Consider the following 107502-nt stretch of genomic DNA (forward strand, 5'->3'; position numbering starts at 1 on the left):
CCCCGATCGGGGCCCTTTCCATGTCGTCATCACGCCTCGACCGCTGGCCTACTTTTACACCGCCACCGTGGCCGGATTTTGCTCCGCCGTTGACACCGCGAGCCGCAGCGGATGCCAAGGGGCGACGATCGCGGATGGTGCACCGCCAATCACGCGCACGCTGCCGATGCTTAGGAACGGCTCCCAGAGGTCGCGCCGGTTAAGGTCGCCGACGGCGTGGCGGAGCAGCGCGCCGAGCAGTGCGCCATAGGCCTCGGCTTGGGCGATCAGGCTTGCCGAGGCATAGCCTGAGCTTTGCAGCGCATTGAGCGCCTCGGCATAGAGCCCTGCGAAATGCGACCAGGCCGTATCGATCGCCGTGAAGCCCTCGCCATCGATCAGGCCACCGCTGCGCGCGGCTTTCAGGGCTTTGGGAAAAAGCTTGGCAATGTCCTCGCCGATGTTGGTCCGCGGAACCAGCGTCCCGGCATCTTGGCCGAAAGCGGGCTGCAACGTGCCAACATCGCCCAGCGATACTGACTGGAGCGCGCCTTTGCGACTGACGGGCAGGCGCGCGACCTGGCTGCGCACGAACGGCCGCTTGAGAAGCCGGCCGACATCCTTGGGGAGCTCGAGGCCGATGACGCCCGGCTGGCCGGTCCAGATCAGCTGGACGGTCGCCTTGTCGCCGCCGACGGTGAGCGCGATATCGAACTTGATCTGGATCGCGCCGCGCGCGGTAGATTCGTTACGACGATATTTCTTCTGCCGCGCCTTGGCGCGGTCGAGCAGCTCCTCATACGCAAAGAGATAGGGCACGTCCCATTCGACGAGCGGCCCGATCAGCGCCGGCAGGCCGCGATAGCGAAGGCCGAAGGAGAGGCCGACATCGGCGTTGAGGTCGAGAAACTGGGCGCGGGTGCGGCGGGACGACTTGATCACCAGCTTGCGCGGGCCGCCCACGAGATTGACCTGTCCGAACAAGCGCTCGATTGCGCGTAACAGCCCCTCGAGAAAGTCGGTGCATTCAATTGGGCGACCGAAGATGAACCGCTCCCATTTGACGCGGAGCGCCTTGTCTTGGCCAAGATCGTCGCGATGGGCCTCGAAGAAGTCGCGGTCATCGTCGCGGGTTTCCTTGAGCGACCGGCCTTTGAGCGCGACCAGATATTCCTCGTCGGCCGGGCTCAAGCGGTCTGGCAGCGTGAACTCAAAGAAGTTGATCGTCTCCTGTGCAAAGGAGGTTTTCTTGAGCTTGATGCCTGAAAAGAGCTGAAGGACGCTCTGGCCTTCCCATTCAAAGCCGGCGAGCGCTTCAGCCTCCAGTCCCCAGCCGGGCGCCGTATCGATGAACGCCTCAATCGCGGGATGAACCTCGGCCGGGATGTCGTCGCGCACTTCATCGAATTGGCTGCGCAGCTCTTCGCCCTCGATGATCTGTCGGTTGGGGCGCTGCTTTACTAAAAGCGGCTTGCGGTCGGAGACGAGCTTTTCGAACAGCTTCTTCCAGCGGCGGGGCTGCTCGCGGTCCTTGTCGCCAAGACCCATGAAGTAGCCGCTGTCGCGCGGCAGGCGCAGCGCCGGAAGCGCCCAGCCCAGCGCCATCGCGATCGGTACCGCATCACTTTCGATGCGCTCGCGTGTCATCGCTACATAGGTGCCGATCTGATGGAGGGTCCAGTCGTCGGCGGTGTTAAGCCCACGCAAGGCTGCTTTCCAGCCCGCGATCTGCCCCTCGCTGAGCCCTAATCCGGCGGCGGCGGCATCGACCCAAGGATCGGGCTCTTCGGTCAGCTGCTTGGCGCCGATTAGTGTAACATCGCCAAGCGACGCGCCTTGGTCGTCATCGGTATTGGCGAGCAGCATGGCGGGCCTGTCGCACGCCGAATTGCGGACGCGGACAGTGCGCTCGTCGGTGATAGCCGTCTCCGGCAGCCCGAACGGCCCGACTAGGTCGCGCGGCAGCGCGATCATCAACTTGGTCACCGTGACCGGGTCGGCGAGCAGCGCACGCGTGATCGCCGCGACCTGTTCGCCGGTCAGCCTGTCGAGAAGATAGCGCGCTAGCTCATCCTCGGGGGTGAGAGCGTCGAGACGCAGACGGATGGAGGTCGCGCCGGCGGCGCCAATCAGATCGGACGGGGTCACGCCGCTTGCGCTCGCTGAAAGGGATTTTCGACATAGGCGCAGCTGTCGGACAGCCGCTTCAAAAGACCGAGGCTGGCGAGCCGTTCTTCCAAACGATGCGCGTTGTCGGAAAAGTCCTCCTGGTCGGCAGTCCCGGCATCGATGAAAGGCCGCGCCTGCGCGTCGCCGATTACGAAGCCGTAGCGCTCATGGATGCGCACCAGGAAATCCTTGAATTCGAGACGTTCGCCGACACAGGCGATGACCAGGGTCTTCAAGAGCCGGTCGGTCGGCGCGTAGCGAACGCGACGGCTCGAGCGCCGCGAGGACAGTCCGATTGCCCGCGCCCAGGTCATGTGGATCTTGCCGACATGCTGTTTGTGACGGACGGTGGCGCGCTCGACAAGCTCGTCGACAAAGTCCTGCGGCTCGGCGACGAGCTCATCGTCATCGCCGTCCGGCCAGCCGAACTCACGTTTCAAAATGTCGGTCGCGTTCATGGTGGGATCGTCCGACGCCAGCGCGTCGCCCCAGGCATCGGTTTCGGTGACGCGGCGCACGAAGCGTTCGATCGCTTGCTGGGGCAGCATATTGTTATGCTGGTAGCTGTCTGCCGACAGATCGCGGACCACAGATTTACGTGGCGAGACGATTTCGCAGATCAGGCTGATCGGCGGCCGGTCGAGCAACTCGCGCGCGCGGTCGAGCTGATAGAGGATGAGGTTGAGGCCGGTCATCGCGACGAGATGCGGGATCGCGTCGTGCGCCGGGATTGGCAGATTAAGGATCGCCAGCCAGTCGCTCGCCAGACGATCGAAGATCGGGTGGCTCGAACACGGCAGATAGGCGCCGGCGCGCTCCTGCCTGGCGAGTTGGGGATCGCCTTGGAGCGCATGCGCCATGCTGTCATAAGGCGCTGGGCTTTCGAGAAATTTGGACACCAGTGCACCGCGCAGCGCATCGGCATGCTGGCTTCGCGCGAGCATCAGGTACAGCAGTTCGCCGGTGCGTGCGAAGAAGCGGCGGTCGTTTGAGACGCTGCCGTTCGGCTTCACATTGACGTCTTCGTAGAGTGCATGCGGGCCGAACGGGAAAACGAATTTTGAACTCCAGCGCTTGTTGCTGGTGCCCTCGATCGCCGACCCTTGCAAAAAGCTCAGCACCGCGGCGAAATCGTCGAAGCTTTCGAACCGCTCGCGCAAATAGCTGAAATCAGGACGATCGATTCCGCCCGCACTCTCGGCCATCCGCTCGAGCCACATCGTCCAAGCGGCTTCGTCAGAGCGCGCCTCGGCCTTCACCGTCATGACATGGGGATTGTTGAACACGAGGTTGCGCAGATGGAGCTGGAGCTGCGGCCTGTACGATAGGCTGTTGAGCCGCGTCTCCTGCAGCGCGCGGCCTTCGTGATGCTCGGCGAGCAGGACAGTCATGAACTCGAGGAAGATGAGCCACGGCGCCTGCTCGTCGTGCAAACGGTGACCCCATATCGCTTCATCTATCCAGAAGGCAGGACCGGCGCGATCCTCGAACTCGGTCGGGCGGGCAAGGATTTCCATTGTCATACCCGGACGATTACCCGGCGCGGCTGGGCGCGGCCGTTGGCATTGAGATCGATGAAGCGCAGCACGAGTTCGCCATCGCTGGCCTCCTCTTCACCATCGAGGCGGCGGCGATTTTCGGTCTGGCGTAGCAGCCGCGCTTTGAAGGCCAGGAGATCTTCGTGACATTCGAGCGAGAAGCTGCTCGGCAGCGCGCCTTCGGCGACGCGGCCGAGAAACTCGAAGCGGGTCGGCGACAATGACAGGAATACAGGCGGGATCTCCTTGCCGCGCACGAGCTTAACCGACACCCCGAATGAACCATCACCGGGATCGGCGACGATTGCGACCTCTTCGCCGCCTGAGCGGGGGACCGAGATCAGTTCGTCGAGCAACGGACTGCGCTTCGACTGCGAATAGCTGCCCGACGTGGCGAGCACGAGCTCATCCTGATTCTGGACGAGCATGCCGGTAAAAATGCGATTTAGGCCGCGCACCACCAAATTGAGCGCCGCGCGCGGCACGGACTGCTTGGCCGCGATCTTATCGGCAACGTCGAGATACAGTCCCGCGTAGCGAAACACAGTCAAGTCCCACAGCGCATAATCCTCGGCCTTGTCCTCGGGCATGGTGAAGAACAGCCGCTGCCGCTGGGCGCGAAGGACATTCAGGAAGCCGGCGCGATCGCCATCTTCCGCCCCCTCGAGATACGTGCGTTGTGCGGTCGCATAGGCCGGTGTCGCGCCATAGACGGGATCGCTCAGGATTAACGCTTGATAGTCGGCCGCATAGGCCGGATCATCGGCGCCATAGACGAGCAGATTATCGACGCGATTGCTGGTCTCGGCCCCGATGCCGAATGCGTTCAGTTTCCGGAAGAGTTCGGTTTTCTCAGCCTTACTGGGTTTCAGATTTTCGCCGAAGATGTTGCGATAGATGCTCGCGAGGTCGACCTTGCCCGAAGCCTGGATGGCGGCGACGTCGTTGCAGGTCATCAGTCCGTCGCGCGCATCGGGATGACCGAGAATTGCGTTGGCGACGAGCGCCAGCAATTGCCGCACCGGGAAATGGCTGCCGTTGCGCTCACTCAATTCGATGAGCGCGGTGAGGCGTTGCCTGATCGGATCGTCGGGCCCTTCGCCAATCAGCCGGCGGCGGTTCTCGAAGATCGGACAGCGTCCATCGGTACTCGCGCCGCAGTTTTCGCAGCCGTTCCAACCCTCATGGCGAGTGACCTCGTCGATGATCGCCATTGCCACTTTGGCGGCGGGCGAGCGGCTGAGATCGGTCAGTTCGAGCGCGATGCCGGGGTCACTCGTGATCCCCGTGACGAGCAAATCCTCGACGACCTTGCTTACGCGGACGATTTCGGCGGTGTCGGGGGCGGATTTGAGCTTCTCGAGCAGCTGTCCGTGATTGGCCGCGAACAGATAGAAGGTTCGCGTCGCGGGATCGGCAACGTCTCGTGCGAATTCGGCAATGAGCTCGTTGCTCTCATCGTCGCGCAGCTCGCTTAGATCCTTGACGATGACGAGCGTGCGGTCGTCGAACGCCAGTCGCTGGATCTTGTCGCCAAGGTTCCAGGCCGTGACGTCGCCGCCAAGCGCGGTCCATACTTCACGACAGTGATAGGTCTTGCCGTCGCCGGCCGTGCCGGTGATGATGTGCGAAACGGCTGCATCGCTCTTGAACATCGGGACGAGCTGGTCGCGAAGCGGCGCAGGCAAGGTGATCGGCCTAATTTTGTGACGACGCAGCGCACGCTGGATCGACTCGTCATACATATTGTCGTTGGTCGGAATCGGGCCGTAGTTCCGAAGAAACCGCACCCATGCCGTTACCGTTGGATTCGCCGACAAGCCCTGCCCCCCAGTTTCCAGCATGTTCCAGCCAACGGTCCAGTTGGTCAACGACGAACGGCACATACCGGTCGTGTCGGACCAGGGGCGCGTAGCGGCCGGGGAGAGCTAGATGAACTACGGGACCGCTAAATGAAGGCCGCTGCCAGCGGAACGCTTCGCGGTTCTCCGCGCACGGAGGCGCAGCAGCGGATCGTCCCAACCGATCGGAACGATACGCGAACAAATAGCCTCTGCGATCCGTGTGCGATCCGCTGATCGGAACAAACGGCCATCCCCGCGGGAGACCGACCCAAGGAAGTCCTAGCCGAACTAAGGATTTGGAATGGTGGAGCCGAGGGGGATCGAACCCCTGACCTTCGCAATGCCATTGCCGCGCCCTCCCCTTCCCCGTCACTTTGCCACGCTAGTTCAGTGACTTAACGCCGTCGCGGGCATTGCGAAGGTCTGGGGTCGAAGTTGCGAGAGTCTGGGCCGACTTCGCCGGCGTTGAGGTGTCAGCCTCGGCGTCGATTCGCGCGACAGGAGTCGCGCTAGGCGCGAACGCAATCGCGGTGGCGCTCCCAGTTGGGTATCCGGGGCGCTGGCGAGATCATCAATCCTGCGACCCAGCGCCTTCAACCAAGGCGCGCTGCATCCCCGGAAGGCCGTCACGGCTCCAAAGCTTCCCCTGCTGATCTCCACGGCCATATGATCGTGCCGGAAGGGGCTATCCTGCTTGGAGCAGACCATGGCCAACGATGCTCACACACCCACTCGCCTGATCCGGCTGCCCGAGGTCAAACTCCGGACCGGGCTCGCCCGATCATCGATCTATCGGATGATGGAGGACGGCGGCTTTCCACGCCCTCGCAAGCTTGGGCCGAGGGCGGTTGCGTGGCTGGTGAACGACATCGATCAGTGGATCGACAGCCGGCCTGCGAAACCGACCCGTTGAGGGTGCAGCCGAGAGGAAAGCTGGCGTAAGGTCGCCAGAATCGGAGAACAGCATGACAGACTTAGCTGACACCTCAGAAGGCCCTCGCCTCCCCTTTGGGGGAGGCGTGTTACCTAGCCTGTTACCTAGAACCACCTGGGCGAGGGATGGTCCCCTCTAACCCTTTGAAAAGTGGCGCGCCCGGAACGATTCGAACGTCCGACCCTCAGATTCGTAGTCTGATGCTCTATCCAGCTGAGCTACGGGCGCGCAATGGAGGTGCGCTCTTAGCAGTCTTCGCCGACCGCGCAAGCGCCTTTTCCGGGAAAAGCGCTCCTCGCGCCAAATTCGGGCGGGTGACCGCCTACGGCCGCCTTGGCCTGTTCGCCATTGCCGCTTAGGACATGCCGGCATGAAGATCGCCGTGCCGCTGCTGCTCGTCCCACTCCTCGCCGCCTGCGCGCGGGATGCGACGGTCTATCCCTCGCTCGCCAAGCGGCCGATCGAGGCGATGGACCTTTCCAAGCCGCCCGAAAGCGCGCCTGCGACCATCGTGCCGGATCCGGCGCTCGACGCGAAGATCGCGACGCTGACCCGCCGCCTCGCCGCCCTGAAGAGCGGGTTCGACACCGATGCGGCCCGGGCCGAGACGCTGGCCCGGGCAGGCGGCGCCAGGACCGTAGGCAGCGAGGCCTGGCTGACCGCGCAGACGGGTCTCGCCGCGCTCGACGACTGGCGGGCGCAGACGAGCACGCTGGTGGGCGAGGCCGATGACGCCGCCCGGACCCGCGCGACGGCGCTCCAGCCGCCCTACCCGGCGCTGGAGGCGTTGCAGGCGGCGATCGGCGCGGAAAGCGCGCGGCAGAACGATGCCGCCCGCCGGATCCAGGCGCTGCTGCCCGGCGCCTAGCGACGCAGCAGCGGCAGGATCGTCGAATAGTCGTCGGTCCAGGGCGAAAGCCCGGCGCGCGCCCGGGTCGGCCGCCAGTCGCGCTCGTCCCCGGCCAGCGCCGTCAGCACACCGGGATCGCGCGACAGCGCCACCCAGAGCGAGACCGAGGCGGTCGTATCGAGCGCGGACGGCTTGTAGTCGAGCGTCACAGCCCGCCAGCCGCCGTCCCGTGCGGCCGCGGCGACCACCGGTTCCAGATCGAGGAAGCGGTTCGAGATGTGCACGAGCAACAGGCCGCGCGGCGACAGGGCCCGGGCATAGGTGGCGAAGGCCTCTCGCGTCAGCAGATGCATCGGCACCGCGTCGGACGAGAAGGCGTCGAGCGCGAGCAGGTCCAGCGATCCGGGGGCTGCGTGCGACAGGCTGATCCGCGCATCGCCGATCCGGATCTGCGCGTCCGGCAGGCAGCGCGCAAGATAGGTGAAGCGCGCCGGGTCGCGCGCGATGCGGGCGACCGTCGGATCGATTTCGTAGAAGGTCCAGAGCTGGCCGGGCTGTGCATAGCAGGCCAGCGTTCCCGTGCCGAGCCCGACCACCCCGATCCGCGCGCCGGGGCCGTAGAGCGCCGGCGCCCGGCGCATCGCCCGCCCGACTCCGCTCCCCGGCGCGTAATAGGTGGTCGGCGTCCGCTCGCGGGCGATGCTGCCGGCGAGCTGGATGCCGTGCACCGTCGTGCCATGGTCGAGCTCGCGCAGGCGCGCGCCGAGATGGACGGTGTAGACGCCGAAGTAGCTGCGAATGCGGGCGCCGGGCTCGAGCGAGAGGAGGAGGGAGCGGTAGCCGCCGAAGAGCATGAGGGCGGCCGCGAGCACCGCGACATAGGCGGGCCGTGCGCCGATCGAGGCGAGGCCGAGCGCACCGAGGGCGAGGAAGAACAGCCCCCGCCCCTCCAGTCCGCCAGCCGCGCCGTCTTCGATCCCGAGCGTCACCAGCATGGCCAGGCCGGCGAGCACGGTGCCGAACGCGATCCACCAGCGGCGGCCCCACCACAGGTTGCGCAGCCCCGCCGTGAGGAAGGTCTGCGGCGCGAGCGCCCCTGCTGCGAGGATCAGGATCGGATATTCCCATGTCCAGTCGAACAGCACCGGCGCGATCAGTCCCGCGAAGACGCCGCCTAGGGCTCCGCCCGCCGCCATGGCGAGGTAGAAGCCGGTCAGCCGCTCGGGCGCGGGGCGCTGGCGGTAGAGCGCGGTGTGCAGGGATACCGAGGCGACGAAGAGGAGCAGCAGCGCCACGAAGAGCGTGAACCAGGGGCCCGACCGGTAGCCCGCCATCATCACGCCGCCGAACAGCAGGATGGTGATCGGCGCCATCCGCGTGATGAAGTCGGCCGCGCCACGCCGGTCGGCGAAGGCGACGGTGAAGCTGAGCAGGTAGAGGCCGAGCGGCAGCACCCAGAGGAGCGGCATCGCGACAATATCGGTGGTGATGTAGGTCGAGGTCGCCAGCATCAGCCCTGACGGGACCAGAGCGAGCAGCGTCCAGCGCACGACTTGCCCCCGCTGCGGCGGCGTCTCGACCGGGACCGAAGTGCCCTCGGCAGCGGCAGTGCGCGGCAGCATCGTCACGCACGCCGCCACCAGCGCCGCGAGCAGCAGGTACCCGAGCGTCCACGCCCAGCTTTGCTGGCGCGACGCCATCAGCGGCTCGACGAGGAGCGGGTAGCAGATCAGCCCGGCGAAGCTGCCGAGGTTCGAGGCCGCGTAGAGCGCATAGGGATCGCGCCCGCCGCTCGCCGTGGCGAACCAGCGCTGCACCAGCGGCGCCTGGGCGGAGACGGCGAAGAAGAGCGGCCCGATCGAGCCCAGCAGCAGCCACGGCACCCAGAAGGCGGGCTGCGCGCCTGCCGGCAGGTCCGCCTGCATCAGGCCGATCGGCAGCCACAGCGCCGCCCCGGCGAGCAGCGCCAGATGGACCAGCCCCTGCGTTCGGGGCCGCAGCCGGCCGAGCGCATGGGCATAGGCGTATCCGCCGAGCAGCAACGCCTGGTAGACGAGCATCGCCGAATTCCACACGGCCGGCGCACCGCCCAGCCGCGGCAGCGCCATGCGCGCGATCATCGGCTGGACGAGGAAGAGCAGGAACGATCCCGTCAGGATCGTCAGCACGAACACCCAACGGCCCGCTCCGCGGGCGGCGGAGTTCATCGTGCGAGGAGCCGCGCCGCGTGGGCCGCGTGATAGGTGAGGACGCCGGCGCATCCGGCGCGCTTGAACGCCATCAGCGTCTCCAGCACCATCGCGTCACGCTCCGCCGCGCCGGCGGCGATCGCGGCCTCGATCATCGCGTATTCGCCCGATACCTGATAGGCGAAGACCGGCACCTCGAACCGCGCCTTCACCCGCGCGATGATGTCGAGATAGGGCAGGCCCGGCTTGACCATGACGCTGTCGGCGCCTTCGGCCAGATCGAGCGCGACCTCGCGCAGCGCCTCTTCGGCATTGGCGCTGTCCATCTGGTAGGTCTTCTTGTCCCCCTTCAGCAGCCCGCGGCTGCCGACCGCATCGCGGAACGGGCCGTAGAAGGCGGAGGCGTATTTGGCCGCATAGCTCATGATCTGGACGTTGACGTGCCCCTCCCCCTCCAGCGCGCCGCGGATCAGGCCGATCCGCCCGTCCATCATGTCCGACGGGGCGATGATGTCCGATCCCGCCCGCGCCTGGTTGAGCGCCTGCTGCACCAGCGCGTCCGCCGTCCGGTCGTTGACGACATAGCCGGCGGCGTCGACCAGCCCGTCATGGCCATGGGTGGTGTAGGGATCGAGCGCGACATCGGTCAGCACGCCGATCTCGGGCACCTTGTCCTTCAGGGCGCGGATCGCCCGGCACATCAGGTTGTCGGGGTTCAGCGCTTCCGCCCCGTCGTCGCTCCGCAGCCCGGGCGGCGTGTTCGGGAACAGCGCGACGCAGGGAATGCCGAGGTCGCGCGCCTCGCGCCCGCGGGCGACGATCCCGTCGATCGACCAGCGCGACACGCCGGGCAGGCTCGCGATCGGCTCCTCCACGCCGTCGCCTTCCGCGATGAAGAGCGGCCAGATCAGGTCGGCCGGCGTCAGCACGGTTTCGGCGTGCAACCGGCGGCTCCAGGCCGAGGCGCGGGTACGGCGAAGGCGGATGGCGGGGTAGGACGACATGCCCCTGCCATGAGGGATCGCTAGCGGCCGGGCAAGCGTTACGGCGATGGTTGCGGGAGTGTATCGATATGCGCGAGATCCGGTCGGCGGCGATGGTCGTCAATGCGAAGTCGCGCAAGGGGCAGAAGCTGTTCAAGAAGGCCTGCGCGGCGATGAAGGGCCTGCCCTACCCCGTCGATGCCCGCGCGGTGGAAGACCCGCGCAAGCTCGAGCCGACGCTGCGCGACGTGCTGGCGGCCAAGCCCGACCTCGTCATCCTCGGCGGCGGCGACGGTACGATCAGCGGGCTGGTCGACCTGCTGGTGGGCCACGACGTGGTGCTCGGCGTCCTGCCGCTCGGCACCGCCAACAGCTTTTCGCGGACGCTCGGCATTCCGCGCACCGTCGAGGGTGCGGTGGAGGTGATCCGCGCCGGCCATACGCGGCGGATCGATCTCGGGATGATCGACAACGACTATTTCGCCAATTGCGCGGCGATGGGGATCAGCCCGCAAATTGCCGAGACGGTGCCGCACGGCCTGAAGAAGGTCCTGGGCATGGTCGGCTATCTCGGCTGGGCCAGCTACCAGTTCGGGCGCTTCCGCCCCTTCACGCTTCATGTCGACACGGGCGAGATCAAGCGCAAGCTCAAGGTGGTCGAGGTGCGGATCTCGAACGGCCCCTATCATGGCGGTACGTGGCTGGTCGACGAGGCGTCGGTCAATTCGGGCGAGATCGTCGTCCAGGCGGTGCGCGGCCATTACAAGCGCAAGCTCGCCTATAACTGGCTGGCGAGCATCCTGGGGCTCAAGGCGCGACACCACGACACGATCAGCTTCTCGGGCGCCCGGGTGCGGATCGATACCGAACCCCGCCTGCCCATCTCGATCGACGGCGAGGTGCTCGCCCGAACGCCCGTCACCGCCCGGATCGCGCCGGGCGCGATCGAGGTCATGGCGCCGGAGCCTCCGCCGCCGCCTCCATCCGCGGCGGTCGAGCCGCCCCCGGCATGAGCGGGCGCTGCCGCCGCCACGGCCCGTAGCGATAGTAGAGCCACGCGCCGAGCGTTGTTACCGCCGAGCCGAGCGGGAAGCTCCACCAGAGCGCATCGGCCCCCAGCAGCGGCCGGATCGCGAGCGCGAAGCCGAGCCGCACCGGGAACATGGCGACGAACAACACGATCAGCGGCCCCCAGACCGCGCCATTGGCGCGGACGGTGCCGAACAGGACCATGGTGACGCCGAACAGCAGGAAGCTCCAGCTGGCGATCAGGCCGATATGCTGGGCGATCGGCACCGCCGGGCTGGCGGCGGGGAGGAACAGGCCGAGCGTCGTGCGGTCGAACCACAGGATGGCGACGATCAGTACCCCGGTCATCACGATATTGTAGAGGATGCCGGCGCGCGTGATCCGGGCCACCCGATCCCATTTGCCCGCGCCGATATTCTGCGCCGCCATCGCGCTCACCGCCGCGCCGATCGCCAATGCCGGCATCTGGATATAGGCCCAGAGCTGGAGGACGACGCCATAGGCGGCGGTCGTCTCCACGCCCTCGCGATTGACCAGCCCGACCATGGCAAGGCCGGCGGCGGAGATGACGAGCATCTGCGCGCCGATCGGCAGCCCCTTGCCGACGATCGTCCGCACCAGCGCGCCTTGCGGTCGCAGATAGGCGATCTCGCCGCCCTTCAGCCGCAGCGGCAGGTCGCGCCACATGATCCAGCCGGTCAGCGCCAGCACCGATACCGCATTGGCGATCAGCGTCGCGGTGGCCGATCCGGCGATCCCCATCTGCGGAAACGGCCCGATGCCGCGGATCAGCAGCGGGTTGAGGCCGGTGTCGATCACGACCGCCAGGATCATGAACCACAGCGGCGTCATCGAATCGCCCGTGCCGCGCAGCCCCATCATCAGCAGCACCAGGACCATCGCGGCCGGCAGGCCGAGGAAGATGACGCGCAGATAGGCATCGGCGAGCGGCAGGGCCGCCGGGGGCGTCGCCAGCGCGACGAGGATCGCGTGCGAACAGGCCCAGCCCAGCACCGCGAAGACGAGCGAGGCCGCGAGGACGAGGCCGATCGCCGATCCGAAGGCGCGGCGTGCATTCTCGACGTCGCGGCGACCCCAGGCCTGGCCGATCAGGATCGTTGCCGCCATGCCGAAGCCGAAGACGCCGCCAAACATCAGGAACATGATGATGTTGGCATTGGACGCTGCCGCCAGCGCCCGTTCGCCGAGAAAGCGACCGATCCAGATCGCGTTGATCGAACCGTTGAGCGACTGGAGGATGTTCGACCCCAGCGTCGGCAACGCGAAGGCGATCAGCGTGCTGCCGATCGGCCCCGTCGTCAGGTCCCGCTGTGCCTTCATGCCATGCCCCCTTGCCGCCCCGCGCGGCAGGGATGCCCTATCGCATGCGCCAGCGGAAGGGGATGAAAGGTAGGCCTATCCCAGCCGGACGAGCGCCGCCTGCAGCCGGGCCGCTTCCGCCATCTTGTCGGCATGGTCAACCTTGGCCTTCTCCACCGCCTCGGGCTTGGCGCGTTCGACGAAGCTGGGATTGCCGAGCCGTGCACCGAGCGCATCGCGTTCCTTCTCCGCCGCCGCGATCGCCTTGCCCAGCCGCGCGCGTTCGGCCACAAGGTCGATGACCCCCTCGAGCGGGAGGATGAAGGTCGCTTCGTCGACCACGATCTGCGCGGCCCCGCCGCCGACATCGCCCTCGGTCGTCTCGACCCGGGCGAGCCGGCCCAGCACCGCCTGCTGCCGCGCCAGCCGGGCGTGCGTTTCGCCGCCGGCATCGCGGACGTGGAGCGGCAGTCTCGCCCCCGGCGGGACGTTGAGCTCGGTCCGTGCCGCGCGGATCTCGGAGACGAGGCGGATCAGCCAGTCGATCTCGCGTTCGGCCGCGGGATCGAGCGCGCGCGCATCCGGCATCGGCCAGTGCGCGACGATCAGGTCATGGTCGCGCGGAGCGAGACCGTGCCACAGCTCCTCGGTGATGAAGGGCATGAAGGGGTGGAGCAGGACGAGGATCTGGTCCAGCACCCAGCCTGCGACCGCCTTTGTCTCCTCGTCGACCTGGCCCCTCTCGCCCTCGCTCGACACGGGCTTGATCAGCTCCAGATACCAGTCGCAGAAGCGGCTCCAGACGAACTGGTAGATCGCGTTGGCCGCCGCATCGAACCGGTATTCGCCGAGCGCGAGGTCGACCGCCTGCACCGTCCCCACCGTTTCCGCGAGGATCCACTGGTTGACGGCGTGCGACGCCGCGGGCGGCTCGAGCGAGGTGGAGCCGCCGATGCCGTTCGCCTGGGCGAAACGGCAGGCATTCCACAGCTTGGTCGCGAAGTTGCGATAGCCCTCGACCCGCCGCTCATCCATCTTGATGTCGCGGCCCTGGCTTTCCATCGCCGCCATGAAGAAGCGGAGGGCATCCGCGCCATATTGGTCGATCAGGCCGAGCGGATCGACGGTATTGCCCTTGGACTTCGACATCTTCGACCCGTCCGCCGCGCGGACGAGGCCGTGCAAATAGAGGGTGCGGAACGGCACGTCGTGCATGAAGTGCAGCCCCTGCATCATCATGCGCGCATCCCAGAAGAACAGGATGTCGAAGCCGGAGATCAGCACGTCGTTGGGGTAACGCCCGCCGAGCCTTTTACCGGATAGCCCCTCCCCTTCAGGGGAGGGGTTGGGGTGGGGCGCTTCGCTGGGCGCGTCGGTCTCGGTGAGACGGACACGCCCCACCCCTTACCCCTCCCCTGAAGGGGAGGGGTGATTCTCGGGCCAGCCGAGCGTCGCGAAGGGCCAGAGAGCCGAGGAGAACCAGGTGTCGAGCACGTCCGGGTCGCGCGTCAGCAAGACGCCCTCGCCCGCCTCGGCCTGCGCCTCTGCCTCGGTTTCGGCGACGAAGATGCGGCCGTCCTCCGCGAACCATGCCGGGATCTGGTGTCCCCACCAGAGCTGGCGGGACACGCACCAGGGCTGGATGTTCTCCATCCAGTTGAAGAAGGTCTTCTCCCAGCTTTTCGGCACCAGCCGGATCGCGCCGGTCTGCACCGCCTCGATCGCAGGGGCGGCGAGCGTCTTGGCGTCGACATACCATTGGTCGGTCAACCACGGCTCGATCACCACGCCGGAGCGGTCGCCATAGGGGGTCTGGATCACGCGATCCTCTATCCGCTCGAGCGCGCCCGCCGCTTCGAGCTTCGCGACGACCGCCGTCCGTGCGTCGAACCGGTCGAGGCCGATCAGGTCGGCGGGGACGAGGCCGTCCGCCGTCTGGCAGATCCGCGCCTTCGCATCGAGCATGTTGAGCATGTCGCGCGCCTCGATCCCGGCGCGGCGGCCGACCTCGAAGTCGTTGAAGTCGTGGCCCGGCGTGATCTTCACCGCACCGGAGCCGAGCTCGGGATCGGCATGCTCGTCCGCCACGATCGGGATCAGCCGCCCCGTGATCGGCAGCCGCACCTGCCTGCCGACCAGCGCGGTGTAGCGCGCATCGCCCGGGTTCACCGCGATGGCCATATCGGCGAGCATCGTCTCCGGCCGGGTCGTAGCGACCGAGATGGTGCCGCTGCCGTCCGCCAGCGGATAGGTGAGATGCCAGAACTTGCCCTGCACCTCGCGCGTCTCGACCTCGAGATCGCTGATCGCGGTGCCGAGCCCGGCGTCCCAGTTCACCAGGCGCTTGTCACGATAGAGCAGGCCTTGACGGTAGAGCTCCACGAAGACCTTGAGCACCGCGGACGAGAAGCCCTCGTCCATCGTGAACCGCTCGTTGGACCAGTCCATCGAGCAGCCCAGCCGGCGCAGCTGGCGGGTGATCTGCCCGCCGCTTTCGGCCTTCCAGGACCAGACCTTGTCGATGAAGGCGTCACGGCCGAGATCGGCACGCGCAATGCCGTCCTTCGCCAGGTTGCGCTCGACCACCATCTGCGTGGCGATGCCGGCATGGTCGGTGCCAACCACCCACATCGCGTCCTTGCCCTTCAGCCGGGCGTGGCGGGTCAGGATGTCCTGCAGCGTATTGTCGAGTGCATGGCCGATGTGCAGGCTGCCGGTGACGTTGGGCGGCGGGTTGACGATCGTCCAGGGCTCCGCGCCGGGACGCTTGGGGCGGAACAGCCCCTTGTCCTCCCAATGCGCGTACCAGCGCGCTTCGATGGCGGCGGGGTCGAAGGTCTTCGGCAGCTCGGTCATGCGGCCGGCCCTAAGCCGCATTGCCGTTCAGGACAATTGGTCGCGGCGAGGTCGCCCCACGCGCGCATGCACCGAGCCGCCCGGCGGGCGATCCGACCGCACACGCTTTGATAACAAACGTCCCCCACCATGTTGCACGGATAACAAATATCCGCGTGACGAGGCGAGGGTTCGGTGCCGTATCTGAAGCGACTGCATAGCGAGGTGATGGATTACATGCTTCAGTACGAAGCGTTGATCCACCCCGATCAAGACATTGATATACAGGAAATTACCCGCAAGCGGCTGGTAATCTTCACGACCATCCGGCAGACCCATGTGATCCTGGACGACATGATCGCCGGCCTGCCGTCCGACGGTCTGCCGCCGCACAGCCAGCGTATCGCGACCGAGCAACGCCAGCGGGTCCAGCATGTCATGGGGGTCTACCAGGTCCATATCCATCGCTGGACCCCGGCAAACATTGTGAAAGATCGGAAGAACTATCAGGACAGCGTCACTGTATTGCGCGCTGTCCTGGAGGAACAGTTCCGGTGGGAGGAGGATCAGCTCGCACCGATCCTCCGCCAGGCGGCGCTGATGCGCACGGCCGGGCCGGCGCCGAATCTCAGCGCTGGCGCCCCGTCCAACGGTCCAGCCAGCCCAGCACCTCGCCATACCATTGGCGCGAGTTACGCGGCTTCAGCACCCAGTGGTTCTCGTTCGGGAAGACCAGCAGCCGGGACGGCACACCGCGCCGCTGCAAGGCGGTGAAGGCCGCCAGCCCCTGGGTGTAGGGGATACGGAAGTCCTTCTCGCTGGTGATGACCAGCTGGGGCGTCTTCCAGGCGGTGACGTGGTTCACCGGGTTCCACTTCTCGAAGGCTGCGGGATCCTCGTAATAGGTCTTGCCGCCATGCTCCCACTCGTCGAACCAGAGCTCCTCGGTCTCATAGGCCATGGCGCGGGCGTCGAAGACGCCGTCATGCTGGACGATGCACTTGAACCGATCGGGCCAGTTGCCCTCGATCCAGTTCATCATATAGCCGCCATAGGACGCGCCCATGGCGCAGGCATTGTCGGCGTCGAGCCAGCCGAACTTCGCGGTCGCGGCCGCGAGTCCCTTTTGCAGATCCTCGAGCGGCCAGCCGCCCCAGTTGTTGCTGATCGCGTCGGTGAAGCCCTGGCCATAGCCGGTCGACCCGTGGAAATCGACCGCGACCAGGCCGTAGCCCGCGCCCGCGAACACCGCCGGGTTCCAGCGATAGGACCAGCTGTTGTTGCTCGATCCCTGCGGCCCGCCATGGACCATGAAGGCGATCGGCACCTTGCCCGACGATCCGGACGGACGCACCGCATAGCCCCAGACGGTGTCGTCGTTCGCGCCCTTGAAGCTGAACCGCGTGACGGTCGGCATGTCGATCCCGGCGAGGCGGGTGGCGTTGACGCTGGTCAGGCGCTGCGGGCGATTGGGCTTCGCGACGAGATAGAAGTCGGACGTCGCGACAAGGCTGTCCATCGCCACCACGACACCGCGGGGCGTGACCGCGACCGCGCTGACATGCCCCTCGCCCGTCATCCGCGTGACCTTGCCGCTTGCGGCATCGACGCGGAACAGGGGCACCTCCTGCGTGTCCTCGGCGGTGACGTAGAGCGAGCGGCCGTCCGGCGCCCAGGCGATCGACCCCACCGAACGGTCCCAGGCTTCGGTGACGGCGCGAACCTGTCCGGATGCCAGATCCCGGATCATCAGGACCTGGCGATCGGCCTCGAAGCCGGGCCGCTTCATCGCGAACCAGGCGAGACTGCGACCGTCGGGCGACACGCTGGGCTGGTTGTCGGTCGCCGTGTTGTCCGCCGTCAGGTTGACGGGCGGGGTTGAGCCGTCCGCGGGCGCGGAGAAGATGTCGAGATTGGTCGATGTCGATTCGATCCGGCCTGCCTCGCGCAGGGAGAAATAGACGGTGCGCGAATCGGGGCTCCAGGACACCTCCTCTCCGCCGCCGAAGGGCTTGGAGGGCGTGTCGCCGACCAATTTGCCGGTGATCGGCACGCCGTCGCCCGGCGCGCCGTTGGGGCCGAGCGGCAGCACGAACAGCTGCGAGCGGGTGCCGTCCGCCCATGTATCCCAATGGCGGACGAAGAGCTGGTCGTAGGTGCGGCCCGACCCCGCATCGGCGGCCTTCTTCTCCATCGCCGGCGCGAGGCTGGGTGCACCCGGCTTGCGATCGGCCCAGACCAGCAGCCGCGACGCGTCCGGCGAGACCTTGAACCCGCCGAAACCGCCCTGGAAGCCGGTGAGCTTGCGCGGGCTGCCGCCGGCGACGGGGATCGCCCAGACCGCGCCGTCGCCGCCGCCCTTGTCGGACGAGAAGTACACGGTGTCGCCGACGATCTGCGGGTCGTTCTCGTTGACGTCGGGCTCCGCGGCGAGCGGCTCGGGCCGGGCGTTGCGCCTGGTCAGGTCGAGCCGCCACAGGTCGAACCGACCGCGATCCTTGTCGATGTCGGTCTCGCGCTGCGCCCAGACCAGCCAGTGCCCGTCCCGCGAGACGGTGGGGGTGCCGATACGGCTCAGCATCGTCACATCCTGGATCGTGAGCGGGCGGGCGGAGGCGGGTGCGGCGGCGAGCGCGACGAACGGCGCGAGGCCGGCGAGGAGGAGGTGCTTCATGGCGGGCAAGCTAAGCAGAAGCCGCAATCCGCATCAACCGGTTACGAACGTTACCGGTTTGAAGTCAGGTGCGCGCGCCCGGCTTGTCCAGGACCTGGCGGATGCGCTCGTTCAACTCGTTGCGGCGATAGGGCTTGCGGATCAGCTCGTAGGAGCGCGCGCCCTCGTCGATCGCCTCGTCGGCATAGCCGGTCGTCAACAGCACGGCGGTGTGGGGGTAATCGCGCCGTACCGCGTTGGCGAGCGCGACGCCGTTCATGCCGCCGGGCATCAGGATGTCGGTGAAGAGCAGGCGGTAGTCGGCGTCGGACTTCAGGAGTTCCAGCGCGGCGCGACCGCTGCTGACCAGGGACACTTCATACCCCAGGTCGCGCAGCATCTCGCGGCCGAGTTCGCCGACCTCGATCTGGTCCTCGACCATCAAAACCCGCTCCCGCCCGCCCTCGTTCGGCTTGGTCAGCGCCGGGGCGCGTTGCGGCATCGTACCGGTCGCGCGCGGGAACCAGAGCGAGAAGCAGGCGCCATGTCCGCCCTCCCCGCCATTGCGCACCGTCGCCAGCCCGCCGGACTGGCGCATGAAGCCATAGACCATCGCGAGCCCCAGGCCGGTGCCCTTGCCCATCTCCTTGGTCGTGAAGAAGGGATCGAAGACCTTGTCGACGATCGCGGTGTCGATTCCCGGACCATCGTCGCTGATGGTGACGACGGCATATTCGCCCGCATCGATCTTCTGCCCGACGGCCGGATCGTCCTGCGGCAGGACCATATTGTGCGTGCGGATCGTGATCCTGCCCTTGCCGCCCGTTGCATCGCGCGCATTGGCGACGATGTTAAGCAGCGCCATCTCGGCCTGGACGGGATCGATGCGGCAGTTCCAGAGATGATCGTCGAGCTTGCGGACGACCTCGACGCCGTCGCCCGCAGTCCGGTCGATGATCGGGCGGAAGCCGTCGATCAGCTGGTTGAAGTTGAGCAGCCGGTCGCGCAGTTCCTGCTTCCGCGCGAAGGCGAGCAATTGCTGGGTGAGCGTCGCGCCGCGCGCGGCGGAGGTCGCGATCGCTTCCACGGCACGACGGCCGGAGCGATCGTCCGCCGGGAGCCGCGCCTCCAGCATGTCGACATAGCCCAGGATGACCTGCAGCAGATTGTTGAAGTCGTGCGCGATGCCGCCGGTCAGCTTGCCGACCGCTTCCATCTTCTGCGCCTCGTGCAGCGCCTCTTCGGCTTCGCGGCGGCGGGAAATGTCGAGCTGGGAGCCGAAATAATAGAGAAGCTGGCCATTCTCGTCGAAGACTGGCGAGACGAACAGCGCGTTCCAGAAGGTGGAGCCGTTCTTCCGATAGTTCAGGACCTCGACCGAGGCCTCTTCCTGCTTGGCAATCGCCGATCGCACTTGGTTGATCGCCTCCGGGTCGGTCTCGGGACCCTGGAGAAAGCGGCAGTTGCTGCCGAGAATCTCCTCCTCGCGATAGCCGGTCATGAAGGTGAACGCGTCGTTGCAGAAGATGATCGGATTGTCCGGCTGATGCGGATCGGTGACGATCATCGGCATCCGCGTCGTCTTGACGGCAGCGAAGAAGATGTCGTGAGGGGCACCATGGGGCGGCCGGTGATCGCTCACCGGCGGTGACGAGGCCCGACCCCGCTCGTCGTCGGGCAATTCGGGAGGCTGTTGCCCGACCATCTAGCGCGCAACCGGGCAGGAGACCGGCTTGTTCCCGCCCTTGCTCATGGTCAGCGCGGCGCGCGGGTGATCTTGGCGATCTCCGCGGCCACCATCTCCTCGACCATCGCCGGCAGATGGGTGTCGAGCCACTCGGCGAGCATCGGCCGCAGCATCGCGCGGACCAGCCCTTCCAGCGTGTTGTCGTCCGCCTTCGGGGACGACGGCGATTCGGCGCGGACGATCAGGCGGCTGAGATTGTCGAGGGCGTTGCGGCTCGCTTCCGCCGCGCCCGCGGACAGGATCGATCCGGCTGCCGGCGACGGGGCTGCCGCCCGCACGGCGGGAGCGGGATCGGCGACGTGCGAATCGGCCATGACAGGCTCCTGCTCCTCAACCTCTTCGGCGATGTCGTCATCGACCACGACCGGCGGCGATACCTCGGCGGGAACGGGTAGGATCGGATCGCTGAGCTCCAGCACCTCGCCCTCGTCGTCCGCCTCGACCGGTGCGGCGGGCGGGGCCGGCGGCGCCGTGCGCGGCGCGCGACGCGCCCTGACCGGTCCTTCGCCCTCTTCGGCGATGATCCGCTTGATGGACGACAGGATCTCTTCCATCGACGGCTCGGCGCTCATGTCCCCCATGTCCCGCTCTGTTCCCGCATCGGCCCCCCGCCCCTATTGGCGGTTCGGTGAATCCGCACCTGTGGTTAATGCAGGGCTCCTGTCAACATTCGCGTCGAGCATCGGGTCGAGCGGACGACGTACGGTCGCATTCTGCGCGGCGATGCCGGCCGTGGTCGTCGCTACGGGCCGCGGCTGCGGGTCGCTGTCGAAGTCGTTGATGCGGTTGCGCACGCGCTTGTAGTTGGCGACCGGGTCGTAGAGTGCGCCGCCTTCGAGGCCGAGATCGCGCGCCTCTGCCCGTCCCATCGCGGCGAGGAGCGCGAAGCCGGCGACATAGGCGTCGCGACGCGCGGTGACGAGCGTCACCTGGCTGTTCAGCAGCTCCTGTTCGGCGTTGAGGATGTCGAGCACGGTGCGCGTGCCGACGCTGTTCTCCGCGCGCACGCCCTCGAGCGACAATTTGTTGGCGTTCACCGCCGTTTCCGAGGAGGCGATGACCTGTTGCGAGGAGCGCCAGATCGCGAAGGCGGAGCGCGCCTGAGCGATCACGTTCCGCTCGGTCGCGGTCAGCTGCTCGATCGCCTGGCTCTGCAGCGCCTGGGCCTGCCGGACCTGGGCCGCCGGCCGGCCGCCCTGGAACAGCGGCAGGGTGAGCTGGATACCCGCGGTCGCGGTCGTGACGGCGTTGGGCACGCGCGTACCCGTGATCGCCGTCGGCACCGAGCCCAGGTAATTGAAGTAGTTGCCCTGCCCGACCGCCGACACGCGCGGGAGACGCTGGGCACGGGCGACGCCGACGTCATAGGCGCTGGCGTCGCGCGCGCGTTGCGCGGCGAGGATCTGCGGATTGCCCGCCAGCGCCTCGGATACGGCGATGTCGGGACTCGCGGGCAGATTGGGCAGCTGCGGCGGTTCGTCCAAGGTTCCGGGAGCGGAGCCGACGATGTTCAGATAGGTTTCGCGGCTGGAGATCAGCTGCGCCTCGGCCGACTGGAGCTGCGCGCGGGCCAGGGCCAGTCGCGCCTCGGACTGCGCCACGTCGGTGCGGGTCAGGTCGCCCACCTGGAACCGGTCGCGGCTGGCGTTGAGGTTCGTCTCAAGCACGCGGACATTCTGCGTGTTCAGGCCGACGATCGCCTCGTCGCGGATCACGTTCATATAGGCCGCGACGACGTTGGTGAAGAGCGACGCCTCGGTGCCGCGCAGGTTCGCGCGACCGGCTTCGACCCGCGCCTCCGCCGCGCGCACGTTGTTGCGGACCGCTCCGCCCTGGAACAGCGGGACCGACAGCTGCGCCGTCCCGGTCGCGGAGCGTTCGGGATTGAGGAAGTTGTTGCTCGCCTGCAGCGCGTTCTCCGTCAGCGCGCCGTTCAGGTTCGCGCCCGGCAGGCCGCTGGCCCGTGCGATCGGCACCGTCTCGTCGGTCGCGCGCAGCGAGGCCCGCTGACCGGTGATCGTCGGATTGCCGTTATAGGCCTGCAGCAACGCCTCGCGGAGCGTCTCTGCCGACGCCGCCGGGGAGACGAGCGGGAGGACGAAGGCGCAAGTGAGGGTGGCGCCCCTGCGAAGGGCGCGGTGTCTCGGGCGGTGGACCATGGTGGTTAGAACCGAAAGCCTGAAGGGACGGAAAAGCCCGGAAGCACGACACACTCGGCATCGACGAACGGCACGACGCCATGGCCGCTCGTCGTCCGCCGACCGCTGGCGAGGCGGGTCACCCCGCGCTCGATCAGGCCGGTCGCGATGCGGCCGCCGGGACGCAGCTGCGCGACCAGCGCCTCCGGCAGCGTCTCGACCGCGCCGTCGACCAGCAGCAGGTCGAAGGGTCCGTGGTCCGGCGCGCCTTCGGCCAGCGGACCCTCGACGACGGTGACGCCGTCGGTATCGGCCAGGCGCTCGCGCGCGATCGCCGCGAGCGACGCGTCGCTTTCCACGGCGGTGACGCGGGCGCCGAGAAGCGCGAGAAGCGCGGTGGAATAGCCCGTCGCCGCGCCGATCAGCAGCACGCGATCCTCAGCCAGCACCTCGGCCTCGGTCAGCAGCCGACCGGTCGCCATCGGGGGATTGAGGAACCGGCCCGCACCCAACGGCACGGCGCGATCGATATAGGCGGCCGCCCGCTGCGCTGCCGGCACGAAGGCCTCGCGCGGAACGGTGCCCATCGCCGCGACGACGCGGACGTCGTCGACGCCCGTCGTGCGCAGCTGGCTCGACACCATCGCCTGGCGCATCACCTCGCTGTCCGCCATGGCCAGATCGCCGCCGGGGATCGCCCCCGATGTGGTCGCGAATGTCGTCATCGTCGTCATGCCCCACCCTTACGCCTAGCGTCTTATTCATGCAATACACTGTTGCGTCAACGGGCTTCGTATCGCGTAGCCGCCGGAGCGCCAAGGCGAAAGGCGCGCGCGGCACGTCGCCGACGCGGATTGCGGGCACGGGAAGGGGCGACGGACCCCCGTGGATCCGCCGCCCCTTCTGTCTTCCGTCGCTGCGATCCCCGTCGGGATCGAGGCGATCAGCCGAGCTTGTTGCCGACCGTGTTGAAGGTCGTGCTCAGCTTGGTGCCCAGCGACGACATCGCGCCGATCGCGGCAACCGCGATCAGGGCGGCGATCAGGCCGTACTCGATGGCGGTGGCACCCTTCTTGTTCTTCAGAATCTTGCGGATCGTCTGCATTCCGGTCTCCATTGTGCGAAGCTTCATCACCCGGCCGGGCCGGGTAGATACCGGGCCAGCAATTGGGAAAATAATGGGCTGGGGTTGAAAAAGGCTTAAACTGCACGGCCTTCGACGAAATCGTCAGCGCGCGTTGACCACCTTGTTGCTGACGACGTCCCACATGGCCGAGGTCTTGGTCGCGAAGGTCGACAGGGCGCCGATCATCGCCAGCACGATCAAAGCGATGATCAGTCCATATTCCACGGCGGTAGCGCCCCGCTGATCGGCAGCGATGAAGCGGACAAGGCGGCGAAGGGCGCTGAGGGCGAGCATGGGCCGGGGGTAGCCCGATATGATTAAGGCTTGCTCAACATGCCCCGCTTCTGCGGCGAGTTCGACGGAAAGAAAGCCGACAATCGAACAAGTTGCATTCGGCGCTTGACGCATCGGCCGAAAGCGCGGAAATGCCCGCCTCCACCGCATCGAGGCCCGATGGCGGAGTGGTTACGCAGAGGACTGCAAATCCTGCGACAGCCGAGGATTTAGGCCGATAGTACGCGGTGTTTCGCGTCTGTTCGCTTCGTGGAGTTGTGCGGGGTACAGCCGCCCGCTGCGTACTTTCCAACATCATGCCGATGCCTCCATTTTGGCAATTGCAGCCTTCGCACGCAACCGCTGCGAGGCGTATTTGAGAGCCATCCGGAAGGTCTGGTGGCCCAACACCGATTCGATCTCAGCGACGGTGCAACCGGCCTCTTCCATGCGCGAGCCGGCAGCGTAGCGCAGACCATGCATCGAGCGATCGTCCGGCATCGCGGCGACCTTGCTGACGCGGCGCCGGACAGCCTGCGATAGTCCATTGGCGGTGTAGGCCTTGCCGCCTTCCGTGGTGCAGATGACCACGCCCTGCCGCTTCAGCGCGTCTAGGTGCTTCCGCAGTACGCTGTGACAGGCGATGTCCAACAGCGCCGTGGTCTTGGACTGCCGGACGCGGATCACGTCGCCCTGGTACTGCTGCCACGTCATGCGAACCACGTCCTCACGGCGCTGGCCCGTGTAGAGGGCGATCAGCACCGGCGTGACGAGATGCTCCGGCGCACCCTTCAGGAACGCGGCGATCTCGGCATCCGACCAGACCACGATCTCGCGAGCCCCGCCCTTCCGTTTGATCTTCTTGATGCCCTTGGCCGGGTTGAACCCTTCTGGCACGTGGCCGGCCTCATCTGCCCAGCTGTAAAGGCGGGAGAGCATCTGCTTGATCTTGTGCGCCTTGCGTGTCGTCGTCGCGTGATCGTCGCGCACGGCTTTCAGGATTGCCCGGCTGGCTAGAGCGAAACGCACCTGCCCAAGCTCATCCTTCAGCAAGCCGAGGGTGCGCGCGTAATCAGTCTGCGTCGAGTCGGCGAGGTTTCGAAACTCCGGGCTGCGTTGATACTCGGCGATCAGCCAGGCGAACGTGCTGCGCGAGGGTGGTGCTACCTTCTTGGCTTCAACGACCGCCAACAACTCGGCATAGCGCTGCATGAACGCTGCGCGCTCCGGTTGCTTCGACCAATGCAGGCCCTTCTCATGCGGCAGCGGCACATCGCCGGTCAGCTTATGGCGAAACCGCCAGTACGCCCCCTTCGACAGGTAGGTGAAGCGCAGCGGGTTAGCCACGGGCACGATTCGCGAAGAAACGCGCCTCCTCGTCTGCGACCGCGCGAGGATCCGCCTCAACCGGCTGATCAGCCATGCGGTCTACCCACAGATCGAGGTCGCGGATATCGTACAGGACGCGCCGGCCCACGCGGCGGCATTGCAGCTCGAGCCCCCGCAAGGTGGTCTGCGACAGGGACAGGTATTCCGCAGCATCCGCCTCCGACAGAAGCCGGGGCCAGCGCCCGATGAAAGCCGGTGCGTTCACCCCCGCCTCTCCTTCTCTTCTGCAAGCCGCTGGCGTGCTTCAGGGCCTTTGCTTTGGGTTGATAGATCCCGGTCAGGGGTGAGGCGTAGAGCGGTGCCTGTGGCGGTTTCTCGGTAGCCGGCCGGGTCATAGAGGCGGGTCATGCTGCCCTCCGAAGCGGCTGGGCGAGGATGCCGAGACCAGCAATAGCCGCCCGTTCCAAGGCCACGGTGGCACGGTCGCCGGCAGCCCATAAACACGTGCCAGTAGACGGCGATACGCCCTCTGTCCCGTCCGGCCTCAAGAACCGGATCTTGCGGGTAAACAGCGCACGGTCTGCCCGGCTCCACGCATCCCAGAACCATGACGCGCTGGTGCGATCAGGCGTCAGTGCAATGCCGTTGCCATGTTTGAAGAATTTCGCGAGCCAAGGCACAATCGCATTGCGGCCACCGAACGGCGGGTTCATCCAGACAAAGTTTTCGGTGCCCCACTCGCTTTCCAGGCCGCCCCCAAACATCGACGTGATCCATTTGCTTGCCGGGACGTGCGGCGCGCCGCCAACGGGAGCTGCCACGTCGACGTCAAAGGTTTCGCCCAACGCCTCGAACACATATGCAGGCGTGTACCACTCATCGGATGCACCGGGCGTTTCCCAACTACCCATCGCACCGCTCCATCCCATATTTCCGCACATAGGCAGGCCACCAGACAGCGGCTCTGGTGCGGGTGATCGCGCAGGAGAGGTCCCGGCCGTCCAATCATGAATGAGGTTCACCCACATATTGCCCGGACTGGCGGGATCGCGGCGGGTCTCGGGCAGGTTTGCCTGCCGGTTGTCGCTCTCGCTCGCTCGCGCGCCGTTGAGCAGCAGCACCCGGACCCCTCTCCGCCCCTGTCGGACAGCATGAGAGATCGCCTTCCGCATCGGCGTGGCCTTCAGCACCCGATACGAATAATTGTGGGCGGTGCGGCCAATGCCGAAGAATCCCTTCCGCATCACATATTCTTCGTAGGCCGTGCCAGCGTCAGCCATGACGAAATCAGGCCCGAGGCTGCCGTAATAGTCAACGACGTGATCAGTCGTCTCTTGGATGCCCGTGCCGGTCCGGCAGTGCAGGATCAGGTCGATTTTCACGCCCATGTCGCGGGCAAGCTCGACCTCGGCGGCGCTATCCCGACCACCCGACACGGTCGCTATGATATGCGTCGGCTGCTCTTCGCGAATGATGCGGTCGATCCGCTCCGCTGAAAGCTCTTTGGCACGGCTCAACGACGGGCTGATCTTGCAGCTCTCAGGATCAGTCGTCGCGTCGAACAGGCCGAGGTCGCTCGCCCCCTCCACACGATCCGCAAGAGCGGTGAGTGCTGATGCTTCGGTCATGCGGGCTGGCCTTGGCGGGCGAGTTGGGCGGCTTCGCGGAGCTTGGCGATGACCTCGGCTTGGGTGCGGGCACGGTCATCATTCCATGCCGAGAGCGGGCGCAAGGCGCCGGGGGCTGTTACAGGCAGGCCAACCTCGGCCGCCTCACAAGCCTTCATCGCGTAGCCGATGTTGACTTCGCAGATTGCACCGACTGCGCACCAGCAAACCGCAGGACCGCGCGTATCGCCAGCCGGATTGCCATAGCGGTCCCGATAGACAGTATCCTGCGTCCAAGCCCCTTCCGGCGTCAGCAGGTCAGCGGCGGCATCCAGCACGTCTGCGACCATCCGCGGCGTCGTTCCCGGCGCTCCCATCACAGCACCCCTGCGATAAGAACGACCGTCACGAAGACGATCAGCATGGCCCATGCACCATCGCGGTTCTCACTGCGGCGAGCGCGTGACATCGGCGCGATCCGCTCGTTCAGCGGCGTCGGCATGTGGCGGCGGGTGTCCCAGTCTCGGGCGCGTACCGTGACGCGGGCAGAGGCGGGGATGCGATGCGGCAGGCTCATGCGATCACCCGCTGGCGGGCTTCTTCAGCCGCCTCCCGGATTCGTGCGCCGTCCTCATCAGTGATGCCGTCGCGGACGACCTCGAACGCTTTCCATGCTGCGCTGTACGCGGCTTCGCCGTCCGCCTGGCGGAACGCATCGATCAGCGCTTCCGCATCATCGGAATGAACCTCGCCTCGCTGCTCGTCGGCCGGGCCTTCCAGCGTCTGTTCGAGAGCATCAAGGCGCGAAACCGGTGCGACCGGGCGCATCGTCGCAGGCTGCGGCTCGTTCTCGAGCGTCTCATCCCGCTCGAAGAGCTCCACGTCTGTGGACATCGGCAGTCGCTTCGACAGCCTGCGCATGACCGTCTTGCGGGCCATCTCGGCGTACCAGTCGACCCACGGCCCCTTGTCTTTGGAGCGGCTGACGTTGCGTACCTTCTCGATCTCCTCAAGGTTCATCACCTCGAGAAGCTGAGAGCCATCCTTCAGCACGGCAGTGGCGTACGCGCCGATGATGCGCCCGCGCGGCTGATCGAGGGGCGGTGTCGTGTGCGTGACCGTTTCGTCGAAGCCCAAGCTCCAAACGAAAGTGTCGTTTTCGCAGACGACCTGCGCGGACACCTTAGCAACGTCACCAGATTGGCGGATCTTCTTCAGCACGCCAGAGATCATCGGCATGGCCTGGACCTTCTTTGCCCAGCCGCCCGTCGCGCGATCCTTGGCGTTGAAGATCACCAGCGCGGCCTCGCGACCGTCCGGCAACAGGCCGTCCTGCGCCAAGCGAACGCAGGCCGCGAACAGGGTCTGACGATCAGCGTCCAGCAGCTCAGGGTTCCCGGTGATTGCCGTCTGAGCGACGCGCGTGAACTTCTCGACGCTGATATGCGCAGGCAATGCGGCCTTGAAGGACGGTGCCATGGCGGTGAGGCTTTCGCGCAGCACCTGCACGGGGCTGGCGGTACGGGTTGCAAGCTGAGTAGCCATTATGCGACACTCCTGACATCGAAGCGCCGGTAGCCGCGGCGCCCTTTGATGATTTCCCCGGCAACCGCTTCGCGATCCGGAGTTCCCTTGGTCTGGTTCGCGCCGACTCGATGGCCGGGCAGCAGCGCGCGGCCGGCGGTGCCGATGCGCTCAATCAGCCGCGTCTTGGCAAACTCCATCGCGGCCTCTGCCTCGTCTCGGCGGGCTCGAGCGGCGAGAAAATCGATCGCGTCCTGTTCGGCGTCGAGATTGTCGCGCAGGTCGGCGACCTCCTCGGTTGGCTCGCCAAGCACCTCGACCAGCGCCTTGCCGTCGCGGCTGTAATCGACGGCCGGCTCGTTGCCCGCCTCGACGTCGGCCCAGAACGCAGCGACCCGGCGCTCGATCTCGGCGAAAAGCGATGGCCGCGCCTCGTACTGGAAGCGGCGGAGCTCGTTGCCGCCCACCAGCACGATCAGGTCCGCCCACCCTGCCCCGGTCAGCCCGGCATAGGTCTGTGCCTGGAGAAGGTAGTGCAGCGGCGGTTCGTCGCCCCAGCCCTTCGCGATGAGCCAATCGGCGGTCTTGACCTCAAGGATGCCGCGGCCGCGCTCCGGGCAGATCACCACCTTGTCCGGGTGGCCACCCAGGCCCTTGCCGTTGTCGATGCGGCCCGGCGTCTCGGCGGGCTGGTAGCCCCAGCGCTCGCAGGCTGCTTCCACCACAAGCGGCTCGAGCTTCACACCGAAGTAGACGCGCTCGTTCTCGGGCTGGCCATCGACCACCGCGTTGAACTCGGGCGTGGCGATCGTGCCGCGCTTGCGATGATAGAGCTCGTAGCGGGTCAGCCACGGGCTGGCGTCAAATAGGGCGGCGACTTCGCTGGCGCCGACGACCTTCGCCCGGAACAGCGCATCGCTGATGTTAGCGGGCGCGTTCATGCCTGCATCTCCGGAAGGTAGCGGCCCTTGCCGTCGCGCTTGCGGGGGCCTGTGAAGCGGTGAAGCTGCAAGACCAGCTTGCGGTTGGCCTCGAACAGCTTGCGGTGCGCATCGTCCGTGTCGGCGAGCTGGCGCAGGACGCGCTCATGCTCTGCGCGGGTGATGAAGCCGAACATCAGAGGTTCTCCTGTGCGCGCCGGATGATCTCATCGAACGGCGTGAAGGTTTCGGTGAAGGCGGATTGCAGCGCTGTGGTCAGCACCTCGCGATCGGCGATCATCTCCCGCTCCATGTCCGCCAGAAAGCCAGCAGTGATGCGGCCGGGGGTGTCGAGGGCGGTCACCGCAGATACTCGCGATAAACCGGACCCGTGATGAAGCAGGCGGCAACAACCTTGCCGATGGCGAGCACCCACCAGAGCAAACCAGTCGCAGTGTCAGCCGAGAATGACTGAGCCATCCACAACCAGATTGTGCCGACCATGCAGGTGCCAAAAAAGAAGTCGAATGCCCGGCTCATGCCCACACCCCGCCATTCGCGTGGATGACCGGGGCGAGCGCAAAGTCACCCTCGCGGATCGTGCGCTCACACAGGCCGCAATAGGGCTCGCCGAAGAAGCTGCGCCCCTGAGCCACGCTGCCGCAGTCGACGCAGGTCGGGCGGTCAGGGTTCCAGACGCGCGCTGCGGTGATGGGGGATATGGCGTTCATGCCGCCTGCTCCAGCGCGGGCAGCGCGTCGGCGCCGACGATCTCAGGTGTGCGGTTTTGAGCTGCCTTCGTCAGCGCCTCGGTTAGAGCCAAGCGGATGCTGACATCGCTGTGGCCCTGCGAGCAACCGATGCCGTCGCGGGCGTACCCAGTGTAGTGCACGTTAGCGGTGCGCACGATGCGGTCGCCAACAACCATGCGCCCGACCGACACAGAGGTCAGGCCATTGTCCGCTGCGATCTTATCAAGAGCCGCTTCAAGCGAGCCGGCTGCGGTGGTGTCTGTCACCGTGGATCTCCCTGCCGCGTGCTGCGGCGATGGGAGGTATATGCGACAATCGCAGACGGCTTGCAACACAATTCTGCGACTACCGCAGATTTATTGACTTTGCCTCGAACCGCGTTCTACTTATGTTCTGCACGTGAGTCGATCGGAGGATGCGTTGTGCTGCTGTACCGTTTGATGATGTTCGGAAAGCCGCTCGGGCCGTGGCGGCGGTCGCAACGACTGGTGAATGCCGATGCGCTAGAGCATGGATATGGCAGCTACGACGAGCACAAGCGCTTCTTCGTTACGGCACCCGCTCATATCGAGTCGATCCATGAGTACGAGCTTATGAGGCTCGCCGCGGCACGTCCCGCATCGAATACGAAAAGACACGCCCGAGGATTTTGAGCGGGCGATCGCCGATCAGGATGTCCTTGTGCTCGTCGTTGGTCGAGCACGGCACCAGCCGAGCCGGGGCCTCCTGATATTCCTTGAAGGTCGTTTCGCCATCATCGGATAGCACGACATACCGCCGACCCGGCCATAGCGCCGTATCGTCCGGGTCAATGACGAGCGTTGCGCCGTTTGGAACCACCAGATCCATGCTGTCGCCCTTCACGGTGAGAGCGTAAGCATTCGGCGGGGTCTCTGGGTCAGACACCGCCAACCTCCGGCCACCCGCCTGTTCTGCCGGACGAAACGCCCCGGCAGGCACCTCGCCTAGAAGCGGTATCGTTCGAATAGACGGCGCAGACGCCTCTTCGACCAGCACGGACCTGATCGCCTCCAGCTCGGTTACCTGGATGCGACGCCGCGCTTTGCCGAGTGATTTCGTCAGAAAATTCTCTTCGATGCCCGTGGCGTTCGCGAGATCGCGAATGCTCATATTGCGGTCGGCCAGGGCCGCTCGAATCTGTTCCGGTGTCATACCCGACCTGAACCGGACAGCCGGCTGCACTGCAACTGCCATTATCGCAGATTTTCGCTTGCATATTGTCTGCGGTTATCGCAGATACGCTGTATGCACAACCCCGCCGAAGCCTTGATCGATGCGCTGGGCGGCACCACTGCGGTGTCGCGGCTGACCGACGCGCCGCTCTCCACCGTCCATAGCTGGCGCAAAAACGGCATTCCGCGGTCGCGGCTGTCGCATCTGCGGCTGGCTGTGAAGGTCGCCAAGGTCGACGTCGATTTTGACCGGCTGGCCGTGGGCGTGACGCCCGAAGCAGCGAGGGCCGCATAATGGGCGACTACCTCGACGCAGGCCAGACCGCGCGCCTTGAGTGCCTGAAGCTGGCGATGACGCTCCGCGACCTCACCCCGCAGCAGAAGCTGGAGTTCGCGCATCAGGCTGCGGCCTTTGTTGGTGAGGGTAAGGCGCTCGAGCAGGAGGACGCGGCATGAGCGGCACCTACGACAGCGCCATCGCTGCGGCGATCGGGAACGGCCCGCTCCCCCATGGTGCAGCGGCTGTAGCCTTTATTCATGCCTATAATCTCGGCATCGCAGCCGGGGCGGACGGTCGTGACGCGATCAGTCTTCCGGCGTCGATCCTTCCGCCAGCCGGTTCCGTGCAAGAGACCACAGCTCGCGCAGTTCCGGGTCGAGCACCTGAAGCTCCGCGATGCTCATCGGCAGCGTTATCTCGGAAGGCGTCAACAGCCCTTTCCGGATTAGCGCCGCAGCAATCGACTCGATCCACAGCACTTCCGCGCGGATGGAATTCCGCAGCCGATGCAGTGCGTCGTGCTCTTCGCTCATTCTGGTCTCCGGTGACTGGTCGCAACAGCACCGTAGCCGAAGCCGCTGGGGAGTCGATCCCCAGCGGTGAAGGGCGCACCGAACAGAACGCCTCTTCAGCCTCACGTCTGCTGCGGCGTTTGTGGGGTGCGGCGTGATGGGCTGTATTAGCGAAGCCGGGGTCGCGCGATTTTGGAGTCGCGTTGAGCAGCGAGACGGCGCCTGCTGGCCTTGGCAAGGCACGACGAAGGGCGCTGGCTACGGCGCGATGACCGTTGATGGCAAGCGCTGGCCTGCTCATCGGTTGTCGCTGGTTATTGCGGGCACCACGATCCCGGAAGGGATGGTCGTAGACCACATCTGCCGCAATCGCGCCTGCGTGAACCCCGCACACCTTCGCGTCGTCACGCCGCGAATAAACGCTATCGAAAATAGCGTCAGCCCGTGCGCTATTAACGCGGCGAAAACGCATTGCCTTGTCGGCCATGAGCTGGCCGGCGACAACCTGCGCGTTGCACCCGATGGCGAGCGTATCTGCCGCCAGTGTGCCGCCAATCGGAAGGGGCAGTCTGCCCCTGCTCCGCAACAGCGGGCGGGCTACTGCCGCAATGGTCACGCAGTTGCCGAAGCTGGGACACGCATTGACCCGAAAGGTATCAAGCGCTGTGCGGTATGCTGGAGCGAAAAGATCGCTCGCAATGAAGCGCGGCGCCCAAAGCGGTATCGTGGAACCGCCGCCATGAAAAACACACCTCCGGTGGAGGGCTGAGAGGTGGCGGACGACCAAGCCGTTCTCGCCGACCTCGCGCGCGTAAAGGCGCTGTTCCAGCAGCGCGCCATCGTCACCTACCTCGGCTTCACCCCATCCCGTAGCGCTCCCGCCAACTCCCTCGGTGAAGCGCATGGGCGCCCCGGCAGCACTTCCTCCCTTGCTGCTGCCGGGGCTTACCCGCCCGCCGATGCCCGTTGCCGGGCGTGCGGCGAGAACCGGTGCGGCTGCCCTGATCCGGTTTTCGCCGGTGTCGTGCCTGCGCTGGTGAGCAACCCTGTTCATGAGGATCTCTCTGCATGACGCAGATCAACCCCACCGCTAAATTCCCCATGCTCGTTTCACGCGAACAGGCGAGGAACAAGATCGCGGACGCCATCCGCCTTTTTGTCGGTCGCGGGCGTCGCTACTCGGTGAAGCAGCTCTCTAACGGCACTGGCGTGCCCGACTGGCAGATCAACGCCGCGCTCATCGACGGCAACTCACCGGACAATCGCCCGCTGCCGCCTGAGGCGCTGCTGTCCGTTGCCCTGTTCCTCGGCCCCGTCTTCACCAGTGAGTGGCTGAAGCTGTCCAATCAGGGCGCGTTTGACCTGCCGGACGAGGACGAGCCTAAGCCCGGCGACGTCGCCTGCGACACTGCCGACGATGCTGCGACCGTCACGCGCGCCGCCATGGACGGGGAGTTCTGCGCGGACGAGCGCAAGGATCTTCGCGTCGTCGGCGTGAGGATGATGAGCCGTGGAGCGCGGCTCGCAGCGCTGGGGAATGCGGCATGACCGGCTGCCTAGACTGCGGAAAGCCGATCTCGGCTGGCGCCAAGCGCTGCAAGCGCCACGCGAATGCGTTGCGCAATGGCAGTCCTGAGATGCGCGAGAATAGCAGCAAGAGGATGCGCGCTCGGCAGGCTGCCGGAATGCCGCGGAACAATGCGGCAATCTCATCGGCACTGAAGGCTTTCTACGCCGACCCGGCGGAACGCGAGAAGATGGTGGAACGCGGTCGCAAGGCGGTCACTGAGTGGACGCCCGAGATGAAAGCGCGCCGCGGCCGAGCGACAGCCGAAGGTCATCGTCGGCGCCAGGAGCAGCGGCTCGCATGGTGTCCTCTCGATCGGCGCGACGAGCTCGCCAAGCTGTGCCGGCGCTACGGCGCTGAAGAAGGCCGACGCATCATGCGCGAGGATCTGGCGGCCAAGGAACGCAAGCGTCTGGCCGGTATGACGAGCCACGAGATCGCTATGGAGCGGCTGGCCAAGGGGTCGAAGCTCGTAACGGTGCATCCCATGCGGAAGGCTGATGCGGCCTTCACGCTCGGGGGTGTCGCGTCGGGGACGCTGTGATGCGCGGCAACTCCGTCTACGGCGCCCGCGAGCGCACGCAGGCCGACAAGGCGAACGACTGCTTCGCGTTCATCTTCAACGCTCGCCCCGCGGCGCTCATGGCGATGACGGCCGAGCGGCTGTGCGCCGACAAGGGCGTGACCAACCGGCAGGCTCGGCGAGAAATTGAGGTGCGGCTTCTGGCGGCACAGGATCGGGAAAGGCGGCGGGCATGACGCTGCTGGCCGCCCTCGATCATCTCGACATGGCCGTGAAGCCCACGCCGCTGTTCCCGGTCGAGCCGCGGGACAAGCGGCCGGCCTCGGAGCTGTCGCGTCAAACGGCGTTCCTGCGGCTCCTCAGGATGCAGGCACCCGGCGTCATGGCATGGGCGGTCCCGAACGCCGGCAAGCGTGGCCTGAAGGCGCAGGCGCAGGCCCGCAGCGAGGGCATGACATCCGGCGTCTTCGACGTCCACGTCGCTTGGAACCACGGCACGGCTGCGCTCGAGTTCAAGTCCGGCACTGGCACGCTTAGCGACAATCAGGTCGAGTGGGGCAACGCCATGCACGAGCGCGGCCATCGCGTGGCGTGCGTGCGGACCCCGGAGGCGGCGCTCGAGCTGCTATCGCATTGGGGTGCGCCAGTGAGGCCCGTCCGGTGAACGCCGTCACGCGCATCCAGCCGGACGAGTCGATCTATGGCAGCCGCACCGAGCGGGCGTATCGCGCCACGATCGCGGTGCACGTGCCGGATTGTGACGAGATGTCGATGGCTGCGCGCTGCGACATCGCGGCGATGCGCGATCAGGCGTCGGTCGGCATGGCCCGGGCGACGGACAGCGCGGTGGTGATCCTCGGTGAGGTCAGCCGCATGGCGAGTGCTGCCGTCTACGCCGACATGCCTACCAGCAACCTGCTGCGGGTCCGCGCTGCGCTGAAGCTGACGATGATGGCCGCTCGCGAGGTCGAGCGGATCCAGCGGGATGGATGACATGGACGATCCCGACAATCTGAACAGCTATTGGGACTCGCTGCCGGAGCGGACGCCTGAGGATGATGGGCGGAGCTTCGAGCCGCCTGTCCGCTCGCATCTGCGCGTCGTAGACGATGAGTACGAGGCCGACGCCAAGCCGGACCGGATCGTCAAGGCGACGCCATTTACCTGGCGACCCACCGCGGCGATCCCAAAGCGCGAGTGGCTATATGGGCGCCACCTGCTGCGCAAATTCGTCTCTCTTGACGTCGCGGCTGGTGGCGTGGGCAAATCCTCGCTGAAGGTCGGTGAAGCGCTCGCTATGGCCTCAGGACGCGATCTGTACGGCAAGGGGCTGCCCGAGGGTGCCCTCACCGTCTGGATGTGGAACCTCGAAGACCCGCTCGATGAGATCGAGCGTCGCCTCCATGCGACGGCACAGCGCTTCCGAGTGACGCCCGAGGAGATCAGCGGCAGGCTCTACGTCGACAGCGGCCGCGACCAACCGCTCGTCATGGCGACGGAAGGGCCAGACGGCGCGATGATTGTACGGCCGGTCGTTGACGCGTTGATTGAGGAAATGATCGCCCGCAAGGTCGACGTTCTTCAGATCGACCCCTTCATCAGCTCGCACGCCGTCAGCGAGAACGACAACAACGCGATCGATATCGTCGCGCGCGAGTGGAACGTCGTTGCCGAGCGCACGGGTGCCGCGATCAACCTCGTGCACCACGTCCGCAAGCAGAACGGCGAGAGCGCCACTGCCGACAGTGCCCGCGGCGCGTCTGCCCTTATCGGCAAGGCCAGATCGGTGCTGGTCTACAACCGCATGACCGAAGACGAGGCCAAGACGCTTTGCGTCGACGAGCAGGAGCGCCGCTTCTTCTTCCGCGTCGACAACGACAAGGCGAACCTCGCCCCGCCCCAGGCTGGCGACTGGTATCGCATGAACAACGTCGATCTGGAGAACGGCGATAGCGTCGGTGTGGCCTGCGCTTGGAGCCCGCCGGACCTCTTCGAGGGCATGACATCGCGGCATCTCTATTCGGTTCAGAAGGCAATTTCTGAAGGCGATTGGCGCGAGAACAGTCAGTCGAAGGAGTGGGTCGGTCACCCAGTCGCAGCCGCGCTCATGCTCAATCCGGACGACAAAAAGGACCGGGCGAAGATCGTCCACTTCATCAAAGTTTGGATCGCTGAGGGTGCGCTGGAGGTCGTCGAGAAGGACGACAAAAAGCGGATGCCGCGCAAGCACGTCGTCGTTGGAAAGTGGGTCGAACTGTGATGCCACACCTCGAAAATAGCCGGTGTGGCAAGGTGTGGCAGGTGGGGCGGATTGGAACCCTGAAACCTGCCACACCACCACCTCCCTCCCGTAGGGAGGTGGGGTGGTGTGGCAGTGGGGCAGGTAGCGAAATCGCAGGTGTGGCAAATCGTGGGTGGGGCAAGTGACCGGCCTCACTCCGTTCATCGTCGCCATGATCCGCGCACCGCACGCCGCGCTGGCCAAGGCCGACCCCGCCAAACTCGCGGCCAAGTACGAGATCCCGCCGGCATTCGCCGAGTTCTACCTCACCCATTGGAGCAACCGGGCATGAACGCGCTCGCCACGATCGAAGCACACGCACCGCCCGCCGGGTTCTCCGACTGGCTGACCACCGGCAAGGCGCTGCTGACCGAGCGGACCCGCATCGAGTGGCAGCTGGCCGACTGGATCGCTGATGGCCGGGAGCAGTTCGGCAATCAGGCCGAGTTCGACTTCCTCGCCGATGAGCTTGGTATCGCACCAAAGGCCCTGAAGACCGCAGCCAAGGTCGCGGCAGCCTTCCCGCCCCACATGCGGGACAGCGCGCTGACCTTCGAACATCACGAGGCTGTGGTAGGCTTGCCGGCAACCGATGCACTCGCCGTCCTCAAGCAGGCGCGCGACGGCCATCTCGACGATCGCGAGACGCGGGTTGAAGCGGTCAAGCGTCGCACGGAGCTCGGACAGGGTAGCGTCTTCGCCGATGACGACTGGGAGCATCACGAGTTGATGGCGATCCAGCGCGCTTGGAACCGGGCGCGAACGTCGGTCCGCGCTGAGTTTCTGGAACTGGCCGCAGAGGTCGAGCTGGGGATCATAGACGCATGAGCATCACCTATCGCCCGCCTTCCACCAAGGCGATCCCGCCCTGCCCGCCCGAGTTTGCGGAGAACCTGGCCAAAGGCGGCTGGGAGTTGGTCGAGCGGCTCTATGGCGGCCGCACTGACCTGCACCTCAAGTGGATCGCCATGTCGGGTGCGCAGTGCCGGATGCCCAAGCGTCGTGTTGTCAACGGGTGCGTGATGGCGGCGGTAACGCCAGCCGATCCGCAAATCTAACGGAGGTATGTTATGCCAGCCGTCACAGACCACGCCATCGTCCGCTATCTGGAGCGGGTACACGGCATCGACATGGACGTGATCCGTGCCGAGATCTTGACGCCCGTCGTGCAGCTGGCCGAGGGGTTCGGTTGCGGCACCGTGATCGGCAAGAACGGGTGCCGGGTTATGATCCGCGATGGGGTGGTGACGACGATCGTGCCCAAGCCGATACGGAAAGGGCGCCGCTGATGACCAGCACTAAAAAAGTGGGCGATAGTGCGCATAAGCCTCCTGCTGCGGGTAAGGGCCGGCCTAAAGGCGCTACCAACAAACTCACCCGCACGATCAAGCAGGCGATCGAGCAGGCGTTCGACCAGGTCGGCGGCCCGGAATATCTCGCCACGATGGCGATCCAGCAGCCGGCCGCGTTCATGACGTTGCTCGGCAAGGTACTGCCGACGCAGGTCGAGCACAGCAACCCGGATGGAACGCTGAAGCAGCCCACCGTTGTCCGCATCGTGGCAGCCGATGACCGAAGCGACGATCAGGCTTCCGCCTAAGCTCGTCCCGGTCTTCGCTCCGCCTCGAGGTTCGTTTCAGTATCGCAACCTTCATGGCGGTCGCGGATCGGGCAAGTCGTTCAACGCGGCGAAGATGGCGGCGGTATGGGGCTATGCCGAGCCGCTGCGGATCCTCTGCACCCGCGAATTCCAGGCCAGCATCAGCGAGAGCTTCCACGCCGAGCTCAAGGCGGCGATCGCGTCGGAGCCTTGGCTTGAGGCGCACTACGATGTTGGCGTCGACTACCTGAAGGGCGCGAACGGCACGCAGTTCATTTTCCGCGGCCTCCGTCGCAACGTCCAGTCGGTCAAGTCATTGGCCAAGATCGATCTGACGATCGTCGAGGAGGCCGAAGATGTGCCGGAAGCGTCGTGGTTGGCGCTTGAGGCGACCGTGTTCCGCCAGCCGTTCTCTGAGCTGTGGGCGCTGTGGAACCCGCGGCTAGAGGGCAGCCCGGTCGACAACCGGTTCCGCAAGACGCCGCCCGAGAACGCGATAACGGTCGAGGTCAACCACTTCGACAATCCATTCTTCCCGCCCACGCTCGACATTCTCCGAAAGCGCGAACAGGAACGCCTGGATCCGGCGACCTATCATCACGTCTGGGAGGGCGGCTATCTCGTCAACTCGGATGCTCAGGTACTGGCCGGCAAGTGGCGCGTTGCCGAGTTCGAGCCCTCCGACAGCTGGGATGGTCCATATCAGGGCGGCGACTTCGGTTATGCACAGGATCCAACCGCCGCTGTCCGCTGCTACATCCATGGCGACACGCTCTACGTCAGCCACGAGGCTGGTGGACGCGCCATCGAGCTTGACGACATTGGAAACAAGGTTGCGGACGGCATCCCGAGCTTTGCCGATTACGTCAGCCGATGGGACAGTGCATCACCCGGCTCAATCAGCATCATCAGCCGCAACGGCATTCCCCGTGCCCAAGGCGCGCCCAAGTGGCAGGGCTCCGTCGATGATGGCATCCGCTATCTGCGCGCGTTCCGTGAGATCGTCATTCACCCGCGGTGCAAGGCAACGATCAACGAAGCGCGCCTCTACAGCTACAAGGTTGATCGGCTCACCGGTGACATTCTGCCGGTCTTGGTCGACGCCAACAACCACTACATCGACGCCATCCGCTACGCCGTGTCTCCCATGATCAAGGGCGGCCGCTACAACCTCGACGCCTTCTGACGGCGGTAATCTAACGCATGGCTGCCCCATACCCCGGCACCATGGCCGGCTCCGCAATCCTCGACGCCCGCGGCAACCCCATGACGATGATGGATAGCGTGACGTCCGCCATCCAGTCGGCCTCCACGGTGAGCACCTTCCACCCGCAGCAGAGCGCCATGTCGTTTCTGTTTGCGCCGCAGCTCGCGTTTGCCGCCTATCTGGCGAGCGGCATGCTCCAGAAGGTCGTCGACATCCCTGCTTCGGATCGGGTGCGCGAGTGGCGCGACTGGCAGGCCGAGAAGGACCAGATCGAGGCCATTGAGGCTGAAGAGCGACGGCTAGGCCTGATCGCAAAGGTGAAGCAAGCCGAAGTGCTGCGTGGCATCGGGGGCGGGGCACTGATCCTCGCCGCGCCGGGCAATCCCGCTCAACCGCTGGGCGTCATCGGCAAGGGGCAGTTGAAGGCGATCAATGTCGTTTCTCGCTGGCAGCTGACCGGCAAGGATTACGTCGAGGAGTTGTCCGACCCCGCCTACGGCACCCCCACCATGTGGCGGATCGCCAACAGCAAGGGCGGCACCGACGTGCACCCCAGCCGGGTCATCTGCTTCCGGGGCGATCCCCTGCCGGCCGGCTATGGTGTCGCTGGCGATGACCTGTTCTGGGGCCAGTCCCGGCTCGTGCGCGTATGGCGCGACGTCGAGCGGTCGGACAATGCGCAGGGCTGGTTCGCTGCACTGGTGAAGAAGGCCAAGCTACTGCGGATCGGCATTCCCGGTCTGACGGACTTCACCTCGACCGAGAACGGACAGGCTCGCCTTGATAAGCGCATGTCGGCGATCGCGCTAGGCGAGAGCGTGCTGAACGCTACGGTCTTCGATACTGGCGATGGACAGCGGCCCGCCGAGACGATCACCGACCACCAGGTCAACTGGAACGGCATCCCTGCGATGATGGACGCCTTCGACCAGCGCGTCGCCGCGGTCGCCGACATCCCCTTCACCCGGCTCATGGGGCGCTCGCCCGCCGGCATGAATGCTACGGGTGAGCACGATACTGCGAATTACCATGCCATGGTGGCAGCTGGCCAGGAATTGGATCTGCGCCCATGCTTGGAGCAGATCGACGCGGTGATGTTGCAAAGTGCCGGCGTGGACCCAAAGGGGCTTTGGTGGCAATTCTCTCCGCTCGGCAAGCCGACGCCCGAACAGGAAGCTACGCGCTTCAAGACGACGATGGAAGCGCTTCAGATCGCGGCCGACCTCAACGCAATGCCAGAACAGGCTTTCAATGCAGGCGTGCAGGGCGTGATTGAAGAAAATGGCTGGCTGCCAGGGTCGCTGCCTATTCTCGCTGACATGAGCGAGGAAGAGAGGTTCGGGCTCAACCCGGATGCCGCAGGAGGCGACGATGATCCGTCTCGCATTCAGTCGGAAGGAGGTGATCCCGTTCTAGCCGGCGCTGGCGGGGCTGACACTCCCGCCCGTCGTGCCGCCAATGACGCCAAGCCGGTCCCGCTCTACGTTCAGCGCAAGCTACTGAACGCGGGCGAGTTGATCGCATGGGCGAAGAAGCAGGGCTTTGCCTCGACGCTTGATGCTTCCGACATGCACGTGACCGTCCTCTACAGCCGGACGCCTGTTGATCCGATCAAGATGGGCACGACTTGGGCGGACAATGAGAAGGGCGAGTTGACTGTGAAGCCGGGTGGGCCTCGCGCGGTCGAGAAGCTGGGTGAAAGCGCCGTCGTTCTGCTTTTCGCCTCTGACGATCTGTCGTGGCGGCATCGTGGCATGGTCGAAGCTGGGGCGTCTCACGACTACGACGAATACCAGCCGCACGTGACGCTGACCTATGAAGCCGGCGACGTGGACCTCGACACGATCAAGCCCTTCACGGGCGCCCTCCGGTTCGGTCCTGAGCTGTTTGAGCCGCTGGATCTCGACTGGAAAAGCAAGGTGACCGAGCAATGAGCCAGCATGTCGAAAGCGCGTCAGATGATCGCACCGCCAACAACGCCGTCCGCCATACATATCGAGTGCTGTCTGACGCCGAGAAGGCGCAAATGGTCGCGATCAAAGATGCCGGCGCTGAACTGCTGCGTCTGATCGGGGAGGCGGGCAACAGCCGAGAGCTGTCTATCGCGCGCACCAAAACCGAAGAGGCTGTCATGTGGGCGGTAAAGCACGTCACGGCGTGATCCGTGCGCTACGACCTGCCCGCCCTCGCACGCCGCGCCAAAAACCCGCGCCGACGCTCGGTGACCCTGCGGGACATCATCCCGCCTGCGGTGCTGGCGACCGACCTCTACCGCGCCGCATACGCTCCGGTGATTGCCCTCTGGTCGCGGATGGCCGAGCGGATCATCGCTGAGTACGAACGCAGCCTGTCCGCGCTCACGACGGACGCTCCGATCGACCTGCAACGCCTACTGGATGAAGCAGACGGGGAGCTGCAACGGCTGCTGATCCTGCTGACGGCTGCCATGAATGACTGGACTGTGCGTGTTGAGGGTTGGACCAGAGGCAAGTGGCGCGGCGCCGTGCTGGCAGCCACAGGGGTCGATATAAGTACGCTGATCGGCCCAGAGGACGTGCGCCAGACGCTGGGCGAATACCTCGAGTGGAATACCAGCCTCATCAAGGACGTGTCGGCCCAGACCCGCCAGCGCATCGGCAACGCCGTGTTCGCCGGCCTAACGAACCGCACCCCTGCCCGTGACGTGGCAAAGACGATCCGCGAGGCTGTTGGCATGGGCCGCGACCGGGCGACGCGGATTGCCTCGGATCAATTGCAAAAATTAACGTCAGCCCTCGCCGATGAACGGCAACGGGAGGCCGGCATATCGCAAGTCGAATGGCGGTCCAGCCACAAGCGCCATCCGCGCGCCCACCATGCAGCGCGCGACGGGACAATCTATTATCTGGAGACGCGCACGCCGGTTGAAGGCGGTGAAGCTGTGCCGGCAGATGATTGGGTTGGCCGTCCGCCCTATTGCGGGTGCAGGACCAGGGCGCGGTTGACGTTCGATTAGGCTTTGTGGCGAGTCTCGCTGGGTGTAGACTTCTCCAGCGACCCGCCCGGATGCGCTAACATCAGGACGGGTCTGACCACAGGCGCATAGGAGTGCGATATGGCTGGATCATACATACGACGGAAGATCGTGCCCGAGAACCCTGTTCAAGTAGGAGCGAAGTTCGAACGCTTGCTGGTCGTCAGCGACGGATGGGAGCAAGTGAGCCCGAAGGGCACGTGCTACGATATGGTGGAAGTTCTGTGCGACTGCGGCGTCCGGAAGTTCATTCGGCCGCGCTCCCTCTGGCCTCGCGGAATCAAAAGCTGTGGCTGCCTACAACGTGAAATTGCGGCAGCAACGGCGCTCGGCCGGGCTACTCATGGGCAGGCGGGACGCAGTCGAACTCCGGAATACGGCGTGTATCGCACTATGCTGTCCCGCTGTTATAATCCCAATGTCGAGAAGTTCGCTGACTATGGCGGTCGCAGTATCATGGTTTGTGACCGTTGGCGGCATAGCTTCGAGAGTTTCTTCGCTGATATGGGACCTCGCCCTTCAGGCAAGTCGATCGATCGGATCGACAATAACGGCAATTACGAACCGTCGAACTGTCGGTGGGCTACTGCAAAAGAGCAGGCTAATAATCGGGGCAATCGGCGCCGAATTCTGACGGCGGTAACGGCTCAGGTTTAGGCCGCATATCCGAGCAGGGTGTTTGTATCAGATGCCCTGACTCTGGACTCCCCACGTCGGACGGCTGACGGCTACTTAGCTGTCAGGGCCCGCGCAAGCAGGACCGGTGTCTACCAGTACGCCGGCCACGAGGTTGACCCCGACAACAAGCACGGATTGCGCGATCAGGCGAGCGTCAACGTCCTGCGCGATGATGCGGCGGTGTTCGACAAGCGCGCAGTCCACAGCTTCATCGGCAAGCCGATCACCGACGACCACCCGCGCGAGGCCGTGACGGCCGCTAACTGGCGCGACCATAGCCGCGGCGCGATCATGGGCGCGATCCGTGATGGCGACCACCTCGCCTTCGACCTGATCCTGATGGACAGTGCCACGATCGCGAAGGTCGAGGCCGGCAAGGCCGAGCTTAGCAACGGCTACTCCGCATCGCTGGAGTTTGGCGACTTCGATGGCCCGGGCGGCGTCAAGTGCCAGGCCCGGCAAGCCAGCATCACCGGCAATCACATCGCCATCGTGGACAGGGGCCGGGCCGGTCCGTCGTGCCGCATCGGCGATGCCGCGATCTGCGACGCGTTGCCTATCGCGTTGGAGGATGGAGCGAAAGAGGCCGCCGCATGGCTCAAGAAGGCCATAGCGCTCCACGAGAAACACATGAACGGCTCTGCCCCGACTACCGGCAAAGAGGGCGAGAAGAGTCAGATGCTCATGATGGAGCAGATGAAAAACGCGCTCGCTGAACTTGAGGGCGGCGGCATGAAGTCCGGCATGAAGATGGACTGTTACCCCTTCCACATTCACGACCAGGAGAAGCCCGTGAAGACCATGCTGATCGACGGGCTCACCGTCGACATGGCGAATGCCGATACGGCAATCGCTACCGTACAGACGCTGATCGCCGCTCGCGATGCCGCAACCGGTAAGGTCGCTGGCCTTGAGAAGGACGTGGCGGCCAAGGACGCTGAGATCGCCAAGCTGACCGCCGACAACAAGGCGCTGGCCGATGCCAAGCCGACCCCGGCCCAGCTTCGTGACGCTGCCAAGGCTTTCGCGCAGGTCTGTGACAAGGCGAAGGCGCTGGGTGTGACCGTCACCGACGCCATGGACGAGGCCGCCATCAAGAAGGCGGTCGTTGACAAGGGTCTGGGTGCCACGGCCGCAGCCTACACCGCAGACCAGATCGCCGTCGCGTTTGACGTGCTGACCAAGGACGCGAAGGTCGCGGACACGCAGATCCAGTCGCTCGGCACGCCTGCCGTGATGACCGATGCCGCCACGGCTTACGCAGCTGATCGCCAGAAGCAGCGTCGCGCCCTGTCCGACGCCTGGCGGGCGCCCTTCAACTCTGCCGACGCAGCCGCGGCCTAAGGGGACGAGACATGCCTATCACGGTTCAGGATACTTATCTCACCGACTATGCGCAGGGCTTCCCGGGCATGCTTGCTGACGGCAACACGCAGTCGCGTCCCAGCGGCATCAACGCCGATGCGACGGCAACGCCCTTCGGGTCTGCGGTCTTCTCGACCGGATCCGGTCGGCAGGTCACCAAGACGCCGGGCACCAAGTTCAAGGGTATCGTCATCGCCGACGTCGGCGTGGTCGCGGGGCTGAACGGCACCGCTGACGCCCACGGCCAGTACGCGACGATGAGCCTGCTCGACCAGGGCGACATCTGGGTCACCGCCGGCAGCAACACCACCAAGGATGCGGCCGTGTTCGTGACTGCGGCTGGCGTGTTCACCGCCACCAGCACGAGCAATACCGCCATTCCGGCGACCTTCATGGATGCGGTAACGAGCGGTGCCCCCGTCCGTCTCCGCGTCGTGCAGCAGTAAGGGGGCAAGACGATGTACGCACCTAACGTGATCTACCTCGGCGATGCCGCCCGAGCTTTCGGCGTGGCGCCTACGCTGGATATCAGCGACGCGCAGCAGTCGGTCGGGTTCGCTCAGCCGGCCCTCTTCCGCACGCATCGCATGCTGCCGCAGAAGTACCCGTCGTTCGACTATGCGGGTCTCGTTCCGGTCAACACCGATGGCGATATGTGGGACGTCGGCACGCTGGTCTATTCCGGCGATGTGGCGGGCAAGGCCGAGTATCTCGGCGGCAAGGCCTTCGACGTGCCGAACGCCTCGATCAACTTCACCCAGGGCGTGACCCCCTTCCATCTGGCGGGCGTCGGCTATGAGCTGTCGCGTCGCGAGGTGGAGCGCTTCGCCCGCATGGTCGCTCAGAACCCCGGCATCACCGAGGGTGGTTCGAACCTCGCCGAACGCAAGGCGTCGGCCGCGCGCATGGTCGCCGACAAGTTCGTCTATGACCGCGTTATCCGCGGCAGTGGCGAGAAGGGCTTCCTCGGCATGATCAACCAGACGGCCGTTCCGACTGCGAACGCGCCGAATGGCAGCTGGGCGACCGCGACGGCTACGGCGATGCGCGCGGACGTCGATGCGGCACTGACGGACGTCTATGTCAACAGCCGCGAGACGGCGCTGGCGAACAGCCTGCTTCTGCCGACGACCAAGTTCCTCCAGATCAACCGTGCGGTCATGGACAACACGGGTACGTCGGTGCTGAACTACCTGCGGCAGAACAACGCCTATACCGCGATCACGAACCAGCCGCTCGACATCCGTCCGAGCCGCGAGCTCGAGAACGCTGGCGCGAGCAACACCGCGCGCATGATCGCCTACGAGAAGTCGCCGGACAACATGGAATTCTTCCTGCCGGGCGTGTTCGAGTTCATGCCGCTCTTCGCGACCTCGTCGATGACCTGGCGCGTCGATGGCGTGATGAACGTCGGCCAGTTCGAGCTCTATCGTCCGAAGACGATGAGCTACCGCGACAACATCTGAGGGGCAGCGACATGTCGAAGAAGGTCACCAACTATCGCGCCGGCCCTCGCGGGATCAATCTCGTCGGCGGGTCGACCTTCTGGGTGGAGCCCGGCCATGAGGTCGAGATCACCACCAAGAAGGTGGATGGCAAGGACGCGCAGTTCATCGGCGACGACCAGATCAAGGGCGACCTGCCCGATTTCGGCCGCAAGGTCGACGCCGAGGCAGACGCCGCGGCGGCCGGTCAGGTCGAGGCGCTTACAGCGGAGAACGCCGATCTCCGCGAGCAGGTCGCGAAGCTGACCGCGGATCTGGAGAAGGCCACCAAGCCGGCGAAGTGATCGGCATCGAATAGCGCACAGGGCCGCTTCACCAAGGGTGCGGCGGCCCTTTTCATGAGAGGCAACTATGGCTGACGAACGCACCGTCAACGACGTCAGGGTCTACCAGGACAGCGCGGGCTTCTATCGAGAGCAGCCGGTCAGCCAGGGAGCGAGCGATGCCGCTACAGCGATGCTGCCTTCGCCGGACTTCACGGACGCTCAGAAGGCGATGGCGCGGCTTCCTTTGCCCTTCCGCAACGTCATCCGCGACCCTTTCGTGCCGGCCATCGCGGCTACGGCCAAGACGACCGCCTATCCGCAGGCGTTCCTCGACATGATGGCGGCCAAGGGATGCTCTTCGTTCCGCATCATCAACCCGAATAGCTGCGCGGTACGGTTTCGGGGCGCGACCGGCGCTGACGACCTGATTAAGGAGGGCGAGGGCCGACTGCTGGGACCGTGGCAGACGGAGGTCTTTTCGACGCAGAACCCGACGTTCCTCAGTGTCATGCCGGTTGTGCGACCGGGGCTCCCCATCCCTGCCGACCTAGCACCAGTCGAGCTTAATTACGGGATTGGCGGTTGATGCTTCGCTCGAGCGCACAGATTGCCACGGCAGTCACCTGGGCCAACCTGCCCGACAAGCCTGCAACCTTTCCGCCCTCGCCGCACACGCATGCCTTCGGCGACCTGACCGGTATTCCCGCCACCTTCCCGCCCGCTGTCCACACTCATGCCTGGGCTGACATCACCGGGAAGCCGAGCACCTTTACCCCGGCAGCTCACACGCACTCGTACAACGATTTGACCGACAAGCCGGTCATCCCGCCCGCGACGGGGCGGCTGGTCCTGATCGGTACCGTCAACGTCGCTGAGACGCTGCTTGTCTCGCTGGCGGTCGGCATGAAGCGCAAGGCCTTCACCTTGCAGGGTGTAAGCGCGACCGATCTGCTGGTGGCCGTTCCGACCGGCACCCCGACCGCGGGCTGCGAAGTCGTCAACGCCTATCCTGCCGGAGCGAACAGCGTCAGCGTCGGCTATTACACGCCCCTGCTGGCGATCGGCGCCGCCTACTCGATCCCGGTCGGCATCTATCGCATCACCTGACGGCGGTAACAGCCCCGCCCCCTGCCCTCCATCACCCGCAAAGGCTGGGCGCCGCTCAACCCCGCTCGGCATGAGGAAGCAGCATGTCGGATAACATCACCGCCCCGGCCTCGGGCCTGTCGTTCGCCACGGATGACATCGGCGGCACCCACTATCCCCGCACCAAGATTTCGGTCGGCACTGACGGCACCGCAGTGGACGTGTCGGCAGCCAATCCCCTGCCGATCACAGATGTCGCCGGCACCGCGGCGATCAGCAAGCTCGGCACCTTCAAGCGGGCCGTGGCTCTCACCGAAGCGGACAGCGATCTCTCCGAGCGTCCCGACGCGCTCTACATCGGTACGGGCGGCAGCCTCACGGTGCGGTTCGGCACCACCGCCGACATCACCTTCGCCAATATCCCCGATGGCTCGTTCTTCAACATAAGCCCATCGTGGATCGGCACGGCGTCGACCGTGGCGGGCATCGTCGGCCTGTTCTACGCCTGATGCTTACCTGGCTTCTTGTCACCGGCATCCTGGCGGCCGAGCTTCAGCCCGGCAGCGGTGACCTGACCGCGCCAGACACGCGGGTCATCGACATCCCGCGCGCCCAGCTGCGCACGCAGGTCGCGGCAGGCGCCCCGCTCGGCGTGCAGATCTTCGCGCAGGACTATGACCCGTCCGACAGCGGCGAATATGCCATGAACTTCGGCACCGCCATCGACGCAAACGAGACGATCGTCGACATCGAATACATCGGCGTGTCGGCTGCGGCCGCAGCGCTCGGCATCGCGATCGACACTACGGCCGATCACATCCCGATCATCACCGGCGACGGCAAGCACATCCAGTACTGGCCACTGGTCGATCAGGCGCAGTGGTCTGCCCTGTCCTTCGATGCGGCGGGGGTCATCGCGCAAGTCAAGGTGCGGGTGCGAACCAGCAAGGGCCGGCGCTGGGAGCGCACCGCTCTGCATCAGGTACGGCAGCTATGATCGTCGACAACGGAGCCCAAGTCGAGCTCTTCATCCCCGGCGTCTTTCAGGGCACGGCCGGCACGGCGCGCGACAAGGTGTGGTTCGTGCCGAACAAGGCGGGCGTTGATCCGGCTACGGCTCGGGCAGGCATGATGGACGGCAAGGTCGTGCGACTCGAGCCCGCAAAGGACGCGGAGGGTCCTGGCTGGACCTCGCGCTACACGGTGCAGGCGTGACGGTCGACGAGATGCGGGCGCTGCTCGGGCTCGATTCCGACGTTAGCGATGCGGAGGTGATGGCGGCGTATGACGCATGGCTCGCGTCGCAGCCTGTGCCATCCCCTGCGGCCTCGCCGGCGACCTTCAAGCTGCGCTACCCAGCGTTCTCTGCAGTGGCTTCGGAGACGATCACCTATTGGCTGACGGACGCTCTGCGGGTCGTGACCGCGGACTGGGGCAGCGATGCGGATCCTGCGCAGATGGCGCTCGCAGCGCACAACATGGTGCTCGCCGGTGTTCCGGGCATCGCGACCGGTAGCGTCGGCAAGCTCCCCGATGGCGTGACCAAGTTCCGGTCGGCGGACGTGGATGTCAGCATCAGCGAAACCGCGGCCAACCGCCTCGTCGCAGGCGGATACGGGGCGACCCGCTACGGCCTTGAGTTCCAGACCATGCTTCGCCGCAATGCCGGTGGGCCGTTTCTGGTGGGCTGCGCATGATGTTCGCCGATGTCGCCGCAGAGATCGCGCTGGCCTTCAGCGGCGCTGGCCTGGGAGCATATTTCGACGCCGAGGCGCGCTGGCCCGGTCAGCCTGTCACTGACGACGGGGGCAGCATCGTGACTCCGGGAACGCCCATCGTGTTGCCCTGCTCGGTGCAGGTCGATGCGGTTACCGAGGCCATGCGGGGCGATGCGGACTACCGCGATCGTGACGTGCGGCTGCTGGTGCTGCGATCTACGCTGGGGGGCGATCTGGACACGGATGCAGTCGTTCAGGTGTTGGCCGGACCGCACGAGGGGGCGTGGTCGCTTCAGAGCGTCAGCGGTGACCCGATGGGGGTGTATTGGGAATGCCGGGGACGGCGTGCCTAAGATTACCGGCGGCAAGGGGCACGCCGACCGCCTCAAGCGCATGACGAGCCCAGAGGCAATCGGCGGGGTCGGTCGAGCGCTCTTCGTCGGTGGCCAAATCCTTGAGACCTATGCAGCCCGGTCGATCACCGAAGGCGCGGTCAGCGGCAAGGGTCACGTCCCCAGCCACCCCGGAGAACCGCCCAACAACGACACTGGCGTCCTCGCCCGCAACATCGAGACGGTGCAGGTCGAGCCGCTGAAAGTCGAAGTGTCCTCCAACGCGCCCTATGCTGCGGCTCTCGAGTACGGCACGTCGAAGATGGCCGAGCGTCCGTACATGCGCCCGGCAACCGCCGCCACGAAGGGCGAGATCACGGCGCTGGTGCGCAAAGCCGTCGACCACATCGCTGCAGGCGGAAAGGTGAGCTGATGGCGATCGACAGCACGCAGGCGGTTCGCAAGGCTGGCATGGCGCAGCTTCGCGCGGCCGAAGTGGTGACCGACATCGTGGGTAATCGCGTCTACCCGCAGTCCGCCACCAAGGAGCCGGCATGGCCCTTCATCAAGTGGGGCGCGCCGATCGTCAGCCCGGTTAAGGCATCGTGCCTCGACGGATCGCAAATCGACTTTGCCGTGCACGGCTTCGCCAAGGCGCGTGACGAAGGCGGCAGCGTAGTCGAGACGGCGGAGGATCACGCCAGCCGCTTGGGTGCGGCGATCGCACAGGCTCTCGACGGGCTCTTGGCCGACATTCCGAACGGCACAGCCTCTTATCGCTGGACTGGCGCCCGCCTCCAGGAAGATGAGGATGGCGGCTTCCACACCATCCAGACCTTCCGCGCGCGTTGCATGACGGCGAGGACCGGCTAAACAGGCTGGGTGAGCGAACAGGAGCAGATCAACGCCGGCCTGGCCGTTGCTGCCATCAAACTGATGGTGCGCGCCGGCACGATCAGCGAGGCTGCTGTCGTCGCTTTAGCCCGCGAGTATGACCTGCTGGCAGACCGCTCCCCCTACGCGCACGAAGCCGAGATCCAGCGTGGCATCGCGCACCAGTTGCGGGCCATCCTGTTGGATCTGGATCCGCCTCCAGCCATTGATCCCGCTTCCGAGCGGCGAGCGCAGTTCCTACGTGAGCAGATGAAGGAGCGGACGGCGATGATCGCGGATAGGAGCGGCGAGTGAGGATGGCACTTCTGGCCATGGTCTCAGCGGCGCTGCTTGGCTCGTGCGATAAGCCGATCCGCTGCGATGCTGATGGGAATATCATCATTCCTAACGGGACTTCCGCAAAGCAGGCAGATACCTTCAGGGCCGCGAATATCGCGCTTCAGAACAGACGGGTTCAAGCAACATTTGGCGGCTCGACCCCGTATACTACAAGGGCCGGCTTGGAGAAGGCTGAAGGTTGTCCCTGACGGCGGTAACGGCTCTACACTCCCCTGAGTAGCACCACCGGGTACGTTCTTGCCCGGAGTGCCGCATGTCCTATCCCACCGAGATTGACGCCGCGGTCATCCGCATCGGCAACGGCGCGAACACCGAAGTGTTCGAGGTCGCCTGCGGTATCGAGAATGTGACGGTCAACGAGACGGCCGGCACCACCGACCGTTTCCGCCGGGACTGTGCAAAGCCCGGCCAGCTTCCTCGCCGCGGTATCCGCGTCAACAATCTCAGCTGGGACGTGACTGGCTCAGGTGTCGCCAACGCCGACCAGCTGACCAAGCTCAAGGCCGCTCTGGGCCAGCACAAGAACTACGAGATCGACGCCATCCGCTACGATGGCACGGACGCTGGCGATTTGCTCGGCACCTTCGCGGGCCAGGGCGTGATGACCGCCAAAAACCTGAACCTCCAGACCAGCGGCGACTCCACGATGGAGATCACGATCGCGGGCGAGAACGATCTGGTCTGGACGCCGGCCACGTGACCCCTGTCACGGCGCTGGAGCTTCATTTCGGCGACGGCGAATACCTCTTCGACCTCAAGCTCCCGCAGCTTGCCGAGCTTCAGGAAAAGCGTGGCTGCGGCGTATTTGCAATCTACGCGCGGGTGCTGAAGGGCAGGTACCTTCTTGAAGGCGAAACGATTGGCGTGACAGGCCAAGCGGAAGCCTATGTTGAGGATCTCGCAGAGACTATCCGACTGGCTCTTATCGGCGGCGGCAAGGGCCTAGTGAACGGAGTCGAAGTGGCGGTTAGCGCCTTGACGGCAAAGGGTCTGGTTGAACGCTATGTGCTCGCAGCGCCGTTAAGGGACGCTTGGGCTACTGCCGCCGCCATTCTCGCAGCTCGCATTGAAGGGTACACGCCGCCAAAAAAAGTGGAGCCGGCGGCAAAGCCGGCGACCTCAAAGCGCCGATCGACTTCGCGCAAGTCATCGCGAACTGCGCAGTCATCGGGGTCGATTGGCGAGCCCTGACATGGTGGGAGTATCAGGCGCTGCTCTGGGCTTGGAATGATGCTCATGGTGGATCGCCGTCACCAGCCGATCCAGTAAGGCTCGGCAAGCTGTTGGAGGCCAGAGGTGGCGGAAACTGCTGATCGGGTTGTAATCGAGCTTGTTGCCAAAACCGATGGCTACACCGCCGCGATCACCGGCGCCGCTTCAACCACAGAAGCGGCGATGTCGAAGACAGAGGCATCCGCCGCGAAGGCGGAAGCGGCCATTCAAAAGGCAGCCGAGAAGAAGGCTGCTGCTGAAGAGAAGGCGGCTGCCAGGATTGCGGAAGCAGCGGAAAAGGCGCGGCTCCGCGTAGAGGAAGCCGCGCAGAAGGCAGCGCTTCGAGCCGAGGCGGCGGCTCAGACCAAGGCCGACAGAGAGGCTGCTGCCGCTCAACGGGCCGCGGAAGCTGCCGAACGTGCCGCTCAGAAGCAATCTGCCGCAGCCGAGCGCGCCAAGGCGGCGGCAGAGAAGGCGGCCGCGAAGAAAGGTGACGCCGAGGAGGCTGCTGCCGCTCGCGCCCAGGGGGCTGCTGATAAGGCCGCTCAACGCGAGCAGGCCGCTGCTGAACGGGCGGCACAAGCTGCGGCCCGAGCAGCCGAACGCAAAGCTTCAGCCGAGGAGATCGCAGCACAGAGGCAGGTCGCTGCGCAGGAGAAAGCCCGCCAGCAAGAGGAGGCGCGCGCAAAGCGAACCGCTGACGAAGTGGCTCGTGAGGCCGCGCGCAAGGCTAACGCTGAGGATATAGCCGCCACCAAAGCGGCCCAGTCCGTTGAAAAGGCTTCTGCGAGGGCCGGTAATGCTCAGCGCAACCTTGGCCGCCAAATTTCGGACATTGGTGTCGGCTTGGCAGGCGGTCAATCGCCCTTTCTCACCCTAGCTCAGCAGGCCCCGCAGGTGGCGGACGCACTGGCGGATACGGGCGGCCGCGCAGCGCGCGTAGCAACCTTCTTTGCGGGTCCTTGGGGGGCGGCGCTCCTCGCGGCGGGATCAATCGCTGGCGTGTTGGCCGAGAAGCTCTTCAGCTTGAAGGCTGCTCACGACGAGACGAAGAAGGCTGCAGAAGCCACGGCTGAAGCCGAGCAGATACTGCAAGGCGTGCTGGGTGGTACGGTAAATCAAACCGAGCGCGCTCGTGTAGCTTCGCTCGCCAAAGCGCAAGCCATGACGCTTGAAGCGCGGGCGACGCTTAACAATGCTCAGGCTCAACTCACCCTCGCCAGAGCCTATGCGTCAGCTGCGGCAGCGACCGAGCGCGCCGCTCCAGGGGGACTTGGCATACCGGGGCGTGGAGCCGCCTCCACATCGGTTAACGCTCGGCAAAGCCAGCTTGAGCTTGACCAGGCGCAGATCGCTTTAAACGCGGCTGAGATCCGGCTTCGAAACCTTGAGAAAGCTGCGACCGGCGCTCGGGCTGCGGAAGCCAAAAAGGACAGCGACAAGCAGGCTCGAGAAGACGCTGCCGCCAAGCGCAAGGCTGAGGCGGCTGCCCGAAAGGCAGAGCGTGAGGCCGAAAAGCAGGCCCGCGAACAGGCGCAGTTCGTAGGCCAGCGTCTTCGCGGACAGGCGGAACTAGCAGCGGCAGAAGCCGACCTCACTTCCGATACGCGCCTTCAAGATCAGGCCGCGCGTCTACGCATCATCGCCGAGCGCGACGCCGCCAAGGCTGCGATCAAGGCGGATCCAGATCGATCCTCTGCCCAGAAAGCCGAACTCTCTGGCATCGAGGATCGGATCGCGAGTGCCCGCATCCGGCTGGTAAACATCAACGAGGCCCAGCGCTTTCTCGACGAAACGCTGGCCCTACAAAAGGCTGATCTGACCAACCAGACCGACCTTGTGAATGAGCAGGGCAACCTTGCCGAAACTAAGGGCGAGCGTCGGGCCGCGGCTGTGCGTTTGCTTGATCTCGCGTTCGAGCGCGAGCGCCTTGAGCTTGAGGCCGTCCTTGCTTCCAAAAAGAGCACGGAAGTCGAGAAAGCCATCGCGCAGAAGCGGCTCGACCAGCTAGGCACGCTCTATGGAATGCGTCGTGAGGGCGCAGAGCGGCAGTACGAAGGCGCGGCCGCGCGTTACCAGCGCGACATCCGGGCGGTGGGTCAGGACCTGAAGGAAGCCTATGATGGTGTTGCTGTCGACGGCCTCCAAGCTCTGAACGGTCAGTTGGCTGATGCGATCGTCAACTCCAAGAACCTTGGCGACGTGTTTCACAATGTGGCCAAGCAGATCATCGCCGACCTGCTGCGGATCGCAATCCAGCAGTCGATCATCAAGCCGCTGGCGACGGCGCTCTTCAGTGGCGGCAATAGCGGCGGGGGCATTGCCGCAACCCTGGCATCGGTCTTTGGCCGCGCCTCTGGCGGCTACGTCGGCCCCGGCCAGACCGTGCGCGTCAATGAGCAGTCTGGCGGCATGGAGCTGCTGCGCATGGACTCGCAGGGCGGCACGGTGATCCCGCTTGGACAGACGCGAGCCGAGCGCCCGCAGCAGATCGTTCAGAACATGACGACGATCCGAGTCGAGCTCTCCGACGACCTCAACGCCCGGATCGATGGCCGCAGCGCAGCCGCAGCGGTTGAGGTGGTGAGGCAGGCCGCGCCCACCATCGTCGACGCTGCCACAGCCAGCACGGTCGATCGCCTGCGACGCCCCATGCTCTGACGGCGGTAATCCCCTGCCCTGCCGCCCCATAGCGCAGGGAGCATGGCCGAAATCCTGTTCCCTTCAGGCGTCGAACTCGCGTCGGAGGGATGGACGCTCAACGAGCCGGCGCAGGTCAACCGCTCGGGTTGGACGGGAACGCGCAAGGTCGTCGGCCTGCCTGGCGCGTCTCTCTGGTCGTCGACCGCCACGATCGAGGGCATTGCGACCGAGGATGAAGAGGCCGGGATCCGCGCTTTCTTCGTTGCGCTCCGCGGCATGCGGAACACCTTCCGACTTCAGGCCGGGTGCCAGCAGACCGACGTGACGACCGCGACGGTGCGCACCGGTGCCGGCAACTCAGACACGCTGCCGATGGAGAACCTGCCGGCCAACGCCACGGTGCTGACGGCGGGCAAGTTCCTGACCGTCCAGCTGCCGAGCGGGCACTTCCGGCTTGTCTGCCTCACCCTGCCACTCGTCACCAATGGGCAGGGTATGGGCACCGCGGTGTTCGGACCCGAGTTGGGCGAGATCCCGGTCGCTGGCACCGCAGTCGAACTCGCCAACCCGTTCGCCCTGATGGCGATGACGAAGCCCTTCAGCTTGCAGCGCGCGGACGGCCTCGCGAACTTCTCGATCGAGTGCGAGGAAGCCCGGTGAGCCGGCCCGACGCTGCCGCCAGTGCGGCGCTCGACGCACAGATCATTCGGCCGGTCTTCTTCTGCTATCTCGACATCCTCGGCGACCCACTCCGGGCAAACACGTCAGGGCATTCGGTCAGCTTCACTAGCACCGGCAACGCGGACCTCGACGGCTTCACCTTCGATGGCATTGACCCCACCGTAGTCGATGTCGGGCCGGTGCGGAACAAGGACGGCGGATCCGACAGCGTGACCGCCAAGCTATCGGGCCTCGTTTCGCTCGACGCGGACCTGCTGAACGTCATCGGCAACAAGGCCAACTGGCAGGGCCGCACGGCCCGGCTCTGGCGCATGATCCGGGACGAATACGGTACGCAGCGGGGCGCTCTCCAGCCGTACTACACGGGCTGGATGACCTCGCTGACGATCGCCGGCGCACCGGAAAGCCAGACGATCAACCTGACGATCCAGAGCTACCTCGCCGCCTATTCGCAGGCGTCGAACCGGACGTACCTCGACCAGGAGACCTTCGACCCGGGCGATCTGTCTGCGCGGGCATCCATCGCGATTGCCAACGGCGTCAGCGGATCGGCGATCATTGACAACACGCCAGTCGGCTATGGCGGTGGGGTCAACTTCCGCAATGGCGACGGCAACCTTAACGGGATGTCGAAATGGTGACCCGGCTTTTCGATTGGGAAGAGCGGCTGCACGACTATCTGGCCGCGCAGGAAGGCGCTGAGTTCGTCTGGGGCAAGAACGACTGCGCGCTATTCGCTGCGGGCGCGGTGCAGGCCATGACCGGCGAAGACCCCGCCACTGCATACCGCGGGCGCTACACGACCGCGGCCGGAAGCGTGCGAGCGCTGAAGCGCTACGGCGCCGGAACGCTCGTCTCCACGATCGACGCCCTGTTTCCGCAGCGTGACCCCGGCTTCGCGCGTCGCGGCGACCTCGTGATGGTCGACGGCATGGTGGGGGTCTGTGTCGGTGCGGATGCCGTGTTCATCGGCGAACAGGATGAAGCTCCCGGTCTGGTGCGGTTCGGCCGCGATCGATGGGTCAAAGCCTGGAGCGTTGGCTGATGGGCAAGGCTATCAGCAAGGTTGTCGGCGTCATCGTTTCGCCGCTCAGTCTGATCGACAAGGATCTTGGACGCGCCGTCACCGCTATCGCCCTGACGACTGCGGGCATCGTTACAGGCAACTTCGCGCTCATCTCCGCTGGTGTATCCATGGGCGCGTCGCTGCTCGCGCCGAAGCCGAAGAGTCCGTCCACCAGCGCCGCCTCCCTCGACCGTCTGCAAGCCTCCATCAACCTGCGCACCCCGCGCACGATGGTGTTCGGCAGCACGGCCATGGCGACCGACATCCGCGATCAGGAGTGGAGCAACGGGCAGGATTATCTCCACCGCTTCCCCGTGGTCGCCAGCCATCGTGTCCGGGGCATCCGCGAAATCTGGTTCGACGACAAGCTGGCCTGGTCGGCATCGGGCGGCGTCACCTCGACCTACGCCGGCTATCTGACGATCACGCCGGTTCTCGAGGGCAGCGCAGCCAACGCCATCAACATCGGCCCGCGCATGGGCTCGTCTCGCCGGTACACTGGCTGCGCCTACGTCTACATCCGCTACAAGTTGAACGGGAACAGCAAAAAGACGGACAGCCCGTTCGCAGGCGGTTCGATCCCCAGCCGCATGACGATCATCGGCGATGGCATCCCGGTCGCGGATCCTCGCGTCAACGGCTTCGTGCCTTCCGATCAGTCAACTTGGTCGACCGATGCCAGTGCCTGCCGCAATCCAGCGCTGGTTGCCCTCACCTACCTGCTCGGCTGGCGGATCAATGCCAAGCTGGCGGTCGGCAAGGGCATCCCGCCTGAGCGCATCGACCTTGCGAGCTTCGCGACGGCAGCGAACATTTGCGACGAGCCTGTCACGCGCCCCAGCGGAACCACGGAGCCACGTTACCGTTGTGACGGCGTGGTCAGCGAAGGCGACGACACCGGCCTTGTGCTCGACAACCTCAAAGCGACAATGAACGCCGTGCTGGACGACGTCGATGGCAAGATCCGCCTGTCCGTTCTCTACAACGACCTCGCCACCCCGATCGGCGAGCTGACCGCGGCAGACGTGCTCGGCGAGTTTACGTGGGATCAGACCCCGCCGCTGAGCGACACGTTCAACATCGTCCGCGGCGGGTACACCGATCCGTCCACGACCTCGCTCTACCAGATGGTAGACTACCCCGAGGTGTCGATCGCCAGCGCGGACGGGATCGACCGCATCGAGACGGTCAACCTGCCGATGGTGCAGTCGGCAGGACAGGCCCAGCGCTTGGCCAAGCTGCGGCTCGCCCGCCAGCAATATGGCGGCACGTTCCAGGCCGTCTTTCAGGCGACGGCATGGAAGTTCCAGAAGGGCGACGCGATCCGCTTCTCCTTCTATCCGCTCGGTTGGGACAAGAAGCTATTCCGCATCGCCGACATGACCATACAGGTCGACGGCACCGTGCCGATGATGCTGCGCGAGGAAAGCCCGGCGATCTACGCGGCATACTCGGACGAGACGTCCGCCATCGCCGGCACTGCGCCGACCACCTACGATCCGTCGCTTTGGCCGGTCATTCAAGGGCTCGTTGACGTCGAGGCGCAGATTGCGCGCGCCGTCTCGGACGGTTGGCTCGACCCGTCCGAGAAGCGTCAAGCCAAGATCGATTACGACCAGCGGACGGCACAGCGAGATGCGTTGCAGGCGCGTTACGTGGCGCTCGGGTCGCCAGCTAGCGTGACCGATGCCCGCAATGCGGCGTTTGCGCGCATGCAGGACCTGTACAACTACCTGCAATCGCTAAGTCCGTCGTGGCTCGACTACAGCACGCAGACGCAGGTACCGGACCCGACCGCCTATCAGGCTGCTTGGAAGGCCGCGTCCGAGGCTCTGGAGGCCTTCAGCGCCGCCATTACCGGCCTTGAGGGGCCGCCGGGCAAGGACGGGGCGAGCGCGTTCACGCTAATCGCGTCTGGGCCGGTCGAAGTGCAAGGCGGCGCGCTCGTCAAGACTAGCGGCGAACTTGGCGGTGGCTACTCGCAGCAGGGATATCGCGGCGGTGCGTTGTGCTCGTTCCGGCCAGGGCAAAGCGGCGGTGCGAACGTCTTTGCCGGCCTCAATGCGGACCCGATCGGGGACGATTATGCCGCGATCGACTATTGTTGGTTTCTGACGGAAGGCGGCGCGGCGCAAATCTACGAAAGCGGCAATTTCATCGCCCAGCAATTTCAAGGTTACGATCCCAGCTATGTTTTTCAGGTCGCGTACGACAACGGCAAGGTTCGCTGGCTCTGTAACGGCAACGTATATCGCGAGGTTGCAGTCGCGGCCGACAGACTGTTTTATTTCGACAGCACGCTTGGCGGCGGGGCGGGCACCTCGCTTCTCGACATCGCCTTCGTGGCGTCGGGCGCTGCTGGTGAGAATGGCGAGCCCGGAGACGACGGTTTCGGCGTGGTCGCCGCCCCCGCCGCCTTCGTCATCCCGGCCACCTCCCTCGGTGCGACGAAGGCCACGTGGCAGGGCGGCTCGTGCAAGATCACGCTCAACAAGGGCGGCCAGCCGGTTGCAGCCGATAGCTACAGCTATGCCAACGTCCAGAACGTCGCGTCGATTGCCATCAGCGGCCATACGATCACGTTCCAGGACATTACCAGCGACAAGGGCTCCTTCATCGCTCGCGCGACGCTGGGCGGGGTCAACTACGATCAGGAGGTGACGATCGTGAAGACGCGCGACGGCTCGGCCGCGTTCGTCAGCTCGACCACCTTCAGCGGCAACGTGTCGGCGACTGGACAAGCGAATACCACCGTCCCGAAGAACAAGACCGTCACCCTGACCTCCTCGGCGACCTACGACGCCGCGGGCAGCGGAACGGGCAATCGCAGCGGCCGTGGCCGCCTGACGCTCTCGTGGCGCAACCTCACCGACAACGGTGCATGGAACATCCTCGGGACGGTCGATGGCTCTCTAGCCCAGATCATCAACCGTGGATCGTCCGCTGAACCCGACTACGAGTACATCCCCGGATCCGTGTCGGCCGGCTTCTCCTTCACCTCGCCGACCGAAGACAAGCAGCTCGAATATCGAGCCGAGTTCGTGACGATCCAGGGGCAAACCGGCAACATTCAAGGCGCGCTTCGCCTCGAGGTGACGGCATGATCGTCCGCTCGGAGGTCGTCATCTACGAAGTCGCAAATCCGGCGAACTATGATCTCGCGCCAGCGGCTCTGATCCCGGACGATCCGGCCTATGGCTCGGCTGCCTTGCCCGACGACTTCGACGAGGCGCTGTACGAGTGGAGCCCTGACGCACTCGCCATGGTGCCTAACATCGCCGGCATTCGGGCGCGGCGCTGGGCTGTCGTGCGGGCTGCTCGCGACGCAGCACAGGACGGTGGATGCCCGACCCCGCTGGGCCGCGTCGACACCGATGCCGAAAGCCGCGGGAAGATCAGCGGGTCGGTGCAGATGGCGATGATTGCAATGCAGGCCGGTGAGCCGTTCGAACTCGCCTGGACGATGCAGGACAACAGCACGGTCATCCACGATGGTCCGGGGATGGTGGCCATGGGCGTGGCGGTAGGTCGCCATGTTGCTGCCTGCCATGCCGAAGGACTGGTGCGTCGGGCCGCGATTGATGCGGCCGATACGCCGGCTGACATCGAGGCGGTGCCAGCAGAGGGAGGGTGGCCCGGTGCGGCTGGCTGAGGTGGCTCGGCAGATGCTCGTGTCCGTCGACCAGTTCGCGCAGGTCGTTGTCGTCGGGGTAGCCTATCTGTTGCACCTGACCGATGCCTGCCCTTCTGCCGACGAGACGATCAGCAGCTATGTCGGCCGCGGCGAAATGCGAGGCTCGCGCTGGGCGCTGATCATCGCTCCCATCATCGACCGCCTGTTCATGCTGCTCGGCGAAGAGCCCGGTCACTGCCGACGCAATGTCGAGACGGCCTTTCTCGGCAAGGCTCCGACACCCTGACGGCGGTAATCTAGACGGAGGCTTGGCCCGACAGCGGGATATGCTGATCGTCCGGCTCCAGAAGCATTTCCGCGAGCGCCAAATGGAGTGGGCGCTGGCGGCTATGGCTACCGGCTGGGGAGCGATCCTCATGTCCAGCCCTTCTACCTTCGCGCGCCCTTTCTACGCGCCTCTGCGGCGCATGTTTTCGGCCGAGGTTTGGGGCTGGGCCATCTTCGCGGCTGGCCTTCTTGGGCTGGTGACCCTTTTCATCAACGGAGCATGGCGGCGGACCCCGTTCCTCCGCCAGGTCAGCAGCGGCGCGAGAATGACGGCTTGGGCCGGCCTGCTATTCGGGTGCCTATCAGTCGAGTGGCAGACGCCCGCCGCGGTGATCTACGCAGGGCTGCTCTTCATGGACGGCATGGCGATGAGCAACGCCACAGCGGACGGACAGCGTGCCAAGTCCGGGACCGCTGGCGATGGACATTGAGCCGTGGCTGGGCACGGCGGCCATCGTCGGCACCGTGATCGGGACGGCCATCGCGGGCATCGCAGGTGGCCGAAAGATCGCCAAGCGCGAGCCAGAAACGGAGGCGCAGGTTCTCGCCGCGTCGATCATCCCTCATTCCGAAATGAAGGGGCTCACTGAGGCAATGCGCGCGCTTCTGCCGCCCCTGGTCAAGGTCGCTGATCTTCTCGAAGAGGATGCGCAGCGTCGGCATGACGAGGCTGTCGTTCGTCAGGCGCTCAAAGATCGGGGGATCGTACAGTGAACCCCGGTGCCTTCTTTGCGGCCGTCCGCGCCCGTCTCGGTTCGCTCAACCAAGGCCAGGTCAACGGCATCAACACGCTTCTCGCCGCGGTGGAAGGCGCACCATTGGCGCATGCCGCGTACATGCTGGCCACGGCCTGGCACGAAACGGCTAAGACGATGCAGCCGATCCGCGAGCGCGGCAGCAAGGCGTACTTCACCCTCATGTACGACGTCGCCGGCGAGCGGCCGCAGACGTGCATCGCCTATGGCAATACCTGCGCGGGCGATGGGCCCAAATACTACGGCCGAGGCTACGTCCAGCTCACGTGGAAGGCCAACTATGCGAAGGCCGGCAACAAGCTGGGCGTCGATCTGGTCGGCAACCCCGATCTCGCCATGAACGCCGACCTCGCGGCTCGGATTATGCGCCGCGGCATGGATGAGGGCTGGTTCAGCGGGAAGAAGCTATCCGACTACCTGCCCACGTCCGGCACCGCGACGCGCGACCAGTACATCGCCGCTCGCCGCATCATCAACGGCACTGACCGGGCCGATCTGGTCGAAGATTACGCGCAGGCATTCGAACGGGCCCTGCGGGATGGAGGCTGGAAATGACCGACCCGAACACCACGCCAATCGTCGTCAACACCGATCAGACCGCCGCGCAGGTTGGAGTGATGCTCCGCTACGCCACCACGGCGATCGGCGGCTACCTCGTCGCGAAGGGCTGGATCACCGGCGACTTCCTTGAGCTCGTGCTGACGCTCGTCACCGTGTTCGGCCCGATGGCCTATGCGGCGTGGCGCTCACACCAGCAGAAGAAGGCGCTGGTCACGATCGCTGCGGCCGCACCGGACGATGTGGCGGTCCTGAAGTGATCTGGGCGGCCTCTCTGCTCGCCCGCATCCCCGAGCGCTGGCGCAATGCCGCTCTGGTCGCCGTGGCCGTGCTAGCGATGGCCGCTCTCGGCCTGTTTGCCGCTTTCATGATCGACCGGGTTGGCGCCCGCAGAGCAGAGCAGGCGATCAACTACGACCGCACCGCCACCAGCCTCGACGCAGCCGAGCGGACGATCGCGGCCGACCGGGCCGCCACCACCAACCAGACCGCGGCCGACGCCGCCTTCAGCAACAGCCAGGAAGGGCTCCGCAATGAGGTTCGCACCAAGGGAACTGACGCGCCTGTCGGTCCTGCCGTTGCTGGCGTTCTCGACCGGCTGCGCGACGAACAAGCCCGTGCTGCGCGTCGTGACACCGCCCGCTGACCGCCTCGTCTGCGCGGCCGAACCCGCAGTGCCCGCGACCCTGACCGACGCCGCTGTGGCTGCGTGGATCGTAGACCTGCGCGGCGCTGGGCAGGACTGCCGCAGCAAGCTCGGCTGGGTCCGGGACTGGACCGCTGAGGTGGCGAAGTGATCGGTCTTCGCCGCTTCGGTCGCCTGAAGCTGGGGCTGCGGCTGGGGGGCGTCCCCGTCGTTGGGCCCACCCTCGACAACACCCGCGGCGACACCACCGCCTACCAGGCGCAGGACATCCAGGGCTTCTCGGCTCGGCATGCGGCTATCCGAACGACGTTGGCCAGCCTCGGCGTGACAGTGTCCAGCAATCTCGCTCGTCTCCCACAAGCGGTCTTTGACGAGTTGGATGCTGCGCTGACGACGCTGGAGAACCCTGTCCCCACTCCGCAGCCGAGCATCAGCTTCGACAGCGGCACGGCGAATGTCGCCGAGGGGCAGACGGTCGCTAGCACTCTGACCGTCACGCGGAACGGCGCTACCGGGCCGCTCACCGTCAATCTGGCGACCAGTGGCACCGCAACCAGCGGAACCGACTATACGGCGCTGTCGGCGACGCTGACGATCCCGGACGGGCAGAACAGCGTCTCGTTCGACGTCGTGACGAGCGACGACAGCGCGGTCGAAGGCGACGAGACGATCGTCGTCACCGCGACGCTCGCAGGCTACTCAGGTTACGCGGGTGTGTCTGCGTCGAAGACGATCACGATCACCGACGCAACAGATAGGCAACCATCTGCGCATTGGGGACCGTTCAACCTGTCGGCGGGTCAAACGGAAACCTATCCGACCACTTCGACCAGTCAGACGACCGTGTTCGCCACGGCCTCGGCACAGATCGATTGCGACATCTACATTCCTTATGACGGCGCCGGAAACTACAACCGCGCGTACTTCACCAACACGAATATCCGGGTCGAGGCGTATCGCAACGGCGGTTTTATTACCGCCCTTAACCAGGCGTGGGATTACGGGCCACCGGCTCAGGGTACGGTCGTGCAGATCTCCGGCAGGCCGGACGGTGGCCGCATCATCGTCGGCAGTCTCGACTTCAACATACCGTTCGGCGGGTTCCCCGGCGCGCCAACGCAAGTTCTCGTCGCGGCCAACAACGCCATCACCGCACTCACCATCGACGCAGACTGAGGGGCAGCACCATGACCTATGATCCGACTGCCTTTTGCGCGGAAATCTTTTCGGGCTTTGAAGCGCGAGCGGCGGCTGAGGCGGGTGGCACGAGCTTCCCCCGCAATGACCAGGTCGCGCCGACCACCATCAGTGGTAGCCCGCGAAACACAGGTTTCAAGAATACCGGGGCGGACTCTCACGCAATCTACAGCACGTGGCCCACCTCGGACTATAGCACTGAAATTAGTGTAGGATCGAATGCGGACGGCAGCTACCGGTGGTTCGTGTACATTAGCGGCAACGGAACCGTACAATTTTTTCGCAAAACTCCAACTTCGCAAGATGATGCAGGCGCTAACTTCAACTTCAATGCTATTCGCGCTGCGGGCAAGGAACTCAGGATCGGCTATCAAAAAAAGACCGCCACTACCGCAAACATCCTGTTCTACTTTGACGGTAACGCAGCATATACACTGCCTGTAGATCACATTGGCGGGCAGTATGTGGCTCAGCGCGTTGACGCTGCGCAAGGGCCCGCTTCAATCACCTACGGCTCTATCAATCCTAGACTTCAGGTCACCGAACTCGCCTTTGTGGCATCCAATGATCGCCGACCAAGGGGCAGGCTTGCCTATGCCACCATCACCACCGACCCAGCAGCACCGACCGGTTGGACCTGTGCGCTCAAGCGCCGCAACGGAGCCATCATCAAGTCGGCACAGCCCGTCATAGCTACGCTCATTTCGCCCGGCCTCGTCTCTTTTGAGGGTACGCAGTCGGTGCCGGACAGCGAACGTGGGCAGGATATCGTCTTCGAGTTTACCCAAACCAATCTGCCTGACGCTACCAGTTCTGGCATCCTGACTATGCCGGCTGAGACGGCCAGCTTTGCCGTGAATCCTAATCCGGCAGTCTATTACTACTTCAACACTCCCACAGCGAACAAAAATTCGGGATCGTGGCGAAACGCTATCAATGGAGGAAGCCCGGATCTTTCACAGCAAGGCAAGTTGGACCGGGTAGGCTCGCCTACTGCCGAGGCATACGCAAATGGCGCGCGGCCTGCGATGTTCATCCATCCGCCCCGCATTCCCAATCAGCGTATGCGTCTGATGGTGGACAACGCAGATCTGACCGGGGTGCAGTGGGCTGCTTCGAACGGCGCGCTCACAAACATGTCCGCGATCGGGTCCAGCGGCTCAACCAAGTGGATCGACTTCAATTGGCCCTGGGATCTGGAGGGGTGGCTAGCAGGCACGGTGCCGACCGGCGATCCGCTCATGTTCATCGCCCCGCAGTTCAACGGCTCGACCATCCCGGCGAATGTCCGCCTCTTCGAGATCAACGGAGACGGAACGCGGGTGAGCCCCGGCTACTGGGACGTGGCGCACATCGCGGAGCATAGCCGCTACTCGAAGTTCCCGCTGGCCATCCGCGCGATGGACATGCAGAACATGGTCAGCCTATCGAGCTTCGTATTCGACCGGGTGACCCAGCAGGGCGACATCGGGCAGCCGATGCTCACGAGCATTCCAGACATCCTCGACTTCTTCGACCAGACCGGCAACTCGGGCCGACTCCACATCCCCCTCCAGGCCACGGAGAACTGGGTGCGGACGGAGGCGCGGCGCTCGGCGGTGTGGGCTCGCACCCGCGTCAAGCCTGTCATGTGGACCCTCTCCAACGAGATTTGGAACCCTGGTCAAGGTGCATGGCAGACGATCGCCGCTACGGGCGGGCTCTCGGATCAGGCCATCCAGTCCGGCCTCTACGCTGATCCGGGCGGCAGCAACCACGATCACGTGATGCGCTACTGGTCCTATCGCCACAAGCAGGTCATGGTCTGGGTCATGGAGGAGTTCGTGGCGGAGGGGGTGGCGAGCCTCTTGCTCTGCAACATCGACCTCCAGAACGACAACCCCGGCAACAACGATCCGGTCACCAAGGCGCAGGCCGGGATCGGGCCCTACATCCAGTCCATCTCGTCCGCTCCATACATCGGCGGCTACAAAGGACTCAACCTTGGGCCGAATGACACCGCGCAGCTCAAGTCGCTCATCTTGGCGATGTTGCCAGACGCCTACACCCGGCGAGAGCAGCACCGGCAGTATGCGGTGGCGAATGGCTGGAAGTTCTTCGAATATGAGGGCTGCTTCGAGGACGTGGGCAACACGCCGCTCTGGCGGAACTTCATCAACTCGCAGGATGGCATCGATACGCTGGCGACGATGATCGAGCAGCACGACATCCGCACGGGGGGCAACATGACCCTCTACACGGACTTCCGGCAAGACACCTACGCAATCGCCTCCTTCATCGCGCAGACGGGGACAGCGCCTGCGAGCCGACCAGCGCCGCTTCTCAAGCTCTGGCACGACAAGATCGCTGCCGCTTAGGGCATCGTACCAAATCGGTTCACCCCAGCCTTACGTCATTGACTCTGCCCGAATATCGGTCACCCTCCCTGTAGCGGCTTCTCAGCCGTCACAGGGAGGTTACCAATGACGATTCTCAAGGCCGCGCTTTGCGCGGCTGTAGCCGTGTGCGCTGCGCCGGCTTCGGCCGCTACGTTCACCATTTCTGCCGGCAACCCGGCCGCTGGTTCTTTGCCAGCGATCAACAATGGTCAAAGCAATCGGTTCTTCCAGCTCGACGCATTCGTTGAGGCCGCCTCAGCGACGACGTTCTCCATAACGCTGTCGACCTTCGACATCGCCTGCGCGAACAGCGAATTTTGTACCCCGATCTATCCGGGCGGCTACATACGCGACACGGTCACCTACGATGTTGCAGCTGGTGGTGCGCAGCGGCTGTTTCAGTTCTCCCTTCCCGGTACACGCGCTGGAGGGACCGATATTCAGGTACTATTCTCGACCACGGGAAGCGTGCCGATCAGCTTCTCCAACGTATCCAGCCGCAACACACCACTCGTCCCCGAGCCCTCCACCTGGGCGCTGATGCTCGCAGGCTTCGGTCTGACGGGCTATGCTCTGCGCCGTCGTCGCGCGCGGGTGGCGTTCGCGTGATCTACCCGGGGCCGGTGCGATCGGCCCCTACCCCTTCAGCGCCTGCACCACGGACACCGCATATTCGCGGAATAGCGCCTGCCATGTCGCGCCGGCTTCGCTCCACGGCACATCCTCTGCCATCCGCTCGACACGGGCGTTCCAGGTATACTCGGCCAGGTGCTCGATCACGGCATCCTCGTCGTTGCTGGTGCATAAGCGGCAGCGCGCCATCGCGAATCTCTTGCGTCGTTGTTCCTGATCCGTTCCATAGCACCATGGACCGCAGGGAGCGAATCAAGGTCGAGCTAGCCGTCGCGGTGCTGCGCCAGGCGATCGGCCGCGACGAGCCCGCTGCGGTGCGCTCCGAGGCGATCCGCCTAGCGCTGCGCGTGCTGTGGCCGCACTGCCGGGAGCGATGGCCCCTTGTGACGTTCTGGGAGTCCGGACAGCAGGATAACGACATAGGCCGTACACAGGGGGTGACGGCAGCGTTCAATGCGATCGTGAGGCAGGTACGGGCGACGGGGGCTTATCGGGGGTGAAGACATCCATATCATTTCCGCCGTTTGTGTATCACCAACAGGGCTTCACGTTACACAACGGGGCTTGTGTTCAACTGGTGAACCACAAACGCCCCACCATCCCGATCAACAGCACCACCAGTACGGCCATGACGATCAGGAGACGGCGGTGGATGTTGACGGTTCGTCTCCTGTATGCGATTCGAGCCCTCTCACAGGATGCTTCGCGTCGCTCCAACGGAGAAGTACCGGGAAGGTCGGCCGCAAGGTCGGCCTTCTTCGTTTCAGAAATCTAGATCGCGTCGGCGGATCTCCGCCAGCAACGCATCCGCCTCCGGGTTGCCGGGCTCTCCATCGGTGCAATGGAAGGCGGCGAGAAGAGCGCGGTCGGACAGGACGGCGGGTTCTGGTGGGTCGATGCCGACTTGCTCTATCATCGGTGTGCCGTCCGCTCCCCGCGTGATCTCATAGTGGACGATGCTGCCGGGCTCGGCATTAATCGGCTGCGGGTCAGGACGACAGCACGCCGTAGCGTGGATACCGCCGATCTTGTGGCATATGCACGCGCACTCTGACCTAAGTGGTAGCATCTCGCTCATTCCCACAGGCTATTCCGGGTTGGATTGGGCAGGCAGCAAGTGCCAAACAGGCATCGGCGGATTCCATAGCTTGCCCCAGTCGAGCGGCATGGCCCGGCCTCTGAGATAGACCGTGTTCGTTTCCTCTGAAACGTCTGCCCCGATGCGGCGGGCGAACTCTGCCAGATCAATCATCTTGATCGACGCTTCGTCTACCCAATCGTCTTCCATGATCGTCTCCTCGGTCACAGGCTATTCCGGGTTGGATGGGGCGGCAAGGGTCAGTCGACCATGACGCCCGGCGGAATGCGGCCGGCATTCAGCTCGGCAGCGACGAACGCCATCCGCTCGAATACGGCGCGCTTCTCAGGAGGCGTTTTCACGCAAAGGATCGCGGCCTCTTCCGGCGTGGCGTCGGGCCATGCAAACGCGGTTAGCTCTTCGTCCGTCACTTCCCCTCCTCCCTGCTGCTCGCCTGCGTCGGGGCGGCGGAGAGCATGGCGGACCACAGCGCGACATACGGGTGCTGCTCGTCCTGCCCGTCAACGATAGCGGCAGCGCGGATCATATCCGTTGTCGGCTCCCTCGGCACCAAGAACCATTCCCCATCCCCCTGGGTGCGCAGGGCCTCTAGGCGGGCTATCTCGTCTGCCACCCGCTGCCCCGCTGCCAGAGAATGCGGCCTGCTCTTCCGCGAGCTGTCCAGCGTCGATAGTGGGCCTTCCCAGAGCGTCGGGTCGATGATGCGCGCCCAGCGCTCGGCTTCGTCCACCTCCACCAAGGAGGCGCGGGGTTCGGTGGTCATGATGCGTCTCCGGGTTGGGCGATGCCTTCGGCCCGGGCTGCCACCCCTTCGGGGCTCAGCCGCTTCGCGTCTTCGGCCGAGCTGGCATCCCTATCGCGGCTAGCTTCGCGGATGCTCACAAGCTGCCCTTCGGTGAACCGGGCGACATACTCGTGCCATCTCCACTCCGGTGTCCCAGGTTGCCGACCTTCATGTCCGTAGAAGGTGAGTTCGCCGTGGAAGTCCAAATCGCGAACCGGCTTGTGCTCGCTCCACCACCACTCCCGCATATCGCCGACGAGCCGGCCATCCTTGGTGATGGTGACGACAGACATGGTGCAGCCGAGATCCTTTGTCTGTAGGCCGCAGCCCTCCCAACCGTCTGGCAGCGGCACCTCGCACTGAACGTCATCGAACATGCCCATCAGAGTTCTCCTGCGAAAGCGATTGAAGCGCGAAGCGGCGAGACGCGACAGCGGCTCGATCCGAAGGACGAAAGCGCGGTGGCGCAGCCATTCGCCCGCACACGGTCGGCCATCACCTATCCCTCCCCTCTAAGGTATCGGGGGATAGGGTGGCGTAATCCGGCGGACTGGCCCAAAGCACAAAGCCGTCCGCATCAATCTCGTATTCGCCTTCCTCGGCGAACTCGGTCAGCGCGTCGCGGCCTCGGTCTGTGAGGCGTAGTCGACCATCTCGCAGAACCACGAGACCATACGTCCGCAGCCTGTCACACGTGATCTGGCGGCGCTTGTTCGCCAAGTACTTGCCGTCGTGATCGTTGATCGCAATCAGAAGCCGCAGTTGCGCGGTCGTCAAGATTTCTGACCACCATTGGTCGGGCGGCGGTGGCGAGCCGGGACCCCAGTTAATCTCCCCGCTCATGCCGCATCCTTCCGGATGGAGAGGCGGGAGGAGGCAAGGTGCGCAAGAAGCTGCTCGCCGATAAAGCGGGTGTAGGCGGGTGGGATGGCCTCACTCATTTCGGCGAGCGGTGCCCAGTCCATTCCCATGGCCTCCGCGGCGACCGGCTTATGACCGTTCGGCCAGGCGTCGCGCGTGCCCCTGCCGCCATGTCGAGCCGCGCGGATGCGAGCGTGCCCGCCATAGATGCCGACTACCGGCGAGGTGCCATGCTGGCAGCCCGGCGAGGAGAGAGCGACGTTGCTTTCGAAGAGCCGATGGCGTCGCAGCTCGCAGCCGTGGGAGCGCAGGCCGAACGCAGACCCGCAGAGCATCGCAGGCGCATTCATCTCGCCGCGTGCTTCCTCCACGTTCTCGATCACCCACGGCAGCCCGCTCGCTTGAAGCCTTGCTCGCACCACAGCGATCAGCCGCGGCGCACCCTTCGTCCCCGGCGCGTGGCGCATGGCGGTGTAGCCCTGGCACGGCGGGCTTGCGTGGATCGCGTCGAAGCTACGCAGGAAGCGCATGTCGACGGCTAAGGCATCCATTTGGATGAAGCCGAATGGATAGCGAGGCTGCGGCGACAGATCGACCCCGACGACGTCGAAGCCGGCCTGGTGGTAGCCCATCCCTGCCCCACCAGCGCAGCAGAACAGGTCTAGAAGACGAGGGCGCCCGCTCATGCCTCCACCTCCGCATTGAGGCGGCACGAATCACGAACAGTGCGTACTCGCGGGATCGGGGTGCGTACTTTTTCCCGGCCGGGGTTGACGGCGCGGCGAAAGTCGAGGATTTGCGCGGCCTCCCGCAGATCGAGGCCCGATGGCGGAGTGGTTACGCAGAGGACTGCAAATCCTTGCACGCCGGTTCGATTCCGGCTCGGGCCTCCAGACGCATTGCCGCTCGCCTGCGGCGATCAACCGCCCTAGTCTGGGCGCATGGTGATCGAAGCCATCCTTGCCGGCCTGCTCGTCATCGCGGCGCTCCTGGCCACGCTCGCCGCGGCAGCGCGGTTCGAGCGGCGGCGGCGCGCCCGCTGGTGGCGATGGTATTTCCACGAGGGCGGCCTGGTGCGCGAACTCATGCGCCGCTGGAACGGGCCGAAGCGGCTGACCTGGCGACCCGAGGATCGCGATCGTTCCTAGAGCCGCCCCATCTTCAGGAACTTGGACCGGCGCTCGCTGCGCAGTTCCTGCGCCGAGAGCGGCGCTAGCTCGCCCAGCGCCCCGTGCAGCGCATCCCCCAGGGCACTGATCGCGCCCGCCGGGTCGCGATGCGCACCGCCCAGCGGTTCCGCGACAATGGTGTCGATGATGCCGAGCGACTTCAGGTCCTGCGCGGTGACCCGCATCGCCTCCGCCGCATCGGGTGCCCGGTCGGCGGTGCGCCACAGGATCGAGGCGCATCCTTCCGGGCTGATGACCGAATAGACCGCATGCTCGAACATCAGCACGCGATTGCCGGCGGCGAGCGCCACGGCGCCGCCCGACCCGCCCTCGCCCACGATCGCGGCGACTACCGGAACGCCGGCGGCGAGGCACGCCTCGGTCGAGCGCGCGATCGCCTCGGCCTGGCCGCGCTCCTCCGCCTGGATGCCCGGAAAGGCGCCGGACGTATCGACGAGCGTCACCACCGGAAGTCCGAACCGGTCGGCGAGCTCGACCAGCCGGATCGCCTTGCGATAACCCTCGGGCTTGCCCATGCCGAAATTGTGGCGGATGCGCGTGGCCGTGTCCGAACCCTTTTCGTGCCCGATCGCGAGCACGCGCCGGCCGCGAAACGTCGCCAGGCCGCCCATGATCGCCTGATCGTCGGCAAAGGCGCGATCCCCCGCGAGCGGCACCCACTCCTCGAACAGGCCGGCGACATAGTCCTTGAAATGCGGCCGCTCCGGGTGGCGGGCGACCTGCGTCTTCTGCCACGGGGTCAGCTTGGCGAAGGTGTCGCGCAGCAGCTTGTCGGACTTGCCCTGGAGACGGGCGATCTCCGCGGCGATGTCGACCGCGCCGTCGGCGGCGGTGTCGCGCAGTTCGTCGATCCGGCCCTGAAGCTCGGCGATCGGTTTCTCGAATTCGAGGAAGCTAGCCATTAGAGCGGCGGTTACGGCTGGTGCGGGCGAAGGTCAACGAGCGGGTGACGGGTGTTGACCAGCTCGACCAGCCGGGCCGCCTCGACATGGGTATAGATTTCGGTCGTGGCGATGTCGGCATGACCGAGCATCGTCTGCAACGCGCGCAGATCGGCCCCGCCGGCGAGCAGATGCGTGGCGAAGGCATGGCGCAGCACGTGCGGGCTGACGCGATCGGGCGGGATGCCGGCGGCGGCGGCAAGCTCGCGCATCAGCTGGAAGAGGCGCACCCGGCTGAGATGCTTCTGGCCGGACGGAAAGAGGAAGGGCTGATCGGCGGGCACCCGCTCGCGCCAGGCCGCGACGGCGGCACGGGCGCGATCCGACAGCGGCACCATGCGTTCGCGCCCGCCCTTGCCCTTGAGGACCAGATAGGGCCGGTCGACCGCAATCGCGTTGCGCGGCAGCGAGACGAGTTCGCTGGCACGGAGGCCGGAGCCGTAGAGAAGCTCGACCAGCGCGGCGAGGCGCAGGTCCGCGGGCTTGCGCCCGGCGTCCAGCCGCGCGGCGATGACCGCGAAGAGACGATCGACATCTGCCGGCGTCAGCACCTTGGGCAAAGGCCGCGCCGCTCCCGGACGCGGCAGGGCGTCGCCCGGGTCGTCGGGACGATGCCCCTCCTCGCGCAGGAAGGCGAAGAAGCGGCGCAGGGCCGCCGCCTTGCGTGCGACCGTCGCCCGCGACAGGTCTCGCCAGCTCTCGGCAAGCGTCTGCAAGCCTGCAGCATCCGCCGCGGCGAGCCGTCCCCCGAGAACCTCCGAGGCGAGCGACAGGTCGCTGCGATAGGCGGCGACGGTGTTGCGCGCCGCCCCCGCCTCGGCGGCCAGCATCTCGAGGAAGCGGTCGATCAGCGCCCGGTCGACAAGATCCGTCACGCGCGCGCGATCGCCTCGACGGCGATCATCCGCGCTTCTCCCTCCAGACCCACCGCCCGCAGCGCCGCGACGATCCGGTAGAGCGCGGCGGGCGGTACACCGCGCCACGTGTCGGACTGCATGCCGATCGCGGCGAGGAGAAGGACGGTGCCCGGCTCCCGCGCCTCGACCGCGCGGTCCATCGCGCGCGTCCAGCTGTTGGCGGCGCCCAGATCGACCCCCAGCGATTCGGCTTCGCGTTGCGCCTCGTCCGCCGCCATCCGGCCGAGCCCGGCCAGACCGGCGAACAGCAAGCGCCGGCGAAGGTCGCCGCCCGAATAACTCTCGATCGCACCCGCCGCGTAGCGCCGGCCCGAATCGGCGTCGGCAAGGGCCAGCATCGCCCAGCCCTGCCCGCCGGCCTGGACGAATGGTGCCCAGCGCTGCGCCGTCCGGTCGAGGCCGGCGGCGAGCATCGCGGCGACGAGACGATCGGCCTCGTCGTTGTTCGGTCCCGCCGCCTGGCGCACGGCCGCGCGCGCGGTCAGGATCAGGCGCGCATAGGGCGCGTCGGCACCCCAGAGCGATTTCAGGGCGGCCAGCCGGTTCGTCGGATCGGGATCGGCATAGGCGGTGCGCAGGTCGCTCGCCGCCGACGTGGCCGTGGCGGGCGCGTCATCGATCGCCGCGACCGCGCCGTAGAGATCGACCAGCGCGATGTTCGACAGGACGCCCTGCGCCGCCGCCGCCTCTGCCGGCGCAAGCCGCTGCACCGCCGGGATGGCCGGCGACAGCGCGCGCCAGCCGTTCACCTGCGGACCGGTAGCGGCATAGAACTCGTCGGGAATGGTCACGCCGGTCGCGATGCCGAGGCCGAAGCGCCAGGGCGTCAGGCGATCCGCGTCGCTCCATTCGATCGTCACGGCCTGCCGCCCCTGCCCGCCGGCGCCGATCACCTTCTCGGCGAGCCGCAGGTCGAAGGGATCGGCGAAGCGGCGGCGGCGAAGCGCCGCGTAGCGCTGCCGCGCTGCTGCGCCGTCGCCGGCCAGTGCCTCGCACATCGCGCCGGCCAGAGCCCAGCCACCCTCGCGCGTGACTGGAAAGGCGGCGTCGGCCAGCGGGCACAGCCCGGCCGGGTCGCCTGTCGCCAGCATGGCGTTGAGCGCGACCTGATAGAGTTTGGGCGTGTAGTCGCGATTGTCGACCTGCTGGACTACGGCGCGCGCCGCCATGGCCTCGCCCATGCGCAACAGCAGCCAGGCGCGCTCGGCAGCGAAGTCGGCGCCGCCCGTCCGGGCGGGCGTATTCAGCCGCGAGACCAGAAGCCGGCGCAGCGCGATCGACAGCCAGCGCGACGGAAGCGGCGCGGCTGTCCTGCGCATCAGTTCCTCGAGGAAGCGCCCGTCGGCACGGCCGAACGCGTCGGCCGGCATGGCACCGTCGATCCCGACGCTGCGCAGCGAGCGGCGCGCATAGGCCGGCATCTCGAAGGCGGCGAGCGCCGCGGGATCGACCGGGCTCGGCGTCGCGCTCGGCGTCGGCGACGGTGTCTCGATCGGCAGCGGCTGGACGATCGCTCCGGGTGCATCGGCGGGCGGCGCCACGACCGGCGCCGGCGCGGACGCGGGCGCTTGACCACTGGGAGTGGGCCGCGGCGTGGGACGCGCTGCCGGCTCGCCGAAGCCGGGCGGCAGGATCGATTCCGGCCGGTCCTGCGCCAGCCCCGCCCCGGCCGCCATCGCGGCCAGCGTCAGGCCGGCTGCCAGCGCCCTACTGGAGGTTCGCAAGCGAGACCTGCTTCTCGACCTGCGCCACGGGTCGTTCCGAATCACGACCGGCCAGCAGGAACAGGACGCCCCCGACCACGATGAGAAGCGCGATGAGGAACACGACCAGGCGGGACATGGCTACGACCTTGGGCAAACGGCAGAAATCGACGACAGGCACGCGCCTTTTGCGCGAGCGCCCTGGGGCTGTATAGCGCGCGCCGCCATGATGCAAAGCCACTCCCCCTGGACCGGCCGGCCGATCGTGCTCGTCGGACTGATGGGCGTCGGCAAATCGACTGTCGGGCGCCGCCTGGCCGCGCGCCTTTCCCTCCCCTTCGCGGACGCGGATCACGAGATCGAAGCGGCGGCCGGCCTGTCGGTGACGGAAATCTTCGACCGGTTCGGCGAGCCCTATTTCCGGGACGGCGAACGGCGGGTGATCGGCCGGCTGATGGACGGCACGCCCAAGGTCATCGCGACCGGCGGCGGCGCCTTCGTCAACGACGAGACCCGGAACCTGATCCTCGAGCAGGGCCTGGCTGTCTGGCTCAATGCCTCGCCCGACGTACTGGCCGAGCGGGTCCGCCGACGCGATACGCGCCCGCTGCTGCGCGGTCGCGATCCGAAGACGGTGCTGACCGATCTCGCCAGCCGCCGCGATCCCTATTACGCGCTCGCGCCGATCCATGTCTCCAGCCAACGCGGCCCGCACGAGGCCACCGTCAACGCCATATTGAAAGCGATCGGCCGATGAAGACCGTCACCGTCGCGCTCGGCGAGCGCAGCTATCCGATCCATATCGATGCCGGCCTGCTGGCGCGCGCCGGCGATCTCCTCTTACCGTTGGCCCGCGGCCGGGCGATGCCGATCGTCACCGATGGAAACGTGACCGATCATCTCGCGACCCTGCAGGCGTCGCTGGCTGCGGCCGGGATCGCGAGCGACGCGCTGGTCCTGCCGCCCGGCGAAGCGAGCAAGAGCTGGGCGCGGCTTGCGGAAGTCTGCGATTGGCTGCTGGCCCATGGGGTCGAGCGCAGCGACCATGTGATCGCGCTGGGCGGCGGCGTGATCGGCGATCTGGTCGGCTTCGCCTGTGCGATCGTGAAGCGCGGATGCCGCTTCGTCCAGGTCCCGACGACCCTGCTCTCGCAGGTCGACTCGTCCGTCGGCGGCAAGACGGCGATCAACACGCCGGCCGGCAAGAACCTGATCGGAGCGTTCCACCAGCCCTCTCTGGTCCTGATCGATCCGCTCGTCCTGAACAGCCTGTCCCAGCGCGAGCTGGCGGCCGGCTATGCCGAGGTCGTCAAATACGGGCTGATCGACGATGCCGCCTTCTTCGACTGGTGCGAAGAGCACGGCCCGGCGCTGCTCGCCGGCGACGTCGACGCCCGTCAATACGCCATCGCCCATTCGGTCGCCGCCAAGGCCAGGATCGTCGCGGCGGACGAGCACGAGACGAACGGCACCCGCGCCCTTCTCAACCTCGGCCACACCTTCGGCCATGCGCTGGAGGCGGAGGCCGGTTTCGACGGCAGCCTGATCCATGGCGAGGCGGTCGCCGCCGGCATCGCCCTGGCCTTTCGCTTCTCGGCCGCCCGCGGTCTCTGCCCGGTGGCCGAAGCGGAACGGGTGGGTGCGCATTTTCGAAGGGTCGGCTTGCCCGACGGATTGCAGGCGGCGGGAATCGGGGCCGATGGCGCGACGCTGGTCGGGCATATGCAACACGACAAGAAGATGGCCGCAGGCACGCTTCCCTTCCTCCTCGCCCGCGGGATCGGCAAGACCTATCTCGACCGCGGGATCGATCTGACCGAGGTGGAAAGCTTTCTGGATGCGGAACGGGTCGCGCCTCTTCCGGGTTGAGCAACTGTACCATTGCGAGACAGGCAGCAAATGTCTCCGCTGGATGGTGCTTTAGTTTGAACCTTCTGCCGGGTCACGAATTGTGGCTCCCGAGGCTGGTGAGCTGTTCACCTGCCGTTCATTCAGGGAGATCGGTGTATGCGTTCGTTGAAGCTCGTCCTGCTCGCCACTTCGATGGCGTTCGCGCCCTCGGTTGCCGATGCCGCTCTCACCATCGGAATGGGCGGCAACACGACCGCCCTGCTGACCCTCAGCTCGGCCGGCCTGAACGGCGGTTCGGTCGCCACCCTGTCGGGCGGCACCATCTACAATTCGGACCAGCCCTTCGCCGACATCCCCAAGGGCGGCATCTTCGGCAACGCCTTCCTGGCCGCCGGCCCGCTCGCCGGCCAGCCCGCCACCCTGACCTTCACCAACCCGGTGACCTATCTCAGCTTCCTGTGGGGCTCGCCCGACACGTATAACCGCGTGACGCTGGTGACCAACCAGGGCACCTACAACTATTCGGCGTCGTCCTTCGCCTTCCGTTCGACGACCGGCGACCAGAGCTATTCGGACTATGTCAATTTCGCCACCTCGGCGGGGGAGACCATCCGGAGCATCTCGTTCACCAACAATCCCGCGATCGACGCCTTCGAAACCGCGAACTTCTCGGTGACGGCGGTGCCCGAGCCGGGCACCTGGGCCATGATGATGCTGGGCTTCGCCATGGTCGGCGCGGCGGCACGCTATCGTCGTCGCTCGGTCCGCGCCGCGATCGCCTGACGCGATCGGGACTGCCCGTTCGAAGCCGCCGGTCCCGATGGGGCCGGCGGTTTTGCATTGCTCAGCCGCGCAACTGCCAGGCCAGCCACAGCCAGCCGCCGATCAGCAGCGCTCCGCCGAGAGGAGTCACGGCGCCCAACCAGCGCGGCGCACCGATGGCCATGGCATAGAGCGTCAGCGCGAAGATCGCGCCTCCCACCACGAAGAGCGCGGCCGGTCCGCGCGCCTCGAAGCGGAGTGCGACCAGCGCCGTGACGGCGTGAATCAGCTGATACTGGCCACCGGTCCGCAGCCACTCTGCCGCCTGACCCTGGGCGGCATGGGCCCCGAAGGCGCCCGCCGCGACCGCGACGGCACCGGAGAGGGCGGCGAGCAGAGCCCAGATCATCGTCCGTCATTCCCCCAGGGATAGCGCTCTGCGGTCTCGGCGCGTGCCGCGCGGATGTCCCCCGCTTCGACCTGGATGCGCAGCCGTTCCTTGTCGCGCGAGCGATAGCTGCTTTCGGCACGGTCGATATCGGCCTCGGAGATGCCCAGCCCGCGCATCGCCAGCCGCGCCATGCGGACCGCCGATTCGAGCACCTCGCGCACGACATAGCGCGCGGGCGAGTTCTTCAACTTGACGAGCGCGCGCCGATCATAGGCGCGAACATAGATGGCGGCGTTCGGAAAGGCTTCGTGCACGGCCTCGAGGGTCGAAAGGTCGATCTGGTCGCCGTCGATACAGAAGAGGATCAGCTCCGCCTCGGCAGCGCCCGCCTGGCGGAGCAGGTCGAGGCGGGTCCCGTCGCCATAATAGACCTTGGCGCCGAATTCGCCGGCGATATCGATCATCTCGATGTCGCGATCGATCAGCGTGACGGGAATGTCCTGCATCAGCAGCATCTGCCCCACGGTCTGGCCAAAGCGCCCATAGCCGACGATGATCGCGTTGGCCCCGTCCGCCATCGGTCCGTCGCGCTCATCCGTGCCGCTATCGATCGGCTCCTCGCGCAGCCGGCGGGTGGCGCTCATCAGGAAGGGCGTGGTGGCCATCGACAGCGTGATGATCGCGCCGAACAGGCTGGCCGCCTCCGGCGCGACGAGCAGCCCCGCCTGGGCCTGAGCGAACAGGACGAAGCCGAATTCGCCGCCCTGGCTGAGGAGGACGCCGAGCGCCAGCGCGCTGCGCCAGGTCATGCGGAAGGCGAGCCCGATCAGGAAGATGACCGCGGCCTTGGTCGCGATGAGCGCCGCCGCCATGCCGGCGACGAACAGCGGCCGCTGCGCGATCGCTTCCAGGTTCAGCATCATGCCGATCGCCAGGAAGAACAGGCCGAGCAGGATCGAGCGGAACGGTTCGACATCCGCCTCCAACTCGTGGCGATAGGGGCTGTCGGCCAGCATCACCCCTGCGACGAAGGCGCCGAGCGCCGTCGACAGGCCGAGCATCTCCATCACCGCGGCGCTCGCGATCACCGTGAAGAGCGCCGCGAAGACGAACATCTCCCGCTCGCCGAGATTGCCGATCAGGCGGAACAGCGGCCGCAGCAGGAAGCGGCCGGCCAGCACGAGACCGCCCACCGCGACGATCGTCTCGATCGCGAGCAACCAGCCCGGCGGTGCGCCGGCGTCGGCCGGATTGCGGCTCATCGCGGCGATGATTGTGATCAGCGGGACGATCGACAGGTCCTGGAACAGCAGGATCGCGAAGGTACGCTCGCCGAATGGCGTGCGGAGACGTCCGGCCGACTGGAGCATCGGCAGGACCTGCGCCGTCGAGGAGAGCGCCAGCGGCAGGCCCAGCGCGAGCGCCGCTTCCGGCGAGAAGCCGACCGCCCAGATCACGCCGGTGATCGCGATGCCGCATGCCGCCACCTGGATCAGGCCCAGCCCGAAGATCTCCTGCTTCATCCGCCACAGCCGCGACGGATTGAGCTCGAGCCCGACGATGAAGAGAAGGAGCGTGATGCCGAGTTCGGCGATGCCCATCTTCGCTTCGGCATCGCCGACGAGCCCGAGCACGTGCGGGCCAACGACCGCGCCCGCGACCAGATAGCCCAGCGTCGCACCGAGGCCGAGCCGCCGGAAGACCAGCACGAAGACGAGCCCCATGCCGAGAAGCACGGCGCCGTCGCGCAGCAGCGAGAACTCCCCCGCGCCGTGCATCAGGCCGCCTGTCTGCCGCAGGCGTGCGCCGCCGCCTCGGCCGCAGCCTGGAAGGCGAGCTGCACCGAGCCCTTGCGGACCTGGTTGAGCCGCCCGGGATCCAGCAGCGCGATGTCCGGCCATTCGGGCGGCGTGTCGCCGCCCGCCATCCAGGCCGCCATCGCCTCGCGCGCCTGCTGCAACTCCGTCGCCGTCCGTCCGATCAGATTGCGCGCCACGAGCGTGGCGGCCGCCTGGCCGAAGGCGCAGGCATTGACCCGCGTACCGACCGCTACCACCCGCCCGGCCGCATCGACATCGACATCGACGATCACCCGGCTGCCGCACAGGGGGGAGCGCTTCTCCGCCGAGCCCATCGGATCGGTCAGGCGCTCGGGAAACGGGTTCTGTGCGGTCAGCCGCAGGATTTCCGGCGGGGGCACGGCAAGGCTCATGGCGCGGTGATTCCGTTGTCGGGTGTCGCCGGCCGCGCGCCGAAGACCGGGAGCCCGCGACGCCGGCGATCGACGAAATCGGCGATCCCCGCGCTCGTCGCGTTGAGAAGCGGATAGGTCCGGCTCTTCACCATCCATTCGGGCCGGCGGGAGGGTCCGCCGGAGACCGTATCGATGACCAGCGCCACCAGCAGGAAGGCGAGGCTCGCCAGGATCAGGCCCTTGAGCGCGCCGAAACCGAAGCCCAGCGCGCGATCGACCGGTCCGAGCACCGAGGTGCGGGTACGCCGCCCGACCGCGTTGGCGACGAGCTTGCCACCGATATAGGTGACGGCCGCGATCAGCGCGAAGGCCAGCACCGCCGCGCCCGATGCCGTGCCGACGAAGCGGGTGAGCAGCTGCGCCGCGGGAATATGGAACAGCTTCAGCGCCGCGACGATCGCGATCCAGGCGAAGAGCGACAGCACCTCGGTGACGAAGCCGCGAATCCCGCCCAGGATCGCGGCCCCCGCCACGGCGATCAGGACAAGCACGTCGAGCGAGGTCAGGGCCATGCCTTCCCTAAAGCGCGGTCGGGCGTGCGAAGTCGAGAGAGATTTTCACCGGCGGCAACGAAGCACCGCTAGGCTGCCGTCCAGCCGCCGTCCATCGAGAGATTGGCACCGGTGATCTGCGCCGCCTCGTCGCGGCAGAGGAACAGTGCCAGGGCCGCCACCTGGTCCGGCGTCACGAACTCCTTGGTCGGCTGCGCCGCCAGAAGGACGTCGTTCATCACCTGCTCGCGCGTCATCCCGCGTGCCTTCATGGTGTCGGGAATCTGGTTCTCGACCAGCGGCGTCCACACATAGCCGGGCGAGATGCAGTTGGCGGTGATCTTCGCCTGGGCGACCTCCAGTGCGACGGTCTTGGTCAGGCCGGCAACGCCATGCTTCGCCGCGATATAGGCGGCCTTGTTGGGGCTGGCGACGAGCGAGTGGGCGGAGGCGGTGGAGATGATCCGGCCCCAGCCTTTGGCCTTCATCGCCGGGATCGCCGCGCGCATCAGATGAAAGACGGACGTCAGGTTGATCGCGATGATCGCATCCCACTTCTCGGGCGGGAACTCGGCAACCGGCGCGACATGCTGGATGCCGGCATTGGCGACCACGATGTCGCAGCCGCCGGTCTCGGCGACCGCGCGCCCGATCATCGCCGCGATCTGGTCGGGCCTGGTCATGTCGGCCGCATCGTAGAGCGCCACGGCGCCGCTGGCTTCGGCAAGCGCGGCGCGGTCGGCCTCGATCTGCGCCGCATCGCCGAATCCGTTGATGACGACATGCGCCCCCTCCCCGGCAAGCGCGCGTGCGATCGCCAGTCCGATGCCCGAAGTCGATCCGCTGACGACCGCCGTCTTTCCCTTCAAGAACATGCGCCATTCGCTCCTGCCTGATCCACCCACCATGCGGGGGTGGCGGTTTCGGATCAACCATGGACCTGATGGCGGGTTTCGCGCATTCCACCCGCGCAACGATCCTTGGGAGTGGGGACGCCATGCGGCTCGACGATTATGACAACGACATCAACGTCGGTGAGGCCCGCGGTGGCGGAGGGTTCGGCGGTGGCGGCGGCGGGCTGATCTTCAGCCTCCTGCCGCTGATCGGCAGCCGCTTCGGCTGTGGTGGGATCGTCATCGCCCTCATCCTGCTCGCGGTCTTCGGCGGCCTCGGCAATATCGGCGGCATGCTGGGCGGCGGCGGCGGAACCGGGACACAGGTCTCCCGGACGGCGAATGGCGGACAGGAGGATACGCGGCAGGTCTGCGAGGCGACCCCCGAGCGCCGCGAGACGTGCCGCGCCTTCAGCAACGCCGAAAATACCTGGGAAGCCCTGTTCGCCCGCTCCGGCCAGCAGTTCGCCCCGCCGATGCTCCGCTTCTACAACGGCTCGGGCCAGTCGGGCTGCGGCGCGGCGCAGGCCGCGATGGGGCCCTTCTATTGCCCCACCGACCAGGGCATCTATCTCGACACAAGCTTCTTCAACGAGCTCGCCACTCGCTTCGGCGCGCAGGGCGACTTCGCTCGCTACTATGTCGTCGCGCACGAATTCGGCCACCATATCCAGCATCTGCTCGGTACCTCGGAACAGGTGCAGCAGATCCAGCAGCGCTCCAGCCAGGCCGAGGGCAATGCTGCGTCGGTGCGGCTCGAGCTGCAGGCGGACTGTTTCGCCGGCGTCTGGGCGGCTCAGAACCGCAACCGGCTGGAGCCGGGCGACGTCGAAGAGGGCATGACGGCCGCGCGGGCGATCGGCGACGATACGCTCCAGCGCGAGGCGCAGGGTCGCGTCGTGCCGGACAGCTTCACCCATGGAACGTCGGAACAGCGGATGCGCTGGCTACGGCGAGGCATGGAGTCGGGCGACCCCGCCCAGTGCGATACCTTCTCCGGCGCAATCTGAAGCCCCTGCGCACGGCTTGCGGCCACCCGCCGCGTGCCAGCGCTCCAGACACAGAAAAGCCCCGGTCACCTCATGGCGACCGGGGCTCTTTCGTGTCTGCGCCGTTCGCGCTCCGGCTTAGTAGGTGCCGGAGAAGCTGCGGTTCAGATTGGTGTCGCTGTGCTGGCCCGAACCGGTCGCCTGGGTCGTGCCGTTCTGGCCGGTCTGCCCGACCTGGGTCTGGCGGTCGCCACGATTGCGATCGGCGTCGCGATCGCCGAACATCGCGGCGTTGTTCTCCTCGTCGCGCCAGGCCTTCTTGGCCTCGTCCGCCGTCTTCGACAGCGTCACCTTGTCATCGACCGAGCTGATCCAGCTCGACGAGATCGAATGGTGACGCCCGCCCGCATCGGCATCGTTCTTCGTCAGGATGATGCGGTCGCCGCGCACCTTGTCGACCGTGCCGACATGGCTGCCGTCGGAACCGACGACCTCCTGATGCTCCTTCACCTTCTGGAGCATGTCGCGCTGCCCCTGGCGGTTCGTGCGCCAGGACGAGAACTCATTCTCGAAGCGGCTGCGGTTCTCGCGGCGATACTCGTCATAGTCCCGGTCCAGCGCCGCGATCTGAGTCGAGCGCCAGCCATGATAGTCGTGATCGTGCTGGCCGCCGCCATAATAGCGATCGTCGTTCCGGGCATCCATTTCGCGCCGACGCTCGGCATCGTCGTCGCCGAACCACGACCGGACCTCGTCACCCGCGCGCGCGAAAAAGCCGCGCTCCTCATAGTCGTAGCCCTGGGGCTGGCGACCATAGGCGCCGCTGCCGCCCTGCTGCTGCCGGTTGCGGTAGTTGTCGTCGTCGGCATGACGGTTGCGGCCTACGTCCTCAAAGCGGCGGCCGTCATGGGCGTAGGAACCGTGATACTCGCTGTCGCCCCGGCCCTGCCAGCGATCGCCGCCCTGGTGGCTGCCATAATCCTGCCTGCCGTAATCGCGGGCGCCATAGCCAGACCGACCCGATTCATAGCGGCCCTGATCGCGGTTGCCGTAATCGCGGCTGCCATAATCCTGCCGGCCGTAACCGCCCATCGTCTGGCGCTCGCGCCCGAACTGCTCGCGCTGACCGTAGCGCTCATAGCCATAGTCGCGACGGCCGTAGCGACCATCGTCCTGATCGCCGGACGCGGCATAGTCGCGCGCGCTCGAATAGGTGTAATCGCGGCCGCTGCCATAGTCGCGGCCGTAATCCTGCGTCTCGGACCGATAGTCGCCCCGGGGATAGCGCTCGTAGCCCATGCTGGTCTCCTGTCTCCTGCGGTGCCGGCGGGCATCGGACGTGCCCGACCGGTTCCGCAGCGAAAAACGGACCTTAATCTGTGATGTTCCGGCGATTCCGCGCCGGCACAACCATCCGCCGCGAGGACGGATCGATTGATCGACCGCAAGATGGCCACTCAGATTTTGCCAGCGCCGATGTTGCAAAGCCCGGACGGGGCGGCTAATGGCGTCGCTCCCGGCCACGGCCGGCGACGAAGGTGCGGGGCTGTAGCTCAGATGGGAGAGCGCTGCAATCGCACTGCAGAGGTCAGGGGTTCGATTCCCCTCAGCTCCACCACCCGCCTTCGCCGCAAAGATCGCGCTGTGCCGCGCGCTGCACTGATGCGTTGACCGGTTCATGACCGCGCCGCCTGACGCCATTGCCGCCGCCACCCTAATCGTCTTCCGCGACCGCGCCGATGATCCGCCCGAGTTGCTGATGGTCGAGCGGTCCCCGGCCATGGCCTTCGCCGCCGGTGCGCTGGTGTTTCCCGGCGGACGGGTCGATGCGGCCGATCATGCGCTGGCGGCAATGCTCGACACCGTGGACATGGAGGAAACGGCGCACCGGATCGCCGCGATCCGCGAAACCCTGGAAGAGGCGGGACTGGCGATCGGCCTGACCCCCGCGCCCGATCCGGAGGCCATCCGTCGGCTGCGCGCCGGCCTCCATCGCGGCGAGGCGTTCGGCGCGCTGCTTGCCAGCGAGGATATCGGGATCGATCCCGCGGCGATCACCGCCTTTGCCCGCTGGTGCCCGGCGCACCGGCTGGCGCGGGTCTTCGACACGCGCTTCTATATCACGGCACTGCCGCCGGCCGCGCCGGCGGCGAGCGTCGACGGTACCGAGAATGTCCGGCTGATCTGGACCAGTGCGACCGCGGCCTTGGCTGCTGCCGAGGCACGGCGCGCATCACTCGTTTATCCCACACGCCGCAACCTCGAGCGGCTGGCGCAGTTCGGTTCGTTCGAGGACGCCGCGCGCGATGCGAAGCGCTTCCCCGTCGAACGGATCGTGCCGGTGATCGAAGAGCGCGGCGCCATACCGCATCTGTGCATCCCGGAAGGACTTGGATATCCCGTGACCGCCGTACCCGTGTCCGACACCGAGCGCGGCTGATGGGCGCACTCCGGCGCATCGTGGGCACGGTCGTCATCGGCGCCCTGATCGCGGCCTTGCTCCTCGCGATCTGGGCGATGCTGCGAAGCCGGCCGCAGGACCTGCCTTGGACGCCGCTCGATCTCGGCCAGCCGATCGGGCTGTTCACCGGGCGCAAGCTGACCGCTTTGGGCAGCGACCTTCCCGCCTGCCGCGCAGCGTTGGAGCGGGCCGGCGTGCGCCATACGCTTCTACCGGCGCGACGCGAGGCGCAGGGCTGCGGCTATGACAATGTAGTGCGCTTCGCCGCGGGCGGATCGAGAGGGCTGGATTTCCGACCGGCCGGACTCGCTATCGCCTGCCCGGTCGGCGCGGCGCTCGCCATTTGGGAGTGGGACGTGGTGCAGCCGGCGGCGCGTGAGCTGCTGGGGAGCCGCGTCGTCGCGGTCGATCATTTCGGCAGCTATAGTTGCCGGCGCATCTATGGCCGCGACACCGGCAACTGGAGCGAGCATGCGACCGCCAATGCCGTCGACGTTGCGGGCTTCCGCCTTGCGGACGGCCGGCGGATCACCGTCGTCAACGACTGGCGGGGGCAAGGGCCCGAGGCGCGCTTCCTGCGGGCGGTCCGCGACGGCGCGTGTCGTCTGTTCGCCACGACCCTGTCCCCCGACTACAACGCCGCGCATCGCGACCATCTCCACCTCGACCAGGCGGAGCGGGGCGCCATGGGCTGGCGCGCCTGCCGATAATCAGTTCGCCAGCGACTGGCCGGTGTCGACCTTTTCCACCCAATAGGGGAAGAATGCCGGCTGGCGATTCGACCAGCCCGACGCGGTCGCGGCCGCCTCGCTGATCGACTGGAGCAGCTTGCGCCGCAATTCGGGATGCAGATGCGGCAACGCGGCCGCGCCGCAGAATGCCGCCGGCAGCCAGGGCCGTGCCTCGGCGCCGATCAGCCGCTCGTAGAGGAAGCGAACCGCCGAAAAGCTCGGCAGGCGGCCTTGGCCGAGATCGAACGCGATCACGGCGACGAGCGGCCCCAGGAACGGCTCGACGGCCTCCAGCCCGCTGTCGTCGGGCACCATCTGCCGGAGGGTCGGAAGGTTCCGGTACAGGCGGGCCTGGGCACGGATGCTCGCCGCCTCCACCACGTCCCGCGACCAGCGTGTCATCGCATCGTCGCGATCCAGACCGATATCGAGCGAGCGGCGGATATAGCGCTGCGTCGCCGCCGGAAAGCTCGCGAATTCCTTCATCTCCGCCAGCGTCATCGCACCTTCGGCCGGCCTGCTCTTTCCACCCATCGTCCGTCACCCCGCCCACTTCGACCCTTGTCGTCGGAGCCTAGCGCAGGATGGTTAACCCCACCCTTAACGCCGGCCCGGGACGACGCAGTCAAGGAACGACGAAAAACGCTGCGCCGCAACATGGATTGCGACGAACCGCTGGTGACATACGTTATCGATCCGAAACTATGGCCACCGCGCAACATCTGCGCAGGCGGCCGCGCGCATTGTCAGATCAGGCGTCGCGCTGGCGTTCGGCCTCTTCGTCATAGCCGGACGAGGGCACCGGATCGCTGCTGGCGTCGGGTTGGCTCACGGCCACCGGGTCGCTCGCATCCATGGTCTCGTCCAACCCACTGTCCAGCCGTGCCTCGACGCTGTCCGGGTTGCGCTGGAGCCGCTCCGCGACCTGACGATCCTGGCCGGCATCCTGACGGGGGTCGCGGCTGCCGCCCGCCGCCTGCGCATCGGCGTCGTCGGGCGCAACCGACAGGCTATCGAGCGCGCGTTCGTCGATGGTCATGCTTCATCCTCTCGAACCATTGCGCCGACAGAACGTCCGGCCCCTAGCCCCGTTCCGCCGGCGTCGTCCGCTGCACCGCCACCGTCTGCCCTATCAGCGTGGCCGTGCCGAAGATGGTCATGAAGGCGATGTCGGTCGCATCGCGGCCTACCGCGACGATGGCCAGTTCGTCGGCCCTCGCCATGCCGGTCGCATCGACCAGATGCCAGCGGCCTTCGAGCCAGAGTTCGGCCACGGCATGGAAGTCGGGCGGATCGACCCCCGGTGCATAGGCCGCGACGCAGCGCGCGGGAATCTCCGCGGCGCGCGCCAGCGCGACCAGCAGATGCGCGTAGTCGCGGCAGACACCCATGCGACTGGCGAAGCTATGGAGCGCGGTCGTCGCGCTGTCGCTGGTGCCGGCCCGGTAGGTCATGTGCTCATGGACCCATTCGGCGAGCGCGCTGGCCATCGCGCCCCCGGAGAGACCACCGAATTTCTGCCGTACGAATCCCTCGAAGCGATCGGCCGGGCAGTAGCGGCTCGGCAGCAGATAGGCCACCAGCGTGCCGGGCAGACCCCTGACCGGGGTGGCCGCGAGCGATGCGAGCGCCGCGGCGGGCCGATCGATCGTCACTTTGGCGCGGTATGCGGCCTGGATCCGGTTCGTCGCTCTCAGCCAGCAGCGCTGGCCGATCCCCTCCTCGCCGGCAATCGTCGCGATCGGATCGTCCGACCAGATGAGCAACTCCTGCTCGTCGAGCCGCTGCTCCGGCGTCGCCGCCGCCTCGATCTGGAGGAGGATGTCGGCGGGTTCGGGCACGCCGTAGTCAAGGTCGACGGCGATCGACAAATGGGTCGGCATGCCTCGTGCTCCCGAAATGAAAAGGGCCCGGCGGTTTCCCGCCAGGCCCCGTGATGACAATGTTCGAAGCGATCAGTCGCGGCTCGAGCCGAACAGACGCAGGATGAAGAGGAACATGTTGATGAAGTCGAGATAGAGGCTGAGCGCCGACATCACGACCACACGACCTTCCAGCTCCGTTCCCGCGACCTGGTAGTAAAGGCTCTTGGTGCGCTGCGTGTCATAGGCGGTAAGGCCTGCGAACAGCAGGACACCCACCGCGCTGATCAGCAGGCCGAGCGGACCCGACTGCACGAACATGTTGATGATGCTGGCGACGAGCAGGCCGACCACGCCAATGATCAGGAAGGTGCCGAGGGCGGACAGGTCCTTCTTCGTGGTGTAGCCGTACAGGCTCAGCGCCGCAAAGCCGGCGGCGGTCGCGAAGAACGCCTGCGCGATCGCGATCGGGCTGTACTGGAGGAAGATGGTCGACAGCGACAGGCCCATCAGGACCGCGAAGCCCCAGAACAGGGCCTGCAACGTGCCCTGCGACATCCGGCCCTGGCCGAAGCTCATCGCGAAGACGACCGCCAGCGGCGAGAAGACGATCACATATTTCAGGATGCCGGCCTGGGTGAACACCGCCTCCGCATATCCGCTGAAGGCGAACAGCAGGGCGACGATGCCGGTGAGCAGCACGGCCGACGTCATGTAGTTGTAGACGGACAGCATGTACGAACGGAGACCCGAATCGTAGGCCGCGTCGCCGGCCCGCGCGCGCGTCGCGCCGAACGGCGCGGCGGAGGGTCGAGGATCAGACCAGTTTGCCATCTTGAGAAACTCTCCTTCGTACCGGCAAAGGGCCGGTTGGGTTCAATATCGGTCGGCTGCCCGGCCATTTCAAGCGAAAGCGGCGTTAGACGGGATTGGCGCTTGGCTGGCGAGCCCTCTACACCAGACGCATGATCCGCCTGTTCGTTGCCCTCCGACCGCCGCGCGCCGTCCGCGATCTGCTCGGGACGCTGATGGAGGCCGTGCCGGGCGCGCGCTGGCAGGACGACGAGCAGCTCCATATAACCCTGCGCTTCGTCGGCGAGGTCGACCGGCCGCAGGCGGAGGATCTCGCCGCGGCGCTGGGGCAGGTCCACGGGCCCGCGCCGCGAACCGCCCTGGACGGTGTCGGCAGCTTCGGCACCCGAGGCAGGGCAGACACGCTCTGGGCGGGCGTGTCGCCGGTCGAGCCCCTGTCACGGCTCGCCGCCTCGGTCGAACAGGCCTGTCGACATGTCGGCCTCGAGCCGGAGCGGCGCGCGTACCGCCCGCATATCACCGTCGCGCGGCTGGCGCGCAGCGCCGGCGTTGCGAGCGAGGTCGAGGATTGGCTCGTCCGTCACGCTGCCCTGCGCAGCGCCACCTTCGAGCTTCCCCATCTGGTCCTATACCAGAGCTGGCTGGGCAAGGCCGGAGCGCATTACGAACCGGTCGCCCGCTGGCCGCTCGGAACCGCGGACATGGCCACTGGTTCGCCCTCTATCATCGATTAGGCCCGGTCCGTCGGGTCCGTACAGGGAGAAGACGATGCGATTCGCGATCATCACCTTGGCCTCCGGCGCGGCGCTGCTCGCCGGCTGCCAGCACGACCGCATGGCGACGCGCGATGCGGCGACCAGCGGCCGCTCTGCCGTGGCGCTGCTGCGGACGGCCGCCAATGCCGATGCCGGCCGCGCGACGGCGACCGAGACCGAAGGCGGCCTGCGCGTCACGCTCGACGCCCGTGCGCTTCCGCCCGGGACGCACGGCGCCCATATCCATATGACCGGCCGCTGCGACGCGCCGGACTTCACCACGGCGGGCGGGCATTGGAACCCGACCACGAGGCAGCATGGGACGATGAACCCGCAGGGCCCGCATTCGGGTGACCTGCCGAATCTTATCGTCGGCACCGACGGGCGCGGCACGATCGGGGTCACCATCCCGGGCGGAACGATGGACGGGCTCCTCGATGCCGATGGCGCCGCCATGATCGTCCATGCCAATCCGGACGACATGAAGACCGATCCGTCCGGCAACAGCGGCGGTCGCATCGCCTGCGGCGTGTTCCAGCCCGCCTGACGGAAACGACTCCTCCGCCCGGTGGCGGAGGGGCGTCAGCCCGCGCGCGCCTGGTGAAAGGCTATCGCGTCCGGATCATAGGCGGCGAGCGGCTGGTCGAGATCGGTCGGCAGCGGCTGTTCGCGCGGCGGCGGCGGGCCGATATCCGCGAAGGACAGCGGTGGGCGCATGCGCGCCCGCCGGCTCGTCGCGCGTTCGAGCCAGCCCTGCGGGCCAAGAGCCAGATAGAGTAGCGCCCAAGTGAACCCGCCGGCAGCGACGGCGACGACGGCCTGCAGCAACTGGGGCGAGACCGCCAAGCCCAGCGCGGACAGCCGGTCGGTCACCCTTGCGCTCTCGGCAGACAGGCTTGGACACAAGAGCGCCGCCAGCACGCCGGCCGGCACGGGCATCAGTCGGAGCAGGCGTCGCGCGCCGGCAAGGCGGTTCGTATCGGTCATCGCATCCCGGCGACGATCCTGCACAATCGATCGTCGTAAACCCAGTGCTAACCGAACGATGTTGCCAAGAGGTTGAAGCCCGAGCGGAGAGGCGGGCGGGCGCTCTCGGCCCCCGCCCGCCCCGGTGCCTCAGGCGGGCTCGTCCGCCAGTTCCTCGGTCAGCGCGTCGATGATCGCGCTGTTGAACGCAGGCAGGTCGCCTGGATTGCGGCTGGTGATCAGATTTCCGTCGACGACGACCTCCTCGTCCACCACGTCCGCACCGGCATTTTCAAGGTCCGTGCGGATCGACGGGAAGCTGGTCAGCCGGCGCCCGTCGATCACGTCCGCCTCGGCGAGCAACCAGGGGCCGTGGCAGATGGCGGCCACGATCTTGTCGTCCTCCATGAACTCGGCGACGATCTCGACCGCCCGCTCCTCCTGGCGCAGCTTGTCGGGATTGCAGGTGCCGCCCGGCAGGACGAGCGCGTCATAATCGTCGGTATCGACATCGGCGAGGGTCAGGTCGGGCGTCGCCGTCTCGGCCTTGTTGATATCCTGCTCCATTCCTTGGATCGGATCGATCTTGATCGAGGCGAGCGTCACCTTGGCACCGGCAGCCTCCAGCGCCTTTTTCGGCTCGAACAGCTCCACCGTCTCGAAGCCGTCGGCCGCGAGCATCAGCACGCGCGCGTTGGATAGGTCGGCCATGGAAAACTCCTGAAGGGGCATTGGGGGAGCGTCCTCAACCCCCATGCCCCGCCCCCGTTCCGGAACGAAGCGACGGTCCGCGCATTGGTCGAGGTGGAACGGAAGGGTCACGATGGCTGTCAAAATCATCTACTCGGATGACAGTAAGCCCGGGATTTCACGGCGAAAAATCGGAAAGCACTGGGCCTATTTCTCTGCCGCCGGAGACCGGATCACCAATCGCGAGGAGATCGACCGGCTGAACCGCATCGGGCTGCCGCCCGCCTATACCAAGGCCTGGTTCAACCCGCGGGCGAACGGCCATATCCAGGCGGTCGGCTGGGACGAGAAAGGCCGCAAACAATATCGCTACCATGCCGACTTCCGCGAGGCGCAGGAGGCGGCGAAATACGAGCGGTGCGCACAATTCGGCCTGTGCCTGCCGGCGCTGCGCAAGCGTGTGGAAGCCGATCTGCGGCGGCGCAGCCTGTGCAAGGAGCGTGCGGTCGCCGCAGTGATCCGGCTGCTCGACGGCGGCCATATCCGCATCGGCAACGAGGCCTATGCCGAAGCCAATGAGAGCTTCGGCGCGACGACGCTCCGCAAGCGCCATGCCCGGCTACGGGGCGCGACGCTCAAGCTTCAGTACAAGGGCAAGTCGGGGAAGATGCGCACCCTGACCCTCACCGACCGGTCGCTCGCCAGTACGGTGCGGCGGATGCAGGATCTCGAGGAGCAGCACCTGTTCGCCTGGGTCGACAGTCATGGCGAGGCGCGACCGGTCACGTCGTCGGACGTCAACGCCTATATCCGCGAGGCGACCGGGACCGATTTCACGGCGAAGCATTTCCGGACCTGGTGCGCCAGCGTGGTAGCCTTCGAGACCCTCGCGCGGGCAGAGGCGGATCTCAGCCTCAAGGCGTTGTTGGAGCCCGTGGTCTCGCGGCTCGGCAACACGCCGGCGATCGCGCGCAAGAGCTACGTCCATCCCTCGCTGATCGATCTGGTCAAGACGGGCCAGGCCGCCTTTCGCCGCCAGCTGCGGCTGCCACGGGCGAGCCGCCACCTCAGCCGCGAGGAGCGCGGGCTGATCCGATTCCTGGAAGGACTTGCGTCCGCCGAGACGCTCGCCAAAGCAGCCTGACCATGTCGAAGACCGCCAATGCCACCGAGCCGCTGTTCGATCCCAGCGGCGTCCACGCCCAGCTTTCCGGCCTGCTGACCGCCAGCGCGGAATGGATCCAGAGCAACTGGCTGCGGGTCGCCATCGCCTTCGTCATCGGTGCGGTGATCGTGCTGGCGCTGCATGGCGTTCGCAATCTCGGCGAGAAGCTCTGCCATCGCGATCGCCGGGCCGCCGGCTGGGGCCGGGTCGCCGGCCGGGCGGTGATGCGGACGGGCAATTTCTTCATCGTCATGCTCGCCGCCAAGCTGGTCAGCGGCTATGCGGGCGCGCCCCGTCAGGTCGCCGCGACGATCGACTTCCTCTGGACGATCGCGTCCGTCTTCCAGGCGGCGATCTGGGCGCGCGAGCTCGTGCTGGGCACGATCGAGCACCGCACCAGCGCGGAGGGCTATCAGGGCGAGGCGCTGCTCTCCGCCATGGGGCTGATCCGGCTGCTCGTCACCGTCGTGCTGTTCGCGATCGCGCTGGTCGTGGTGCTCGACAATCTCGGCGTCAACGTCACCGGCCTCGTAGCGGGTCTGGGCGTCGGCGGCATCGCGATCGGTCTCGCCGCGCAGGGCATCTTCGGCGACCTGTTCGCGGCGCTCGCGATCATCTTCGACCGTCCCTTCCGGCGCGGCGACAAGGTCTCCTATGACCAGACCAGCGGCGTGATCGAGTCGATCGGGCTCAAATCCACCCGCATCCGCGCATTTTCCGGCGAGATGCGGGTCATCTCCAACCGCCAGCTGCTGGACAAGGAGATCCAGAACATCTCGAATCGCGATCATGTCCGGGTCGGCTTCACCATCGGCGTCGCCTATGAGACGCCCCCGGACACGCTTGCCCGCGTGCCCGCGATCCTGAAGGAAGTCGTGGAGGCGGAGGGCGCGACCGTAGCCAGGTCGGGTTTCGAGAGTTTCGGTGCGAGCTCGCTCGATTTCGTCTTGCAGTTCGACGTTCCGGGCGACGACTGGCCAACCGCCCATGCCACCCGCGACCATATCCTCGTCGCCCTCCTGCGCCGCTTCGCCGCCGAAGGCATCACGATCCCCTACCCGACCCAGACGACCTTCACCGCCGCGCCGGACGGCCGGCTCGTCATGCCCTATGCCGTACCGGACCATCCCCTAAAGTCCTAAAGTCCGTTCCGCGGAGAACATTGACCGAACCTCCGTCGTCCGAGCAGTTTCGTCGGACAATTCGCACAACGCGAAATCGCGGGGGGACGGTCATATGGTGAGCAGAACAGCTTTGGTGGTCGCTTTGGCGTCGTTGGCGGCGGGCGGCGCGGCGCTGGCAAAGGATCTCACCGTCAAGGTCGACGCCAAGGCCGTGCCCTGGGATGTCCGGGCCAATCCCCGGATGCGCGTCGGCGCGAGTGACGGACGTCCCCCGGTCGTCGTGATGGACGCGGCGCTGAAGCAGGGCGTCAACGTCACCTTCCGCGCCAAGGGCTCGATGTCGGCGGGGCGGGGCTATCGGATGCAAGGTCCCGATGGGGATCAGGAAATCACTTATGATCGCGAGCGGGAATATATCCTGCCCAGTCACTATATGCGGTCGGCGATGGGCCGGACGTACCTGATGCAACTGGTCGGGGCGTTCCTGTCGGGCGACGGCAAGATCGTCTCCGAACCCTTTCCGATCGGCTCCGGCACCACGGTCAGCGTACCGGCCGGCGCGTCGGCGATCTCGCTCGGCATCAACGACAGCACCTATTTCGACAATTCGGGCGTCGTGACGGTCGACATCCACATCCCGGAGGCGACGGTGACCGTGGAGGATGCGGGCGGCTCGCCAGAGGCTCCCTCCGCAAAGCCCAATGCGGCAGCCGCCGCGGCCAGCGGCACCGCTTCGCCCGCAGCGGAACCCGCTGCCGAGGCCAAAACGAAGCGCGTGGTCGTCTCGGTCGATGCCGCCTCCGCGCCATGGGACGTCAAGACCAATGCCGAGCTCGTACCGCTCGCGGCGCCGGGCTCCAAGCCGCCGGTCGTCGTTCCGATCGAGGTGCCCGCTGGCAAGATCCGCATCCTCGCCGAAGGCACCACCGACACGGTGGAAACCAAGGCGATCGGCCCGGTCGGCAACGAGAAAAAGGCCGTCAACGACAGTGCGGCACCGGGCAATCAGCGCTATCCCAGCTTCTACATCCCGAAGCTGATGTACCCGGCGTACAAGCACGCGCTGCTGGGAATCTTCATTGACGAGAAGGGTATGATCGTGAGCAGGCCCTTCCCGATCGGCAACGGCGTCCGCATCTCCATTCCGGCCACCGCGGCCGGTCTGGCTCTGGGCTTCAACGACGCCGACTTCACCGGCAACAGCGGCTCGCTCAAGGTGCTTGTGGAGACCCCCGAATGACCCCGAGCCCGTTCGAGCAGCCGAGTCGGTTTTCGATCCATTCGCTTTGATCGAGCCGTTTTCCTGGCGAATGTCGGGATCCACGAAACAATACCCGCTTGTCGCCCCGGTCCGTGCCGGGGCGACAGGTCCGGACAGCTGGGTCGAACAACCGGCGGCGACCAGACCGCGAATCGGCGCGGCGCGGTTCGCTTAGGATGGCGGCTACGACCCGTGTGGCCACAGCCCGCCTGTGCTCGGCCGGAGAGATCGCGCGTCGTGGACCGGTAGCGCGAAGCGCCGGCGCAGCCGAGGGCGACATCGCCGCGCCGGAGGCGCCGAGGATTACCGAAAGTAAACTTGCCGTGGGCAGGGCCGCATCGTAACCCGCCGCCTGCATGGCGTCGTCGTCCTATCGCCCGGCGCCCCAGCGGCAGGGCCACCATCCCGTCCGTCGCGCGCTGTCCTTCGCGCTGGCGGTGGGTGCCCATATCTTGGTCATCCTGTTGCTGCTGCGACTGGCCCCCGACACGCGCACGCCGCCGGAAGAGCCGCCGCTCAACACCTTCACCCTAGACGCCGATCGCCCCAATGCGCGCGCCGCGGTCAAGGCCACGAAGGTCACGCGGACCTCCGCACAGTCGGCGTCGGCATCCAGCCGAGCCGCGACACCGCCTCCCCTGCCGACGCCGAAGCCGACCGAGGAGAAGGTCGAGTGGCCGACCATGCTCGCCGAGAATTTCGATCTCGCCAAAGTGCCGAAGGGGAGCCGGGGACAGGCCGCCGACGAGGGCCGCGGCGACACCGATGCCAGGGGCGACAGCGCGGCGGCCTACGGACCCGGCGCAGGCCCCGGCGGCGCTCGGCTGTACAATGCGGACTGGCAGCGCGAGCCGACGTCGGCGGAAATCAACGGCTATCTACGAAAGGGAGCACCGCCGGACAGCTGGGCCGAAATCGCCTGCCAGACGGTGCCCGACAATCGCGTCGACAATTGCCGCGTTCTCGGCGAGTCGCCGATCGGATCGGGGCTGGGCCGGTCGATGCGCGAGGCCGCCTGGCAGTTCCGCATCCTGCCGCCCCGGATCGGGGGGCAGAAGCAGATCGGTGCATGGGTCCGCATCCGCATCTCGTGGACGGGGCGTGGCGCGGACGTGCGCTGACGGCGATCAGATTCCGCCTTCGTCGAGGCTGAGCAGCGTCGCATTGCCGCCCGCCGACGTGGTGTCGACGGAGACGGCGCGCTCGGTACAGAAGCGATAGAGATAATGGGGCCCCCCGGCTTTCGGCCCCGTGCCCGACAGGCCCTCGCCACCAAAGGGTTGCGATCCCACCACGGCGCCGATCATCGACCGGTTGATGTAGAGGTTGCCGACCGCCGCTTCGGCCTCCGCCACCTCGGCGGCGCGGGCGATGCGGCTGTGCAGTCCCATGGTCAGGCCATAGCCCTTGGCGTTGACCCGCGCGATCGTCTCCGACAGCGTGCCCGCGTCCCAGGTCGCGACATGCAGGATGGGGCCGAACCATTCCTGCTGCAGGTCCTCGACGCGGTCGAGACGGATCAGCGTCGGCGGAACGAACAGGCCCTCGCCGGGAGCGGCGACGGTCTTCAGCCAGCGCTCGCGCGTGCCGTCGCGATAGGTCATCAACCTATCATAGGCAGCCCGGTCGATCACGGGGCCGACATCCGTTGCGGGATCTCCCGGCGCACCGAGCCGAAGCGTGTCCATCGCGCCCTTCAGCATCTCGATCACCGTGTCGGCGACGTCGGCCTGTACCAGCAACAGCCGCAAGGCCGAACAGCGCTGCCCCGCCGAGCGGAAGGCGGAGGTGGCGACGTCGGCAACCACCTGCTCGGGCAGTGCGGTGGAATCGACGATCATGGCGTTGATCCCGCCCGTTTCCGCGATCAGCGGCACGATCGGCCGGTCGTCGTCCTCCAGCAGCGCCCGCGCGATCCGCTTGGCGGTGGCGGTCGATCCGGTGAACGCGACGCCGGCGATCCGCGCATCCGCGGTCAGCGCCGCCCCGACCTCGGGCCCGCCCGGAACGAGGATCAGTGCGTCCTGCGGCACCCCCGCCTCATGGGCGAGCGCCACCGCGCGCGCGGCGATGCGCGGCGTCTGCGGCGCCGGTTTGGCGACGACGGTGTTGCCCGCGACCAGCGCGGCCGCGGTCTGCCCCAGGAAGATGGCGAGCGGGAAGTTCCAGGGCGCGATCGTCGCCCAGACGCCCCGTCCGTCAAGGTGGAGCGTGTTCCGCTCGCCGGTCGGGCCCGGCAGCTCCTGCGGCATCAGCCGGGCGCGCCCCTCGCCGGCATAATAGCGGCAGAAATCCGCAGCCTCGCGCACCTCGCCGATCGAATCCCCTATGGTCTTGAAGGCTTCCTGGACGCAGATCGCCATCAGTTCCTCGCGATGCCGCTCGAGCAGGTCGGCGAGCCGCTCCAGGATCGCCGCGCGTTCGCCGACCGGGGTGGCGGACCAGGCGGGAAAGGCCGCCGCCGCACGGTCCACCGCCGCCGTCACCGCGCCAGAGTCGGCGGGCACCACCGGGGCGGCGTCGAGCGGTGCGTTGACGGCGCGCACGGTGGCCTCCAGGGTCGGTACGTCGCTGAGGTCGAGCCCTTCCGAGTTGCGGTGGCCGGGCGCGAACAGGTCGCGCGGCAACGGGATGCTGGCATGACGCGTGCCGCCGACGGCGGCGATCTTCGCGACCGGGTCGGCCAATATCTCCGCTTCAGACAGGCGCTCACCGGCCAGCTGGTGGACGAAGGAGGAATTCGCGCCGTTCTCCAGCAGCCGGCGGACGAGATAGGCGAGCAGGTCGCGATGCCCGCCGACCGGCGCGTAGATCCGGCAGTGATAGCCCTGCTCGCGCACCAGCCGCTCGTAGAGGCCGTCGCCCATCCCGTGCAGCCGCTGGAACTCGAAGTCGCGGCTGTTGCCGGCCCATTCCAGGATGGTGGCGACGGTCAGGGCGTTGTGGCTCGCAAAGGCCGGGCGGATGTTCTCGGCCGCCAGCATGTCCCTCGCCACCGCGAGATAGGAGACGTCAGTCGCCGCCTTGCGGGTGAAGAGCGGATAGTCGACGAGGCCTTCCACCTGGGTGCGCTTGATCTCCGAATCCCAATAGGCGCCCTTGACCAGCCGCACGTTCATGATGCGATCAAGGCCGTTGGCCCAGGCGACGACGGGACGGGCGCGCTTGCCATAGGCCTGCACCGCCATGCCGAACCCGTCCCAGCCCTTGAGGCCCGGCAGCGCGGCGACCGTACCGATGATGTCGAGGCTCATCTCCAGCCGCTCCGATTCCTCGGCGTCGACGGTGAGCGCGATGCCCTTTGCCGCGGCCTGGACCGCCAGCGCCTCGAGCATCTCGGTCAGCGCCGGGACACATTCGTGGCGTCGCGCCACCTCGTAGCGCGGATGCAGCGCCGACAGCTTGACCGACACCGAATGCCCGGCGGCCGCGTCCGATCCGACCGCCTCGATCGCTCCGACATAGGCCTGGAAGTAGCGGTCGGCATCCGCGAAGGTGCGCGCGGCCTCGCCCAACATATCGAAGCTGGCGGTGAAGCCCTTGTTCTCGGGCTTCTTCATCCTGCGCATCGCTTCGTCGATGGTGCGGCCCATGACGAAGATCTCGCCCATCATCTTCATCGCCGCGCCGACCGCCTGCCGGACGAACGGTTCGCCCGCGCGGCTGATGAGGCGGCGCAGCGGACCCTGATCGCCCTCCCCGACCAGCGCCCGGCCGACGACCAGCCCCCAGGTGGCCGAGTTGACCAGCCGGCTGTTCGAGCGGCCCGCATGGGCCCGCCAGTCGGCATCGCCGAGCTTGTCGGCGATCAGCAGGTCGGCGGTTTCCGGATCGGGCACGCGCAGGAACGCCTCGGCGAGGCTGAGCAGCGCGACGCCCTCCGACGAGTTGAGGCGATATTCCTGCAGGAACTGGTTGACCCAGCCCCGCCCCTGCGCCGCTCGCAGGTCCGCCAGCAGGCCGCCAGCATGGCCCATGATCCGCGCCCTCGAATCAGGACCCGTGGCAGCCCGGTCCAGCAACGGCTTTAGAACATCGGGTTCGGGCGCACGGTACAGCTTGGCCATGGTTTCACGGGCGTGGGACGTTACGGCAGCGGTCATTATCGAACTTTCGGTGCGGCAAGGCTTGCGGCGCGGGGCCGCCGGGGCCTAGAGGATGTGCAGCGCTTAGCGCCAAATATGCGCCGAGGCCAAATGGCGGATGGCGCCGGACCGCGGATAGGGGAGTGACGTGGCGACCATCGCCGTCGACCGATTGTCGTCCATCATCGGCCAGCCCTTCCTTTCGGAATGGGTGCTGATCGATCAGGCGATGATCGATGCCTTCGCCGCCGCGACCGGCGACCGCCAGTTCATCCATGTCGATCCGGTCCGTGCCGCGGCCACGCCCTTTGGCGGCACCGTCGCGCACGGGTTCCTGACCCTGTCGCTGATGCCGATGCTGCTCGACCGATCGGACATGCCCCGTCCCGAGGGCGTGCGGATGGCCGTCAACTATGGCTGCGATACGCTGCGCTTCGTGGCGCCGGTGCGGTCCGGTACGCGCGTGCGCGGCCGCTTCACCCTCCTGTCGCTCGTCGAGAGAAGGCCCGGTGTCATCACCCAGACCGTGGAATTCACCGTCGAGATCGAGGGATCGGACAAGCCCGCGCTCGTCGCCGAATGGATCGGCCAGCTCTTCGTCCAATCCTGATTCTGCAGCCCTCTCCTCCGTCGAAAGGACCCGACCGCCATGCGTTCCGCCGTCATCGTTTCCACCGCCCGCACCCCGATCGGCCGCGCCTATCGCGGCGCGTTCAACAACCTCCCCTCGCCGAGCCTGTCGAGCCACGCCATCCGTGCGGCGGTGGAGCGTGCCAAGCTGGACGGGGGCGAGGTCGAGGACGTGGTGTGGGGCGCGGCGCTGCAACAGGGCCATCAGGCCGGCAACATTGCGCGGACCGCGCTGCTCCGTTCCGGCCTGCCGGTGACCGTGCCGGGCATGTCGCTCGACCGTCAGTGCGCGAGCGGCCTGATGGCGATCGCGACCGCGGCGAAGGAGATCGTGGTCGACGGCATGGATATCGCGATCGGCGGCGGCGTGGACTCGATCAGCCTCGTCCAGACGCCCAAGATGAACATCGCACCCGATCCGGAGCTCGTCGCGCTCCACAAGGACATCTACATGCCGATGCTCCAGACCGCCGAGGTGGTGGCCAAGCGCTACGGCATCAGCCGCGAAGCGATGGACGCCTATGCGCTCCAGTCGCAGCAGCGCACCGCCGCCGCGCAGGCTGCCGGACGGTTCGATGACGAAATCGTACCGGTCACCGCGACGATGGCGATCGTCGACAAGGAGACCAAGGAGGTCAGCCATCGCGAGGTTACGCTGTCGAAGGACGAGGGCAACCGCGCCGACACCACGATCGAGGGCCTCTCGTCGCTCAAGCCGGTGCTCGGCCCCGACTATACGATCACGGCCGGCAACGCCTCGCAGCTGTCGGACGGCGCGTCGGCCAGCGTGCTGATGAGCGAGACGGAGGCCTCGCGCCGCGGCCTGACCCCGCTCGGCCGCTATGTCGGCATGACGGTCGCCGGCACCGAGCCGGACGAGATGGGCATCGGCCCGGTCTATGCCATTCCGAAGCTGCTCGAGAAGAACGGGCTGAAGATGGACGATATCGGCCTCTGGGAGCTGAACGAGGCCTTCGCCGTCCAGGTCCTCTATTGCCGCGACACGCTGGGCATTCCCGACGAACTTCTCAACGTCAACGGCGGCGCGATCTCGATCGGTCACCCCTATGGCATGTCGGGCGCGCGGATGACCGGCCATGCGCTGATCGAAGGCAAGCGCCGCGGCGCGAAATATGTCGTCGTGACGATGTGCGTCGGCGGCGGCATGGGCGCGGCGGGCCTGTTCGAAGTCCTGTAAGCGCCTCACCGAAAGACATGATTGGGCCGGCGGCGAAGCGGAGGCGCTTCGCCGCCGGCTTGACTTGCCGCAACCAACCTCGGCGCGCCTCGTTCTCCTGCCGACGTTTCAGGAGAGACCATCATGGCCGACCACGACAATCCGCAGGAGATCGCCGCCAAGTTCCTCGCCAAGGTGAAGGAGAGCCCCTTCATCATGCTCGGCCTGATGGATGGCCAGCATTCCGAGCCGATGACGGCGCAGTTGGACGACGATCAGCCCAACACCATCTTCGTCTTCGCCGGCCGCGACAATCGCGCCGCGGGCGGTGGCCCGGCGATGGTGCAGTTCGTCGGCAAGGGCCACGACTTCTTCGCCTGCCTGGCCGGCCGCGTCAGCCGCGACAATGATCGCGGCCAGATCGACAAGCTGTGGAACAAGCAGGTCGAGGCCTGGTTTCCGGGCGGCAAGGAGGATCCCAACCTCACCCTGCTGCGCTTCGACGTCGAGTCGGCCGAGCTGTGGGAGACCGACATCTCGCTGTCGGGCCGGGTGAAGATGCTGTTCGGCGGCACGATCACCGCCGACGAATCGTCCAGCCACGCCAAGGTCGGCGCGATCGGCTGAGGCAGCCACCGGTTCGTCACGAGGGCGCCGGCGCCAAGGAAGGAGCTGGCGCCCTGATTGCGTCCTGGGGGTCAGGCCGCGTTCGCGGCCATCCACTCCTCCACGACCGGAGCGATCCGGTTGCGCCAGCGCGAACCGTTGAAGATCCCGTAATGGCCGACGCCTTCGGCCATCAGATAGCGCTTCTTCGCATCCGGCAAGCCGGTCGCCAGCGTCAGTGCCGCCTTGGTCTGGCCAAGGCCGGAGATGTCGTCGCGCTCGCCCTCGATCGCCAGCAATCCGACATCCTTGATCGCGCCCGGATCGATCCGCTGCCCGCGATGGATATATTCGCCTTTCGGCAGCGCATGCGTCTGGAACACGACATCGATCGTCTGGAGGTAGAATTCGGCGGTCATGTCGCACACGGCGCGATATTCGTCGTAAAAGGCCTTGGTCGCCGCCGCGCCCTCGCCGTCGCCCTGGACGAGATGTTTGAACATCCCCCAGTGCGAGATCATGTGATTGCCGAGGTTCATCGACATGAAGCCGGCGAGCTGCAGGAAGCCCGGATAGACCTGCCGTCCCGCCCCCGGATACGTCATCGGCACGGTGACGATGACGTTCTGCTCGAACCACGCATGCGGTCGCCGCGTCGCCAGGGTGTTGACCGCCGTCGGCGCCTCGCGCGTGTCGACCGGGCCACCCATCATGGTCAGGGTGAGCGGACGCAGCGGATGCTCCTGCGCGCTCATCAGCGCCGCGGCGGCATAGGCCGGCACCGAGGGCTGGCATACCGCGAGCATATGCGCGCGGCCCGATCCGTCGCGACCCATCGCTTCCAGGAACTCGACGAGATAGTCGACATAATCGTCGAGGTCGAAGCGCCCGTCCGCCAGGGGCACCAGCTTGGCGTCGCGCCAGTCGGTGATGTGCACGTCCGCGACCGGCAGCATCCGCTCCACCGTGCCGCGCAGCAGCGTGGCGTAATGGCCCGACATCGGTGCGACGATCAGCAGTTTCGGACCACCTTCCACACCGTCTCGGCGGAAGCGCTTCAGCTGGCCGAACGGCTTGCGGAGCACGATCTCCTCGGTGACGCGAACTTCTCGCCCGTCGATCACCGTATGGTCGAGGGCGAACGCGGGCTTGCCGCGGGGCGCGGCGGCGTGGGCGAATACCTCCAGCGCCGAACCGACGATCGCGCCGCCACCGAGATAGGCAAAGGGATTGGCGGGATTTTGCAGCCATTCGGCACCGAAATTCGCCATGGCGCTGGCGCCGGCCAGCATGGATCGCTGCATTTCATAGGCGTTGTAGAGCATGCGCTCTCCTTATCCCGGATTGGTTGCGCAGTGGTAATGGTAATGCTGCAATCGTTAGAACGCGCCGGGCATATCTTCCGTTCACATTGAGCGGCGCAGCCGATTGAGCGCGTCGACGGCCCCTGCTAGGCGGACGGCCATGGCGAAGACCGACGTGCCGCCCGCAGAGCGCCCAGAGCGCCGTCGACTGGGCGAACTCAGCATGGTGTGGCGGCATGCCGCACGCTATCCCGGGCGGATCGCCATCGCGGGGGCGGCGCTGGTCACGACTTCGCTGGCGACGATCGCGATTCCCTATGGGTTCAAGCGCGTAGTCGACCGCGGCTTCGGCGCCGGCACCAGCGAGTCCTTCGCCGCCTCGTTCCACTATCTGCTGATGATCGTCCTCGTGCTGGCGATCGCCACCGCGATCCGCTTCTACAATGTCTCCTGGCTGGGCGAGCGGGTGGTGGCGGATATACGGCGCGAGACGCAGGGCAATCTGCTGCGCCTGTCGCCCCGCTTCTTCGAGGAGAACAGGCCCTCGGAGATCGCCTCGCGCCTGACGTCCGACACGGCGATGATCGAGATGGTCGTCGGCAGCACCGCTTCCGTCGCGCTGCGCAACGCCTTCACCGGCGTCGGTGGCATGATCTATCTGTTCGCGATATCCCCCAAGCTCGCCGGCATGCTGATGCTGGGCATCCCGGCGATCATCCTGCCGATCGCGCTGCTCGGCCGCCGGATCCGCGGCTATTCGCGCACGTCGCAGGACAAGGTTGCGATGGTCGGCACGCTGACCACGGAAACGCTGGGCGCGATGCGCATCGTCCAGGCCTTCGGCCAGGAGGCCCGCGAAGGCGAGCGCTTCGCCGAGGCGGTCGAGGACACGTTCGTGGCGGCGAAGAAGCGGAACGGCCTGCGCGCGGTGATGACCGCGATCGTCATCGGCCTGGTCTTCGGATCGATCACCCTCGTCCTGTGGGAGGGTGCGATCGACGTGGCGGCCGGACGCCTGTCCGGAGGCTCGATCGCCGCCTTCGTCCTGACCGGCGGCATCGTCGCCGGCGCGTTCGGTGCGCTGACCGAGGTCTATGGCGAACTGCTTCGCGGCGCCGGCGCGGCAAGCCGCCTCGCCGAACTGATCGACGAACGGCCCGAGATCGCGGCGCCGGCGCGGCCGGTCGCGCTTCCGGTGCCACCACGCGGCAGCATCCGCTTCGAGGACGTTCGTTTTCGCTATCCGACCAGGCCGGAGGTCGCGGCGCTCGACACCTTCTCGCTCGACGTCGCGCCGGGCGAGACGGTGGCGGTGGTCGGGCCGTCCGGCGCCGGCAAGTCGACGCTGTTCCAGCTCGCCGAGCGCTTCTACGATCCCGAGCGCGGTCGCGTGCTCGTCGACGGCGTGCCGCTTGTCGAGGCCGATCCGGCGGCGGTACGGGCGCGGATTGCCATGGTGCCGCAGGAAACCGTGATCTTCGCCGCCTCGGCCCGCGACAATCTGCGCTACGGCCGGTGGGACGCGCCGGACGAGGCCCTGTGGCAGGCGGCGGAGGCCGCCAATGCCGCGACCTTCCTGCGCGCCTTGCCCGAGGGGCTCGACACCTATCTCGGCGAAGGCGGCGCGCGCCTGTCGGGCGGGCAGCGGCAGCGCATCGCGATCGCCCGCGCCCTGCTTCGCGACGCCCCGATCCTGCTTCTCGACGAGGCGACCAGCGCGCTGGACGCGGAAAGCGAGCGGCTGGTGCAGGAAGCGCTGGAGCGGCTCATGGCCGATCGCACCACCCTGGTGATCGCGCATCGGCTTGCGACCGTCCGCGCCGCCGACCGCATCATCGTGATGGATCACGGCCGGATCGTCGAGCAGGGCAGCCATGCCACGCTCGTCGCGCGCAGCGGGCTCTACGCGCGGCTCGCCAGCCTGCAGTTCAGCGAAGCGGCCTGAGCCGGCGCTTGCCGGGCCGGGTCGGCGGCCCTAGCGACGTTTACCCTGGTGCCGGATGTTCGCCGGGCGCCCGCGCCGCTTGATCACGCGGGCTTGCCGCGGCGGCTCGGCCTGGCGGCCGCCGGGAAGCTCGAACCGCAGCGCGCCCGACACCGGGTTGGCTTCGGCCAGCCTGAGCCTCAGCCGCTGGCCCAGCGCATAGACGTCGCCGCTGTCCTCGCCCGTCAGGGTCCGCCCCGCCTCATCATAGCGGAAATATTCGCCGCCCAGGTCGCGGACCGGCATCAGGCCATCGCCGCCCACGCCCTCGACCGTGGCGAAGAAGCCGTAATTCTGGACGCCGGTGATGCGCGCCTCGACCTCCTCGCCGATATGCTCGGCCAGATAGGCGGCGACATAGCGGTCGATCGTGTCCCGCTCCGCCTCCATCGCGCGCCGTTCCAGCTGGCTGATCGCCTCGCCCATCCGCGTCATCTCGTCGGCTTCGGGCAGCGACCCGCCCGGACCGAGGTCGTAGGCGCCGACCAGCGCCCGATGCACGACCAGGTCGGCATAGCGGCGGATCGGCGATGTGAAGTGCGCATAGCTGCCGAGCGACAGGCCGAAATGGCCGTGGTTGAGCGGCGCGTAATAGGCCTGGGTCTGAGTGCGCAGCACCTGCTCCATGATCTGCGGCCGGGCGTCCCTATCCCCGACGCAATCGAGGATGTGGTTGAAGGTGGCGGGCTTCACCACCTGCCCGAGCGCAAAGGCGATGTCGAAGGTGGCGAGATAGTCCTTGAGGGCGACCAGCTTCTCGCGGCTGGGCGGCTCGTGCACGCGGTACATGACCGGCGCCTTCTTCGCCTCCAGCGCCTTCGCCGCCGCGACGTTGGCGGCGATCATATAGTCCTCGATCAGCCGATGGGCGTCCAGCCGCTCGCGCGGCGCGACCGACAGGATGCGCCCCTTCTCGTCGAGCACCACCCGCCGCTCCGGCAGATCGAGATCGAGCGGCTCGCGCTTGTCGCGCGCCTTTGCCAGCGCCCGCCAGCAATTCCACAGATCGCGAAGCGGCTCCAGCAGGTCCGCGGCAGCCTCCTGCGCAAGGGCCGCCGAGGTCGGCTGCCCGTCGATCAGCGCCTGCGCATCCTCATAGGCGATGTTGGCGGCGATCCGCACGGTCGCGCGGGTGAAGCGCCACGCCTTGAGGGCGCCGGTCTTGGCGATCTGGAGGTGGCAGGCAAGCGCCGCCCGATCCTCGCCTTCCTTCAGCGAACACACGTCGGCGGAAAGGATCTCGGGCAGCATCGGCACGACGCGATCAGGGAAATAGACCGAATTGCCGCGGTTGCGCGCCTCGCGATCCAGCGCCGAGCCGGGACGGACGTAGAAGGAGACGTCGGCGATCGCGACGATCGCCTTCCACCCGCCCGCATTGCCGGGATCGTCGTCCGGCGTCGCCCAGACCGCATCGTCATGGTCGCGCGCGTCGACCGGATCGATCGCGACGATCGGCAGATGAGTAAGATCCTCGCGCCCCGGCCCGAGCGCCTGGGCCGCGACCTGCCTCGCCTCGTCGAGAGCCTCGGTCCGGAACACGTCCGGAATGCCGTGCTTGTGGATGGCGATCAGCGAGAAGCTGCGCGGCGCGAAGGGATCGCCCAGCCGCTGCACTACCCGGACCGTGACCCGCGGCGGCCGCCCCGCAACCTCGCACAGAACGAGATCGCCGGCCTGGGCGTCGCCGGCGTCGGACACCGGATATTCGCGCCGCTCCTTCTTCTCGATCCCGGTCAGCCAGAGCCGGTCGCCTTCGCCGCGCAACACGCCGAGCAACTGCTCGGACGCGCGCGCGAGCAGCTTCATCGGATGGGCGGTCCAGCCATGGCCCGTCTCCTCGGTCCGCGCGAGCAGGCGCTGGCCGATGGCGAGCGCGCCCCGCTTGCGCTCCCGCACCCGGATGCGCGGAACCGGCACGCCATCGGCCTCCCACCGCTCGGGCTCGGCCCAGACATTGCCGCCGTCATCGACGTCGACCACCCGGATCACGGTGACCTTCGGCAGCCCGCCCATCTTGTGGAAGGCGCGACCGGGGGCGCTGTCGATCAGCCCCTCGTCGGCCATGTCCTTGAGCAAAGCCTTGAGCCCGATCTTCTGCTGCGCGGTCAGCCCGAAGGCGCGCGCGATCTCCCGCTTGCCGGCGGGCGCGTCGCTGTTCTGGATGAAATCGAGCACCTGCTCCCGACTGGGCAGGCCGGCCGACGGACGCCGGGCCATCAGGACGCCACGCCGGGTACAGGATCGAGGACGACGCCTGCCGCGCGGACGCAGCAGGCACGGGATCGGCAGAACAGCATGTCGGTCACCTGCCCCATATGGGACAGGGAGGGGAGGATTGCGAGCGCAGCGCGCCGCCGCCCCGCATCACGTGCGGGGCGGCGACAGAGACCTCAATAGGCGCGGCCGATCAGCACGCGCTCGACGGCAGGCGCGCCGGTGAAGATGCAATCACCCTCGATCGCGCCCTGCCCCTGCGGCGCATTGCGGATGGTGAGCTTGAGCGCCTTGAGGCGCTCGACGACCTGATCGAGCGCGGCGCCGGTCGGCTTCGACCAGCGGACGTCGACCCAGCCGGGGTTTCGGCGGCTCTCGGCGAAATGGCTCTCGACCGCGCTCCAGTCGTCGACCGGCGTGATCCCCGCGCGCAAGGCCTCCGTCGACCGGGCGAGCAGATCGTCCTGGATCGTCCGGAGCAGGGCACCGACCGTCTCGACGAGTTCGCCGCGCGGCATCACCGCCGACTTCAGCTTGCCGCCGTCCTGATACAGGTCGGTACGCTGGATGACCGAGACGTTGCCGCCGGCCACGTCGCGGCCACCCACCTCGATGACGATCGGCGCCCCCTTCTTCACCCAGCCCCAGCGCTTGGTCGCCGCCTTGGCGGGCTTGAGGTCGAGCAAGGCGCGCACCGGCTCGCCAAGCGCCGACTGCGCGGCGAGCTGCTTCTGCAGGTCGCGGCAATAGTCGACGATCGCCTGATCTTCGGGCTGGTCGCGCAGCATCGGGACGATCACGACCTGCCAGGGCGCGATCGCGGGCGGGACGCGCAACCCGTCATCGTCGCCATGGGTCATGATGACGGCGCCGATCATCCGGGTGGAGACACCCCAGCTGGTCGTGTTCGCCAGTTCCAGCTCGCCGCTGGCATTCTGAAAACGGATGTTCTGCGCCGACGCGAAGTTGGTGCCAAGGAAGTGGCTGGTGCCCGCCTGAAGCGCCTTCCCGTCCTGCATCATCGCCTCGATCGACCAGGTCTCGACCGCGCCCGGGAAGCGCTCGTTCTCGGGCTTCTCGCCGGCGATCGTGTGGAGCGCGAGGCAGGTCTCGGCGAACTCGCGATAGACCTCGAGCATCCGCAGCGTCTCCTCGAGCGCCTCTTCGGCGGAGGCATGGGCGGTATGCCCTTCCTGCCACAGGAATTCGGCGGTGCGCAGGAACATGCGCGTGCGCATCTCCCAGCGCACCACGTTGGCCCATTGATTGATCAGCACCGGCAGGTCGCGCCACGACTGGATCCAGCGCGAGAAGGCGGTGCCGATCACCGTTTCCGACGTCGGCCGGACGACCAGCGGCTCCTCCAGCCTCGCGGCGGGGTCGGGAGTCAGACCGCCCTTCCCGTCCCCGATCAGCCGGTGATGGGTGACGACCGCCATCTCCTTGGCGAACCCTTCGACATGTTCCGCTTCCTTCTCGAAATAGGAAAGCGGGATGAAGAGCGGGAAGTAGCAATTCTCATGGCCGGTCGCCTTGATCCGGTCGTTGAGCAGGCGCTGCATCCGCTCCCAGATGCCATAGCCCCAGGGGCGGATGACCATGCAGCCGCGAACGCCCGATTCCTCGGCAAGATCGGCTTCGGCGATGACGGACTGATACCAGGCGGCGAAATCCGCCTCGCGGGTGACGGGGAGAGCATGCTTCATGGGCGCGCGCTGTAGCGCGGCGGAACGCAGGCGTCACGACGCTTGGTGCGCCGATCGCCTCGTCCGGATGGCAGCCTGCGCTTCGATCGGTTAACCGCGCGCCATGTCCTCCGACCGTCTGCTACCGGCGATCGGCCTGCGCCTGTTGTCGGTCGGGCTGTTCGCCACGATGAACGCCGCGATCAAGCTGGCGGAGGCAAAGGGTGCGCGACTCGGCGAGATCCTGTTCTTCCGGCAGTTCGGTGCCGCGATCCTGGTCACCGGCGTGATCGCGGCAGGGCCGGGGCTGGCGACGATCCGCACGCAGCGGCTGGGCGCGCACGTGTCGCGCGCCACGGTCGGCGTCATCTCGATGGCCTTCACCTTCGCGGCCCTGCTCCTCCTGCCGCTGGCGGAGGCGACGACGATCGGCTTCTCGACGCCGATCTTCGCGACGATCCTCGGCGCCCTGATCCTTGGCGAGCCGACCGGCTGGCGACGGTGGAGCGCGGTTGCCGTCGGCTTTGTCGGCGTGCTGATCGTGCTGGAGCCCGGCGGCCATGCGATGCCGCTGGCGGGTGCCGCCTGCGGCCTGGCGGCGGCCGTGCTGACCGCCGTGGTCTTCATCCTGCTGCGCCAGATCGGTCGGACGGAGCGGGCGCAGACCACGGTCTGGTGGTTCTCCGTGCTGTCGCTGCTACCCCTCGGCATCGTCTACGCCTTCCAGGCGCAGCCCCATGCCGCCGGAGCCTGGGCGGCGCTCGCGGTAGTGGGCGTCGCCGGCGGGTGCGCGCAGCTGGCGATGACTGCCTCGCTGCGCCGTGGTGCCGTGTCGCTCGTGGTGCCGTTCGACTATACCGCCCTGCTCTGGGCGACCATCTATGGCTGGTTGCTGTTCGGCAGCCTTCCCGGCCGAGCGACGTGGCTCGGCGCGCCGATCATCGTCGCCTCGGGCCTCTACATCGTCTGGCGCGAGCATGTGCGTCGACGCGAGGAGACGCGGCGGGCGCTCAGCGAGGAATAGCCTCGCGC

127 protein-coding genes, 3 tRNA genes and 2 pseudogenes (1 of these 132 only partly in view) are annotated in these 107502 nt (G+C 66.5%); 74 read left to right on the top strand and 58 right to left on the bottom strand.

The window, feature by feature from the left end; genetic code table 11:
- Positions 1-54: 54 nt before the first annotated feature.
- From IEX18_RS00005 to IEX18_RS00015, 3 genes are read right to left on the bottom strand one after another with little or no spacing between them, the layout of a single operon-like run.
- Positions 55-2127, bottom strand: coding sequence for a hypothetical protein (locus IEX18_RS00005; RefSeq protein ID WP_188656579.1), 2073 nt, complete (start codon positions 2125-2127; stop codon positions 55-57).
- Positions 2124-3671, bottom strand: coding sequence for a hypothetical protein (locus tag IEX18_RS00010; RefSeq protein WP_229664278.1), 1548 nt, complete (start codon positions 3669-3671; stop codon positions 2124-2126). Before IEX18_RS00010 ends, IEX18_RS00005 begins: the two co-directional genes overlap by 4 nt.
- Complete coding sequence (locus IEX18_RS00015; protein ID WP_229664279.1) at positions 3668-5557, bottom strand: hypothetical protein; 1890 nt, start codon at positions 5555-5557, stop codon at positions 3668-3670. The genes IEX18_RS00010 and IEX18_RS00015 overlap by 4 nt, the downstream gene beginning before the upstream one ends.
- A 679-nt stretch (positions 5558-6236) precedes the next feature.
- Between IEX18_RS00015 and IEX18_RS00020 the strand changes: the two genes are divergently transcribed.
- Positions 6237-6443, top strand: a complete 207-nt coding sequence (locus tag IEX18_RS00020) for an AlpA family transcriptional regulator (protein ID WP_188656581.1) — start codon at positions 6237-6239, stop codon at positions 6441-6443.
- 172 nt (positions 6444-6615) lie between these two features.
- Here IEX18_RS00020 and IEX18_RS00025 read toward each other — a convergent pair.
- Positions 6616-6692, bottom strand: a tRNA-Arg gene (locus IEX18_RS00025).
- Positions 6693-6834: 142 nt separating this feature from the next.
- On the opposite strand from IEX18_RS00025, the gene IEX18_RS00030 reads away from it, so the two are divergent.
- Positions 6835-7332, top strand: a complete 498-nt coding sequence (locus IEX18_RS00030) for a hypothetical protein (protein ID WP_188656582.1) — start codon at positions 6835-6837, stop codon at positions 7330-7332.
- Here the strand turns inward: IEX18_RS00030 and IEX18_RS00035 are convergent.
- Positions 7329-9521 carry a spermidine synthase gene (locus tag IEX18_RS00035; RefSeq protein ID WP_188656583.1) on the bottom strand — a complete coding sequence of 731 codons (2193 nt, stop codon included), beginning with the start codon at positions 9519-9521 and terminating at the stop codon, positions 7329-7331. The two genes, IEX18_RS00030 and IEX18_RS00035, sit on opposite strands and share 4 nt — an antisense overlap.
- Positions 9518-10507: a porphobilinogen synthase gene (gene hemB / locus IEX18_RS00040; RefSeq protein WP_188656584.1), complete on the bottom strand. Its 990-nt coding sequence runs from the start codon at positions 10505-10507 to the stop codon at positions 9518-9520. Before hemB ends, IEX18_RS00035 begins: the two co-directional genes overlap by 4 nt.
- Before the next feature lie 68 nt (positions 10508-10575).
- Here hemB and IEX18_RS00045 point away from each other — a divergent pair, with 68 nt between their 5' ends.
- Entirely contained in the window at positions 10576-11499 is a 924-nt protein-coding gene (locus tag IEX18_RS00045) for a diacylglycerol/lipid kinase family protein (protein ID WP_188656585.1), read from the top strand.
- On the opposite strand, the gene IEX18_RS00050 is transcribed toward IEX18_RS00045, so the two are convergent.
- From IEX18_RS00050 to IEX18_RS00160, 23 genes and pseudogenes are all read right to left on the bottom strand, one after another.
- Positions 11438-12856 carry an MATE family efflux transporter gene (locus IEX18_RS00050; protein WP_188656586.1) on the bottom strand — a complete coding sequence of 473 codons (1419 nt, stop codon included), beginning with the start codon at positions 12854-12856 and terminating at the stop codon, positions 11438-11440. The two genes, IEX18_RS00045 and IEX18_RS00050, sit on opposite strands and share 62 nt — an antisense overlap.
- A 75-nt stretch (positions 12857-12931) precedes the next feature.
- Positions 12932-15691 (bottom strand): annotated as a pseudogene (locus IEX18_RS18840) (valine--tRNA ligase).
- Positions 15692-15718: 27 nt separating this feature from the next.
- Positions 15719-16135: a hypothetical protein gene (locus IEX18_RS00060; RefSeq protein WP_188656587.1), complete on the bottom strand. Its 417-nt coding sequence runs from the start codon at positions 16133-16135 to the stop codon at positions 15719-15721.
- A gap of 163 nt (positions 16136-16298) precedes the next feature.
- Positions 16299-18344, bottom strand: a complete 2046-nt coding sequence (locus IEX18_RS00065; protein WP_188656588.1) for a S9 family peptidase — start codon at positions 18342-18344, stop codon at positions 16299-16301.
- Between the two features lie 64 nt (positions 18345-18408).
- On the bottom strand, positions 18409-20028 hold the full coding sequence (locus IEX18_RS00070; RefSeq protein WP_188656589.1) for a histidine kinase famiy protein: 1620 nt from the start codon (positions 20026-20028) through the stop codon (positions 18409-18411).
- A gap of 50 nt (positions 20029-20078) precedes the next feature.
- The gene (locus IEX18_RS00075) at positions 20079-20651 is read right to left on the bottom strand and encodes a DUF2497 domain-containing protein (RefSeq protein WP_188656590.1); all 573 of its coding nucleotides are present in this window, start codon (positions 20649-20651) and stop codon (positions 20079-20081) included.
- A 33-nt stretch (positions 20652-20684) separates the two neighbouring features.
- Complete coding sequence (locus IEX18_RS00080) at positions 20685-22229, bottom strand: TolC family outer membrane protein (RefSeq protein ID WP_188656591.1); 1545 nt, start codon at positions 22227-22229, stop codon at positions 20685-20687.
- 5 nt (positions 22230-22234) lie between these two features.
- Positions 22235-22882 carry a protein-L-isoaspartate O-methyltransferase family protein gene (locus IEX18_RS00085; RefSeq protein ID WP_188657755.1) on the bottom strand — a complete coding sequence of 216 codons (648 nt, stop codon included), beginning with the start codon at positions 22880-22882 and terminating at the stop codon, positions 22235-22237.
- Between the two features lie 269 nt (positions 22883-23151).
- Positions 23152-23313 (bottom strand): Flp family type IVb pilin, encoded by a 162-nt coding sequence (locus IEX18_RS00090; protein ID WP_188656592.1) that lies wholly within the window; start codon positions 23311-23313, stop codon positions 23152-23154.
- Between the two features lie 123 nt (positions 23314-23436).
- The gene (locus tag IEX18_RS00095) at positions 23437-23628 is read right to left on the bottom strand and encodes a Flp family type IVb pilin (protein ID WP_188656593.1); all 192 of its coding nucleotides are present in this window, start codon (positions 23626-23628) and stop codon (positions 23437-23439) included.
- Positions 23629-23922: 294 nt separating this feature from the next.
- On the bottom strand, positions 23923-24954 hold the full coding sequence (locus tag IEX18_RS00100) for a tyrosine-type recombinase/integrase (RefSeq protein WP_188656594.1): 1032 nt from the start codon (positions 24952-24954) through the stop codon (positions 23923-23925).
- Positions 24947-25201, bottom strand: a complete 255-nt coding sequence (locus tag IEX18_RS00105; RefSeq protein WP_188656595.1) for a helix-turn-helix domain-containing protein — start codon at positions 25199-25201, stop codon at positions 24947-24949. The genes IEX18_RS00100 and IEX18_RS00105 overlap by 8 nt, the downstream gene beginning before the upstream one ends.
- A 139-nt stretch (positions 25202-25340) precedes the next feature.
- The gene (locus IEX18_RS00110) at positions 25341-26564 is read right to left on the bottom strand and encodes a DNA N-6-adenine-methyltransferase (RefSeq protein ID WP_188656596.1); all 1224 of its coding nucleotides are present in this window, start codon (positions 26562-26564) and stop codon (positions 25341-25343) included.
- A complete protein-coding gene (locus IEX18_RS00115; RefSeq protein ID WP_188656597.1) occupies positions 26561-26893 on the bottom strand; it encodes a DUF6197 family protein in 333 nt (110 codons plus the stop codon). Before IEX18_RS00115 ends, IEX18_RS00110 begins: the two co-directional genes overlap by 4 nt.
- Before the next feature lie 26 nt (positions 26894-26919).
- A complete protein-coding gene (locus IEX18_RS00120) occupies positions 26920-27120 on the bottom strand; it encodes a hypothetical protein (RefSeq protein ID WP_188656598.1) in 201 nt (66 codons plus the stop codon).
- Complete coding sequence (locus tag IEX18_RS00125) at positions 27117-28088, bottom strand: recombinase RecT (RefSeq protein ID WP_188656599.1); 972 nt, start codon at positions 28086-28088, stop codon at positions 27117-27119. Before IEX18_RS00125 ends, IEX18_RS00120 begins: the two co-directional genes overlap by 4 nt.
- A complete protein-coding gene (locus tag IEX18_RS00130; protein WP_188656600.1) occupies positions 28088-29008 on the bottom strand; it encodes a YqaJ viral recombinase family protein in 921 nt (306 codons plus the stop codon). Before IEX18_RS00130 ends, IEX18_RS00125 begins: the two co-directional genes overlap by 1 nt.
- A complete protein-coding gene (locus IEX18_RS00135; protein ID WP_188656601.1) occupies positions 29005-29184 on the bottom strand; it encodes a hypothetical protein in 180 nt (59 codons plus the stop codon). The genes IEX18_RS00130 and IEX18_RS00135 overlap by 4 nt, the downstream gene beginning before the upstream one ends.
- The gene (locus tag IEX18_RS00140; protein ID WP_188656602.1) at positions 29184-29351 is read right to left on the bottom strand and encodes a hypothetical protein; all 168 of its coding nucleotides are present in this window, start codon (positions 29349-29351) and stop codon (positions 29184-29186) included. Before IEX18_RS00140 ends, IEX18_RS00135 begins: the two co-directional genes overlap by 1 nt.
- Positions 29348-29527 (bottom strand): hypothetical protein, encoded by a 180-nt coding sequence (locus tag IEX18_RS00145; protein ID WP_188656603.1) that lies wholly within the window; start codon positions 29525-29527, stop codon positions 29348-29350. Before IEX18_RS00145 ends, IEX18_RS00140 begins: the two co-directional genes overlap by 4 nt.
- Positions 29524-29718: an LIM domain-containing protein gene (locus tag IEX18_RS00150; RefSeq protein ID WP_188656604.1), complete on the bottom strand. Its 195-nt coding sequence runs from the start codon at positions 29716-29718 to the stop codon at positions 29524-29526. The genes IEX18_RS00145 and IEX18_RS00150 overlap by 4 nt, the downstream gene beginning before the upstream one ends.
- Complete coding sequence (locus IEX18_RS00155) at positions 29715-30005, bottom strand: hypothetical protein (RefSeq protein ID WP_188656605.1); 291 nt, start codon at positions 30003-30005, stop codon at positions 29715-29717. Before IEX18_RS00155 ends, IEX18_RS00150 begins: the two co-directional genes overlap by 4 nt.
- Before the next feature lie 325 nt (positions 30006-30330).
- Positions 30331-30912 carry a LexA family protein gene (locus IEX18_RS00160; RefSeq protein ID WP_229664280.1) on the bottom strand — a complete coding sequence of 194 codons (582 nt, stop codon included), beginning with the start codon at positions 30910-30912 and terminating at the stop codon, positions 30331-30333.
- 93 nt (positions 30913-31005) lie between these two features.
- Between IEX18_RS00160 and IEX18_RS00165 the strand changes: the two genes are divergently transcribed.
- Together IEX18_RS00165 and IEX18_RS00170 are read left to right on the top strand one after the other, a co-directional pair.
- Entirely contained in the window at positions 31006-31227 is a 222-nt protein-coding gene (locus IEX18_RS00165; RefSeq protein WP_188656607.1) for a carph-isopro domain-containing protein, read from the top strand.
- A complete protein-coding gene (locus IEX18_RS00170; protein WP_188656608.1) occupies positions 31227-31388 on the top strand; it encodes a hypothetical protein in 162 nt (53 codons plus the stop codon). The genes IEX18_RS00165 and IEX18_RS00170 overlap by 1 nt, the downstream gene beginning before the upstream one ends.
- A gap of 129 nt (positions 31389-31517) precedes the next feature.
- Here the strand turns inward: IEX18_RS00170 and IEX18_RS00175 are convergent, their stop codons facing one another.
- Entirely contained in the window at positions 31518-31745 is a 228-nt protein-coding gene (locus IEX18_RS00175; RefSeq protein ID WP_188656609.1) for a hypothetical protein, read from the bottom strand.
- Between the two features lie 247 nt (positions 31746-31992).
- On the opposite strand from IEX18_RS00175, the gene IEX18_RS00180 reads away from it, so the two are divergent.
- The 48 genes from IEX18_RS00180 (at position 31993) to IEX18_RS00415 (ending at position 65804) form a co-directional block, all read left to right on the top strand.
- Positions 31993-32493: an HNH endonuclease signature motif containing protein gene (locus tag IEX18_RS00180; RefSeq protein WP_188656610.1), complete on the top strand. Its 501-nt coding sequence runs from the start codon at positions 31993-31995 to the stop codon at positions 32491-32493.
- A 3-nt stretch (positions 32494-32496) separates the two neighbouring features.
- Positions 32497-32796: a hypothetical protein gene (locus IEX18_RS00185; RefSeq protein WP_188656611.1), complete on the top strand. Its 300-nt coding sequence runs from the start codon at positions 32497-32499 to the stop codon at positions 32794-32796.
- A complete protein-coding gene (locus tag IEX18_RS00190; RefSeq protein ID WP_188656612.1) occupies positions 32793-33272 on the top strand; it encodes a hypothetical protein in 480 nt (159 codons plus the stop codon). The genes IEX18_RS00185 and IEX18_RS00190 overlap by 4 nt, the downstream gene beginning before the upstream one ends.
- Positions 33269-33835: a hypothetical protein gene (locus IEX18_RS00195; RefSeq protein ID WP_188656613.1), complete on the top strand. Its 567-nt coding sequence runs from the start codon at positions 33269-33271 to the stop codon at positions 33833-33835. The genes IEX18_RS00190 and IEX18_RS00195 overlap by 4 nt, the downstream gene beginning before the upstream one ends.
- On the top strand, positions 33835-34050 hold the full coding sequence (locus IEX18_RS00200) for a hypothetical protein (RefSeq protein ID WP_188656614.1): 216 nt from the start codon (positions 33835-33837) through the stop codon (positions 34048-34050). The genes IEX18_RS00195 and IEX18_RS00200 overlap by 1 nt, the downstream gene beginning before the upstream one ends.
- On the top strand, positions 34047-34478 hold the full coding sequence (locus IEX18_RS00205; protein WP_188656615.1) for a VRR-NUC domain-containing protein: 432 nt from the start codon (positions 34047-34049) through the stop codon (positions 34476-34478). Before IEX18_RS00200 ends, IEX18_RS00205 begins: the two co-directional genes overlap by 4 nt.
- On the top strand, positions 34475-34807 hold the full coding sequence (locus IEX18_RS00210) for a hypothetical protein (RefSeq protein WP_188656616.1): 333 nt from the start codon (positions 34475-34477) through the stop codon (positions 34805-34807). The genes IEX18_RS00205 and IEX18_RS00210 overlap by 4 nt, the downstream gene beginning before the upstream one ends.
- A gap of 1 nt (position 34808) precedes the next feature.
- On the top strand, positions 34809-36074 hold the full coding sequence (locus IEX18_RS00215; protein WP_188656617.1) for an AAA family ATPase: 1266 nt from the start codon (positions 34809-34811) through the stop codon (positions 36072-36074).
- A 163-nt stretch (positions 36075-36237) separates the two neighbouring features.
- Complete coding sequence (locus IEX18_RS00220; RefSeq protein ID WP_188656618.1) at positions 36238-36387, top strand: hypothetical protein; 150 nt, start codon at positions 36238-36240, stop codon at positions 36385-36387.
- Positions 36384-36923, top strand: coding sequence for a hypothetical protein (locus IEX18_RS00225; protein WP_188656619.1), 540 nt, complete (start codon positions 36384-36386; stop codon positions 36921-36923). The genes IEX18_RS00220 and IEX18_RS00225 overlap by 4 nt, the downstream gene beginning before the upstream one ends.
- Positions 36920-37153: a hypothetical protein gene (locus IEX18_RS00230; RefSeq protein ID WP_188656620.1), complete on the top strand. Its 234-nt coding sequence runs from the start codon at positions 36920-36922 to the stop codon at positions 37151-37153. Before IEX18_RS00225 ends, IEX18_RS00230 begins: the two co-directional genes overlap by 4 nt.
- Before the next feature lie 12 nt (positions 37154-37165).
- Positions 37166-37384 (top strand): hypothetical protein, encoded by a 219-nt coding sequence (locus tag IEX18_RS00235; protein WP_188656621.1) that lies wholly within the window; start codon positions 37166-37168, stop codon positions 37382-37384.
- Positions 37384-37695 (top strand): hypothetical protein, encoded by a 312-nt coding sequence (locus tag IEX18_RS00240; protein ID WP_188656622.1) that lies wholly within the window; start codon positions 37384-37386, stop codon positions 37693-37695. The genes IEX18_RS00235 and IEX18_RS00240 overlap by 1 nt, the downstream gene beginning before the upstream one ends.
- Positions 37664-38881: a PBSX family phage terminase large subunit gene (locus IEX18_RS00245; RefSeq protein WP_188656623.1), complete on the top strand. Its 1218-nt coding sequence runs from the start codon at positions 37664-37666 to the stop codon at positions 38879-38881. Before IEX18_RS00240 ends, IEX18_RS00245 begins: the two co-directional genes overlap by 32 nt.
- A gap of 41 nt (positions 38882-38922) precedes the next feature.
- Entirely contained in the window at positions 38923-40836 is a 1914-nt protein-coding gene (locus IEX18_RS00250; RefSeq protein WP_188656624.1) for a phage portal protein, read from the top strand.
- Entirely contained in the window at positions 40833-41063 is a 231-nt protein-coding gene (locus IEX18_RS00255) for an Acb2/Tad1 domain-containing protein (RefSeq protein WP_188656625.1), read from the top strand. Before IEX18_RS00250 ends, IEX18_RS00255 begins: the two co-directional genes overlap by 4 nt.
- 3 nt (positions 41064-41066) lie before the next feature.
- A complete protein-coding gene (locus tag IEX18_RS00260) occupies positions 41067-41897 on the top strand; it encodes a phage minor head protein (RefSeq protein WP_188656626.1) in 831 nt (276 codons plus the stop codon).
- 693 nt (positions 41898-42590) lie between these two features.
- Complete coding sequence (locus tag IEX18_RS00265; protein ID WP_188656627.1) at positions 42591-43937, top strand: DUF2213 domain-containing protein; 1347 nt, start codon at positions 42591-42593, stop codon at positions 43935-43937.
- Between the two features lie 11 nt (positions 43938-43948).
- Complete coding sequence (locus tag IEX18_RS00270) at positions 43949-44404, top strand: structural cement protein Gp24 (protein WP_188656628.1); 456 nt, start codon at positions 43949-43951, stop codon at positions 44402-44404.
- A 12-nt stretch (positions 44405-44416) separates the two neighbouring features.
- Positions 44417-45424: a DUF2184 domain-containing protein gene (locus IEX18_RS00275; protein WP_188656629.1), complete on the top strand. Its 1008-nt coding sequence runs from the start codon at positions 44417-44419 to the stop codon at positions 45422-45424.
- An 11-nt stretch (positions 45425-45435) separates the two neighbouring features.
- Positions 45436-45747: a hypothetical protein gene (locus IEX18_RS00280; protein WP_188656630.1), complete on the top strand. Its 312-nt coding sequence runs from the start codon at positions 45436-45438 to the stop codon at positions 45745-45747.
- A gap of 67 nt (positions 45748-45814) precedes the next feature.
- On the top strand, positions 45815-46315 hold the full coding sequence (locus IEX18_RS00285; RefSeq protein WP_188656631.1) for a hypothetical protein: 501 nt from the start codon (positions 45815-45817) through the stop codon (positions 46313-46315).
- Complete coding sequence (locus IEX18_RS00290; RefSeq protein WP_188656632.1) at positions 46315-46836, top strand: hypothetical protein; 522 nt, start codon at positions 46315-46317, stop codon at positions 46834-46836. The genes IEX18_RS00285 and IEX18_RS00290 overlap by 1 nt, the downstream gene beginning before the upstream one ends.
- Before the next feature lie 83 nt (positions 46837-46919).
- Positions 46920-47324 (top strand): spike base protein, RCAP_Rcc01079 family, encoded by a 405-nt coding sequence (locus tag IEX18_RS00295; protein WP_188656633.1) that lies wholly within the window; start codon positions 46920-46922, stop codon positions 47322-47324.
- The gene (locus tag IEX18_RS00300; RefSeq protein WP_188656634.1) at positions 47324-47812 is read left to right on the top strand and encodes a hypothetical protein; all 489 of its coding nucleotides are present in this window, start codon (positions 47324-47326) and stop codon (positions 47810-47812) included. Before IEX18_RS00295 ends, IEX18_RS00300 begins: the two co-directional genes overlap by 1 nt.
- Complete coding sequence (locus IEX18_RS00305) at positions 47809-48030, top strand: hypothetical protein (protein WP_188656635.1); 222 nt, start codon at positions 47809-47811, stop codon at positions 48028-48030. Before IEX18_RS00300 ends, IEX18_RS00305 begins: the two co-directional genes overlap by 4 nt.
- A complete protein-coding gene (locus IEX18_RS00310) occupies positions 48027-48512 on the top strand; it encodes a DUF4054 domain-containing protein (protein ID WP_188656636.1) in 486 nt (161 codons plus the stop codon). Before IEX18_RS00305 ends, IEX18_RS00310 begins: the two co-directional genes overlap by 4 nt.
- Complete coding sequence (locus IEX18_RS00315; RefSeq protein ID WP_188656637.1) at positions 48509-48886, top strand: hypothetical protein; 378 nt, start codon at positions 48509-48511, stop codon at positions 48884-48886. The genes IEX18_RS00310 and IEX18_RS00315 overlap by 4 nt, the downstream gene beginning before the upstream one ends.
- Complete coding sequence (locus tag IEX18_RS00320) at positions 48879-49298, top strand: HK97-gp10 family putative phage morphogenesis protein (protein WP_229664281.1); 420 nt, start codon at positions 48879-48881, stop codon at positions 49296-49298. The genes IEX18_RS00315 and IEX18_RS00320 overlap by 8 nt, the downstream gene beginning before the upstream one ends.
- Positions 49298-49738 (top strand): DUF3168 domain-containing protein, encoded by a 441-nt coding sequence (locus IEX18_RS00325; protein ID WP_188656638.1) that lies wholly within the window; start codon positions 49298-49300, stop codon positions 49736-49738. Before IEX18_RS00320 ends, IEX18_RS00325 begins: the two co-directional genes overlap by 1 nt.
- Positions 49739-49747: 9 nt before the next feature.
- Positions 49748-50053, top strand: coding sequence for a hypothetical protein (locus IEX18_RS00330; protein ID WP_188656639.1), 306 nt, complete (start codon positions 49748-49750; stop codon positions 50051-50053).
- A gap of 298 nt (positions 50054-50351) precedes the next feature.
- Complete coding sequence (locus tag IEX18_RS00335; protein ID WP_188656640.1) at positions 50352-50798, top strand: hypothetical protein; 447 nt, start codon at positions 50352-50354, stop codon at positions 50796-50798.
- Positions 50795-51289: a gene transfer agent family protein gene (locus IEX18_RS00340; RefSeq protein ID WP_188656641.1), complete on the top strand. Its 495-nt coding sequence runs from the start codon at positions 50795-50797 to the stop codon at positions 51287-51289. The genes IEX18_RS00335 and IEX18_RS00340 overlap by 4 nt, the downstream gene beginning before the upstream one ends.
- Positions 51290-51394: 105 nt before the next feature.
- Complete coding sequence (locus tag IEX18_RS00345; protein WP_188656642.1) at positions 51395-53971, top strand: phage tail length tape measure family protein; 2577 nt, start codon at positions 51395-51397, stop codon at positions 53969-53971.
- Between the two features lie 42 nt (positions 53972-54013).
- Complete coding sequence (locus tag IEX18_RS00350; protein ID WP_188656643.1) at positions 54014-54613, top strand: hypothetical protein; 600 nt, start codon at positions 54014-54016, stop codon at positions 54611-54613.
- A complete protein-coding gene (locus tag IEX18_RS00355) occupies positions 54610-55275 on the top strand; it encodes a hypothetical protein (protein WP_188656644.1) in 666 nt (221 codons plus the stop codon). The genes IEX18_RS00350 and IEX18_RS00355 overlap by 4 nt, the downstream gene beginning before the upstream one ends.
- Entirely contained in the window at positions 55269-55679 is a 411-nt protein-coding gene (locus tag IEX18_RS00360; protein WP_188656645.1) for a DUF6950 family protein, read from the top strand. Before IEX18_RS00355 ends, IEX18_RS00360 begins: the two co-directional genes overlap by 7 nt.
- A complete protein-coding gene (locus IEX18_RS00365; RefSeq protein ID WP_188656646.1) occupies positions 55679-58804 on the top strand; it encodes a phage tail protein in 3126 nt (1041 codons plus the stop codon). The genes IEX18_RS00360 and IEX18_RS00365 overlap by 1 nt, the downstream gene beginning before the upstream one ends.
- Positions 58801-59352, top strand: a complete 552-nt coding sequence (locus tag IEX18_RS00370; RefSeq protein ID WP_188656647.1) for a DUF4376 domain-containing protein — start codon at positions 58801-58803, stop codon at positions 59350-59352. Before IEX18_RS00365 ends, IEX18_RS00370 begins: the two co-directional genes overlap by 4 nt.
- Before the next feature lie 13 nt (positions 59353-59365).
- Positions 59366-59620: a hypothetical protein gene (locus tag IEX18_RS00375; RefSeq protein ID WP_188656648.1), complete on the top strand. Its 255-nt coding sequence runs from the start codon at positions 59366-59368 to the stop codon at positions 59618-59620.
- A gap of 40 nt (positions 59621-59660) precedes the next feature.
- Complete coding sequence (locus tag IEX18_RS00380; protein ID WP_188656649.1) at positions 59661-60092, top strand: hypothetical protein; 432 nt, start codon at positions 59661-59663, stop codon at positions 60090-60092.
- Positions 60082-60375, top strand: a complete 294-nt coding sequence (locus IEX18_RS00385; protein ID WP_188656650.1) for a hypothetical protein — start codon at positions 60082-60084, stop codon at positions 60373-60375. The genes IEX18_RS00380 and IEX18_RS00385 overlap by 11 nt, the downstream gene beginning before the upstream one ends.
- Positions 60372-60971, top strand: a complete 600-nt coding sequence (locus tag IEX18_RS00390) for a glycoside hydrolase family 19 protein (protein WP_188656651.1) — start codon at positions 60372-60374, stop codon at positions 60969-60971. Before IEX18_RS00385 ends, IEX18_RS00390 begins: the two co-directional genes overlap by 4 nt.
- Positions 60968-61234, top strand: coding sequence for a Pam3-gp28 family putative phage holin (locus IEX18_RS00395; protein ID WP_188656652.1), 267 nt, complete (start codon positions 60968-60970; stop codon positions 61232-61234). Before IEX18_RS00390 ends, IEX18_RS00395 begins: the two co-directional genes overlap by 4 nt.
- Positions 61231-61620 (top strand): hypothetical protein, encoded by a 390-nt coding sequence (locus tag IEX18_RS00400; protein WP_188656653.1) that lies wholly within the window; start codon positions 61231-61233, stop codon positions 61618-61620. The genes IEX18_RS00395 and IEX18_RS00400 overlap by 4 nt, the downstream gene beginning before the upstream one ends.
- 147 nt (positions 61621-61767) lie before the next feature.
- Positions 61768-62796, top strand: coding sequence for a Calx-beta domain-containing protein (locus IEX18_RS00405; RefSeq protein ID WP_188656654.1), 1029 nt, complete (start codon positions 61768-61770; stop codon positions 62794-62796).
- Between the two features lie 11 nt (positions 62797-62807).
- Complete coding sequence (locus IEX18_RS00410; protein WP_188656655.1) at positions 62808-65174, top strand: hypothetical protein; 2367 nt, start codon at positions 62808-62810, stop codon at positions 65172-65174.
- A 105-nt stretch (positions 65175-65279) separates the two neighbouring features.
- Entirely contained in the window at positions 65280-65804 is a 525-nt protein-coding gene (locus IEX18_RS00415) for a PEPxxWA-CTERM sorting domain-containing protein (RefSeq protein WP_188656656.1), read from the top strand.
- Positions 65805-65831: 27 nt separating this feature from the next.
- On the opposite strand, the gene IEX18_RS00420 is transcribed toward IEX18_RS00415, so the two are convergent.
- Positions 65832-66017, bottom strand: a complete 186-nt coding sequence (locus IEX18_RS00420; protein WP_188656657.1) for a hypothetical protein — start codon at positions 66015-66017, stop codon at positions 65832-65834.
- A gap of 44 nt (positions 66018-66061) precedes the next feature.
- On the opposite strand from IEX18_RS00420, the gene IEX18_RS00425 reads away from it, so the two are divergent.
- Entirely contained in the window at positions 66062-66328 is a 267-nt protein-coding gene (locus tag IEX18_RS00425; protein WP_188656658.1) for a hypothetical protein, read from the top strand.
- A 263-nt stretch (positions 66329-66591) separates the two neighbouring features.
- Here IEX18_RS00425 and IEX18_RS00430 read toward each other — a convergent pair whose 3' ends face one another.
- From IEX18_RS00430 to IEX18_RS00460, 7 genes are all read right to left on the bottom strand, one after another.
- A complete protein-coding gene (locus IEX18_RS00430; RefSeq protein WP_188656659.1) occupies positions 66592-66906 on the bottom strand; it encodes a hypothetical protein in 315 nt (104 codons plus the stop codon).
- 9 nt (positions 66907-66915) lie between these two features.
- Positions 66916-67116, bottom strand: a complete 201-nt coding sequence (locus IEX18_RS00435) for a hypothetical protein (protein WP_188656660.1) — start codon at positions 67114-67116, stop codon at positions 66916-66918.
- Between the two features lie 50 nt (positions 67117-67166).
- Entirely contained in the window at positions 67167-67337 is a 171-nt protein-coding gene (locus IEX18_RS00440; RefSeq protein WP_188656661.1) for a hypothetical protein, read from the bottom strand.
- Positions 67334-67690, bottom strand: a complete 357-nt coding sequence (locus IEX18_RS00445; protein ID WP_188656662.1) for a hypothetical protein — start codon at positions 67688-67690, stop codon at positions 67334-67336. The genes IEX18_RS00440 and IEX18_RS00445 overlap by 4 nt, the downstream gene beginning before the upstream one ends.
- Positions 67687-68094 carry a hypothetical protein gene (locus IEX18_RS00450; protein ID WP_188656663.1) on the bottom strand — a complete coding sequence of 136 codons (408 nt, stop codon included), beginning with the start codon at positions 68092-68094 and terminating at the stop codon, positions 67687-67689. The genes IEX18_RS00445 and IEX18_RS00450 overlap by 4 nt, the downstream gene beginning before the upstream one ends.
- A 112-nt stretch (positions 68095-68206) precedes the next feature.
- A complete protein-coding gene (locus IEX18_RS00455; protein ID WP_188656664.1) occupies positions 68207-68554 on the bottom strand; it encodes a hypothetical protein in 348 nt (115 codons plus the stop codon).
- On the bottom strand, positions 68551-69204 hold the full coding sequence (locus IEX18_RS00460) for a DNA cytosine methyltransferase (RefSeq protein WP_229664282.1): 654 nt from the start codon (positions 69202-69204) through the stop codon (positions 68551-68553). Before IEX18_RS00460 ends, IEX18_RS00455 begins: the two co-directional genes overlap by 4 nt.
- Before the next feature lie 187 nt (positions 69205-69391).
- Here IEX18_RS00460 and IEX18_RS00465 point away from each other — a divergent pair.
- Both IEX18_RS00465 and IEX18_RS00470 read left to right on the top strand, forming a co-directional pair.
- Positions 69392-69465: transfer RNA gene (locus IEX18_RS00465), tRNA-Cys, on the top strand.
- A gap of 48 nt (positions 69466-69513) precedes the next feature.
- On the top strand, positions 69514-69720 hold the full coding sequence (locus IEX18_RS00470) for a hypothetical protein (protein WP_188656666.1): 207 nt from the start codon (positions 69514-69516) through the stop codon (positions 69718-69720).
- Here the strand turns inward: IEX18_RS00470 and IEX18_RS00475 are convergent.
- From IEX18_RS00475 to IEX18_RS00485, 3 genes are read right to left on the bottom strand one after another with little or no spacing between them, the layout of a single operon-like run.
- The gene (locus IEX18_RS00475) at positions 69717-70664 is read right to left on the bottom strand and encodes an acetyl-CoA carboxylase carboxyltransferase subunit alpha (RefSeq protein WP_188656667.1); all 948 of its coding nucleotides are present in this window, start codon (positions 70662-70664) and stop codon (positions 69717-69719) included. The two genes, IEX18_RS00470 and IEX18_RS00475, sit on opposite strands and share 4 nt — an antisense overlap.
- An 11-nt stretch (positions 70665-70675) precedes the next feature.
- Positions 70676-71578 carry a tyrosine-type recombinase/integrase gene (locus IEX18_RS00480; RefSeq protein WP_268234931.1) on the bottom strand — a complete coding sequence of 301 codons (903 nt, stop codon included), beginning with the start codon at positions 71576-71578 and terminating at the stop codon, positions 70676-70678.
- The gene (locus IEX18_RS00485; RefSeq protein WP_308419314.1) at positions 71575-73161 is read right to left on the bottom strand and encodes a hypothetical protein; all 1587 of its coding nucleotides are present in this window, start codon (positions 73159-73161) and stop codon (positions 71575-71577) included. The genes IEX18_RS00480 and IEX18_RS00485 overlap by 4 nt, the downstream gene beginning before the upstream one ends.
- Positions 73162-73549: 388 nt before the next feature.
- On the opposite strand from IEX18_RS00485, the gene IEX18_RS00490 reads away from it, so the two are divergent.
- The 3 genes and pseudogenes from IEX18_RS00490 to IEX18_RS00500 form a co-directional block, all read left to right on the top strand.
- The gene (locus IEX18_RS00490; protein ID WP_188656668.1) at positions 73550-74080 is read left to right on the top strand and encodes a shikimate kinase; all 531 of its coding nucleotides are present in this window, start codon (positions 73550-73552) and stop codon (positions 74078-74080) included.
- Positions 74077-75192 carry a 3-dehydroquinate synthase gene (gene aroB / locus IEX18_RS00495; protein ID WP_188656669.1) on the top strand — a complete coding sequence of 372 codons (1116 nt, stop codon included), beginning with the start codon at positions 74077-74079 and terminating at the stop codon, positions 75190-75192. The genes IEX18_RS00490 and aroB overlap by 4 nt, the downstream gene beginning before the upstream one ends.
- Before the next feature lie 285 nt (positions 75193-75477).
- A pseudogene (locus IEX18_RS00500) lies at positions 75478-75957 on the top strand (Npun_F0296 family exosortase-dependent surface protein); the annotation flags it as partial.
- Positions 75958-76018: 61 nt separating this feature from the next.
- On the opposite strand, the gene IEX18_RS00505 reads toward IEX18_RS00500, so the two are convergent.
- The 5 genes from IEX18_RS00505 to IEX18_RS00525 all read right to left on the bottom strand — a co-directional run bounded on the left by IEX18_RS00505 (position 76019) and on the right by IEX18_RS00525 (position 79947).
- Complete coding sequence (locus IEX18_RS00505; protein WP_188656671.1) at positions 76019-76345, bottom strand: DUF423 domain-containing protein; 327 nt, start codon at positions 76343-76345, stop codon at positions 76019-76021.
- The gene (locus tag IEX18_RS00510) at positions 76342-78105 is read right to left on the bottom strand and encodes a cation:proton antiporter domain-containing protein (RefSeq protein WP_188656672.1); all 1764 of its coding nucleotides are present in this window, start codon (positions 78103-78105) and stop codon (positions 76342-76344) included. Before IEX18_RS00510 ends, IEX18_RS00505 begins: the two co-directional genes overlap by 4 nt.
- Positions 78105-78539, bottom strand: a complete 435-nt coding sequence (locus tag IEX18_RS00515; RefSeq protein ID WP_188656673.1) for an iron-sulfur cluster assembly scaffold protein — start codon at positions 78537-78539, stop codon at positions 78105-78107. Before IEX18_RS00515 ends, IEX18_RS00510 begins: the two co-directional genes overlap by 1 nt.
- Positions 78536-79093, bottom strand: coding sequence for a CvpA family protein (locus tag IEX18_RS00520; protein WP_188656674.1), 558 nt, complete (start codon positions 79091-79093; stop codon positions 78536-78538). Before IEX18_RS00520 ends, IEX18_RS00515 begins: the two co-directional genes overlap by 4 nt.
- 68 nt (positions 79094-79161) lie before the next feature.
- On the bottom strand, positions 79162-79947 hold the full coding sequence (locus IEX18_RS00525; RefSeq protein WP_188656675.1) for a 3-hydroxybutyrate dehydrogenase: 786 nt from the start codon (positions 79945-79947) through the stop codon (positions 79162-79164).
- A 122-nt stretch (positions 79948-80069) separates the two neighbouring features.
- Between IEX18_RS00525 and ypfJ the strand changes: the two genes are divergently transcribed.
- Positions 80070-80975 carry a KPN_02809 family neutral zinc metallopeptidase gene (ypfJ, locus tag IEX18_RS00530; protein ID WP_188656676.1) on the top strand — a complete coding sequence of 302 codons (906 nt, stop codon included), beginning with the start codon at positions 80070-80072 and terminating at the stop codon, positions 80973-80975.
- 117 nt (positions 80976-81092) lie between these two features.
- Here ypfJ and IEX18_RS00535 read toward each other — a convergent pair whose 3' ends face one another.
- On the bottom strand, positions 81093-82253 hold the full coding sequence (locus IEX18_RS00535; protein WP_188656677.1) for a DUF2171 domain-containing protein: 1161 nt from the start codon (positions 82251-82253) through the stop codon (positions 81093-81095).
- Positions 82254-82496: 243 nt separating this feature from the next.
- Between IEX18_RS00535 and IEX18_RS00540 the strand changes: the two genes are divergently transcribed.
- The 3 genes from IEX18_RS00540 (at position 82497) to IEX18_RS00550 (ending at position 84125) form a co-directional block, all read left to right on the top strand.
- Positions 82497-82572, top strand: a tRNA-Ala gene (locus tag IEX18_RS00540).
- 60 nt (positions 82573-82632) lie between these two features.
- Positions 82633-83394 (top strand): NUDIX hydrolase, encoded by a 762-nt coding sequence (locus IEX18_RS00545; RefSeq protein ID WP_188656678.1) that lies wholly within the window; start codon positions 82633-82635, stop codon positions 83392-83394.
- Positions 83394-84125, top strand: coding sequence for an extensin-like domain-containing protein (locus tag IEX18_RS00550; protein ID WP_188656679.1), 732 nt, complete (start codon positions 83394-83396; stop codon positions 84123-84125). The genes IEX18_RS00545 and IEX18_RS00550 overlap by 1 nt, the downstream gene beginning before the upstream one ends.
- Here IEX18_RS00550 and IEX18_RS00555 read toward each other — a convergent pair whose 3' ends face one another.
- The 4 genes from IEX18_RS00555 to IEX18_RS00570 all read right to left on the bottom strand — a co-directional run bounded on the left by IEX18_RS00555 (position 84126) and on the right by IEX18_RS00570 (position 86842).
- The gene (locus tag IEX18_RS00555) at positions 84126-84647 is read right to left on the bottom strand and encodes a hypothetical protein (RefSeq protein ID WP_373284514.1); all 522 of its coding nucleotides are present in this window, start codon (positions 84645-84647) and stop codon (positions 84126-84128) included.
- A gap of 250 nt (positions 84648-84897) precedes the next feature.
- The gene (locus tag IEX18_RS00560; protein ID WP_188656681.1) at positions 84898-85185 is read right to left on the bottom strand and encodes a hypothetical protein; all 288 of its coding nucleotides are present in this window, start codon (positions 85183-85185) and stop codon (positions 84898-84900) included.
- Between the two features lie 43 nt (positions 85186-85228).
- Positions 85229-86029, bottom strand: coding sequence for a transglutaminase-like domain-containing protein (locus IEX18_RS00565; RefSeq protein ID WP_188656682.1), 801 nt, complete (start codon positions 86027-86029; stop codon positions 85229-85231).
- A gap of 72 nt (positions 86030-86101) precedes the next feature.
- A complete protein-coding gene (locus tag IEX18_RS00570; protein ID WP_188656683.1) occupies positions 86102-86842 on the bottom strand; it encodes a Bax inhibitor-1/YccA family protein in 741 nt (246 codons plus the stop codon).
- Between the two features lie 131 nt (positions 86843-86973).
- Between IEX18_RS00570 and thpR the strand changes: the two genes are divergently transcribed.
- Complete coding sequence (gene thpR / locus IEX18_RS00575; protein WP_188656684.1) at positions 86974-87555, top strand: RNA 2',3'-cyclic phosphodiesterase; 582 nt, start codon at positions 86974-86976, stop codon at positions 87553-87555.
- 34 nt (positions 87556-87589) lie between these two features.
- Positions 87590-88123 carry a superoxide dismutase family protein gene (locus IEX18_RS00580; RefSeq protein WP_188656685.1) on the top strand — a complete coding sequence of 178 codons (534 nt, stop codon included), beginning with the start codon at positions 87590-87592 and terminating at the stop codon, positions 88121-88123.
- A gap of 35 nt (positions 88124-88158) precedes the next feature.
- On the opposite strand, the gene IEX18_RS00585 is transcribed toward IEX18_RS00580, so the two are convergent.
- Positions 88159-88563 (bottom strand): hypothetical protein, encoded by a 405-nt coding sequence (locus tag IEX18_RS00585; protein ID WP_188656686.1) that lies wholly within the window; start codon positions 88561-88563, stop codon positions 88159-88161.
- 129 nt (positions 88564-88692) lie between these two features.
- Complete coding sequence (locus IEX18_RS00590) at positions 88693-89253, bottom strand: type 1 glutamine amidotransferase domain-containing protein (RefSeq protein ID WP_188656687.1); 561 nt, start codon at positions 89251-89253, stop codon at positions 88693-88695.
- Positions 89254-89365: 112 nt separating this feature from the next.
- On the opposite strand from IEX18_RS00590, the gene IEX18_RS00595 reads away from it, so the two are divergent.
- From IEX18_RS00595 to IEX18_RS00610, 4 genes are all read left to right on the top strand, one after another.
- Positions 89366-90376 carry a DNA topoisomerase IB gene (locus IEX18_RS00595; protein WP_188656688.1) on the top strand — a complete coding sequence of 337 codons (1011 nt, stop codon included), beginning with the start codon at positions 89366-89368 and terminating at the stop codon, positions 90374-90376.
- A gap of 2 nt (positions 90377-90378) precedes the next feature.
- Complete coding sequence (locus IEX18_RS00600; protein ID WP_188656689.1) at positions 90379-91539, top strand: mechanosensitive ion channel family protein; 1161 nt, start codon at positions 90379-90381, stop codon at positions 91537-91539.
- Between the two features lie 94 nt (positions 91540-91633).
- Positions 91634-92761, top strand: coding sequence for a hypothetical protein (locus IEX18_RS00605; RefSeq protein ID WP_229664283.1), 1128 nt, complete (start codon positions 91634-91636; stop codon positions 92759-92761).
- 377 nt (positions 92762-93138) lie between these two features.
- Entirely contained in the window at positions 93139-93903 is a 765-nt protein-coding gene (locus IEX18_RS00610) for a hypothetical protein (protein WP_229664284.1), read from the top strand.
- A gap of 6 nt (positions 93904-93909) precedes the next feature.
- On the opposite strand, the gene IEX18_RS00615 is transcribed toward IEX18_RS00610, so the two are convergent.
- Positions 93910-96849 carry an L-glutamate gamma-semialdehyde dehydrogenase gene (locus IEX18_RS00615; protein WP_188657760.1) on the bottom strand — a complete coding sequence of 980 codons (2940 nt, stop codon included), beginning with the start codon at positions 96847-96849 and terminating at the stop codon, positions 93910-93912.
- A 166-nt stretch (positions 96850-97015) separates the two neighbouring features.
- Here IEX18_RS00615 and IEX18_RS00620 point away from each other — a divergent pair, with 166 nt between their 5' ends.
- The 3 genes from IEX18_RS00620 (at position 97016) to IEX18_RS00630 (ending at position 99301) form a co-directional block, all read left to right on the top strand.
- Positions 97016-97477, top strand: a complete 462-nt coding sequence (locus tag IEX18_RS00620) for a MaoC family dehydratase (protein ID WP_188656691.1) — start codon at positions 97016-97018, stop codon at positions 97475-97477.
- A gap of 39 nt (positions 97478-97516) precedes the next feature.
- Positions 97517-98695 (top strand): acetyl-CoA C-acyltransferase, encoded by a 1179-nt coding sequence (locus IEX18_RS00625; protein ID WP_188656692.1) that lies wholly within the window; start codon positions 97517-97519, stop codon positions 98693-98695.
- A gap of 123 nt (positions 98696-98818) precedes the next feature.
- A complete protein-coding gene (locus tag IEX18_RS00630; protein ID WP_188656693.1) occupies positions 98819-99301 on the top strand; it encodes a pyridoxamine 5'-phosphate oxidase family protein in 483 nt (160 codons plus the stop codon).
- A gap of 71 nt (positions 99302-99372) precedes the next feature.
- Here the strand turns inward: IEX18_RS00630 and IEX18_RS00635 are convergent, their stop codons facing one another.
- Complete coding sequence (locus IEX18_RS00635; protein ID WP_188656694.1) at positions 99373-100605, bottom strand: polyhydroxyalkanoate depolymerase; 1233 nt, start codon at positions 100603-100605, stop codon at positions 99373-99375.
- A gap of 139 nt (positions 100606-100744) precedes the next feature.
- Between IEX18_RS00635 and IEX18_RS00640 the strand changes: the two genes are divergently transcribed.
- On the top strand, positions 100745-102529 hold the full coding sequence (locus tag IEX18_RS00640) for an ABC transporter transmembrane domain-containing protein (protein ID WP_188656695.1): 1785 nt from the start codon (positions 100745-100747) through the stop codon (positions 102527-102529).
- Between the two features lie 30 nt (positions 102530-102559).
- Here the strand turns inward: IEX18_RS00640 and rnr are convergent, their stop codons facing one another.
- Together rnr and IEX18_RS00650 are read right to left on the bottom strand one after the other, a co-directional pair.
- Positions 102560-104788 carry a ribonuclease R gene (gene rnr / locus IEX18_RS00645; protein WP_188656696.1) on the bottom strand — a complete coding sequence of 743 codons (2229 nt, stop codon included), beginning with the start codon at positions 104786-104788 and terminating at the stop codon, positions 102560-102562.
- A 173-nt stretch (positions 104789-104961) separates the two neighbouring features.
- Positions 104962-106491 carry an aminoacyl--tRNA ligase-related protein gene (locus IEX18_RS00650; RefSeq protein WP_188656697.1) on the bottom strand — a complete coding sequence of 510 codons (1530 nt, stop codon included), beginning with the start codon at positions 106489-106491 and terminating at the stop codon, positions 104962-104964.
- A 103-nt stretch (positions 106492-106594) separates the two neighbouring features.
- Between IEX18_RS00650 and IEX18_RS00655 the strand changes: the two genes are divergently transcribed.
- A complete protein-coding gene (locus IEX18_RS00655; RefSeq protein WP_188656698.1) occupies positions 106595-107494 on the top strand; it encodes a DMT family transporter in 900 nt (299 codons plus the stop codon).
- Here IEX18_RS00655 and IEX18_RS00660 read toward each other — a convergent pair.
- On the bottom strand, positions 107481-107502 hold the 3' end of the coding sequence (locus IEX18_RS00660) for a CcdC protein domain-containing protein (protein WP_229664285.1). The gene runs 563 nt beyond the window's last position; 22 of the gene's 585 nt are visible here — the last part of the coding sequence; its start codon lies beyond the right edge, outside the window; the stop codon is at positions 107481-107483. The two genes, IEX18_RS00655 and IEX18_RS00660, sit on opposite strands and share 14 nt — an antisense overlap.

The sequence above is a fragment of the Sphingomonas metalli genome, assembly GCF_014641735.1.
GTDB lineage: Bacteria > Pseudomonadota > Alphaproteobacteria > Sphingomonadales > Sphingomonadaceae > Sphingomonas > Sphingomonas metalli.

What these genes read in the sequence shown, in the direction of transcription:
- IEX18_RS00010 (WP_229664278.1), bottom strand. Translation starts at nt 3,671, where the DNA reads ATGACAATGGAAATCCTTGCCCGCCCGACCGAGTTCGAGGATCGCGCC.
- IEX18_RS00020 (WP_188656581.1), top strand. Translation starts at nt 6,237, where the DNA reads ATGGCCAACGATGCTCACACACCCACTCGCCTGATCCGGCTGCCCGAG.
- IEX18_RS00030 (WP_188656582.1), top strand. Translation starts at nt 6,835, where the DNA reads ATGAAGATCGCCGTGCCGCTGCTGCTCGTCCCACTCCTCGCCGCCTGC.
- IEX18_RS00035 (WP_188656583.1), bottom strand. Translation starts at nt 9,521, where the DNA reads ATGAACTCCGCCGCCCGCGGAGCGGGCCGTTGGGTGTTCGTGCTGACG.
- hemB (WP_188656584.1), bottom strand. Translation starts at nt 10,507, where the DNA reads ATGTCGTCCTACCCCGCCATCCGCCTTCGCCGTACCCGCGCCTCGGCC.
- IEX18_RS00045 (WP_188656585.1), top strand. Translation starts at nt 10,576, where the DNA reads ATGCGCGAGATCCGGTCGGCGGCGATGGTCGTCAATGCGAAGTCGCGC.
- IEX18_RS00050 (WP_188656586.1), bottom strand. Translation starts at nt 12,856, where the DNA reads ATGAAGGCACAGCGGGACCTGACGACGGGGCCGATCGGCAGCACGCTG.
- IEX18_RS00060 (WP_188656587.1), bottom strand. Translation starts at nt 16,135, where the DNA reads ATGGATATGGACCTGGTAGACCCCCATGACATGCTGGACCCGCTGGCG.
- IEX18_RS00065 (WP_188656588.1), bottom strand. Translation starts at nt 18,344, where the DNA reads ATGAAGCACCTCCTCCTCGCCGGCCTCGCGCCGTTCGTCGCGCTCGCC.
- IEX18_RS00070 (WP_188656589.1), bottom strand. Translation starts at nt 20,028, where the DNA reads ATGGTCGGGCAACAGCCTCCCGAATTGCCCGACGACGAGCGGGGTCGG.
- IEX18_RS00075 (WP_188656590.1), bottom strand. Translation starts at nt 20,651, where the DNA reads ATGGGGGACATGAGCGCCGAGCCGTCGATGGAAGAGATCCTGTCGTCC.
- IEX18_RS00080 (WP_188656591.1), bottom strand. Translation starts at nt 22,229, where the DNA reads ATGGTCCACCGCCCGAGACACCGCGCCCTTCGCAGGGGCGCCACCCTC.
- IEX18_RS00085 (WP_188657755.1), bottom strand. Translation starts at nt 22,882, where the DNA reads ATGGCGGACAGCGAGGTGATGCGCCAGGCGATGGTGTCGAGCCAGCTG.
- IEX18_RS00090 (WP_188656592.1), bottom strand. Translation starts at nt 23,313, where the DNA reads ATGCAGACGATCCGCAAGATTCTGAAGAACAAGAAGGGTGCCACCGCC.
- IEX18_RS00095 (WP_188656593.1), bottom strand. Translation starts at nt 23,628, where the DNA reads ATGCTCGCCCTCAGCGCCCTTCGCCGCCTTGTCCGCTTCATCGCTGCC.
- IEX18_RS00110 (WP_188656596.1), bottom strand. Translation starts at nt 26,564, where the DNA reads ATGACCGAAGCATCAGCACTCACCGCTCTTGCGGATCGTGTGGAGGGG.
- IEX18_RS00115 (WP_188656597.1), bottom strand. Translation starts at nt 26,893, where the DNA reads ATGGTCGCAGACGTGCTGGATGCCGCCGCTGACCTGCTGACGCCGGAA.
- IEX18_RS00120 (WP_188656598.1), bottom strand. Translation starts at nt 27,120, where the DNA reads ATGAGCCTGCCGCATCGCATCCCCGCCTCTGCCCGCGTCACGGTACGC.
- IEX18_RS00125 (WP_188656599.1), bottom strand. Translation starts at nt 28,088, where the DNA reads ATGGCTACTCAGCTTGCAACCCGTACCGCCAGCCCCGTGCAGGTGCTG.
- IEX18_RS00130 (WP_188656600.1), bottom strand. Translation starts at nt 29,008, where the DNA reads ATGAACGCGCCCGCTAACATCAGCGATGCGCTGTTCCGGGCGAAGGTC.
- IEX18_RS00135 (WP_188656601.1), bottom strand. Translation starts at nt 29,184, where the DNA reads ATGTTCGGCTTCATCACCCGCGCAGAGCATGAGCGCGTCCTGCGCCAG.
- IEX18_RS00145 (WP_188656603.1), bottom strand. Translation starts at nt 29,527, where the DNA reads ATGAGCCGGGCATTCGACTTCTTTTTTGGCACCTGCATGGTCGGCACA.
- IEX18_RS00150 (WP_188656604.1), bottom strand. Translation starts at nt 29,718, where the DNA reads ATGAACGCCATATCCCCCATCACCGCAGCGCGCGTCTGGAACCCTGAC.
- IEX18_RS00160 (WP_229664280.1), bottom strand. Translation starts at nt 30,912, where the DNA reads ATGACACCGGAACAGATTCGAGCGGCCCTGGCCGACCGCAATATGAGC.
- IEX18_RS00165 (WP_188656607.1), top strand. Translation starts at nt 31,006, where the DNA reads ATGCACAACCCCGCCGAAGCCTTGATCGATGCGCTGGGCGGCACCACT.
- IEX18_RS00170 (WP_188656608.1), top strand. Translation starts at nt 31,227, where the DNA reads ATGGGCGACTACCTCGACGCAGGCCAGACCGCGCGCCTTGAGTGCCTG.
- IEX18_RS00175 (WP_188656609.1), bottom strand. Translation starts at nt 31,745, where the DNA reads ATGAGCGAAGAGCACGACGCACTGCATCGGCTGCGGAATTCCATCCGC.
- IEX18_RS00180 (WP_188656610.1), top strand. Translation starts at nt 31,993, where the DNA reads ATGACCGTTGATGGCAAGCGCTGGCCTGCTCATCGGTTGTCGCTGGTT.
- IEX18_RS00190 (WP_188656612.1), top strand. Translation starts at nt 32,793, where the DNA reads ATGACGCAGATCAACCCCACCGCTAAATTCCCCATGCTCGTTTCACGC.
- IEX18_RS00195 (WP_188656613.1), top strand. Translation starts at nt 33,269, where the DNA reads ATGACCGGCTGCCTAGACTGCGGAAAGCCGATCTCGGCTGGCGCCAAG.
- IEX18_RS00200 (WP_188656614.1), top strand. Translation starts at nt 33,835, where the DNA reads ATGCGCGGCAACTCCGTCTACGGCGCCCGCGAGCGCACGCAGGCCGAC.
- IEX18_RS00205 (WP_188656615.1), top strand. Translation starts at nt 34,047, where the DNA reads ATGACGCTGCTGGCCGCCCTCGATCATCTCGACATGGCCGTGAAGCCC.
- IEX18_RS00215 (WP_188656617.1), top strand. Translation starts at nt 34,809, where the DNA reads ATGGACGATCCCGACAATCTGAACAGCTATTGGGACTCGCTGCCGGAG.
- IEX18_RS00225 (WP_188656619.1), top strand. Translation starts at nt 36,384, where the DNA reads ATGAACGCGCTCGCCACGATCGAAGCACACGCACCGCCCGCCGGGTTC.
- IEX18_RS00230 (WP_188656620.1), top strand. Translation starts at nt 36,920, where the DNA reads ATGAGCATCACCTATCGCCCGCCTTCCACCAAGGCGATCCCGCCCTGC.
- IEX18_RS00235 (WP_188656621.1), top strand. Translation starts at nt 37,166, where the DNA reads ATGCCAGCCGTCACAGACCACGCCATCGTCCGCTATCTGGAGCGGGTA.
- IEX18_RS00240 (WP_188656622.1), top strand. Translation starts at nt 37,384, where the DNA reads ATGACCAGCACTAAAAAAGTGGGCGATAGTGCGCATAAGCCTCCTGCT.
- IEX18_RS00245 (WP_188656623.1), top strand. Translation starts at nt 37,664, where the DNA reads ATGACCGAAGCGACGATCAGGCTTCCGCCTAAGCTCGTCCCGGTCTTC.
- IEX18_RS00250 (WP_188656624.1), top strand. Translation starts at nt 38,923, where the DNA reads ATGGCCGGCTCCGCAATCCTCGACGCCCGCGGCAACCCCATGACGATG.
- IEX18_RS00255 (WP_188656625.1), top strand. Translation starts at nt 40,833, where the DNA reads ATGAGCCAGCATGTCGAAAGCGCGTCAGATGATCGCACCGCCAACAAC.
- IEX18_RS00270 (WP_188656628.1), top strand. Translation starts at nt 43,949, where the DNA reads ATGCCTATCACGGTTCAGGATACTTATCTCACCGACTATGCGCAGGGC.
- IEX18_RS00275 (WP_188656629.1), top strand. Translation starts at nt 44,417, where the DNA reads ATGTACGCACCTAACGTGATCTACCTCGGCGATGCCGCCCGAGCTTTC.
- IEX18_RS00280 (WP_188656630.1), top strand. Translation starts at nt 45,436, where the DNA reads ATGTCGAAGAAGGTCACCAACTATCGCGCCGGCCCTCGCGGGATCAAT.
- IEX18_RS00285 (WP_188656631.1), top strand. Translation starts at nt 45,815, where the DNA reads ATGGCTGACGAACGCACCGTCAACGACGTCAGGGTCTACCAGGACAGC.
- IEX18_RS00290 (WP_188656632.1), top strand. Translation starts at nt 46,315, where the DNA reads ATGCTTCGCTCGAGCGCACAGATTGCCACGGCAGTCACCTGGGCCAAC.
- IEX18_RS00295 (WP_188656633.1), top strand. Translation starts at nt 46,920, where the DNA reads ATGTCGGATAACATCACCGCCCCGGCCTCGGGCCTGTCGTTCGCCACG.
- IEX18_RS00300 (WP_188656634.1), top strand. Translation starts at nt 47,324, where the DNA reads ATGCTTACCTGGCTTCTTGTCACCGGCATCCTGGCGGCCGAGCTTCAG.
- IEX18_RS00305 (WP_188656635.1), top strand. Translation starts at nt 47,809, where the DNA reads ATGATCGTCGACAACGGAGCCCAAGTCGAGCTCTTCATCCCCGGCGTC.
- IEX18_RS00315 (WP_188656637.1), top strand. Translation starts at nt 48,509, where the DNA reads ATGATGTTCGCCGATGTCGCCGCAGAGATCGCGCTGGCCTTCAGCGGC.
- IEX18_RS00325 (WP_188656638.1), top strand. Translation starts at nt 49,298, where the DNA reads ATGGCGATCGACAGCACGCAGGCGGTTCGCAAGGCTGGCATGGCGCAG.
- IEX18_RS00335 (WP_188656640.1), top strand. Translation starts at nt 50,352, where the DNA reads ATGTCCTATCCCACCGAGATTGACGCCGCGGTCATCCGCATCGGCAAC.
- IEX18_RS00350 (WP_188656643.1), top strand. Translation starts at nt 54,014, where the DNA reads ATGGCCGAAATCCTGTTCCCTTCAGGCGTCGAACTCGCGTCGGAGGGA.
- IEX18_RS00360 (WP_188656645.1), top strand. Translation starts at nt 55,269, where the DNA reads ATGGTGACCCGGCTTTTCGATTGGGAAGAGCGGCTGCACGACTATCTG.
- IEX18_RS00365 (WP_188656646.1), top strand. Translation starts at nt 55,679, where the DNA reads ATGGGCAAGGCTATCAGCAAGGTTGTCGGCGTCATCGTTTCGCCGCTC.
- IEX18_RS00370 (WP_188656647.1), top strand. Translation starts at nt 58,801, where the DNA reads ATGATCGTCCGCTCGGAGGTCGTCATCTACGAAGTCGCAAATCCGGCG.
- IEX18_RS00375 (WP_188656648.1), top strand. Translation starts at nt 59,366, where the DNA reads ATGCTCGTGTCCGTCGACCAGTTCGCGCAGGTCGTTGTCGTCGGGGTA.
- IEX18_RS00380 (WP_188656649.1), top strand. Translation starts at nt 59,661, where the DNA reads ATGCTGATCGTCCGGCTCCAGAAGCATTTCCGCGAGCGCCAAATGGAG.
- IEX18_RS00385 (WP_188656650.1), top strand. Translation starts at nt 60,082, where the DNA reads ATGGACATTGAGCCGTGGCTGGGCACGGCGGCCATCGTCGGCACCGTG.
- IEX18_RS00395 (WP_188656652.1), top strand. Translation starts at nt 60,968, where the DNA reads ATGACCGACCCGAACACCACGCCAATCGTCGTCAACACCGATCAGACC.
- IEX18_RS00410 (WP_188656655.1), top strand. Translation starts at nt 62,808, where the DNA reads ATGACCTATGATCCGACTGCCTTTTGCGCGGAAATCTTTTCGGGCTTT.
- IEX18_RS00415 (WP_188656656.1), top strand. Translation starts at nt 65,280, where the DNA reads ATGACGATTCTCAAGGCCGCGCTTTGCGCGGCTGTAGCCGTGTGCGCT.
- IEX18_RS00420 (WP_188656657.1), bottom strand. Translation starts at nt 66,017, where the DNA reads ATGGCGCGCTGCCGCTTATGCACCAGCAACGACGAGGATGCCGTGATC.
- IEX18_RS00425 (WP_188656658.1), top strand. Translation starts at nt 66,062, where the DNA reads ATGGACCGCAGGGAGCGAATCAAGGTCGAGCTAGCCGTCGCGGTGCTG.
- IEX18_RS00430 (WP_188656659.1), bottom strand. Translation starts at nt 66,906, where the DNA reads ATGAGCGAGATGCTACCACTTAGGTCAGAGTGCGCGTGCATATGCCAC.
- IEX18_RS00435 (WP_188656660.1), bottom strand. Translation starts at nt 67,116, where the DNA reads ATGGAAGACGATTGGGTAGACGAAGCGTCGATCAAGATGATTGATCTG.
- IEX18_RS00445 (WP_188656662.1), bottom strand. Translation starts at nt 67,690, where the DNA reads ATGACCACCGAACCCCGCGCCTCCTTGGTGGAGGTGGACGAAGCCGAG.
- IEX18_RS00450 (WP_188656663.1), bottom strand. Translation starts at nt 68,094, where the DNA reads ATGGGCATGTTCGATGACGTTCAGTGCGAGGTGCCGCTGCCAGACGGT.
- IEX18_RS00455 (WP_188656664.1), bottom strand. Translation starts at nt 68,554, where the DNA reads ATGAGCGGGGAGATTAACTGGGGTCCCGGCTCGCCACCGCCGCCCGAC.
- IEX18_RS00460 (WP_229664282.1), bottom strand. Translation starts at nt 69,204, where the DNA reads ATGGGCTACCACCAGGCCGGCTTCGACGTCGTCGGGGTCGATCTGTCG.
- IEX18_RS00470 (WP_188656666.1), top strand. Translation starts at nt 69,514, where the DNA reads ATGGTGATCGAAGCCATCCTTGCCGGCCTGCTCGTCATCGCGGCGCTC.
- IEX18_RS00475 (WP_188656667.1), bottom strand. Translation starts at nt 70,664, where the DNA reads ATGGCTAGCTTCCTCGAATTCGAGAAACCGATCGCCGAGCTTCAGGGC.
- IEX18_RS00490 (WP_188656668.1), top strand. Translation starts at nt 73,550, where the DNA reads ATGATGCAAAGCCACTCCCCCTGGACCGGCCGGCCGATCGTGCTCGTC.
- aroB (WP_188656669.1), top strand. Translation starts at nt 74,077, where the DNA reads ATGAAGACCGTCACCGTCGCGCTCGGCGAGCGCAGCTATCCGATCCAT.
- IEX18_RS00505 (WP_188656671.1), bottom strand. Translation starts at nt 76,345, where the DNA reads ATGATCTGGGCTCTGCTCGCCGCCCTCTCCGGTGCCGTCGCGGTCGCG.
- IEX18_RS00510 (WP_188656672.1), bottom strand. Translation starts at nt 78,105, where the DNA reads ATGCACGGCGCGGGGGAGTTCTCGCTGCTGCGCGACGGCGCCGTGCTT.
- IEX18_RS00515 (WP_188656673.1), bottom strand. Translation starts at nt 78,539, where the DNA reads ATGAGCCTTGCCGTGCCCCCGCCGGAAATCCTGCGGCTGACCGCACAG.
- IEX18_RS00520 (WP_188656674.1), bottom strand. Translation starts at nt 79,093, where the DNA reads ATGGCCCTGACCTCGCTCGACGTGCTTGTCCTGATCGCCGTGGCGGGG.
- IEX18_RS00525 (WP_188656675.1), bottom strand. Translation starts at nt 79,947, where the DNA reads ATGTTCTTGAAGGGAAAGACGGCGGTCGTCAGCGGATCGACTTCGGGC.
- ypfJ (WP_188656676.1), top strand. Translation starts at nt 80,070, where the DNA reads ATGCGGCTCGACGATTATGACAACGACATCAACGTCGGTGAGGCCCGC.
- IEX18_RS00535 (WP_188656677.1), bottom strand. Translation starts at nt 82,253, where the DNA reads ATGGGCTACGAGCGCTATCCCCGGGGCGACTATCGGTCCGAGACGCAG.
- IEX18_RS00545 (WP_188656678.1), top strand. Translation starts at nt 82,633, where the DNA reads ATGACCGCGCCGCCTGACGCCATTGCCGCCGCCACCCTAATCGTCTTC.
- IEX18_RS00550 (WP_188656679.1), top strand. Translation starts at nt 83,394, where the DNA reads ATGGGCGCACTCCGGCGCATCGTGGGCACGGTCGTCATCGGCGCCCTG.
- IEX18_RS00555 (WP_373284514.1), bottom strand. Translation starts at nt 84,647, where the DNA reads ATGACGCTGGCGGAGATGAAGGAATTCGCGAGCTTTCCGGCGGCGACG.
- IEX18_RS00560 (WP_188656681.1), bottom strand. Translation starts at nt 85,185, where the DNA reads ATGACCATCGACGAACGCGCGCTCGATAGCCTGTCGGTTGCGCCCGAC.
- IEX18_RS00565 (WP_188656682.1), bottom strand. Translation starts at nt 86,029, where the DNA reads ATGCCGACCCATTTGTCGATCGCCGTCGACCTTGACTACGGCGTGCCC.
- IEX18_RS00570 (WP_188656683.1), bottom strand. Translation starts at nt 86,842, where the DNA reads ATGGCAAACTGGTCTGATCCTCGACCCTCCGCCGCGCCGTTCGGCGCG.
- thpR (WP_188656684.1), top strand. Translation starts at nt 86,974, where the DNA reads ATGATCCGCCTGTTCGTTGCCCTCCGACCGCCGCGCGCCGTCCGCGAT.
- IEX18_RS00580 (WP_188656685.1), top strand. Translation starts at nt 87,590, where the DNA reads ATGCGATTCGCGATCATCACCTTGGCCTCCGGCGCGGCGCTGCTCGCC.
- IEX18_RS00585 (WP_188656686.1), bottom strand. Translation starts at nt 88,563, where the DNA reads ATGACCGATACGAACCGCCTTGCCGGCGCGCGACGCCTGCTCCGACTG.
- IEX18_RS00590 (WP_188656687.1), bottom strand. Translation starts at nt 89,253, where the DNA reads ATGGCCGACCTATCCAACGCGCGCGTGCTGATGCTCGCGGCCGACGGC.
- IEX18_RS00595 (WP_188656688.1), top strand. Translation starts at nt 89,366, where the DNA reads ATGGCTGTCAAAATCATCTACTCGGATGACAGTAAGCCCGGGATTTCA.
- IEX18_RS00600 (WP_188656689.1), top strand. Translation starts at nt 90,379, where the DNA reads ATGTCGAAGACCGCCAATGCCACCGAGCCGCTGTTCGATCCCAGCGGC.
- IEX18_RS00605 (WP_229664283.1), top strand. Translation starts at nt 91,634, where the DNA reads ATGGTGAGCAGAACAGCTTTGGTGGTCGCTTTGGCGTCGTTGGCGGCG.
- IEX18_RS00610 (WP_229664284.1), top strand. Translation starts at nt 93,139, where the DNA reads ATGGCGTCGTCGTCCTATCGCCCGGCGCCCCAGCGGCAGGGCCACCAT.
- IEX18_RS00615 (WP_188657760.1), bottom strand. Translation starts at nt 96,849, where the DNA reads ATGGCCAAGCTGTACCGTGCGCCCGAACCCGATGTTCTAAAGCCGTTG.
- IEX18_RS00625 (WP_188656692.1), top strand. Translation starts at nt 97,517, where the DNA reads ATGCGTTCCGCCGTCATCGTTTCCACCGCCCGCACCCCGATCGGCCGC.
- IEX18_RS00630 (WP_188656693.1), top strand. Translation starts at nt 98,819, where the DNA reads ATGGCCGACCACGACAATCCGCAGGAGATCGCCGCCAAGTTCCTCGCC.
- IEX18_RS00635 (WP_188656694.1), bottom strand. Translation starts at nt 100,605, where the DNA reads ATGCTCTACAACGCCTATGAAATGCAGCGATCCATGCTGGCCGGCGCC.
- IEX18_RS00640 (WP_188656695.1), top strand. Translation starts at nt 100,745, where the DNA reads ATGGCGAAGACCGACGTGCCGCCCGCAGAGCGCCCAGAGCGCCGTCGA.
- rnr (WP_188656696.1), bottom strand. Translation starts at nt 104,788, where the DNA reads ATGGCCCGGCGTCCGTCGGCCGGCCTGCCCAGTCGGGAGCAGGTGCTC.
- IEX18_RS00650 (WP_188656697.1), bottom strand. Translation starts at nt 106,491, where the DNA reads ATGAAGCATGCTCTCCCCGTCACCCGCGAGGCGGATTTCGCCGCCTGG.
- IEX18_RS00655 (WP_188656698.1), top strand. Translation starts at nt 106,595, where the DNA reads ATGTCCTCCGACCGTCTGCTACCGGCGATCGGCCTGCGCCTGTTGTCG.